The organism is Cytobacillus sp. GQ23 (assembly GCF_059758675.1).
The window spans coordinates 172,842-266,538 of the sequence record NZ_JCAXER010000002.1 but is presented as its reverse complement, the minus strand read 5'-3'; the positions used below and the strand labels follow the sequence as shown (position 1 = coordinate 266,538).

At 41.3% G+C, this 93,697-nt stretch carries 81 protein-coding genes and 1 other annotated feature; of the genes, 61 read left to right on the top strand and 20 right to left on the bottom strand.

Annotated features, from left to right (window positions below; translation table 11 throughout):
* Positions 1-31 precede the first annotated feature (31 nt).
* A complete protein-coding gene (pilM, locus tag AC6CHU_RS02960) occupies positions 32-2,209 on the bottom strand; it encodes a cell division protein FtsA (RefSeq protein WP_251283915.1) in 2,178 nt (725 codons plus the stop codon).
* Between the two features lie 266 nt (positions 2,210-2,475).
* On the opposite strand from pilM, the gene AC6CHU_RS02955 reads away from it, so the two are divergent.
* The 4 genes from AC6CHU_RS02955 (at position 2,476) to motS (ending at position 6,608) form a co-directional block, all read left to right on the top strand.
* A complete protein-coding gene (locus AC6CHU_RS02955; protein WP_251283916.1) occupies positions 2,476-3,552 on the top strand; it encodes a bifunctional 3-deoxy-7-phosphoheptulonate synthase/chorismate mutase in 1,077 nt (358 codons plus the stop codon).
* 402 nt (positions 3,553-3,954) lie between these two features.
* Positions 3,955-4,953, top strand: a complete 999-nt coding sequence (ccpA, locus tag AC6CHU_RS02950) for a catabolite control protein A (RefSeq protein ID WP_498119998.1) — start codon at positions 3,955-3,957, stop codon at positions 4,951-4,953.
* Between the two features lie 112 nt (positions 4,954-5,065).
* Positions 5,066-5,884, top strand: a complete 819-nt coding sequence (motP, locus tag AC6CHU_RS02945) for a flagellar motor protein MotP (RefSeq protein ID WP_159870913.1) — start codon at positions 5,066-5,068, stop codon at positions 5,882-5,884.
* Positions 5,874-6,608: a flagellar motor protein MotS gene (gene motS, locus AC6CHU_RS02940; RefSeq protein ID WP_498119996.1), complete on the top strand. Its 735-nt coding sequence runs from the start codon at positions 5,874-5,876 to the stop codon at positions 6,606-6,608. Before motP ends, motS begins: the two co-directional genes overlap by 11 nt.
* Before the next feature lie 65 nt (positions 6,609-6,673).
* Here motS and AC6CHU_RS02935 read toward each other — a convergent pair whose 3' ends face one another.
* The 3 genes from AC6CHU_RS02935 to AC6CHU_RS02925 all read right to left on the bottom strand — a co-directional run bounded on the left by AC6CHU_RS02935 (position 6,674) and on the right by AC6CHU_RS02925 (position 9,213).
* On the bottom strand, positions 6,674-7,846 hold the full coding sequence (locus AC6CHU_RS02935; RefSeq protein WP_159870919.1) for an acetoin utilization protein AcuC: 1,173 nt from the start codon (positions 7,844-7,846) through the stop codon (positions 6,674-6,676).
* Positions 7,843-8,490 (bottom strand): acetoin utilization AcuB family protein, encoded by a 648-nt coding sequence (locus tag AC6CHU_RS02930; RefSeq protein ID WP_159870922.1) that lies wholly within the window; start codon positions 8,488-8,490, stop codon positions 7,843-7,845. The genes AC6CHU_RS02935 and AC6CHU_RS02930 overlap by 4 nt, the downstream gene beginning before the upstream one ends.
* 90 nt (positions 8,491-8,580) lie before the next feature.
* Positions 8,581-9,213, bottom strand: a complete 633-nt coding sequence (locus AC6CHU_RS02925) for a GNAT family N-acetyltransferase (RefSeq protein ID WP_421515148.1) — start codon at positions 9,211-9,213, stop codon at positions 8,581-8,583.
* Positions 9,214-9,434: 221 nt separating this feature from the next.
* Between AC6CHU_RS02925 and acsA the strand changes: the two genes are divergently transcribed.
* Positions 9,435-11,153 (top strand): acetate--CoA ligase, encoded by a 1,719-nt coding sequence (gene acsA, locus AC6CHU_RS02920; protein ID WP_159870928.1) that lies wholly within the window; start codon positions 9,435-9,437, stop codon positions 11,151-11,153.
* Between the two features lie 102 nt (positions 11,154-11,255).
* On the opposite strand, the gene AC6CHU_RS02915 is transcribed toward acsA, so the two are convergent.
* Positions 11,256-14,150: a transglycosylase domain-containing protein gene (locus tag AC6CHU_RS02915; protein WP_159870931.1), complete on the bottom strand. Its 2,895-nt coding sequence runs from the start codon at positions 14,148-14,150 to the stop codon at positions 11,256-11,258.
* Positions 14,151-14,302: 152 nt separating this feature from the next.
* Positions 14,303-14,527: a binding site (T-box leader), on the top strand.
* A gap of 76 nt (positions 14,528-14,603) precedes the next feature.
* Here AC6CHU_RS02915 and tyrS point away from each other — a divergent pair.
* Positions 14,604-15,863 carry a tyrosine--tRNA ligase gene (gene tyrS / locus AC6CHU_RS02910; RefSeq protein ID WP_498119993.1) on the top strand — a complete coding sequence of 420 codons (1,260 nt, stop codon included), beginning with the start codon at positions 14,604-14,606 and terminating at the stop codon, positions 15,861-15,863.
* A gap of 247 nt (positions 15,864-16,110) precedes the next feature.
* Here the strand turns inward: tyrS and AC6CHU_RS02905 are convergent, their stop codons facing one another.
* The 4 genes from AC6CHU_RS02905 to rpsD form a co-directional block, all read right to left on the bottom strand.
* Positions 16,111-17,214 carry a sensor histidine kinase gene (locus AC6CHU_RS02905; protein WP_159870937.1) on the bottom strand — a complete coding sequence of 368 codons (1,104 nt, stop codon included), beginning with the start codon at positions 17,212-17,214 and terminating at the stop codon, positions 16,111-16,113.
* Positions 17,204-17,887: a response regulator transcription factor gene (locus AC6CHU_RS02900; RefSeq protein ID WP_159870939.1), complete on the bottom strand. Its 684-nt coding sequence runs from the start codon at positions 17,885-17,887 to the stop codon at positions 17,204-17,206. The genes AC6CHU_RS02905 and AC6CHU_RS02900 overlap by 11 nt, the downstream gene beginning before the upstream one ends.
* Positions 17,888-17,889: 2 nt before the next feature.
* Positions 17,890-18,465, bottom strand: a complete 576-nt coding sequence (locus AC6CHU_RS02895; RefSeq protein WP_159870942.1) for a VanZ family protein — start codon at positions 18,463-18,465, stop codon at positions 17,890-17,892.
* Between the two features lie 353 nt (positions 18,466-18,818).
* Entirely contained in the window at positions 18,819-19,421 is a 603-nt protein-coding gene (gene rpsD / locus AC6CHU_RS02890) for a 30S ribosomal protein S4 (RefSeq protein WP_159870945.1), read from the bottom strand.
* 581 nt (positions 19,422-20,002) lie between these two features.
* Between rpsD and AC6CHU_RS02885 the strand changes: the two genes are divergently transcribed.
* Positions 20,003-21,877, top strand: coding sequence for a sensor domain-containing diguanylate cyclase (locus AC6CHU_RS02885; protein ID WP_498120003.1), 1,875 nt, complete (start codon positions 20,003-20,005; stop codon positions 21,875-21,877).
* 208 nt (positions 21,878-22,085) lie between these two features.
* The gene (gene megL / locus AC6CHU_RS02880; protein ID WP_498119991.1) at positions 22,086-23,276 is read left to right on the top strand and encodes a methionine gamma-lyase; all 1,191 of its coding nucleotides are present in this window, start codon (positions 22,086-22,088) and stop codon (positions 23,274-23,276) included.
* A gap of 55 nt (positions 23,277-23,331) precedes the next feature.
* On the opposite strand, the gene AC6CHU_RS02875 is transcribed toward megL, so the two are convergent.
* A complete protein-coding gene (locus tag AC6CHU_RS02875) occupies positions 23,332-23,811 on the bottom strand; it encodes a GAF domain-containing protein (RefSeq protein ID WP_498119989.1) in 480 nt (159 codons plus the stop codon).
* A 210-nt stretch (positions 23,812-24,021) separates the two neighbouring features.
* Between AC6CHU_RS02875 and refZ the strand changes: the two genes are divergently transcribed.
* Complete coding sequence (gene refZ, locus AC6CHU_RS02870) at positions 24,022-24,651, top strand: forespore capture DNA-binding protein RefZ (protein WP_498119987.1); 630 nt, start codon at positions 24,022-24,024, stop codon at positions 24,649-24,651.
* Between the two features lie 4 nt (positions 24,652-24,655).
* Here the strand turns inward: refZ and hisJ are convergent, their stop codons facing one another.
* A complete protein-coding gene (gene hisJ, locus AC6CHU_RS02865; RefSeq protein ID WP_498119985.1) occupies positions 24,656-25,450 on the bottom strand; it encodes a histidinol-phosphatase HisJ in 795 nt (264 codons plus the stop codon).
* A gap of 356 nt (positions 25,451-25,806) precedes the next feature.
* Between hisJ and ezrA the strand changes: the two genes are divergently transcribed.
* Positions 25,807-27,495, top strand: coding sequence for a septation ring formation regulator EzrA (gene ezrA / locus AC6CHU_RS02860; protein ID WP_159870960.1), 1,689 nt, complete (start codon positions 25,807-25,809; stop codon positions 27,493-27,495).
* 105 nt (positions 27,496-27,600) lie between these two features.
* On the opposite strand, the gene brnQ is transcribed toward ezrA, so the two are convergent.
* Positions 27,601-28,944 carry a branched-chain amino acid transport system II carrier protein gene (brnQ, locus tag AC6CHU_RS02855; protein ID WP_251283924.1) on the bottom strand — a complete coding sequence of 448 codons (1,344 nt, stop codon included), beginning with the start codon at positions 28,942-28,944 and terminating at the stop codon, positions 27,601-27,603.
* Between the two features lie 332 nt (positions 28,945-29,276).
* Here brnQ and AC6CHU_RS02850 point away from each other — a divergent pair, with 332 nt between their 5' ends.
* The 6 genes from AC6CHU_RS02850 to rarD all read left to right on the top strand — a co-directional run bounded on the left by AC6CHU_RS02850 (position 29,277) and on the right by rarD (position 36,623).
* On the top strand, positions 29,277-30,422 hold the full coding sequence (locus tag AC6CHU_RS02850) for a cysteine desulfurase family protein (RefSeq protein ID WP_159863442.1): 1,146 nt from the start codon (positions 29,277-29,279) through the stop codon (positions 30,420-30,422).
* A complete protein-coding gene (thiI, locus tag AC6CHU_RS02845; RefSeq protein WP_251283954.1) occupies positions 30,422-31,627 on the top strand; it encodes a tRNA uracil 4-sulfurtransferase ThiI in 1,206 nt (401 codons plus the stop codon). The genes AC6CHU_RS02850 and thiI overlap by 1 nt, the downstream gene beginning before the upstream one ends.
* Positions 31,628-31,908: 281 nt before the next feature.
* Positions 31,909-32,112 carry an alpha/beta-type small acid-soluble spore protein gene (locus tag AC6CHU_RS02840; protein ID WP_159863440.1) on the top strand — a complete coding sequence of 68 codons (204 nt, stop codon included), beginning with the start codon at positions 31,909-31,911 and terminating at the stop codon, positions 32,110-32,112.
* A gap of 172 nt (positions 32,113-32,284) precedes the next feature.
* Entirely contained in the window at positions 32,285-33,874 is a 1,590-nt protein-coding gene (mbcS, locus tag AC6CHU_RS02835) for an acyl-CoA synthetase MbcS (protein ID WP_498119981.1), read from the top strand.
* Positions 33,875-33,964: 90 nt separating this feature from the next.
* The gene (locus AC6CHU_RS02830) at positions 33,965-35,560 is read left to right on the top strand and encodes an amidohydrolase (protein WP_251283955.1); all 1,596 of its coding nucleotides are present in this window, start codon (positions 33,965-33,967) and stop codon (positions 35,558-35,560) included.
* A 130-nt stretch (positions 35,561-35,690) separates the two neighbouring features.
* On the top strand, positions 35,691-36,623 hold the full coding sequence (gene rarD, locus AC6CHU_RS02825; protein ID WP_159863437.1) for an EamA family transporter RarD: 933 nt from the start codon (positions 35,691-35,693) through the stop codon (positions 36,621-36,623).
* A gap of 37 nt (positions 36,624-36,660) precedes the next feature.
* On the opposite strand, the gene AC6CHU_RS02820 is transcribed toward rarD, so the two are convergent.
* Positions 36,661-37,461, bottom strand: a complete 801-nt coding sequence (locus AC6CHU_RS02820; RefSeq protein ID WP_251283928.1) for an NAD kinase — start codon at positions 37,459-37,461, stop codon at positions 36,661-36,663.
* A gap of 251 nt (positions 37,462-37,712) precedes the next feature.
* Here AC6CHU_RS02820 and sppA point away from each other — a divergent pair, with 251 nt between their 5' ends.
* From sppA to AC6CHU_RS02775, 9 genes are all read left to right on the top strand, one after another.
* Complete coding sequence (sppA, locus tag AC6CHU_RS02815; protein WP_159863436.1) at positions 37,713-38,723, top strand: signal peptide peptidase SppA; 1,011 nt, start codon at positions 37,713-37,715, stop codon at positions 38,721-38,723.
* Between the two features lie 15 nt (positions 38,724-38,738).
* Positions 38,739-39,323, top strand: a complete 585-nt coding sequence (locus tag AC6CHU_RS02810) for an RDD family protein (RefSeq protein WP_498119979.1) — start codon at positions 38,739-38,741, stop codon at positions 39,321-39,323.
* A gap of 87 nt (positions 39,324-39,410) precedes the next feature.
* On the top strand, positions 39,411-40,106 hold the full coding sequence (locus AC6CHU_RS02805; protein WP_251283930.1) for a DUF2953 domain-containing protein: 696 nt from the start codon (positions 39,411-39,413) through the stop codon (positions 40,104-40,106).
* A gap of 17 nt (positions 40,107-40,123) precedes the next feature.
* Positions 40,124-40,591 (top strand): GerW family sporulation protein, encoded by a 468-nt coding sequence (gene ytfJ / locus AC6CHU_RS02800; RefSeq protein ID WP_159863433.1) that lies wholly within the window; start codon positions 40,124-40,126, stop codon positions 40,589-40,591.
* A 130-nt stretch (positions 40,592-40,721) separates the two neighbouring features.
* Entirely contained in the window at positions 40,722-41,222 is a 501-nt protein-coding gene (gene tpx / locus AC6CHU_RS02795; RefSeq protein ID WP_159863432.1) for a thiol peroxidase, read from the top strand.
* Positions 41,223-41,340: 118 nt separating this feature from the next.
* Complete coding sequence (locus AC6CHU_RS02790) at positions 41,341-42,324, top strand: class I SAM-dependent methyltransferase (RefSeq protein ID WP_159863431.1); 984 nt, start codon at positions 41,341-41,343, stop codon at positions 42,322-42,324.
* 292 nt (positions 42,325-42,616) lie between these two features.
* Positions 42,617-43,804, top strand: coding sequence for an acetate kinase (locus AC6CHU_RS02785; RefSeq protein ID WP_159863430.1), 1,188 nt, complete (start codon positions 42,617-42,619; stop codon positions 43,802-43,804).
* 144 nt (positions 43,805-43,948) lie between these two features.
* The gene (locus tag AC6CHU_RS02780; protein ID WP_159863429.1) at positions 43,949-44,788 is read left to right on the top strand and encodes an EcsC family protein; all 840 of its coding nucleotides are present in this window, start codon (positions 43,949-43,951) and stop codon (positions 44,786-44,788) included.
* 36 nt (positions 44,789-44,824) lie between these two features.
* Entirely contained in the window at positions 44,825-45,337 is a 513-nt protein-coding gene (locus AC6CHU_RS02775; protein ID WP_498119976.1) for a MogA/MoaB family molybdenum cofactor biosynthesis protein, read from the top strand.
* A gap of 36 nt (positions 45,338-45,373) precedes the next feature.
* Here AC6CHU_RS02775 and AC6CHU_RS02770 read toward each other — a convergent pair whose 3' ends face one another.
* A complete protein-coding gene (locus AC6CHU_RS02770) occupies positions 45,374-45,688 on the bottom strand; it encodes a hypothetical protein (RefSeq protein WP_159863427.1) in 315 nt (104 codons plus the stop codon).
* A 241-nt stretch (positions 45,689-45,929) separates the two neighbouring features.
* Between AC6CHU_RS02770 and pbp4b the strand changes: the two genes are divergently transcribed.
* From pbp4b to argH, 3 genes are all read left to right on the top strand, one after another.
* On the top strand, positions 45,930-47,318 hold the full coding sequence (gene pbp4b / locus AC6CHU_RS02765; RefSeq protein ID WP_498119974.1) for a penicillin binding protein PBP4B: 1,389 nt from the start codon (positions 45,930-45,932) through the stop codon (positions 47,316-47,318).
* Between the two features lie 190 nt (positions 47,319-47,508).
* Positions 47,509-48,717 carry an argininosuccinate synthase gene (locus tag AC6CHU_RS02760; protein WP_159863425.1) on the top strand — a complete coding sequence of 403 codons (1,209 nt, stop codon included), beginning with the start codon at positions 47,509-47,511 and terminating at the stop codon, positions 48,715-48,717.
* The gene (gene argH / locus AC6CHU_RS02755; protein WP_498119972.1) at positions 48,714-50,108 is read left to right on the top strand and encodes an argininosuccinate lyase; all 1,395 of its coding nucleotides are present in this window, start codon (positions 48,714-48,716) and stop codon (positions 50,106-50,108) included. The genes AC6CHU_RS02760 and argH overlap by 4 nt, the downstream gene beginning before the upstream one ends.
* Positions 50,109-50,141: 33 nt before the next feature.
* Here the strand turns inward: argH and AC6CHU_RS02750 are convergent, their stop codons facing one another.
* Positions 50,142-50,597, bottom strand: a complete 456-nt coding sequence (locus AC6CHU_RS02750) for a universal stress protein (RefSeq protein ID WP_159863423.1) — start codon at positions 50,595-50,597, stop codon at positions 50,142-50,144.
* Between the two features lie 111 nt (positions 50,598-50,708).
* On the opposite strand from AC6CHU_RS02750, the gene AC6CHU_RS02745 reads away from it, so the two are divergent.
* A complete protein-coding gene (locus AC6CHU_RS02745) occupies positions 50,709-50,876 on the top strand; it encodes a hypothetical protein (protein ID WP_201306503.1) in 168 nt (55 codons plus the stop codon).
* Positions 50,877-51,017: 141 nt separating this feature from the next.
* Positions 51,018-52,139, top strand: a complete 1,122-nt coding sequence (gene ald, locus AC6CHU_RS02740; protein ID WP_251283937.1) for an alanine dehydrogenase — start codon at positions 51,018-51,020, stop codon at positions 52,137-52,139.
* Positions 52,140-52,217: 78 nt separating this feature from the next.
* On the opposite strand, the gene AC6CHU_RS02735 is transcribed toward ald, so the two are convergent.
* Positions 52,218-53,315: a M24 family metallopeptidase gene (locus tag AC6CHU_RS02735; protein ID WP_159863421.1), complete on the bottom strand. Its 1,098-nt coding sequence runs from the start codon at positions 53,313-53,315 to the stop codon at positions 52,218-52,220.
* A gap of 849 nt (positions 53,316-54,164) precedes the next feature.
* Between AC6CHU_RS02735 and AC6CHU_RS02730 the strand changes: the two genes are divergently transcribed.
* The 3 genes from AC6CHU_RS02730 (at position 54,165) to AC6CHU_RS02720 (ending at position 56,613) form a co-directional block, all read left to right on the top strand.
* Positions 54,165-54,845, top strand: a complete 681-nt coding sequence (locus tag AC6CHU_RS02730) for a metal-dependent hydrolase (RefSeq protein WP_498119969.1) — start codon at positions 54,165-54,167, stop codon at positions 54,843-54,845.
* A gap of 117 nt (positions 54,846-54,962) precedes the next feature.
* Positions 54,963-55,211 carry a hypothetical protein gene (locus AC6CHU_RS02725; protein ID WP_498119968.1) on the top strand — a complete coding sequence of 83 codons (249 nt, stop codon included), beginning with the start codon at positions 54,963-54,965 and terminating at the stop codon, positions 55,209-55,211.
* An 82-nt stretch (positions 55,212-55,293) separates the two neighbouring features.
* Positions 55,294-56,613, top strand: coding sequence for a CBS domain-containing protein (locus AC6CHU_RS02720; protein WP_159863418.1), 1,320 nt, complete (start codon positions 55,294-55,296; stop codon positions 56,611-56,613).
* Positions 56,614-56,719: 106 nt separating this feature from the next.
* Here the strand turns inward: AC6CHU_RS02720 and AC6CHU_RS02715 are convergent, their stop codons facing one another.
* Positions 56,720-57,025 carry a YtpI family protein gene (locus AC6CHU_RS02715; RefSeq protein WP_159863417.1) on the bottom strand — a complete coding sequence of 102 codons (306 nt, stop codon included), beginning with the start codon at positions 57,023-57,025 and terminating at the stop codon, positions 56,720-56,722.
* 138 nt (positions 57,026-57,163) lie between these two features.
* Here AC6CHU_RS02715 and AC6CHU_RS02710 point away from each other — a divergent pair, with 138 nt between their 5' ends.
* Positions 57,164-58,102: a DHH family phosphoesterase gene (locus AC6CHU_RS02710; protein WP_159863416.1), complete on the top strand. Its 939-nt coding sequence runs from the start codon at positions 57,164-57,166 to the stop codon at positions 58,100-58,102.
* 28 nt (positions 58,103-58,130) lie between these two features.
* Here AC6CHU_RS02710 and ytrI read toward each other — a convergent pair whose 3' ends face one another.
* Both ytrI and ytrH read right to left on the bottom strand, forming a co-directional pair.
* Positions 58,131-58,631 carry a sporulation membrane protein YtrI gene (ytrI, locus tag AC6CHU_RS02705; RefSeq protein ID WP_159863415.1) on the bottom strand — a complete coding sequence of 167 codons (501 nt, stop codon included), beginning with the start codon at positions 58,629-58,631 and terminating at the stop codon, positions 58,131-58,133.
* Entirely contained in the window at positions 58,628-59,023 is a 396-nt protein-coding gene (gene ytrH / locus AC6CHU_RS02700; RefSeq protein WP_311315923.1) for a sporulation membrane protein YtrH, read from the bottom strand. The genes ytrI and ytrH overlap by 4 nt, the downstream gene beginning before the upstream one ends.
* Positions 59,024-59,137: 114 nt before the next feature.
* Between ytrH and dnaE the strand changes: the two genes are divergently transcribed.
* The 8 genes from dnaE (at position 59,138) to AC6CHU_RS02660 (ending at position 70,310) form a co-directional block, all read left to right on the top strand.
* Positions 59,138-62,497 carry a DNA polymerase III subunit alpha gene (gene dnaE, locus AC6CHU_RS02695; RefSeq protein WP_498120001.1) on the top strand — a complete coding sequence of 1,120 codons (3,360 nt, stop codon included), beginning with the start codon at positions 59,138-59,140 and terminating at the stop codon, positions 62,495-62,497.
* A 189-nt stretch (positions 62,498-62,686) separates the two neighbouring features.
* Positions 62,687-63,925, top strand: coding sequence for an NADP-dependent malic enzyme (gene ystJ, locus AC6CHU_RS02690; RefSeq protein WP_159863414.1), 1,239 nt, complete (start codon positions 62,687-62,689; stop codon positions 63,923-63,925).
* An 8-nt stretch (positions 63,926-63,933) separates the two neighbouring features.
* Entirely contained in the window at positions 63,934-64,557 is a 624-nt protein-coding gene (locus tag AC6CHU_RS02685; RefSeq protein WP_159863413.1) for a FadR/GntR family transcriptional regulator, read from the top strand.
* Positions 64,558-64,714: 157 nt separating this feature from the next.
* Positions 64,715-65,593 (top strand): acetyl-CoA carboxylase, carboxyltransferase subunit beta, encoded by an 879-nt coding sequence (accD, locus tag AC6CHU_RS02680; RefSeq protein ID WP_159863412.1) that lies wholly within the window; start codon positions 64,715-64,717, stop codon positions 65,591-65,593.
* Entirely contained in the window at positions 65,578-66,555 is a 978-nt protein-coding gene (gene accA, locus AC6CHU_RS02675; RefSeq protein WP_159863411.1) for an acetyl-CoA carboxylase carboxyl transferase subunit alpha, read from the top strand. Before accD ends, accA begins: the two co-directional genes overlap by 16 nt.
* A 357-nt stretch (positions 66,556-66,912) precedes the next feature.
* Complete coding sequence (gene pfkA, locus AC6CHU_RS02670) at positions 66,913-67,872, top strand: 6-phosphofructokinase (protein ID WP_159863410.1); 960 nt, start codon at positions 66,913-66,915, stop codon at positions 67,870-67,872.
* Positions 67,873-67,956: 84 nt separating this feature from the next.
* Positions 67,957-69,717, top strand: a complete 1,761-nt coding sequence (pyk, locus tag AC6CHU_RS02665; protein WP_498119963.1) for a pyruvate kinase — start codon at positions 67,957-67,959, stop codon at positions 69,715-69,717.
* A gap of 206 nt (positions 69,718-69,923) precedes the next feature.
* Positions 69,924-70,310 carry an FxsA family protein gene (locus tag AC6CHU_RS02660; RefSeq protein ID WP_159863408.1) on the top strand — a complete coding sequence of 129 codons (387 nt, stop codon included), beginning with the start codon at positions 69,924-69,926 and terminating at the stop codon, positions 70,308-70,310.
* 286 nt (positions 70,311-70,596) lie between these two features.
* Here the strand turns inward: AC6CHU_RS02660 and ytvI are convergent, their stop codons facing one another.
* Positions 70,597-71,718 carry a sporulation integral membrane protein YtvI gene (gene ytvI / locus AC6CHU_RS02655; protein WP_498119961.1) on the bottom strand — a complete coding sequence of 374 codons (1,122 nt, stop codon included), beginning with the start codon at positions 71,716-71,718 and terminating at the stop codon, positions 70,597-70,599.
* A 223-nt stretch (positions 71,719-71,941) separates the two neighbouring features.
* Between ytvI and AC6CHU_RS02650 the strand changes: the two genes are divergently transcribed.
* From AC6CHU_RS02650 to dnaI, 19 genes are all read left to right on the top strand, one after another.
* Positions 71,942-72,403 carry a DUF441 domain-containing protein gene (locus AC6CHU_RS02650; protein WP_159863406.1) on the top strand — a complete coding sequence of 154 codons (462 nt, stop codon included), beginning with the start codon at positions 71,942-71,944 and terminating at the stop codon, positions 72,401-72,403.
* A gap of 555 nt (positions 72,404-72,958) precedes the next feature.
* Positions 72,959-74,080: a citrate synthase gene (gene citZ, locus AC6CHU_RS02645; RefSeq protein ID WP_159863405.1), complete on the top strand. Its 1,122-nt coding sequence runs from the start codon at positions 72,959-72,961 to the stop codon at positions 74,078-74,080.
* Between the two features lie 209 nt (positions 74,081-74,289).
* The gene (icd, locus tag AC6CHU_RS02640; protein ID WP_159863404.1) at positions 74,290-75,558 is read left to right on the top strand and encodes an NADP-dependent isocitrate dehydrogenase; all 1,269 of its coding nucleotides are present in this window, start codon (positions 74,290-74,292) and stop codon (positions 75,556-75,558) included.
* Between the two features lie 217 nt (positions 75,559-75,775).
* Positions 75,776-76,714 carry a malate dehydrogenase gene (gene mdh, locus AC6CHU_RS02635; RefSeq protein WP_159863403.1) on the top strand — a complete coding sequence of 313 codons (939 nt, stop codon included), beginning with the start codon at positions 75,776-75,778 and terminating at the stop codon, positions 76,712-76,714.
* 402 nt (positions 76,715-77,116) lie between these two features.
* Positions 77,117-77,593 (top strand): MaoC/PaaZ C-terminal domain-containing protein, encoded by a 477-nt coding sequence (locus AC6CHU_RS02630; RefSeq protein ID WP_159863402.1) that lies wholly within the window; start codon positions 77,117-77,119, stop codon positions 77,591-77,593.
* Positions 77,594-77,807: 214 nt separating this feature from the next.
* Complete coding sequence (locus AC6CHU_RS02625; protein ID WP_159863401.1) at positions 77,808-78,524, top strand: response regulator transcription factor; 717 nt, start codon at positions 77,808-77,810, stop codon at positions 78,522-78,524.
* On the top strand, positions 78,521-80,296 hold the full coding sequence (gene pnpS, locus AC6CHU_RS02620; protein ID WP_159863400.1) for a two-component system histidine kinase PnpS: 1,776 nt from the start codon (positions 78,521-78,523) through the stop codon (positions 80,294-80,296). Before AC6CHU_RS02625 ends, pnpS begins: the two co-directional genes overlap by 4 nt.
* A gap of 249 nt (positions 80,297-80,545) precedes the next feature.
* Positions 80,546-81,511: an FtsH protease activity modulator HflK gene (gene hflK, locus AC6CHU_RS02615; protein WP_159863399.1), complete on the top strand. Its 966-nt coding sequence runs from the start codon at positions 80,546-80,548 to the stop codon at positions 81,509-81,511.
* Positions 81,504-82,436, top strand: a complete 933-nt coding sequence (gene hflC / locus AC6CHU_RS02610; RefSeq protein ID WP_159863398.1) for a protease modulator HflC — start codon at positions 81,504-81,506, stop codon at positions 82,434-82,436. Before hflK ends, hflC begins: the two co-directional genes overlap by 8 nt.
* Positions 82,437-82,666: 230 nt before the next feature.
* On the top strand, positions 82,667-85,300 hold the full coding sequence (gene polA / locus AC6CHU_RS02605; protein WP_159863397.1) for a DNA polymerase I: 2,634 nt from the start codon (positions 82,667-82,669) through the stop codon (positions 85,298-85,300).
* A gap of 35 nt (positions 85,301-85,335) precedes the next feature.
* On the top strand, positions 85,336-86,163 hold the full coding sequence (mutM, locus tag AC6CHU_RS02600) for a DNA-formamidopyrimidine glycosylase (protein WP_159863396.1): 828 nt from the start codon (positions 85,336-85,338) through the stop codon (positions 86,161-86,163).
* 92 nt (positions 86,164-86,255) lie between these two features.
* Positions 86,256-86,891, top strand: a complete 636-nt coding sequence (gene ytaF, locus AC6CHU_RS02595) for a sporulation membrane protein YtaF (RefSeq protein WP_498119956.1) — start codon at positions 86,256-86,258, stop codon at positions 86,889-86,891.
* 24 nt (positions 86,892-86,915) lie between these two features.
* Positions 86,916-87,515, top strand: a complete 600-nt coding sequence (gene coaE / locus AC6CHU_RS02590) for a dephospho-CoA kinase (RefSeq protein ID WP_159863394.1) — start codon at positions 86,916-86,918, stop codon at positions 87,513-87,515.
* Between the two features lie 246 nt (positions 87,516-87,761).
* Complete coding sequence (locus AC6CHU_RS02585; protein WP_498119954.1) at positions 87,762-88,793, top strand: glyceraldehyde-3-phosphate dehydrogenase; 1,032 nt, start codon at positions 87,762-87,764, stop codon at positions 88,791-88,793.
* Positions 88,794-89,108: 315 nt separating this feature from the next.
* Positions 89,109-89,483, top strand: a complete 375-nt coding sequence (speD, locus tag AC6CHU_RS02580) for an adenosylmethionine decarboxylase (protein WP_035330279.1) — start codon at positions 89,109-89,111, stop codon at positions 89,481-89,483.
* Between the two features lie 131 nt (positions 89,484-89,614).
* Positions 89,615-90,019, top strand: a complete 405-nt coding sequence (locus AC6CHU_RS02575; protein WP_159863392.1) for a hypothetical protein — start codon at positions 89,615-89,617, stop codon at positions 90,017-90,019.
* 101 nt (positions 90,020-90,120) lie between these two features.
* A complete protein-coding gene (gene nrdR / locus AC6CHU_RS02570; protein ID WP_159863391.1) occupies positions 90,121-90,582 on the top strand; it encodes a transcriptional regulator NrdR in 462 nt (153 codons plus the stop codon).
* A gap of 332 nt (positions 90,583-90,914) precedes the next feature.
* On the top strand, positions 90,915-92,345 hold the full coding sequence (locus AC6CHU_RS02565) for a replication initiation and membrane attachment family protein (protein ID WP_498119951.1): 1,431 nt from the start codon (positions 90,915-90,917) through the stop codon (positions 92,343-92,345).
* The gene (dnaI, locus tag AC6CHU_RS02560; protein WP_498119949.1) at positions 92,345-93,274 is read left to right on the top strand and encodes a primosomal protein DnaI; all 930 of its coding nucleotides are present in this window, start codon (positions 92,345-92,347) and stop codon (positions 93,272-93,274) included. Before AC6CHU_RS02565 ends, dnaI begins: the two co-directional genes overlap by 1 nt.
* Positions 93,275-93,697 lie beyond the last annotated feature (423 nt).

Below are 93,697 nucleotides of genomic sequence, written 5' to 3'. Positions count from 1 at the left end.
AAACCCATCCAATCGGATGGGTTTTTAATTTTTAGCTATATTTTAGAGTTGACGGTTTATTAGTTATGGCTGGCCAAACAATTTTGAGGTTGTCGCCAGGCGCTACTGGTTCATGAAAAGAAGTTTTTTCTCCATTTTTCAAAAGTATAAAGCCGCCCGAAGAGGAAGCAGGCATATCAATATTAACATGGCTGAATATATCCTGAAAAATAAAGGGAGTTCTTGGCTTTTCCAGGATTGCAATGGCATCACCAGCAGATATCACATCATCTTCGTTGAGGACAATTCCTTCTCTCTGGAATTCGAGTATTCCTCTGGACAGCTCTATTTTCTTGCCGTTAAAAATGACCGGAATGCTTTCCTGAAGTGCCAGCTGCTTAATACGTGCTAATTCCTTTACAGTCAGAGTGCTTCCTTTTTCAATTTGAAGACTGTCACCATCATCGACTATGCTGTGACAATTCACCTCAAGCCCGTTTTTAAATAGCTTTCCGGAATGGCGCGGGAGAAAAGTATCTTTCTTGTTAATGCTGATTCGAAAAGGCTTTAGTTCGTTTAATAGATTATCCAGATTTAAATATTTTAAGATGTCTTCAGCTGTTTCGGGAACCCTGCACTCTATTTTATCCCGATCAGCAAGAATCTGCTCAAGCGTGGCGGCTTTTTCATTACAGGTAAGAGCAGGATGAATTGTGTATTGCTTTCCGTTAATAGTGATTGATTTTTCAGGAACTTCGTCAATTAAATCCTTTATGCAAACTTCAGCAGGCAATCCGTCACGCCCTTTTGAAACTGTTAAGATATCCCCAGATTTGATTTCTTCATCCAAAGCGCTTGGAAAGCTGTTGCGTGTGATGACTGGGGCTTCTCCATGGCTTCCCGGGATTGTAATGTTTTGCCCATTTAAATTGATAATCATGGCAAGCCCGGGCTTCCCATAAAGCTTATTCATTTTTATTCCTGCTGCCAGCAGACCATCCCCGACTGTCAGGTCTTTAACCTCAAACAGCCGGACAGGCTGTTCGTTGACGTAAACAGTGCAATACTGGACCGGAGCTTTTTTAGCGGCAATTGCGATTCCTATTGGAGTGACTAATTCAGGGCCTTGATTTGTATAATCCGGTAAATTTAGTCCGCTGATTGCATCAATTCCCCTAATGGCAACTCTATTTGCGGGAAGCCCCAGTCTGTTTGCTATTCTTTCAGGGAGTCCAGGTGTTAAGCTCCCGCCGCCTGCCAGCATGACAGCTTTTGGCGGCCTGTTATTAAGCCGCAATATTTCGCCGCAGATGGAATTTGTCAAGCGTTCAAGCGCTGGAGAAATTTTTTCAATTGTTTCTTCTTTACTGATTTCTGATTGGAAGCCTAGAATATCTGTGACAGTAATCGTATTGGATTGATGCAAGTCTCTTTTTGCCTTTTCGGCTAGAGGGAAATCCAGAAGAAGCTGGTCACTGATGGCTTCGGTGATTTCGTCGCCTGCTACAGGAACCATTCCAAATGCAGTAACTGTGCCCAAATCTGTTATGGCAATATCAGATGTTCCGGCACCGATATCAACAAGCGCCACATTAAGCCTTCTCATTGAAGGAGGGATAAGGACATTAATAGCTGCAATTGGCTCCAGTGTTAAGGCTTCCATTTCCAGGCCAGCCCTTTGAAGAGCTGAGATGAGCGACTCCACTACAACCTTGGGCAGGAAGGTAGCAATGATTTCAACTGATGCTTCATCCCCTTGCTGATCAATCAGGCTGCCGATTTCTTCACCATCAAGACGATAGTATAAAACCGAATATCCAACACAATAGTAATAAAAGCTTTTTTCAGCTGCCTGCTTTTCTGCAGCGATTGCCTGTGCCTGCTGAACAGCACTTAATTCAAGGTGAAGAATATCCTGTTTTTGCATCATCGGTTTGCCTTTAATGCTGACCGATATTTCAGATCTTTCCGTTTTTAAAGCCCTGCCTGCCGCTGCTACACAAACTTTTTTTAATGGGCCATGTTTCACTTCAAGTTCATCCCTGATTTCTGCTATAATCTTTGAAACAGCCGGAACATCATGAATCTGGCCGTCGAGCATGGCCCTCTCTGCATGTTCCCTAATCACGATGTCTTTCACATGGTATTGGCCGCCGTCTTCTTCCAGAATAATTCCGACCACCGTGCGAGTGCCTATATCCAGTGCAAACAGCTTTTTTTGTCCATCCAAAGCAATACACCTTCTTTTTAATTGTCATAGAAATGCTTAATTTAGCCTTAAAATCGCTTTATTACTTAAAAGCGTTTAATTAATAAAGAAATTTTTCGTGACATGTCTGAATAATTCATATATAATAACCCTAATTATAAAAAATGTATCACATATCAAGAGGCCGTAAAAGAGAAAGATGGAAATGTTTAACGGTGTATGCATCCTGAACATAAATCCTGAAACCATCACGGCTAAATCTCAGAATCGAAAGGAAGGGACAGGAAATGAGCAATAATGAGCTAGATAAACTTCGTAATCGAGTGGATGAGCTGAATCTTCAGCTTTTATCTTTAATCAACGAAAGAGCAGAACTTGTTCAAGAAATCGGCAGAGTAAAGGAAACACAAGGGGTTTATCGTTATGATCCTGTCCGGGAACGCAAAATGCTGGATTTGATAAAAGAGCATAATGACGGTCCTTTTGAAAATTCAACAATTGAGCATATGTTCAAGGAAATTTTTAAAGCAGGTCTTGAACTTCAAAAAGATGATCATAGAAAAGCACTTCTTGTTTCACGCAAAAAGAAGCCTGAAAACACAATTGTGGACTTAAAAGGTGAAAAAGTAGGAGATGGCAATCCTCATCTTGTTTTTGGCCCATGTGCAGTTGAATCGTATGAGCAGGTAGCAACTGTTGCAGAAGCTGTAAAAGCAAAAGGGCTTAAGCTTCTTCGCGGAGGAGCATATAAGCCAAGAACATCGCCATATGATTTCCAGGGTCTTGGCCTTGAAGGCCTGAAAATTTTAAAAAGAGTGGCAGATGAATATGATCTGGCCGTTATTTCTGAAATTGTAAGCCCTAATGATATTGAAACAGCCGTAGATTATATTGATGTTATTCAAATCGGTGCAAGAAACATGCAAAACTTCGAGCTATTAAAAGCTGCGGGTGCTGTAAATAAGCCAGTTCTATTAAAGCGTGGAATTGCAGCTACAATTGAAGAATTCATTAATGCTGCGGAATACATCATGTCCCAGGGGAACGGACAGATCATCCTATGTGAGCGCGGAATCCGCACCTATGAGCGGGCAACACGAAATACACTTGATATTTCTGCAGTTCCAATCCTTAAGCAGGAAACACATTTGCCTGTACTTGTTGACGTTACACACTCAACAGGCCGCAGAGACTTGCTCCTTCCGGCAGCAAAAGCAGCCTTGGCAATCGGTGCAGATGGCGTAATGGCTGAAGTTCATCCTGACCCGGCTGTTGCCCTTTCAGATTCGGCACAGCAGATGGACTTAAATCAATTTGACCATTTTATGTCCGAACTTCAATCTTCAGCATTGTTGAGAGTGTGACCTTGGGAAGAAGAGCCGTTCGCGAGAGCAGATCCTTCGGGAGTGGCTCTAATCCGGCTGATAAGAGCCGTTCGCTGGAGCAGATCTGTCAGGAGTGGTTCTAATCCAGTCGATGAGAGCTGTTCACGTATTCTGATTCAGCACAAAGGAACTATTCAAAATATGGAGAGCCTTCTGCTAATAGCAGAGGGCTCTTTTTCGCTTGTAAAGTGAAATATTAAGTTTTTTTCAGAAATATAAGCCTTGACATTGCGGCAATTCCTGGACTGTCGTATGATTAGATACATAATTGTTCATGTGTAACTACTCACAAAATAGGATAAAAAATGAGTAGGTTATGTCGTGTTGCTGTAAAATATAAAGTAATAAATGTGATCGCTAATTAAAGAAGGAGTGTCAGTAATGAATGTAACAATATATGATGTGGCAAGAGAAGCGAATGTATCAATGGCAACGGTTTCTCGTGTAGTAAATGGCAACCCGAATGTTAAACCCGCAACCAGAAAAAAGGTAATGGAAGTAATTGACCGGCTTGGATACCGCCCCAACGCAGTTGCGAGAGGGCTGGCAAGCAAAAAAACGACTACAGTCGGTGTGATTATTCCAGATATTTCAAGCACCTTTTTTGCAGAGTTGGCAAGGGGTATAGAAGATATTGCGACAATGTATAAATACAATATCATTCTCAGCAACTCCGATCAGAATATCGAAAAGGAGCTGCACTTGCTTAATACTATGCTCGGGAAACAGGTGGATGGAATAGTCTTTATGGGCGGCAACATTACGTCCGAGCTTGTTGAGGAGTTTGAAAAGTCTCCAGTTCCAATCGTACTTGCCGGCTCTATTGAAGAAACAGGCAAAATTCCATCAGTCAATATTAATTATGAACAGGCAGCATTTGATGTCACAAAGTCATTTATTGAAAAAGGCCATAAAGATGTAGCTCTTGTGGTAGGACCCCTCCGCGAGCCGATTAATCAGGATAAGAAGCTTGCAGGCTATATGCGTGCGCTGGAAGAAGCTGAAGTATCGTTCCGCGATGAATTGGTGGTTGAAGGAGATTATACGTACGATTCAGGCATAGAAGCCTTTGAAAAACTGCTTGAGGCTGATCCTCGCCCAACTGCTATTTTTGCAGGGTCTGATGAGATGGCTTTGGGAATCGTCCATGGGGCCGAGGATAAAGGCTATGATGTCCCGAAAGACTTTGAGATCATCAGTTCAGACAATACGAGATTGACTTTAATGGTCCGTCCTCAGCTGACATCAGTTGTACAGCCATTGTATGATATAGGTGCAGTTGCTATGAGATTGCTTACAAAACTTATGAATAAAGAATCAGTCGACGAGCAAATTGTTGTACTCCCTCATCGAATTGAAGAACGAAGCTCAACAAAATAAGATATCTGCCGATATAAGTAGAAAGTAAAACGCCTTAATCATAAAGGCGTTTCTTTCTGTCAATTTTTATACTAAAACGTTTAGATAATGCAGTGGATCAGGGAGAGAGAGTATGAGAAAGTTCGATATGTTAACACCTGCAGGGTTAATGGTGGGCCTGGCTATGCTTATTTTTGGGATTATGTGGAATGGAGGAACAGATGGGTTTTTATCATTTGTTGATCCTTCTTCTATCCTTATTGTTTTAGGCGGATTAATAGCCGGGCTGCTTGTTAGTTTTCCTTTAAAAGATATCAGGCATATGGCTGCCGTTTTTAAGCAGGTTTTTACTAGTGAAGAACAAAGCGTAGGAGAGCTGATTGGCATTTTTGTCAAACTCTCTGATCGTGCACGGCGTGAAGGGCTTTTGTCGCTTGAGGCTGAAGTCGAGAAAGTCGAAGATTCTTTCATTCGCAAAGGCATTTATCTGGCGGTGGACGGTATAGAGCCAGATGTGATTACGGACATAATGAATGCGGAAATAATGGCGATGGAAGAGAGGCACAGGAAGGGCAGGAGCATTTTTGAAAGAGCGGGTGAGTATGCACCGGCATGGGGAATGATCGGAACCCTGATCGGTCTGGTTCTGATGCTGAAAAACTTAAATGATCCCTCCACTCTAGGGCCCAACATGGCCATTGCCCTCTTAACTACATTATATGGCTCGCTGCTCGCTAATCTTGTGTTTCTCCCGATGGCAGCAAAGCTGGCTTTAAAGACAGAGAAGGAAGTATTTCTGAAGGAGATTATTATTGAAGGGGTCATCGGTGTTCAATCCGGGCAAAATCCAAAAATTCTGGAGGAGAAGCTGAGCGCTTTTTTATCCTCTAAGGAGCGGAGAGAGCTTGAGAGGGCAGTAAACGCAGGGGAGGCGCTGGATCATGAGGCGTAGGCGAAGATCTCCTGAGCCTCCCAAAGGTGCCCCAAGCTGGATGGTGACTTTCTCGGATCTCGTCACATTAATATTGGTTTTCTTTATCCTGCTATTTTCAATGTCACAGATTGATTTAATGAAATTTCAGGCGATATCTGACTCCTTCCGGGACAGACAGGTTCTTGATTTCCAGCCGTCCATCGTTCCGGCGGAGAATCAGGGAGAAATGGAAGAAAAAACGGAAAAGGAGGAAGACAGCAGGCAATCAGATTCACTTGATAAGCTCCAGGTGGAAATTCAGTCGTTTCTTGATGAGAATGGATTAGAAAAAGTCATAGTGGCAAACAGGACAGAGCGTGGTGTCGTTCTCGTTCTGCAGGAACAGGTTTTATTCGAATCCGGAGATGCCAGTCTGATAGACAGCTCATACCCTTTCCTTGATAAAGTAGGAACCTTGTTGGCAAACATGCCCAATCCGGTTAAGGTGGAGGGACATACTGATGACCGGCCTATTACTACATACAGGTATCCATCCAATTGGGAGTTATCTGCTGCCAGGGCGAGTACAGTAATCAGATATTTAACAGAAGGACATAAACTTGACATCCACCGATTTATGGCTGTCGGCTATGGAGAAACCCGTCCTATCGTTCCTAATTCCGGACCGGAGAATTGGGAGAAAAACAGACGTGTTGAAATCATTATTTCAGATCCGAAATTTAATGAAGAGAATAACAAATAAACAGGTCTGGCAAATGCCGGACCTGTTTATTTGCATATGAAGAAATGTATCTGGCAAATATTTTCCTAGAAAGACTCTGTCATTGTCTTGTGCCGAATGGGATAAAGCACCTTGTCCACCGTACGGGCATTTTTTTCAGTTATTTCACTTTTACGGGGAATTGGCTTATATAAATCAGCCGGATCATCCCATTCAGTTGGAAGAGGAACGGGTGCGTGTTCTTTCCACTTGTTTATCCATTGTTCCGGTATATTGCCGTAACAATTAGAGTTTTCGGTCATTTCAAGCCAAATCATGGCCCATGCCCGGGGAACAACTCTCCAAATATCATAACCGCCACCGCCGACTGCAATCCATTTACCGCCACAGTATTCATGGGCAATTTCATGGGCCAGTTTCGGAATTTCCCTGTAGATCTTTATAGTAGATGATAAATGGGTAAGAGGGTCAAGATAATGTGCATCAGCACCATTTTGGGTCAGAATTACATCAGGCTTGAAAAATTCTGCAATCTCCCGGAAAGCTGTGCGGTATGCATGAAGCCAGGAATCATCTTCAGTAAATGCATCCACGGGAATATTGAAAGAGAATCCATATCCTTTGCCTTGCCCCCGTTCATTAACATTTCCGGTGCCGGGAAAAAGATATCGGCCGGTTTCATGAATTGATAAGGTGCATACATCCGGATCATCATAAAATGACCATTGGACACCATCACCATGATGAGCATCTGTATCCACATACAGTATTCGTGCTTTATACTTCTCCTGCATGTACTTTATGGCTACTGAGCTATCATTGTAAATGCAAAATCCGGAGGCTTTTCCCCGAAAACCGTGGTGAAGGCCTCCGCCAAGATGCAGTGCGTGCTTAGCACGTCCGTTCATAACAGCATCAACGGCTGTCAGAGTGCCTCCTACTAAAAGGGAGCTTGCTTCGTGCATATTGGGAAAAATAGGTGTGTCCTCTGTTCCGAGCCCATAGTTTTCACCGATATCCTCCGGAAGCTGTCCCCGGCCGGCAAGCTTGACCGCATTTACATAATTAGGATCATGAATCAGGTGAAGCTCTTCATCCGCAGCCTGCCGAGGCGGGATAATATGGCAGTCATCAATAGCATCGATATTTTTAAGCAAATCGAGTGTCAGCTTCAGCCTTATCTGATTAAAAGGATGATTTTTGCTGAATTTGTAGTTCAGCAGGTCTTCCGAATAAACAAATACTGAATCATGTGTCATAGTGAAATCCCCGGCATATTTGGCCACAATACATGATGGCCTGCTTTTTTCAAATCTTCAACTACAAGCGTGGGGTTCATTGTCTGTACCCTTATAACCAGTATTTTGAATTTATCATCCTTTTTGTCTGGGTATACAAGGACACTCTGGATATTTGCTTTCCTTTTGCAGATGACTTCAGCGATTTCAAACAGCATGCCCGCCTTGTTAGGCACCTTTACTTCAATCTGCGAGCCTGGCTGATGAGCTCCCGTCAATTGAACTAATGTATGAAGCAAATCTGTTTCTGTGACAATCCCAACCAGTTTATTATCGTTTAAAATGGGCAGGCAGCCAATGCGCTGTTCATAAAAAACCGCAGCAATTTCTTCAGCAAAATCAAGAGGATGACCTGTAATGATTTCTGTCTTCATAATCATTTTCAGCGGCCTTTGCAGATCTTCCTTAAATAGTTCTGTATGAAAAATAGAAGGTGTGGCATCACGAATATCTCTATCTGTTACAAGTCCCTGCAATCTGCCATCTTTATCTGTTATCGGCAAATGACGGATTCTTTTTTCGCTCATAATTCTTATGGCATCGGCAATAGTGTCTTCTTCTGACAAGGCCGTGATATCGGTTTTCATAATTTCTTCTACAATCACTTTAAATGCCTCCTTATAAAAGATATGGAGAAACATTCATGCCGTAATAAATAGTCATGCATGAACTATGTATTTTGTTTTTATTAAGATTTAATACATAAAACGATTCATAAAGCGAAGGCGGTCAAATTGCTGAACAGAATCCTGGTCCACTCTTTTTCCAATGCGGGCCATTAGGCAATTTGCAGGGTGAGAACTGATTTCCGGGTCATCTGTGGCATACCATTCAAGACCGCCGGCATTCATCATCTTTTCCATGATTTTTCGATATTCCCATACATTCAGGCCAGTTCCTTTTAAATCCCAATGCCAATAATATTCAGTTGTTATAACAATATAATCCTCCATTGCATCGTCCATCATAGAAACCTTCAGCAGGTTCTTGCCTGTTCCCGAACCCCGGAAAGCTGGAATTACTTCTATCGCACCCAATTCGATTAAATTATCCATTTTACCCTCCGACCAGCGTTCAAGAGGATCGGGATACAAGTAAGTAACATAGCCGACAATGGTATGTCTGTCACGGGCGACTATAATTCTGCCCTCAGGCAATCCCGCAATCTCTACAAGTGCTTTATGCTGCTGAGCCGGCGGCCTGAAAGCCACAAGATCTTTATGAAACTCATAATCTGCCAATTTTTCAGGTGCAATTGGCCCCTCAATGATTAAATTTCCATTGGCTGTTTTTAATTCCTTTGCATTATACGTTTTTTTATGTTCCATGAATTCACCACCCGGTAGCATGTTCAATGTACCTCTATTATACATAAAAACGAGGATGATAAAGCGCTTTCACATAATTTTCTGTGTAATTAAAATAAGTTTGTGACAATTTTCGAGTTTGTTCACAATTGTATTTTTACTCTATTAAAATTTTAAAAATTGAGAAAATATAATGTTTATACTATAATAATATCAAATCTAAATAAGGGGGAGAACGATTTATGAAAGTGGAAGCGCTGCCAGTAACACAAGGGGACTTCAATTTAAAGAATTATGATGAACTTTATGAAAATTTCAACTGGGCTGATGCAGAAAAAGAATTTTCCTGGAAAGAAACCGGGCGCATGAATATGGCGTATGAGGCCATCGACCGCCATGCGGAATCTTTCAGGAAAAATAAGGTTGCCCTTTATTATCGTGATGGACAGAGAAATGAGAAATATACGTTCAAAGAAATGAAGGAACTATCCAATAAAGCGGGAAATGCATTAAAAGCATATGGAGATGTTGAGAAAGGCGACCGGGTGTTTATCTTTATGCCGCGTTCTCCTGAACTCTATTTTTCCGTGTTGGGGGCTGTTAAGCTTGGGGCTATTGTAGGGCCTCTATTTGAAGCTTTCATGGAAGGAGCTGTCCGTGACAGACTTGCTGACAGTGAAGCAAAAGTCCTGATTACAACACCTGAGCTTTTGGAGCGAGTGCCTGTTGACCAGCTGCCTGCTTTAAAGCATGTATTCCTTGTAGGGGAAAATATCGAAGAATCCGGGCCATATGTAGATTTTAATAAAAGAATGGCTGAATCCAGCAGAAAGCTCGCAATTGAATGGGTAGACGGAAATGATGGGCTTATTTTGCATTATACTTCCGGTTCAACAGGCAAGCCAAAAGGAGTTCTGCATGTACATAATGCAATGATTCAGCATTACCAGACAGCTAAATGGGTGCTGGATTTAAAAGAAGAAGATGTATACTGGTGCACTGCTGATCCAGGCTGGGTAACCGGTACTTCATATGGCATTTTCGGCCCTTGGCTTACAGGGACTTCAAACCTTGTGGTCGGGGGAAGGTTCAATCCGGAAACCTGGTATAAAATGATTGAGGAGTATGGCGTTACAGTTTGGTACAGTGCTCCGACTGCTTTCCGCATGCTGATGGGAGCAGGTGATGAGGTTGTGAAGAAATTTGATTTAAGTTCTCTTCGCCATGTCCTCAGTGTCGGTGAACCGCTAAATCCTGAAGTAGTCAGATGGGGTACAAAAGTCTTTAACATGCGTATCCATGATACATGGTGGATGACAGAAACAGGCGCACAGCTTATCTGCAATTATCCATGCATGGAAATAAAGCCGGGTTCTATGGGTAAGCCGATTCCGGGTGTTAAGGCAGCCATAGTCGATGATCAGGGCAATGAACTGCCGCCTAACCGTATGGGCAACCTTGCGATTAAAAAAGGCTGGCCTTCCATGATGCATGCCATCTGGAATAACGAGCAAAAATATGAATCTTATTTTATGCCAGGTGATTGGTATGTTTCCGGAGACTCGGCTTATATGGATGAAGATGGATACTTCTGGTTCCAGGGCCGTGTAGATGACGTTATCATGACTTCTGGCGAACGTGTAGGACCATTTGAAGTAGAGAGCAAGCTGATAGAACATCCTGCTGTTGCAGAAGCTGGGGTTATCGGCAAGCCAGATCCTGTCCGCGGAGAAATAATTAAAGCTTTTGTTGCTTTACGGGACGGATATGAACCTACTGAGGAATTAGTGGATGAAATCCGCCAATTTGTTAAGAAGGGCCTTGCTGCCCATGCTGCTCCGCGTGAAATCGAATTCCGCGACAAGCTTCCAAAAACACGAAGCGGAAAAATCATGCGCCGTGTGCTTAAGGCATGGGAACTGGATCTGCCAGCAGGTGATTTGTCTACAATGGAAGATTAAGAAAGCTGAAGGCCGCTGTTTAAAGACAGCGGCCTTTTTGTGCTTTGAACGTACAAAATAAAGAAAAGCAGAAATCCAGTCACTGAATTTCTGCTTTTCGTTTTAACCATTTTCAGATGATGTGTCTCCACCTTCAACGGCTTCTGATGGTTTTTCTTCCTTGGGTTTTTCTTCGGCTGGCGGATCTTTCGGTTTTTCTTTCTTAGGCTTATCTTGCTTTGGTTTTTCTTCCTTAGGTTTTTCTTCTTTAGTTTTCCCTTCTTCCGGCTTTTTGCCGATTGCCACTACATTGGAAGGAGCAGACTCTCTGCCGGCAATGTCAACGGCTGTGACATGGATCGAGCCGCTTCCAGCCTTAAAGCTAAGAGAGGAGCCGGCTTTTATGGTAGCGACTTTTTTGCCTCCGTTATAGACGCGGTAACCTATTACATCATTTTCGGAGTGCGCGCCCCATGAAATGGTTTCCCCCGAAGCTTTTATGCCTGGGGCTGCAGGGGCTTTACCATTGTCTTTGAGCTGGTCAGCGCTAGTCAGTATGCTCTTCCAGCGTTCTTTATTCGGAATAAGAGTACTTAGATTTGCTTTAATGCCGAATAGTTTTTGAATATAATCCGGATTCACTACCATTCCAGGTTCAGTAAACTCTGCTGGTGTTGAGTCAAGTGCCATATATTTTTTCTCGCCAATTCGTACAAGTTTTCCATTGCCAAGGCTGTCATCAGCTTTAGTAGGAACAAATTTTGCATTGAATAAATCAGTCTCAACCAGGCCAGCTTTAGAACAAGCCTCTGATGGAAGCAGGCCGGAAATGGCACAGAATGAACGTCTTACGATTCCGCCCGGCATTTTAAAGCTTTCGCTCGGGTCCACAAGGTCAGGGGCAACGTCATATGCTGCATTCATCAGATCTGCCCAGAGATAGTTGGTACGCAAGCTATAGCTTAGAGGCCCTGGAGCTTTTAATGATTTAGGCGTATCATATCCAGACCAGATGCCGAAAGTGACATTTGGGTTGGAAGCGACAAACCAGGAATCTATGAATTCGGTACCGGTACCGGTTTTCCCCGCCCAGTCAGAGCCGAACTTCAATCTGCTCTTAATCGATGTGGCAGTTCCGCTGTTAATAACGTCTCTCATCATATCAATGGTAAGGTACGCTGTCTGCGGGCTAAATACATCAACAGGCTCGGACTTATGCTGGAAAATTACGTTCCCGTTTTTATCAGTAATTTTTTCAATCATAAAGGCGTCAATAAATTTTCCGCCATTTGCAAAAGTAGTAAAGGCGTTTGTATTTTCTTCTACTGTTACGCCATATTCCAGTGATCCGATGGATGTAGACAAGTTTGTATAGTCAGGGCCGATCAGAGAAGTGAAGCCCATTTTCTCCAGGTAAGCTGCTGGCCTCTGCCCGACTATATCCTTATAAAGCTTTACAGCAGGGACATTGTACGAATGTTTTAGTGCTTGTCTCGCTGACACAAGCCCGCTATAGGTTTTCGTATAGTTCATTGGCCAAGGTCTATTTACTGCCGGATTAAGGTGCAGCGGCACATCAGGCAGAATGGTGCCGGGTGAGGCTTTACCAAGTTCCATTGCCGGAGCATACACTAAGAGCGGCTTCATGGTTGAACCATTTTGTCTTAGAGCACTTGTGGCATGGTTCAGCTGCTCACGTTTGTGATCGCGTCCGCCGACAAAACTGATGATTTTCCCTGTCTTATTTTCAATTAAGATAGCACCAACTTCTACGGGCTCCATGATTTGTTTATCTTCACCGGTTTCTGAGTCCTTAATCGTTTCAGGTTTGTCAGGCCCGTAATAAGGGTATTTATCTTTAACCTGCTGCATTTTATCATAAATATCTTTGTTGATTGTTGTATGAATCCGGAAGCCATTCTGGCGGATTGTCCGGTCTGCCAGAGTCCTGTATTCTTCGCGGAGCTCGTCATCTTCTTGTAAATCCCGCTCTTCATATCCATCATTCTTTGCGAGAATCTTAGTCATGATGTTTACTGCGCGTTCTTCTATTTCATATGTTAAATATGGGTACTTTTCCAATGGGCTCTCAGAAGCTGTTGTGAAATCCTTTGTCAGGTCGTAAGCCAAAGCTTCTTCGTATTGCTTCTGGTCAATTTTTCCATCATCATACATTCTTTTCAGAACGGTTTTCATCCTGGAGAACCCAGGTTCCAGATTCTCTTTGACCGTTCCCTCCCTTGTAAAAGGAGTGTAGCCGAATGGACTCTGAGGAAGCCCTGCTATGAATGCGGCCTGAGGCAGAGTTAATTCTTTTGCACTCACCCCAAAAATGCCTTTGGCAGCTGCTTCCACTCCGGCAATATTCCGTCCGGATGCATTTCTTCCAAAGGTGGACACATTCAGATATGCTTCCAATATCTCTTTTTTATCAAAGAATTTCTCCAGACGCAAAGCAAGCAGAATCTCTTTTGCTTTCCGTTCGAAAGAAACTTCATTGGTTAAGATTTGGTTCTTTATCAGCTGCTGAGTCAATGTACTTCCGCCGGATTGAACAGATGAATTTGTTACTTCCTGGAATAGTGCGCGCATAATCGCTTTTGGCACCACACCGTCATGTTCGTAGAAATATTCATCTTCAGTGGCCACTACTGCGTTAATTAAGTGCTCAGACACATCATCAAGCTTAACTTCTTCGCGTTCAAGGTCTGTTCTGAGCTTTCCGAGATATACATTATTTGCGAAGTATAGCTGTGATGTTTCTTCATAGTCATAAATATCTTTTTTCATGCTGGCATAGGATCTGATAGGTTCATCCTTTACAAGCGACGCGAAATAACCGGCTCCGAGTCCTCCCGCAAATGCACCGCCGATGACAGCCAGTATGATAAAAAGCAAAGTAAGGTTCCAGATAACCTGGTAAGTTATGCTCGCACCTTTTGCAGCTTTCTTATTTCCAAAAAGGCCTGGAGTTCGCCTCAATTTGTCAAGTAACATTTGAATCTTTTCTTTCATCATATCAATCCCCCTAAAATCACATCTATTATAGCACAATGTGACAGCCGAATATGACATGGTTCGCCATTTATCTGAAATTTCCTTTTTTGAACAGGCATTTGACATTTGGTTCATTTTTGTGATAAAAATATTCTATCTTAGACGTTAATATTTTACAGGCATTGATGGGAATCCAGTAATGCTTCTATCCCTGTTTCAGAAAGCCGGCGTTTGCTGCGAGCCGGTACAAATAGAAGGATGAAATACCTCCCTGAGCTTTCACTGTCAACCTGCACAGCAGTTATAGCAGTGGACGGATTATCCGTTATTCTAAAAGAGTGGAGGACATTTATCCTCAATCTGGGTGGTACCGCGCAAACTGATCATGCGTCCCTGCATAATTGCAGGGGCGCTTTTTGCATGGTTAAAACCTTTAATGCCTTGAAAAATAGCCGTTAATTAGGAGGAATTAAGATGAGCTTACTTGAAGATCTGCAATGGAGAGGAATTGTTTATCAGCAGACAGATGAAGAGGGGATCAAGGATACTCTCGAAAAAGAGAATATTTCTTTATACTGCGGTGTTGATCCCACTGCTGACAGCATGCATATTGGACACCTGCTGCCATTTCTAATGTTAAGGCGTTTTCAAAAAGAAGGTCACCGTCCAATTGTACTTGTTGGCGGGGCTACTGGACTTATTGGTGATCCAAGCGGCAAAAGTGAAGAGAGGAAGCTGCAGACTCTTGAAACAGTACAGCATAATGTGGACTGCATTAAGGGCCAGCTGAAAAGAATTTTTGATTTTAATAGTGAAAATGGTGCAATCATGGTTAACAACTATGATTGGGCAGGCTCGATGGATATCGTAACGTTCCTGCGTGATTATGGGAAGCATGTCGGAGTCAATTACATGCTCGCTAAAGACACCATTTCTTCCAGGCTGGAAACAGGAATTTCCTTTACTGAATTCACTTATACCATCCTGCAGGCAATGGATTTCCTTCATTTATATGAGAACCATAATTGTAAAATACAAATTGGCGGAAGCGATCAGTGGGGGAATATTACTACCGGGCTGGAGCTCATCCGTAAAATGGCGCCTGAAGGTTCCAAGGCTTACGGCCTGACCATCCCTCTTGTAACGAAAGCGGATGGAACAAAATTCGGAAAAACGGAAAGCGGTGCAATCTGGCTTGATCCGGAGAAAACATCTCCTTATGAGTTTTACCAATTCTGGATTAACACTGCAGATGCGGATGTAATCAAATACCTTAAGTTCTTTACCTTCTTATCCCGTGAAGAAATTGAAGATCTTGAAAAAACTGTTCAGAACGAACCGCATCTCCGCAAAGCCCAAAAAGCACTTGCTGAAGAAATGACACGTCTGATTCATGGTGATGAAGCATTAGAACAGGCTGTCAAAATTACAGCAGCCCTCTTCAGCGGAGATATAAAAAACCTTTCGGCTGCAGAGATTAAACAAGGATTTAAGGATGTTCCATCTTATGAGCATACAGAAGGAGAGGAATTGGGCATAGTTGAGCTGCTTGTTGCTGCCCAAATCTGCCCATCCAAACGCCAGGCGCGTGAAGATGTGACGAATGGCGCTGTTTCAGTAAACGGAGAGCGCATAACAGAGCTTGATTACACTCTTACTGATAAAGACAAGATAGAAGGTCAATTTACTGTCATTCGCCGCGGAAAGAAGAAATATTTCTTGATTAAATACTAAAAGTGAAAAGCCCTCCTGTGACGGAGGGCTTTATTTTGTTAGTAGCTGCATCAAGAAAAAGGATTAAGATTCTGAATAGATAGCAGATCCAGTTAATTAATGACGCGAGTTGGGCAGAGTGAGAGAAAAGGGAGTTAATCCAGATGATTACCGCCGAAAATGGAGGCAGAGTGAAGAAAAAGGGAGTTAATCCAGATAATCTAACAAAAAAACTGCCGAAATGCATCAGCAGTTTTAATATTATATTTCATTTTAAAAGTGCCACAGTAAATGTGGTTTTGCCTGTTGTACTGTTTACTTCAATGGTTCCTCCGTGCAATTCTACGATGTTTTTGGCAATGGCTAGTCCTAAGCCCGATCCGCCAGTAAAGGTAGAACGGGATTTTTCGACTCGATAAAACCGTTCGAATATATAAGGAAGGTCCGTTTGAGGAATCGCTGCACCATAATTAGTCATATTGATCATAACGTATTGATTTGATTCACTCAAAAAAATATCAATGTATTTCCCCTCATGTCCATAACGAACTGCATTTTGAAAGAGATTATCAAATACCCTTACCAGTTTGTCCCCATCTCCAGAAACAATAGGGCTTTTTGCTGTCGAGTGAAGACGCACTTCCATTCCTGCATTTTCGAGCTGGAGCTTATATTGTACCACCAACTGATTCAGCATTTCTTCAAGATTAATTAGGTTTTGATCTAAAGGCATAGATTGATTTTGTGTATAGGTATAGTCAAAAATATCGTTGATTAAAGTGTGTAAGCTAACAGCTTTATCATGTATAATCTGAGTGCGATATCTTAATTCCACCTCGTCACGATATCGGTCATTATTGATTAATTCAAGATTCCCTAAAATGGAGGTGAGTGGAGACCTCAGATCATGTGCTACATTTGTGATTAGCTCACTCTTGGCTTGCTCTGCTTTTTTTACGTTTTCCACTGCTTGTTTGTGAGTGGTCATAATATCACGAATACCTTTAGCTACAGGTTCGAATTCAGAAGGAACAGCTAAGGGATGGTCCTTGTTTTCTGATTGATTTAAGTTTTGCACTTCTTGGGCAATCTTCCTTAAATGAAAGGATAGATATCGTATTCGTTCGATGTGATAAAAAATCGAAAGATACAGTACCAGTAATGGAATGAAAAAAATCAGGAACAGAAATTCCCGAAAATAGGATAAAAGAAAAAATAAGCTTTCAAAAAAACTTGAGTTGTTTTCTAAGTACCAGATAGCAGGCATTAATAAGAGATACGTGAAGCCAGTGAAAACAAATGACAGGATGACATATAGGGTAATTTTCCAATTCGGCAAGTGATGGATTAGACTGATCAGTTTATTTTTCAATCTTATAGCCTACTCCCCATACAGTCTGGATGATTCTCTCACCGGGCAGGGCTGCTTCCAATTTTTCACGTAAATTACTGATATGCACCATAACTGTTTGATTCGACCCTCCACTAGGCTCCTTCCACACCTTTTCAAATATTTCTTCTGATGTGAAGACACGTCCGCGATGACTAGCCAGTAAAAATAATATATTAAATTCACGTACTGTAAGTTTAATGGGAACATCATCAAGTGTGACAGTATGACTGTGCTTATCGATAATATAAGATCCTACATGTATAATATCTTGTTCTTTAGGTGAGGACTGGTACGATGCTCTTCGCAGAAGTGCTTTCACACGTGCGGTTAATTCCAGGGGATTAAATGGTTTTATCATGTAATCGTCTGCACCTGTCATTAATCCCATAATCTTGTCTATATCTCCAGCCTTAGCACTCACCATCAGGATTGGAACATGACTATGTCGCCGAGCCTTTTTGCAGAATTCCAATCCATCCATTCTTGGCATCATAATATCTAAGATGATGAGATCGAAGGGTTGGGCTTTAAGAATTTCAAATCCTTCTATCCCATCTGTTGCTTTTATTATGTCATAGCCTTCATTTTCTAAATAAATCTGCATTAATTCAGCGATTTCCCGGTCATCTTCTACGATTAGGATTCTCGTCATTGTCAAACCTCCATAATCTGCAATTCCAAATGCTGAAATATTTTCTTAAAGAGAGATATTTTATATAGTTTGTTGATAATCATAAATCCAATCACAGTCCCAGCAGTATTTGCAATTATATCATTGATGTCTGAACTGCGGCCACTGCCCAATGTAACACGAATAAGTAATTGTATGAGCTCAAACGAAAGACTAAACATCAATCCAAGCGTAGCCGCTTTTTTTATACCTGCCATGTTCTTTATTAATAATGGTATATACACTCCCAATGGAAGCATCATGAGTATATTTAGTAAGAATGTCTTGATGTCGATCGTCACGATGGGAATAGCATTAATAGATTTATACCATGGAGTCTGATTAGCATAACGCCCGAGATTCACACCGATAGGGAAAAATACCAAGTGAATGACACACAGCAGGTATATCACAAATGAGACTAAGGTGACATAATGCATAATGCTGACTGTTTTTTTTCGTTTATTTATCCAGAAAATGAATCCTATAAGCACACCAATAAATAGAGGTAATAAAACATACCATGATTTAATCGTAAACATAATTGAAATTTCATCCATAAAAAATCCTCCTAAATCTTTACTTTAAACACAAGATAAGTTTAGATGGAAATTCTAAAGATTTTTTAAAGAAGGATTAAAAGATATATAAAATGTTTTTAAAGAGCGTGAGTAAACGGTTCCTGCAGGCTATTAATTTTATATGGAGTGAAAATATTCTCTTTCGATTCAGAAACCCTCATTATCTTTTTTCTTCCTTGGCAGCAGTGTTTTTCTATCCATGCCTTCACTCATGCTATTATTTTTGGCCTTGCTTTATTTTGCAAACTAAATAAAAACGAAAAAAACCCTTGAAACGTTGTTTTAACAACAATTCAAGGGTTTTATTAGCATTAAAATACTTAATGCTGATATTAACGAGAGTAGAATTCAACGATTAGAGATTCGTTGATTTCAGCTGGAAGTTCAGAACGCTCAGGCATACGAGTGAAAGTTCCTTCTAGCTTGTCTGCATCGAAAGATACGAAGTCAGGTACGAAGTTGTTAACTTCGATTGCTTCTTTAACGATGTCAAGGTTGCGAGACTTTTCGCGAAGTGTAATTGTTTGACCAGGTTTTACGCGGTATGATGGGATATCAACACGAGATCCATCAACCATGATGTGACCGTGGTTAACAAGCTGGCGGGCTTGACGGCGAGTGCGTGCAAGACCTAAACGGTAAACAACGTTGTCAAGGCGTGATTCAAGAAGAATCATGAAGTTTTCACCGTGTACACCAGGCATTTTGCCGGCTTTATCGAATAAATTGCGGAATTGACGCTCATTTACTCCGTACATGTGACGAAGCTTCTGCTTCTCCTGCAATTGTAATCCGTATTCAGAGATTTTTTTGCGCTGGTTTGGACCATGTTGTCCAGGAGCGTAAGGACGCTTTTCTAATTCTTTTCCAGTACCGCTTAGAGAGATTCCAAGACGACGGGATAATTTCCAGCTTGGACCAGTATAACGAGCCATTTAAGACTCCTCCTTTTGTGTTTTTATTTGGGTAAAATAAAAACAGAAACAGATGTGCACAACAATCATGTTCATTTTGTTTTCATGTACCTTCGCCCTAGCAGCAGAGGGTTACACAGTACCCCATCCCCAGAAACTTGTTAGTCGCCAAAGGCGATACCAACTTCGATATTCTGGTTGAGGAACAAAATGAGTACATCAAGGTGCTCACATAGGCTGCAATATTTTACACAAGGAGTATTATATAATTTTTAGAGGGTAAAAGTCAAGGTGTTCTTTATTTTTAACCCCTTAAGATTTTAAGCATGTATTCATTATAGGGAAAGTTTTTTTCTATGCCAAATTTCACAGTAATTTAGAAAACTGCCAAAGAGTCTCTTTGAAAATATGATATAATTAAAGAAAAATTTGGCAGCAGGCATTTTTTCATAGATAGTATGGCTGATCCTCTGCTAAAACTTTAAACGGAATTGAAACGAAATAGCCGCATCTGTACCGGGATTATTAATTTTGGTTCGTTATTATACACCATATTTGATTTAAAGATTCATGATCTGAGACATTTGATGGGTGATAAGAAGATGGATACACTTGAACGCCAAATGATACTTAATTTAAAAAGCCGGTTTTTTGATATTATCGATACGGAGAACGGTTTCTTTCATTATGAAAAATTATTGAATGAAATGCTGTATGCCATTCAAGCGCTTGCTGAGGCTGATGAAATAACTCTGTACGTTTTTAATGAATGGAAGCAGGAGTTTTTTGCAGAAGCTTCCACAAATCCGGATGCTTTACATTCACTTGCATTTTCAGGTGATTTAAAAAGATGGGCTGAGGCAAACAGAGCGTTCCAGAGGTTAGGCCCTGAGATTTTGGAAGGCCAAATCATGCTTCCTCTTGTAAAGGGAAGCCAGCTGCTGGGCTGTATGATTCTAATAGGGGCATCAGGCAGTTTTCATACCTATCCAGAAAAGGTATTTCGGGAACTTAGCGAAGAGTGCGGGCAATTTCTTGATAAAGCTCAGGGTATGGCCAAAATTGCTTCTGAAGAAAAACGCTACAAACAGCTGTATCGCGTTACAGAAAAATTCCATTCCTCAATGGATATGGACATGGTGCTGGGAGAAATTATTTTTACTCTCCAGGAAATGTACCCCACGTTTACCTGCTATCTTCTGCTATCCCAGGATAACAATAATTATGGAGATCTGCCTATTAGAGACCTTGAATATGACAGCGAAAATATTGCGGCCATGCAGGCCTATGTCACGGGGGCTGTTCAATTTGAAGACTCCCTGCAGGAAGTCCGTTCAATCCTGTATGCTCCATTAAAAGGGAAACAGGGTGTTTATGGAGTGCTTCAAGTTATAGCGCCTAATACCACCATCTTCCCTAAATATGAAATTGAATTTATTACGCTTTTGGCCAATACTGCAGGCAGTGCATTAGAGAATGCTCAGCTTTATCAGCAATCGAAGCGGCTGATAGAGGATCTTCAATTAATTAATGAAACATCCCACCGCCTGAACTCGAATTTGCGCCTTACAGAAACGATGAATTTTATGTCAGATCAGATTCTGCAGTCTTTTGATGCTGAGGAAGCAGGGTTCATCCTGATGCCTATGCCTTCTGATGGTTCAGATGTGAATATTATTCAGGGCAGCACTGAATTCTTCCATACCAAAGAGGCAGATAGGTATATTCAGCATATAAAGAAAAAGATCATCAGAGAGAAAGAATCACTTTTTATAGGAGATTTTTCCTTACAGTTCGAGGATGCTAAAAGCAGCTTTAAATCCATCATGGCAGTTCCGATGACCCAATCTGGCTTATTAAAGGGATTTGCGCTTGTCATGCACAGTTCACCGTATCATTTTTCATTTGAAACATTCAAGCTGCTGCAATCCTTGATTCACCATTCCACGCTGGCCTTCACTAATTCAATGCTGAGAGAAGAGCTTGAAAAGATGGTTGTAACGGATCACTTAACAAAGCTATTTTCCAGAAACTATCTGGATGATCGCATCCATCAGTCCATGAATGAAGATTATGAAGGAACTTTTATGCTTGTTGATATAGATGATTTTAAAATGGTAAATGATACATACGGGCATCAGATAGGGGATGAAATTATTATTCAAGTCGCCAATTTAATAAACAGCAATATTCGCGGCACTGATATAGGAGCAAGATGGGGCGGTGAGGAGCTGGCTCTTTACCTGCCTGGTGTTTCCTTGTCAGCGGGCGCACATATTGCAGAGCGGCTTGTCAGAAAGGTATGCCAGTTTACAGATCCCAAAGTAACTATTTCATGTGGTGTTTCGCATTGGAGCAGAGGAAAAAAAGATTCCTATGCCGCGCTTTTTAAACGGGCTGACAGGGCATTATATACTGCCAAGAATACAGGTAAAAACAAAGTAATACTTGAGTCGGCAGCAGATTCAATTATATAGGGACTGCCTTACTGAGAGGCAGTCTTTTTTTGAGATCCTGATGTCAGATAGCAGTTCCGGCTTGAGGTCAAAAGCCGATGAGCGCACCCGCTTTTCTAATTATTTTTTCAAAACAAAATACTTTCAAAAAATATACTATTATCATATGCTGAAAGAGGAGCGAATTACAGTGAATAATGTAAGCGTTTTCAGTGAAAGGGAGAGTTATATGGATAGAAAACATGGGTTTAACTTCGAGACGCAGGTCATCCATGAAGGATACGATGCAGAAAGCTTAAAAGGAAGCCTGGCACCCCCTATTTTTCAGACGTCAACTTTTACTTTTGAGACAGCACAGCAGGGGGAAAAGCGTTTTGCCGGTGAAGAAGAGGGCTATATCTATTCCCGTCTGGGCAATCCAACGGTAAAGATGCTGGAAGAAAGAATGGCCGCCCTAGAAAAGGGAGAAGCTGCCCTCGCATTTGGTTCGGGAATGGCCGCGGTTTCAGCTGTTCTGTTTGCTTTAACGAAAACAGGTGATCATATCTTATGTTCTCAGGGAGTGTATGGGTGTACATTTGGACTCTTGGAGATGATGGAGGAAAAATATAAAATCAGCCATGACTATTCAGCTATGGAATCGAAGCAGCAGCTGCTTGATGAAATAAAGCCGGAGACTGTCTGTATTTATGTTGAAACCCCAATAAATCCAACGATGAAATTGGTGGATTTGAAGATGGTTGCAGAAGTAGGGAGAGAGAAAGGAATTCCAGTTGTGGTAGATAATACTTTCTGTTCCCCATATCTGCAGAATCCGATTGAGCTGGGCTGCGATATTGTCATTCACAGTGCAACAAAATACATCGGGGGTCATGGTGATGTAATTGCCGGCCTGGTTATTGGCAGCAAAGAATTTTTGAATGAAGTAAGGATGACTACTCAAAAAGACATTGGGGGCATTATTTCACCATTTGATGCCTGGCTGCTGCTCCGAGGATTGAAAACACTTGCAGTCAGACTTGACAGGCACTGTGACAATGCTGAACAGCTTGCATCGTATTTATTAATGCATCCCAAAGTGGAAAAAGTTTATTTTCCGGGAGACAGCACGAATGCAGATTTCGGCATTGCGCAAAAACAAATGAGAAAGCCGGGCGGGATGATTTCCTTTACTCTAAAGGGGGATAAAAAGACTGCTCAGGAATTTATGAACAGGCTGAATCTGATAAAAATTGCCGTGAGCCTTGGTGATGCTGAGACATTAATTCAGCACCCAGCAACTATGACTCATGCAGTGGTTCCAAAGGAACACCGTGATAAAATGGGGATTGAAGATACATTACTGAGGCTCTCAGTCGGCCTTGAATCATGGAAAGATATCAGGGACGATCTTTCCCAGGCTCTTGAAGGTCTGATATGATATGTAAAAAGAGATGGCCGTTCTCAAAATGGCCATCTCTTTCTTTTAAAATCTTTTACAAGTAGGATACAAGTACTTCTGAAAAGTCTTCCAGGTATTTTTGATCAAGTTCATCAAATCGATTTTTTTCCGGGGAATCAATATCCAGCAAACCAAGAAGCTTGCCATCTTTGATAAGCGGAATGACGATTTCTGATTGTGAAGCAGCATCACAGGCAATATGTCCCGGGAATTGATGGACATCTTCTACACGGATAGTTTCCATTTGCTCAGCAGCTGTTCCGCAGACACCTTTGCCGAGGGGGATTCTTACACATGCAGGCAGACCTTGAAAAGGCCCGAGAACAAGCTCGCTTTCTTCCATCAGGTAAAATCCTACCCAGTTTGTACGATCAAGGAATTGATTAAGAAGTGCTGATGCATTGCTTAAATTGGCAATGGTGTTTGTTTCCCCTTCCAGAAGAGCAGAGAGCTGTTTAATCAATAATTTATAATTTTCTTCACGGGTTCCCTTGTATGATTCGACACTAAACATCACAAATCACCTTGCTTTCTCAAAGATATATGAATTTCCTGGCAGATGGACAGGAAATTAGAAGGACATTGTCGAGAAGTTTAAAAAGGATAAGACGATTTTAGCAAGAATACTTAATTATCACAACAAATCCGTTTTGTACAAGCTGTAATATAATTCGCTCATTTATGTTTGAAAAGAGACTTTATAAAAGAAAGCGAGGCGGGAACATTGAAAAAAAATTCAAAAGAGGCAATTGTGTCTGCCGCTATCTCCTTATTTAATACGAAGGGCTTCTCTGGAACTTCCATCCGTGATATTGCGGGCAAAGCTCAGACGAATCCAGCGAATATCGCATACTATTTCGATAACAAACATGGGCTGCTTGAATATTGCTTTACTGCATTTTTTGAAGGGTATATTCAGGAGGTAGAGAAGGGTTTTTCATTTCTTGAGCAGGGGGCAGCTTTAAGTCTGAAAAAAATAGCGCAAAATATCATGATTTATCAATTTGAGCATAGCCATTTAACAAGATTGATACTCCGGGAAATTTCAATAGATTCCCAGGTAGTAAGGGAAATCATGTCCACTTATTTAGCAAAGGAAAAGTTTTATTTTGGCAAGGTGCTCGAAAGAGGCATGAAAACAAAAGAATTCCGTACCCATTCAGCCAACTATATGATTATTCAGCTGAAAGGACTTCTGTCCATGCCATTTTTGAACACACATTATATGTCTGAAGTACTGCACGTATTTCCTCATGAAAAATATTTCGCGGACAAATATACGAAAGAGATTTTCAAATGGGTTGATGGAGTTCTGTGCAATCATGCCGGAAAAACTTATGCTGCTGTACTCTAAGCATTTAAAGGCAGTTCATTCTATCAAGGCCTTGGCCCATTTCCTTTGCCTGATGAGAATCGGACCCATAAACAAGTTTTATGCCTTTTTGCATAGCTGCTTCTGCAGCCCAATCGGGAGGATAGGACTCTTTGCATAATGGCTTTGCAAAACCGGCTCCGTTATAGTCGAGTTCATAGCCCTGATTATGCACTTCATCAAGTATTTGGTTAATTTCCGCTCTATATTCCCGATTAGCGGGATATTTTTTTTGAAATTTTTTTACCAGGGTGATATGGCCAATCCTTTTAGGTTTAAATGGCCCTAAATCTGCTTTTAAAGATAAAAGCACGGTACGGAAATAATTCAAATAAACTGCTTCAATAGAACCGTATTCTTCGATCATCTTTGCAAAAACATCCGGGCTGTAGTCCAGGCATTCGTAGCGGCTGCCATGCTTTAGGAAATGTACAGATAAGATAGAATCATCCATATATTTTCCATTTATATCGAGAAACTCTTTGATATCCTTTTCAAAGCCTTCAATGTAATCTATTTCAAGCCCCGCATTAATCCTGATTCTTCCTTGATAAGCAGCTTTTACTTTTGAGATTTCAGAAAAATATTTTTCCAGATTTTCTTTGCTCATTGCACTGTCCTGAGCGGGTGCCGGGTCCTCAAAACCTTTAGGAAGCGGAGCATGTTCAGTAAAAGTAATCTCATTAAACCCCAGACTTATTGCTTTTTCAACATAATCTTCCAATGAATCCTTTGTTCCGTGCGGGCAATAAGGTGTATGGATGTGGCCGTCTTTTAGCATATGAAGAGCTTCCTTTCTGTCATGGTTTAATTGATGCAGTACTCAAGTCTCTTTTTAACATATCTCGTAAATTAAGAAGGAAATCATTTATAAAAAGCGAATTGTTTGTATTTGAACAGCTCATATAGTTCAATTAAAAAATACAGATGCTATAGTTATTTTCCGAAAATAGCATTTTAAATAAGATATTTAAAGAAGAAATTCATAAAAAAATGAAATAAATAGTCAAAAAATGTCGTTTACATGGTATCATAAAAGCATTGAAAATAACATGTGAAATAAAGAAACGCCTCACGCTTTTTAATAAAAACTTTACATATACATACTGGCTCGGGAACAGAACAGGGGGCTTTAAAATGGAATACATAATTGGAGCTATAGTCATTCTTTTTTGCCTATATCTCACCGGATATTTTTTAAAGAAAAAACATTACAAAGAAATTGACAGGCTGGAAACATGGAAGATGGAAATAACGGATCGCCCTGTTCTAGATGAAATGTCTAGAGTTAAAAAGCTGAATATGACGGGGCAGACAGAGGAATTATTTGAACGCTGGAGAAATGAATGGGATGAAATAGTAACTTCACAGCTTCCTGATGTGGAAGAATTATTATTCGATGCTGAAGAAAGCATAGATAAATACCGCTTTAAAAATTCCCAGGAAATTCAGAAAAGAATCGAAAATAGATTAACTGAGATAGAAGAAAACATTAATAATCTGCTAACTGAATTGAATGAGCTGGTAGGCAGTGAAGAGAAAAACAGAGCGGAAATTGAAGAATTGAAAGAAATGTACCGCCAATGCAAAAAGTCTCTGCTTGCCCATCGCCATACATTCGGCAAATCCGAAAAAATCCTTGAAGAACAGCTGGATGAAGCATTGGCTAAATTTGAAGAATTCGATGACAAAACCGAAAAGGGCAATTACCTTGAAGCTCGTGAAATCCTTCTGGTGATTAAAGCGCTGATTGAGGATTCACATACCAAAATGGAAGCTATACCAAGTCTGATGATTGACTGTCAATCCAAGATCCCGTCTGAGCTGGAAGAGCTGAGAGACGGGTATATGGAAATGCTGGAGCAGGGCTATATGCTTGACCATCTGCAAATAGATAAAGAAATTGAGAGACTTGAAGAACAAGTAAATGGATATGCCGGCTCCATCGATCAAGCACAAATCGAGGAAGTTCAAACAGGAGTCGAAGAGATTAAAGAAAATATTGAACATCTGTATGATCTGCTTGAAAAGGAAGTACATGCCAGACACTACTTAAGCCAGCAGGATGAAGCAACAAGAACCATGCTCTATAATAACCGGGATATGAACAATCAGCTAAAGGCAGAGATTGCGGCTGTCCGGAATAGCTATCATGTTCCCGAAAAGGATCTTGAAATTCAAATCCACCTCGAGAAAAAAATAAGTCTGCTGTTCAAAAAATTCGAAGTGCTGGAGCATAAGATTAACAGCCAGAGTACTCCTCATACAGTTTTAAGAGAAGAGCTTGCTGAAGTCAAGGAGCATATTGAGGAGATATCAGAAGAGCAGACAGCTTTTGCCGAAAAGCTCCAGGCTTTACGAAAAGACGAAATGTCTGCAAGGGAAAAAGTGAAAGAATTAAGCAAGAAAGTGGCAGAAACGATAAGGCTTATTTCCAAAAACAATGTGCCTGGAGTTTCCCAGGAATATAAATATTTGATCGAGGATGCGAAAGAAAGCATAGAAAATGTGCTGGCTAAGCTCGATGAGAAACCATTGAACATTCCTGCTGTCCAGCAATACCTCGAAGTTGCGGTGCTGACTGTTGATAAGGCTGCTGATTCTGTGAGTGATATGATTGAGACGATCCTTCTGGCTGAGAAAGTCATTCAATATGGCAATCGGTACAGAAGCAGTTATCCATCTATTGATAATGGATTAAGAGATGCAGAAGCTTCGTTCAGAAGTTATGAATATAAAAAGGCACTGGAACAGGCTGCTGCATCAATTGAAGAGGTCGAGCCTGGCGCGATCAAGAGAATAGAAGAATTAATAACTGAACAATAAAAAAACAGATCCGAATTTCGGATCTGTTTTTTATTAGCAATTTTAAAAAATAGAAAACTGTCTGGCCCCCATTAGCAGATAGGCGGGTGTCCAGGAGCATTTCAATTATTCGTTGCCGGCAATTATTTTTTTTGACTCCCCAACAGCAACCGCCATGAAGTAACCTATAACAGCTCCAGCAATGGCAGGCACAATCCAGCCTATTCCCTCAGCAAAGAATGGGAGGAATTGCAGTGAATCCGTAATGGCGGATACATCCATTCCTGCAGTGTTTAAACCATCCAATAAACTGATTAAACCAGTGGGGATTAAAGCCCCTATATATACCGCAGAGTATCCATTAAACGCATTGTGAATAAAAGAAAAAAGTATCAGCACGATGGCCAGCGGATAAATTATGATCAAAATTGGCAAAGAAAGCTGAATCAGCTGTGTTAAACCAATATTTGAAACCACCATGCTGAACAATGAAAGAATGATGACAATGGCTTTATAAGATACTTTTGGGAGCAGTTTATGAAAGTACTGCGCACTGGCAGACACGAGTCCAATAGATGTTGTTAGGCATGCTACTGTAATGGCCAGTCCCAGAATCATTCCTCCAGCAGGTCCAAATAGGTACTGAGAAGCTGCGGATAGGATAGCGCCGCCATTATCAAGTTGACCTATTGTTTCCATACTTGATGCCCCGATATACGCAAGGGACAAATATACAGCCGCAAGACCAGCAGCAGCTATAAGTCCGGCAGTAATGCAAATTTTCATAAGTGAGTGCTTATTTTTCACACCCATCCCCTCTATTGAACCAATAACTATAATACCGAATACTAAAGCTGCAATTGTATCCATTGTCAGGTAGCCTTCAATGAACCCCTTAAAGAACGGTCCCTCAGCATACGCCCCCATTGGAGCCTGCATTTCGCCCATTGGTGTAATGATGCTTTTTATAACCAGAACTGCAAGGATAATGAGCAGTGCAGGTGTGAAAATATTCCCAATTCTATCCACTAATTTCGATGGATTAAGAGAAAGCCAGGCTGTAATGCTAAAAAAGGCAACAGTATATACCAATAAGGAAAAGGGACTATTGGAAGCGGTTTCAGTCAGAAACGGAGTAACCCCTATTTCAAAAGCAACCGTTCCAGTACGCGGGATTCCGAAAAGTGGTCCGATGGCTGAGTACATAATAATCGTAAAAATAATTCCATATAATGGGTGAACCCTGCTTGCAATCGTCTGTAAATTCCCATTTTTGGCAATGGCAATGATGCCCACTAGCGGCAATCCAACACCTGTAATTAAAAATCCGATAATAGCAGTCCATACATTCGTGCCGGCAGATTGTCCAAGGAATGGAGGGAAGATCATATTTCCTGCCCCAAAGAATAGAGCAAATAACATGAGTCCGACGGCGAGAATTTGTTTCGGTGCTAGTGTTTTATTCTCCATATATATCCTCCTGAAGATGGTTCCATATCATAATGTTTAGAACATTTTCATATTAGCACAGGTGCTAAAAAAAATGTCGAAAAAATACGAAGTCTTAATATTTAGTATTTTATATAATAAAAGTTCAAAATGTACTCGCTCAAATAATAATAATAACAGCTTTCCACGTGAAAATTAATCCATTCATTCGGTTAAACTGGTCAAACTTGAATAATTTAAACAGTAATGAATTGATATTTGAATTAAAAGCTTCATTATAATTTCCAATCTTCACTGGTTATGCTATGATTTAAAGTTGGCTAAAGGGTTATCGGAACGGAAAGGAGAAGACCGTGATTTATTTAGATAACAGTGCAACAACTAAACCATATAAAGAAGTGCTTGATTCTTTTATAAAGGTTTCTTCAGACTACTTTGGGAATCCCTCGTCCCTCCACGAATTTGGAGGTAAGGCTGAGAGACTGCTGATGCAGGCGCGTGAGCAAATTGCCCATTTGCTGAATGTAAAGAACAGCGAAGTGTATTTTACATCCGGAGGGACAGAGAGCAACAATCTTGCTATAAAAGGAACTGCATTAATGCATCGAAAAAGAGGCAGCCATATTATCATCACGGGACTTGAACATGCTTCTGTAAGGGAAACGGCTGAACAGCTGAAGGATTTGGGCTTTCGCATAACTGTAATTGAACCGGATAAAAAAGGTATTGTCCATGCAGAAGACATTGAAAAGGAAATTACACAGGAAACTGTTTTAGTCTCTGTTATGCATGTAAATAATGAAATTGGTTCCATTCAGCCAATCAATGAAATAGGCGAGATGCTGAAGAAGCATGAGCGGGTCATATTCCATGTAGACCATGTTCAGGGAATCGGCAAGGTGCCCCTTGATCTTTATCAGGCCCGTGTGGATTTGTGTACGATCTCCGCTCATAAATTCCACGGTTTGAAGGGGAATGGGGTTTTGTTCATTCGAGATGGACTCCGTATTTCTCCGATACTCTCCGGGGGCAATCAGGAATGGAGAGTGAGAAGCGGTACTGAGAATGTAGCTGGTATTGTGGCTATGGCAAAGGCATTAAGGCTTACAATGGATAACATGGAAAAGCATTTAAACCGGCTCACATCCATCAAAACCTATATTATGAAGGAACTGGGCAGAATTGAAGGGATTACAGTTCATACCCCTGAAAAAAAATCAGCTCCTCATATCGTAAATTTTTCCATAAAAGGATTCAAAGCGGAGGTATTTGTACACGCTTTAGAAGAGCGCGGAATTTTTATATCTACTACCAGTGCTTGCTCTTCGAAGAAATCTGCCCCCAGCAGTACCCTGATGGCTATGGGAATACCTGAAAAGGATGCGAAAAGCGCAGTCCGGGTCAGTTTATCCTATGGTAATACGAAGGAAGAGGCTGAGATTTTTACACGGGCGGTAAAAGAGACCGTTATTAGGCTAAGAGAGGTAATGAAATTATGATAAATTACGACCGTATACTTATACGATATGGAGAAATCTCCACAAAAGGCAGAAACCGCAATAAGTTTGTAGAGAAATTAAGAAAAAGCATAGCAGATGTGCTGAATGAATTTCCCGGCATTAAGATAGAATCTACAAGAGACAGAATGTACGTTGTTTTGAATGGGGCAGATGGAAGAGAGGTTGCTGATCGGCTTAAAGGCATCTTTGGCATTCAGTCATTCAGCCTGGCTGTTAAAGTCAATAAAGATATCGAAGAAATGAAAGCAGCAGCATTGGCCTTATTATTAAAACACTTTGATGAAGGAAAGACTTTCAAGATTACGGCTAAAAGAGCCGATAAAAGCTTCCCTTTAAACACTGACGAACTTAATCATGAATTTGGCGGACATCTCCTGAAGAATGTGCCAGGTCTAAAAGTGAACGTAAAAAAACCGGATATCAATCTGCAGGTTGAAGTTCGCGAAGAAGCAGCCTACCTATCATGCGAAAACATTCTGGGGGCTGGCGGACTTCCTGCAGGGTCAGGCGGAAAAGCCATGCTTATGCTCTCCGGGGGAATTGACAGCCCCGTAGCAGGTTACTTATCCATGAAGAGAGGATTAGAAATAGAAGCTGTCCACTTTCACAGCCCGCCTTTTACGAGTGAACGTGCAAAGCAAAAAGTAATTGATTTGACAGAAAAACTTGCGAATATTGCTGGAACCGTTGTCCTTCATATTGTTCCATTTACAGAAATCCAGCAGCTGATCCATCAGCAGGTTCCTTCGAATTATACAATGACAGCTACAAGAAGAATGATGCTCCGGATTACTGATGCAATCCGCGATAAAAATGATGGCCTGGCCATCATCACCGGGGAAAGCCTTGGACAGGTAGCAAGCCAGACACTTGAGAGTATGTTTGCCATTAACGATGTTACGGCAACGCCTATTTTGAGGCCGCTGATCACAATGGATAAATCAGAAATCATCGACATTGCCCAAACCATCGATACACATGATATATCGATCAGGCCATTTGAAGATTGCTGTACCGTTTTTGTTCCTTCATCACCCAAAACAAAACCTAAACGCGACAAAGTACGCCGTTTCGAAAGCTTTGTTGACTTCGAACCCCTAATTGCAAAAGCTGTTGAGGATACTGAAAAGATGGTTATTAAACCTCAAATGCTCAATGAAGACTCTTTTAGGGAATTATTTTAATAATATTCGGGGTAATTGTTAAAATGGTAATATGCATACAGGTTTTATTCCTGAGTTGATTGAGAGAACTTGATTCCTGAAAAAGGAAGCTCCCGTTCCTATCCTGGAAAGCAAATAACCACAGTGGAAATCAACTGGCTTCCATCTGTATGTATATGCCAATATCCCAGTGCAGCAATAGTTAAATTCTACTTAAAAAATAACACAAAAATTACCAAATAATTAGTGTATATGGCCATGTGATTCTACACATTCTATACTCACAAGGAGGTGAAAATCACATGGCAAACAACAACAGCTCAAACCAACTTCTAGTTCCAGGAGTACAACAAGCTCTTGACCAAATGAAGTACGAAATCGCTACTGAATTCGGTGTAAACCTTGGTGCTGAAACTACTTCTCGCGCTAACGGTTCTGTAGGAGGAGAAATCACTAAGCGTTTAGTTCAAATGGCTGAACAGCAATTAGGCGGTTTCCAAAAATAATTAAATAATATGGCTACAAGGAGCAGGAGTCATTCCTGCTCCTTATTTTTGTGCAAAAAAACTTTTAAAATAATAAATAATTTTAAATTTTATAATAATTTAGTATAATAATTTCTATAGAATATCCATCAAGTTAAGGCAGCGGAAAAAGACATAGTCAGGGGGAGATTTAATGAAACGGGAAGACTTAATCGCACCGGAGAAGTACAACCTCGTATCAGAAATGGAGCGGTTTGCCGGAGAAACGGACAAACTTGCCATAAAGTGGGAAAATGAGCACGGAGAAAAGAAAGAGATTACATATAGTGAATTGATTCAAAATGCAAACAGAATTGGAAACGTTTTCTTAGAAAATGGTTTGAATAAAGGGGATGTTATTCTTATCATTGTTCCAAGACTGATTGAAGCATATCAGGTTTACATTGCATCATTAAAAGCAGGAATTGTTGTTATACCAAGTTCAGAAATGCTTCGTACGAAAGATTTGCAATACCGCATAAATCATGGCGATGTTAAAGCAATTGTCAGCTATTATCCATATGTTGACCAATTTAAAGATATTAAGGAAGCCGAAGCCCTGCAGAAATTTATAATAGGCGGTAAGGCAGATGGCTGGATCGGCCTTGACGAGGAAATGAAACATGCTTCACCTGACCTTTCATTGGCTGAAACTTCTCGGGATGATATGGCATTCCTTTCATATACATCTGGAACAACCGGAAACCCCAAAGGGGTAGTACATACACATGGCTGGGCATTTGCTCACCTAAAAACAGCAGCACCAAACTGGTTATGCATTAATGAAGGCGATACAGTTTGGGCAACTGCTGGCCCCGGCTGGCAGAAGTGGATTTGGAGCCCGTTCCTTTCCGTTCTCGGTTCAGGTGCTACCGGAGTTGTCTATAATGGAAAGTTCGAGCCGAAAAAATATTTGCAGCTGTTACAGGATTATCAGGTAAATGTCCTTTGCTGCACACCGACTGAATACAGGCTGATGGCAAAAGCTGACAATATTCATGAATATAAGCTGCCGGCCCTTCACAGTGCTGTCTCAGCAGGTGAACCGTTGAACAGGGAAGTGATTGATACATTTAAGAAGCATTTTAATGTGAATGTCCGTGATGGCTATGGACAGACTGAAAATACCCTACTGGTCGGCATTACAAAGGATATGGAGTTAAAAGCAGGCTCAATGGGCAAACCGACGCCAGGAAACAGAGTTGAGATTATTAATGAAGACGGTGGGATTTGTGCTGTGGGTGAGACAGGAGATATCGCTGTCCATATTGACACTCCTGCACTCTTTAAAAATTATTATAAAGACCCGGAAAGAACTGCTATGCAATTTCGCGGTGAATACTATATTACCGGAGATAAAGCAAAGAAAGATGAAGATGGCTATTTCTGGTTTGAAGGCCGAGGTGACGATATAATTATCAGCTCAGGCTATACTATTGGACCATTCGAAGTGGAAGACGCACTAGTAAAACATCCTTATGTAGCAGAATGTGCAGTTGTAGGCAGTCCTGATGAAGTACGCGGATCGATCGTTAAGGCATTTATTGTATTAAGGGAGGGTGTCGACCAAAACGATCCCAACCTTGTTTCCCAGCTCCAGGATCATGTAAAAGAGCTTACAGCTCCATACAAATATCCTCGGAAAATTGAGTTTTTATCAGAGCTGCCAAAAACGACTTCCGGAAAAATCATGCGTGTTGAATTGCGTAAAAAAGAAGCCGAAACTGCTTCAGCGCAAAACTGAATGCTTTGAAAAATACAGGCGGAATTCCGCCTGTATTTTTGTTATACTATGGTAAATATGAACTTTATTTTATTAAAGGAGAAAAGACTTATGGGAACGCTATGGCATGGGGGGCCAATATATACCCTTCAGCAGGAAGGCCATCAGATCGAGGCCGTTTTTACAGAAGGAAGCCAGATTATTGAAATAGGTGACTTGAGAGATTTAAGGAATAAGTATAAAGAAGAAATTCAAAGGGAGATCGATCTGCAGGGCAGCACGATGCTGCCGGGATTTGTCGATAGTCATATGCATCTTATCGGTCATGGCGAAAGGCTGATCAGGCTCGATTTATCTGAGCACACATCAAAGCAGGAAGTTCTTCTGGCTGTTCAGCAATATTCAGAGACAATAGAAGAGGGAGAATGGGTCATTGGGGAAGGCTGGAATGAAAATTTATGGGATCAGCCGGAGCCTATATATGCTTCAGAGCTTGACCAGTATGTTCCCAATCATCCTGTAATGCTGAAACGTGTGTGCAGACATGCCCTTGCAGTTAATTCCCTTGGATTATCCAAGGCAAATATTACTGAAGATACTGAATGTCCTCCGGGTGGAGTAATTGAAAAAGATGAATACGGAAGACTAAATGGACTTTTAAAGGATCAGGCTCAGGATCTTTTATTTAGTGTGCTGCCTGCTGTATCAGAAGGCTATTTAAAGAAGGCGCTTCGTGCTGCCATAAATGATGCCTATAAGCTTGGATTGACAGGAGGGCATACTGAGGATCTGAATTATTATGGAGGGTTCACCCAGACCTTTCAGGCCTTCAAGCAGGTAATTGAGGAGGAAGGCCTTTCTTTCCGGGCACATTTGCTGGTTCATCATGAAGTTGCTGACGAAATGAAGGAATCAGGCGGAGGATTTTTGGCGGGAAGTAAACAAATAGAGTTTGGCGCTATGAAGATATTTGCTGATGGAGCTTTGGGGGGAAGGACGGCTTTATTAAGTCATCCTTATGCAGATGACCCAACCACTTCAGGCGTTGCTATTTACTCTCAGGAACAGCTTGATTCCTTAGTGGAGAAAGCCCGTATTCATGAAATGCCGGTTGCCATCCATACTATTGGAGATTTGGCATTTGAAATGGCATTAAATGCAATAGAAAAGCATCCATTGGAAGGTCTGGGACGAGACAGATTGATTCATGCCCAAATATTGCGTAAGGAGCTTATTGAAAGGGCTAAAAATCTGCCTTTAATCCTTGATATCCAGCCGAGATTTACAGCCTCCGATTTTCCATGGGTGATCGAGCGTATTGGTGAAGAAAATATGGAGTATTGCTACGCATGGAAGACACTGCTGAAAGAAGGGGTACATTGTGCAGGAGGCTCTGATGCACCGATTGAGCCGGCCAACCCATTTCTTGGTATTCATGCAGCTGTTACGAGAACAAATATTGATGATCCTCATAACACCGTCTATTATCCAAGTGAGGCATTATCTGTTTATGAAGCAGTATGCTTATTCACAAAGGGCAGTGCATATGCTGCCTCCCATGAAAATGATATAGGTGTCATACAAGAAGGATATCTGGCAGATTTCACTATTTTAAATGAAGATATTTTTAAAATGCCTATTGGACAAATTGCAGCCGTTACAGTAAACAAAACCGTTATTGACGGGAAAATAGTATACGAAAGATAAGTGAAAATGTCAGGTGCCTATACAATTAGGGGCCTGGCATTCTTTTTGGCAGGAAAAAAGGATTGCACTCATTATTATGGCAGACTTATAATATAAATATTTCGATACTAGAAAGAATTGAGGAACTGCAATGAAAAATAATGAAGTGCAAATGGGAGCTTTATACGCTGGGTTCGCGTACTTTTTATGGGGTATTTTACCGATTTACTGGAAGTTGGTGGACCATGTTCAGGCAGATGAAATTTTGGCTAACAGGATTTTTTGGTCATTCTTTTTTATGCTGATTATTTTAGTGGCCTCAAAAAAGTGGAATGCTTTCACTGCAACACTTAAAGGATTTAAAACTAACAAAAAGCAGCTTTTCGCCCTTGTCATTGCCTCCATTCTGATCAGCACCAACTGGTTTTTATATATTTGGGCGGTCAATACAGATCAGATGATTGAGGCAAGTCTTGGCTATTATATTAATCCGCTTGTAAGTGTGATTCTGGGCATGCTGGTATTTAAAGAGAAATTATCATTTGCTCAATATGTATCCTTTGGATTTGCGTTTGCGGGAGTTATGATTATGACTGTCAGCTACGGGCATTTCCCATGGATAGCTATTGTTCTCGCATTATCCTTTGGCCTTTACGGGCTGGCCAAAAAGCTTATAAAAGTGGATTCGGCTGTTGGCTTAACGCTGGAAACTTTAGTAGTGACTCCTATTGCATTTATTTATATGGTGATGCTTTTTATAAATGATAAGCACGCTCTTCTGCATGTTTCGCTAAGCACCGACTTGCTTCTTATCGGGGCAGGTGCAGCCACAGCTGTGCCGCTATTGTACTTTGCCAAAGGAGCTCAAAAGATACCGATGTCCATGCTTGGCTTTCTGCAGTATATTGCGCCGACCATTACGCTGATTCTGGGGATTTTCGTTTATCATGAGCACTTTACAAAACTTCACCTGCTTTCCTTTATGTTTATTTGGCTAGCTTTAACGATTTACTCTGTTTCGAGGACAAAACTTTTTGCCCATTGGGAAACAAAACTAAAGCGGGGAAAAGGTGTCGGGATATAGAAAAAAGAGTTTCGCATGGATATGCGAAACTCTTTTTTTATAAAAATGTCCTCTTAACCTTTTCCCAGTAGGAATTATCCTTCAGTTTTACGGTCTTAATGATTTTGCTGCTTAGCTTTATATCTATCTTTTCAACATGCTGAATGCTTAGTGCCTCATTGTCCATTCCCATTGTAGGATGGTCATTGCCATCTTGAACTACTTTGAGAGTCAGCTGCCGGTTTTCGCTCAGGATAAAAGAGGATCCCAGTGTACGATAGCGGTTGTTATTAAGTGAAGCGAGTTCGCTCACCTGCATGCATGGCAGAAGCGGGTCAACAACAGCCCCGTTTACAGACTTATTATATGCTGTGCTCCCGGTTGGAGTGGCAACAATCATTCCGTCGCCGCGGAAAGTTTCAAAATGAAAATCATCGATAAAGACATCGATTACCAATGTTTTAATTATGGCAGAGCGGATGCTGAATTCATTTAGGCATTGAAAGGATGTCTGGTCATCAACTGTAACATCAATAGTGGGATAACGTCTTACTTCTACCTGTTCATTTGTCATTGCCTCTACCATCTTATCTGTTTCATCGAGATGGAAATCACAGTACAGGCTAAGGCTTCCAGTCGTTGAAATTCCGGCATACAAACAGTCATCCCTATAGCCGGTTTTACGGACAGCCTGCAAAAACGTACCGTCTCCTCCAATGCTGACAATAATATTGGCTTTCTTGAAGTCATTGACGATCCTAAAGGCGTGCTCCTCAGCCAGGCTATAAAGAGGTGCTACTTTTTCCATCGTTTCTTCATCTTTTTTGTGATAAAAGTATATATTGCGTCTTTCAGGCATATTCATTCCTCCAAGCAGTAAGAAAGTTGTGAAATTTCAGAGGGGAAAATGTCTTGATGATTTTCTTTCCCAAATAATTCAAATTTTGCTATGATTATGGTTGTTGAATTCAGTTTACCTTTTTTTGAAACATTTTAAAAGTTTTATACGTATGAAGACTATGTGACAAATAGGTTTTCTGGGCAGCATAGTCAGCCAAACAAGGAGGCTGGGTATGTTAGGAGAGGGCATTTTAAAAGGAGGATTTCTTAATGAATGGGAAACGTTGGGCTGCACTGGGAATAGCAGCAGGTCTGTTTGTATTTTCCGTGGTGCTGAATTTTGTGACTGCATTTGCATTTACAGATTTGGAAAGCTCGGTAAATGAACTGTTTGCAGGAGGCAATGAAGCATTTTTGGAAGAAGTTATTGAAGAGGGAAATGCACAGAAAAAGATTGCCGTGCTGGATGTGAATGGAGTAATTCAGGATACGGGTGATGCAGCTTCTTTATTTGCAAGCCCGGGATATAATCATAAAGGATTCATGGATAATCTTGATTATGTAAAAGAAGACAGCACAGTAAAGGCGATTGTTATTAAGGTTAATTCCCCAGGAGGAGGGGTAGTTGAAAGCGCTGAAATACATGATAAAATCACTGAAATACAAAAAGAGACAAAGAAGCCCGTATACATATCAATGGGATCAATGGCTGCATCAGGAGGTTATTATATATCCGCTCCGGCTGACAAGATTTTTGCCAGTCCCGAGACATTAACCGGTTCTCTGGGTGTCATTATGCAGGGCTATAATTATGCGGGGCTTGCTGAAAAATATGGTGTCGAGTTTGTAACGATTAAGAGCGGTCCATATAAAGATATTATGAGTCCTACCAGGGAGATGACGGACGAGGAAAGAAAGATCCTTCAATCCATGATTAATAATTCATATGACGGATTTGTTAAAGTTATTGCGGAAGGCCGCGGATTAACCGAGGCACAGGTGAAGGAAATTGCGGATGGCCGAATTTATGACGGGCGGCAGGCTAAAGAACTGAATCTGATTGATGGTTTTGGCTATGATGATGATGTTATTGAACAATTAAAGAAAGACCATAAATTAAATGGTGCACAGGTTGTAAAGTATACTGAGAATTTCGGGTTCGGCTCCATGTTCAGCATGGGAGCGCGAAAAATCATGGGTGATGACCTGGAAATGGCAGGAGTAATGAAGCTGTTATCACAGCCAAACTCACCGCGTTTAATGTATCTTTATGCTGAATAGGGAGGGGGAGAAAAGATGACTTCAAATGATTCTAATGAAAGAGAACTTGCCCATCCTGATGTAAGGCAGGATGAAGGCGGGATCGAGTCAGCTATTGCTGATGCAGATTCGGCAGGCAAGGAAACGGTCACACAGGCAGAAACCCTCCCCATTCAAAAGGCTACGGCACCCATCAGGTTAGCCGGTTTCTGGATGAGATTTTGGGCTTATCTATTAGATTTAGTTGTAGTTGGCAGTGTAGACCGGATATTAATCAATCCAATTTTTAGAGCATTGGATATTCCTTTGCATGAAAGCAATTTGTTTTCACCGATTTCCATAGCAACGGCCATTACGTTTTATGCCTATTTTGTGCTGATGACAAAGTTTTTTGGCCAGACGCTCGGGAAAATGGTATTCGGTTTAAGAGTAGTAGATCTTAAAGGAGAAAAGCTGACCTGGGGCACCATTTTGTTCCGTGAATGGATCGGCCGTTTTATATCAGCGACCATTTTTATCGGCTATGTGATTATAGCCTTCCTGCCGAAAAAACAGGGACTTCATGATCTTTTTGCTGATACCACTGTTGTTCATGAAAGGCAAAATGAACAAGTCATTTAATGGAGAATTTGAAGCCTGTCACCGCCTGGTGGCAGGTTTATTTTTTTTCAGATGGGCATAATACAAAGCTGAAAGGGTGTGAAAAAAATGAAGTGGATCCTGATTGCTGCAATTGCCCTTATACTTCTTTTAATTCTAATTATGATAACAAAACTAAAGATATATTTTCATTTTTACCATGGAAATGATAACGATCATCTAAAAATACAATTGAAAGCCTGGTTCGGACTGATCCGATACAAAATTGAAGTCCCGCTGATAAAGGTTGATGATAACTCGCCAACGGTTGTCGTAAAGGAAAAGACGGCTGCAGGGCCACAGGAAGATTCATCTGGCAAGGATACAAAGCAATTCTCACCGACTGACCTTATTAATAGTTTACATGACACGAAAGCTATTATTAATCATATCGTCTCTCTCCACAAAATAATCCGGAAATTTCTAAAGCGTGTAACTATCCGGAATCTTGAATGGCATACTTTTGCAGGCCTTGGGGATGCTGCCCATACGGGGATGATCACCGGGGCTCTCTGGGCGATAAAAGGGAGCATTATTGGATTAATCAGTCATTATATGAAACTGAAAACGCCTCCCAGCATCACTGTTACTCCCCATTTTCAATTTTCCGTTTCGCAAACAGCCATTTCATGTATGATTCATTTTCGTGTCGGGCATGCTATGTTAGCAGGAATTAAACTGATCAAATATTGGAAAGGCGGACGGCCGGACTTTAGGGCGAAGCCGCTTTCTGCCTTATCTGATGATGGTACTCAAACTGTCTAATAGAGGAGGAGCAATGAATGTCTGACCATCCAATTCAAGGGCTTATGACAACTGCCATGGAAAATCTGAAAGAGATGATTGATGTTAACACCATAATCGGGGATCCTGTAGAAACCCCTGATGGCAGTGTGATTTTAACTGTTTCAAAGGTAGGCTTTGGCTTTGCAGCCGGAGGAAGCGAATTTATGCTTGATGGACAATCAGCCGAGGAAAAGGGCCATCCATTTGGCGGAGGTAGCGGAGGCGGTGTCTCCATTACTCCAATCGCCTTTTTGATTGTCAATTCCCACGGGGTGAAAATGGTTCACCTTGATGAAAGCACTCATTTGTATGAGAAAATACTTGACCTTGCCCCGCAGGCAGTCGATAAAATTCAGCAGATGTTTAATAATAAGAAAGAAACCGGTTCCGGCAGCCAGCAAGGCCAGAACCATCAAGAAAACAAAGATGAGTATAGCGGATCAAAGCAGGATCTGGATATCTGAGAGAATAAGGAAGTTAACTTTCCTATGGAGAGTTAACTTTTTTCTTGGAAAGTATCCTTAATAATTGCAAAAAAGATTCTGAAAAGATATGATTTACACTGTACATAAGTGATTAAGGAGGACGATTTAAATGGCATCTATTACATTCAAAGGAAATCCTGTAACATTGCTGGGCAATGAAGTAAAAGTAGGAGATAAAGCGCCTGAATTCAAGGTTCTGGCTAATGATCTTTCTGAAGTTACACTTGCTGACTCTAAAGGGCAGGTACGTCTAATCAGCGTAGTACCTTCTATCGACACGGGCGTTTGTGATGCACAGACACGCCGTTTTAACGAAGAAGCTTCCAAGCTTGATAATGTTAAAATTCTTACTGTAAGCGTAGATCTTCCGTTTGCTCAAAAACGCTGGTGTGCAGCTGCAGGCATAGAAAATGTTCAAACTGTTTCCGATCACCGTGACCTGTCTTTCGGAGAAGCTTATGGGGTAGCCATCCAGGAACTTCGTCTATTGGCTCGTGCTGTTTTTGTTGTCGATTCAAATGACACTGTGACATATGCGGAATATGTTAGTGAAGCAACTGACCATCCTGACTATGAAGCAGCAGTGGAAGCAGCTAAACAAGCGAAATAAATTGGAGGCTCCGGATTCGTTCCGGAGCTTTTATTTTTTTGTTCATCAGCACCAAACTTGTGAATGAACCAAAAGCCCGTTAAAATAGGAAAAAGAATAAGGACGGGAGGAATATGCTGTGAAAATAACTCCGGTTGAGGAATTATTTACGATTTTAAATGAAACGGCTGTAATTATGCAGGAAGAACTGCATTGTACATACTTAGAAGCTCTTGCTGAAACAGGAGAGAATTTATTTCATGAAAGCATTCTTCAGGATGAGCTAAGTGAATTAACCATTAAGAGGCTCAGGAAGAGTTACGAATCCATTGACTTAAACAGCTGCTCAAAAGAAGAAATTAGAAATTCTTTTCAGCTTGCTATATTAAAGGGCATGAAAGAGAATGTGCAGCCTAATCATCAAATGACTCCTGATGCTGTGGGAATGCTGATGGGGTATCTTGTTGAAAAATTCATTCAGGAAAAGAGTTTCCGCCTGCTTGATCCTGCAGTAGGAACAGGAAACTTATTGACTACTGTTATGAATCACCAAAGCGGTAAATTGATTGAGGCAACCGGGATTGAAATTGATGACTTATTGATCAAGCTGGCTTACATTAATGCCAATTTACAGGAGCATCCTATTCAATTTTTCAACCAGGATAGCCTTGAACCGCTCTTTATTGAATCTGCCGATGCTGTAGTAAGTGATTTGCCTGTCGGGTATTATCCGAATGATGTCCGTTCTGCCGAGTATAAGCTTAAAGCGGATGAGGGGCATTCCTATTCCCATCACTTATTTATTGAGCAGAGCATGAATCATGTGAAATCTGGAGGATATTTATTTTTTATCATTCCAAATGGTATGTTCGAAAGTGATCAGGCTCCTAAGCTGCATGAATATATTAAGGAAAATGCCTACATCCAAGGATTGATACAGCTGCCGCTCACCATGTTCAAAAATGAAAAAGCAGCCAAAAGCATCTTCATCCTTCAGAAGAAAGGGGAAGGAGTCACTCCCCCTAAGCAGGCTCTCCTGGTCAACTTGCCAAGCTTATCTAAAACAGCAGAAACCGAAAAAATCCTCAGAAAAATTGATGGATGGTTTAAAGAAAGCAAATAAGGATAAACGAAAAAGAAGCTGAGCATTTGCCGGCTTCTTTTTTTAATGAATCAATTTAATGAAGTGTCAGAAAACACTTAATTTAGCATGAAAACGATACCATTGCAAGGTGATTCTTGAAATGTTTTGCTTACAGTGTTTAAATGGAAAATTGAGAGATATTAAGTGTGTCCGATGCACAAAATAAAGTTGTATTACTTTGTTTCGCAGTATCACACATTGTTATATAAAAGTATGGGTTTTAGGTGACAGATCAGTCCCCTTGAACATCTTCTAAAGGAGCGGTAGCTTTATGGCAAAAATCATTGCAATTAACGCCGGCAGTTCATCATTAAAATTTCAGTTATTTGACATGCCGAGTGAAGAGGTTATTACAAAAGGCTTAATAGAGCGTATTGGGCTGGATAATGCAGTCTTCAATATTTCTGTAAATAACGAAAAAATTAAGGAAGTAACAGATATACCAGATCATGCAGTAGCTGTTAAAATCCTTTTAGAAAAATTAACAAATCTGGGGATCATTAAATCTCTTAATGAAATCGAAGGTATTGGCCACCGTGTTGTTCACGGCGGTGAAGCGTTTAATGATTCTGCGGTTATTACAGATGAAGTGCTTGCAAAAATAGATGAACTATCTGAGCTTGCACCTCTTCACAACCCAGCTAATATTACGGGAATTAAGGCGTTCCAGCAGGTCCTTCCAAATGTGCCTGCAGTGGCAGTATTTGATACTGCGTTCCACCAGACGATGCCGGAAAGCTCTTTCCTATATAGCTTGCCATATGAATATTATGAGAAGTATGGCATCCGCAAGTATGGCTTCCATGGAACTTCACATAAATATGTTTCAGAGCGTGCAGCGGAAATGCTCGGCCGTCCACTTGAGCAGCTTCGCCTGATCTCCTGCCACTTAGGAAATGGAGCCAGTATTACAGCGATTGAAGGCGGAAAGTCAATCGATACTTCAATGGGCTTCACTCCGTTAGCAGGTGTTACAATGGGTACGCGTTCAGGTAACATTGACCCTGCACTTATTCCATTCATAATGGAAAAGACGGGCAAGAATGCAGATGAAGTTCTTGATGTGCTAAATAAAAAGAGCGGTATGCTTGGTGTTTCCGGCTTCTCCAGTGACCTTCGGGACATTGAAATTCAAGCTGTCGAAGGAAATGAAAGAGCAGAATTGGCTCTTGAAGTATTCGCAAACAGAATCCATAAATATATCGGATCTTATGCTTCCCGCATGTATGGCGTAGACGCGATCATTTTCACAGCTGGAATCGGTGAAAACAGTGATGTTATTCGTGAACGAGTTCTTCAGGGGCTGGAATTCATGGGCGTATACTGGGATCCTGCATTAAACAAAGTGCGCGGTGAAGAAGCATTCATCAACTACCCTCACTCACCAGTTAAAGTCATGATTATCCCGACAAATGAGGAAGTTATGATTGCACGTGATGTTGTGAGATTAGCTAAATAACATTCAAGATAGGCAAGGGCTTTATAAGCTCTTGTCTTTTTTGTTGTTTGGGAATGAAAATTCACAATCAGACAGAAGGAGAATTTTCCATCTGAATTATGCTATACTGAGTCAAAGAAAAAATGTTTTTTGGGAGGAATTGCGATGCCATTGAACGAACGGGAAGAAAGCGTTTTGGCAGGTATTCAGGAGTGGGAAAATACCCTGCTGAGTTATGAGCCCAATGATTTGGAGATGGTTTATGATAAATCATTGGAAAGGTCTTTTTCACTATTGCCTGAAGAAGTTCAGCATCAATTTTTTTCGGCAATGGATAGCTGGCTGTTTCATCTTCATGCGCTTATTCAAGGTTCACAGCTTCAAATGGATGCGAAAGAGCGAATATTGACCGCAGGCCGTGTATTTCATTCTGATATCGAGACGATTGAAGATCTTAAAAAGCTAAATATCGACCAGCTTCAATACATAGCTCAACAGCAGATTGCCCGCCATCGGCTTTATTCGTTTGCACAGGGCGGCATTGCAGGTTCTGGCAGCTCACTCATGCTGGGTGCAGATATTCCTGCTATGGCAGTTATTAATCTTCGTGCCGTACAGCTGATTGCCATGACCTATGGCATTGAAGTCAATACTCCATTTGAAATGATGAGTTCTCTTAAGGTTTTTCATGCTGCCACATTACCGGCTCGCATGCAGAGCAGTGCATGGCAAGAATTAATGGACGAGCTGAAGAACCAGGAAGAATTTTATTTTTATGAAGGAAAAGAAGAATTGACTGATATTACCTGGATTGAGCAGCCAATGAAGCAGCTTTTTAAAGGAATGGCAATTTATTTTTTCCGCAGAAAATCTATTCAGGGAATACCTTTCATCAGCATGGCCATAGGGGCAGGGACTAATTACCAGCTGACAAGAAAAGTAACAGAATTTGCCCATAAATATTATCAGATGAGATATCTGAAAACTAAGAATGATCAGCAGTAAACCGAGGAATGATTTTTCAAAGAAAGGTGGTGCCAAGTGAGTACATTAGAGCATAAAAAAGAAGCGACAAAAAAAGTCAGGTGCAAAGTGATCACCGTAAGTGATACGCGAGATGAAGAAACGGATAAAAGCGGAAAACTGATGATTCAGCTGCTCGAAGAGGCAGGACATAATATAGCTGACTATGAAATCGTCAAGGATGAAGGAACTCTCATTCGTGAGGCCGTATTAAAAGGATGCGAAAACCCCGGTATTGATGCTGTTCTAACAAATGGAGGCACTGGTATTGCTCTCCGGGATGTTACGATTGAGACGGTTAGAGAATTATTTGATAAAGAAATCAATGGATTTGGCGAATTGTTCAGAATGCTGAGCTACACGGAAGATATTGGTTCAGCGGCCATTCTATCGCGGGCAGCTGCAGGGACAGTTAGAAATAAAGCCGTTTTTTCAACTCCTGGATCATCAGGGGCAGTTCGGCTGGCCATGAATAAGCTGATTCTGCCAGAACTCGGGCATATCGTCAGGGAACTTAGAAAAGATTTATAAGAGGCAAAAAACCTTTCCGCCGCGGAAAGGTTTTTCTTATGAATGCATCTTTCCTGTAATATCCTGATTTGTTCGGTACCAAAGCCACAAATCATTAATGATGGATGCCAGTTCTGAAATTTCGCTGTTGAGTCTGCATGATTTTTCAAAATTCCCCTCATCTGAAAGCTCGGCCTGTTTCCTGTTAATATCCGCTTCAAGCTCGGCAATGCGGTCAGGAATCCTGCCTCTTATCTTTTCCCATTGAAACAGGATCATCTGCTGTGTTCTGTGTGAGTATTCATCCCATTCCCTGTCAAAGCTGGGAATAGCAATTCCAAGCCGGCTGTTATGTGAAAAATGCTCCTCCATTATGAATCCCCCAAATGATAATCTTGCTTTTATTTTACTATAAAGGTGTTTGCTATGCATGGATGTTTTAGTATTCATTCATTTTCTGCAGATACTACTATGGAACTAATATGAAGATAAAAGAACTTGGTTCACAAGAACTGATTTAATAGAAAGGCTAAGGTATTGGTTTACAGCTTTAATAAATATAGAATAGTATATTGACTATTGAGAATATTAAAACAAATACAAGGAGGAGAATATGAAAAGATTTATAACACAATTGACAGTTTTAGCTATAGTGCTGGGTTTGCTGCTGCAATACCCCGCTGCAGCTCTGGGAGAAGAAGTGGGCAGAACAGGAAGCAGCTTAGAAGAGCAAGGATTTACACATAAGAAACCAATAAAATATCCAATCCTATCAAAAGCAAAGCGCCCCGAGGATGCAGGCTTTTCTTCCAGAAAACTCAAAGAGGTTGATAAGCTGATCGAGGGAGAAATAGAAGCTGGTTTTCCGGGAGCAGTTTTAGTCGTAATTAAAGATGGCAAGATTGTTAAAAACTCCGCATATGGTTCAGCCAAGGTCTTTGATGGTTCTAATCCTTTAAATCATCTGCAGAAAATGAAAACAAAAACCATGTTTGATCTAGCATCAAACACGAAAATGTATGCCGTTAATTTTTCACTGCAGCATCTTGTCAGTGAAGGAAAGATCAATCTTGAAGAAAAAATTCAGCACTATTTTCCTGAATTTAAAGATTCTGCGGACGATGAAATAAAAGGGAAAGCGGAGCTCCGGATAATCGACCTGCTTCATCATACTGCCGGATTTCCTTCAAGCGTCCATTATCATAATCCTGAAAGGGCGGGAGAATTATATTCCCAGGAACGAAGTAAAACCCTTTCCATGATTTTGAAAACTCCCCTTGAGTATGAACCTGGCACCAAACAGGTATACAGTGACATTGACTATATGCTCCTTGGATTTATTATTGAAAAAATTACTGGAGAGCAGCTTGACGATTATACTGAAAATCATATTTATAAGCCATTGGGATTAAAGCATACCTTATTTAATCCGCTCCGCAAAGGATTCAAGAAAAAGGATTTTGCTGCAACTGAATTGCACGGCAACACTAGAGATGGAGTTATTTCGTTCCCTAATATCCGGACCTATACTCTCCAAGGAGAGGTTCATGATGAAAAGTCCTTTTATTCAATGGATGGAATATCCGGTCATGCAGGCCTCTTTTCCACCACTTCAGATCTTGCTGTCCTGATGCAGGTAATGCTTAATGATGGGGGCTATGGAAATATAAAATTATTTGATAAACAGACCATTGATAAATTTGTAGAACCTTATGATATGAATCCTACATATGGGTTAGGATGGCGTTTGAACGGTGATTCAAGCATGGAGTGGATGTTCAGCGAGTATGCAGGGAAAAATGTATTTGGGCATACCGGCTGGACTGGAACAGTAACGGTGATAGACAGAGAAAATAATTTAGCAGTTGCTCTGCTGACAAATAAAAAACATTCTCCTGTTATCGATCCAACAAAAGATCCGCATAAGTTTCAAGGTGACACATACAGCATCAGTCAATATGGAAGTGTGATTTCAGCAGTTTATGAGGCATTAAAACACTAAACAATACTGCAGGCAAAAGCCAATAAAGGGCTTTTGCTTTTTTATTTGAAAAATAATATTTATTTTTATACATTTTTAAGAATAAGTATTGATTTTTAAAGAAAAGGTTGTTAAAGTAAGAGAATAATAAATGAATAAAAACATAATTTAATTGTATATTTATACGTAAAATCTAAGGAGGAAATATAAAATGTCACAAAATAAAGTTGTACTTGCATACTCAGGCGGATTGGATACATCTGTTGCGATTAAATGGCTTCAGGATCAAGGTTATGCTGTTGTTGCCTGCTGCCTTGATGTTGGCGAAGGAAAAGATCTGAACTTTATCCAGAAAAAAGCTTTGACGGTTGGAGCAGTCCAATCGTATGTGATTGATGCAAAAGAGGAATTTGCTAATGAATATGCATTGCTGGCACTTCAGGCACATGCATTATATGAAAATAAGTATCCACTAATCTCTGCTCTTTCACGTCCGCTGATCGCCAAAAAGCTTGTTGAAGTAGCAGAAAAAGAAGGCGCAGTAGCAGTAGCACATGGATGTACCGGCAAAGGAAATGACCAGGTTCGTTTTGAAGTGGCAATTCAGGCTCTTAACCCGGATCTCCAGGTGCTAGCACCTGTTCGTGAGTGGAGCTGGTCACGTGAGGAAGAAATTGAATATGCAAAACAAAATAATATTCCTATTCCAATTAACTTAAATTCTCCATACAGCATTGATCAAAACTTATGGGGAAGAAGCAATGAGTGTGGAGTCCTGGAAGATCCATGGGCTGCTCCTCCGGAAGATGCATACGATCTTACTGCTTCACTTGAAAAAGCTCCTGATACACCTGATACAATTGAAATCGGTTTTGAAAAGGGTGTGCCAGTCAGCTTAAATGGCAAAGGCATGAAGCTTTCCGAGCTAATTGCTGAATTGAATGAGCTTGCAGGCAAGCATGGGGTTGGACGTATCGACCATGTTGAAAACCGCCTTGTCGGCATAAAATCCCGTGAGGTGTATGAGTGTCCGGGTGCGATTACACTCCTGAAAGCCCATAAAGAGCTTGAGGACTTAACGATGGTAAAAGAAATGGCCCACTTTAAACCGGTCATTGAGAAAAAAGTGGCTGAGCTTATCTATGAAGGATTGTGGTTCTCCCAGCTTAACAATGCGTTAACAGCTTTCCTAAAAGAAACACAAGCATTTGTAACAGGGACAGTAAGAGTAAAGCTGTTTAAAGGCCATGCAATTGTTGAGGGAAGAAAATCCCCTTATTCCCTGTACGATGAAAAATTAGCAACCTATACTTCAGATGATGAATTTGACCACAATGCAGCAGTTGGCTTTATTAAGCTGTGGGGCTTGCCGACAAAAGTGCAGAGCATTGTTCAAAACAGCAAGAAGGTGACAGTGTGAAAAAACTGTGGGGAGGCAGATTTACAAAATCTGCTGAAGAATGGGTAGATGAATTCGGAGCATCGATTTCATTTGACCAGGAATTGGTTATGGAAGATATCGAAGGAAGCATGGCCCACGTTTCCATGCTTTCTAAAACAGGAATTATTACTGAGGGCGAAGCAGAAAAAATCAAAGCTGGCCTTCAGCAGCTTAAAGCGAAGGCTGAAAAGGATGAACTCACTTACTCAGTAAAACTTGAAGATATTCATTTAAATCTTGAGAGCCATTTGACTGAACTGACAGGACCTGTCGGCGGCAAACTTCATACAGCAAGAAGCCGAAATGACCAGGTGGCGACAGATATGCATTTATATCTCCGCAAGCAGGTGGAGCAGATTGTTGAGTTGATTCAGGAAATGCAGGAAGAGTTAGTCATCCAGGCTGAAAAAAATGTGGAAACCATTATGCCTGGCTATACTCATCTGCAGAGGGCCCAGCCGATCTCCTTCGGCCACCATCTGATGGCTTATTTTTGGATGCTTGAGAGGGACAAGGAGCGCTTTACTGAAAGTCTAAAGAGAATCAACATATCACCTCTTGGAGCGGGGGCGCTGGCTGGCACTACTTTCCCGATTGACCGTGAGTATACGGCTGAACTTCTCGGGTTTGAAGGCATCTATGAGAACAGCCTGGATGCAGTTAGTGACAGAGACTTTATTCTTGAGTTTTTATCCTCAAGTTCAATCCTGATGATGCATCTGTCACGTTTAAGTGAAGAGTTCATTCTCTGGTCAAGCCAGGAATTTCAATTCATTGAGCTCGATGACAGCTTTGCAACAGGCTCGAGCATCATGCCGCAGAAGAAAAACCCCGACATGGCTGAGCTCATTCGCGGAAAAACAGGGCGAGTATATGGAAACCTTGTGGGTCTTCTAACAGTATTGAAAGGCCTGCCCCTTGCCTATAACAAAGATATGCAGGAAGATAAAGAAGGAATGTTTGATACTGTAAAGACAGTCACAGGTTCACTTAAGATTTTTGCGGGTATGATCCGCACCATGAAGGTGAAAACCGGGCAGATGGAAAAAGCGACTAAAAATGATTTTTCCAATGCAACTGAACTGGCAGATTATCTATCTGATAAAGGCATTCCTTTCAGAGAAGCACATGAGATTGTCGGGAAACTGGTTCTTGTCTGTGTACAAAAGGGATGCTTCCTTGGAGATTTGCCGCTTGATGATTTCAAGAATGCACATGGATTGTTCGAAGAAGATATTTATGAGGTGCTGGATCCATACACAGCTGTTAAAAGAAGAAATAGTGCAGGCGGAACCGGATTCAAACAAGTAAGCATCGCGATAGATAAAGCGAAGAAATACCTTGGAACTAAAGAGTTTGCCAATAAATAAAAAATGGCGCTGCCTGCTGCAGCGCCATTTTTTCTATTCTTCATCTTCTTTATCCGTTCTAACTACGAGAACATCACAGCGGGCATAACGGGTAATATGTTCAGATACACTGCCAATGATGAAACGTTCAACCGCGTTCATGCCTGTTGCCCCGCAAATGATCAGGTCCACGTTGTGCTTTCTGGCAATATCTTTTGGAACTTTCACTTTTGGTGAACCATAATCGACTTCATATGTCACATTTTCGATACCTGCATCCACTGCTGTCTTTTTGTATTTTTCCATTAATTCTGTTGCAAAACGGTCAGCTCTTTCGGCAATCGTGCGGTCATAGGCTTCGACAGTGGCGAACGTGCGGGTATCAATGATATGTGCCAATACCATAGAAGCATTATTGCGCTTGGCAATTTCAATTGCTTTTTTAAATGCCCATTCTGCTTCAGTTGAACCATCAACAGCGACTAATATGTTCTTATATTTCATGCCCACTTGAATCTCCTCCTTTACCTATATTATACATTTGTAAAAATTGAATATCTGTAGCAGAAAATCGAACAATAGTAAGGCTGATAAATTTTTTGGAAAAGGAGCAGATGTAAAATGGAAAAGAGAGAACCAAAAGCAGGATCCGGATATTTTTTTGATGAGCAAGGTGCCAATGAAGTTAGTACACAAATTATGAATGCTTATAACAGCGGTGTTATTGACCAGCCAAATGCCGAGTTTGACATGGAAGCTCACGAAAGAAATGAAGGCAATTTTCAATGAAAAAGCAAGCTCTCATAAATGAATGAGGGCTTTTTATATGTTGTTTGAAAGGAGAAAAAATAGGCGGATTAAGTGTATACTTTTCCCTCATATAGCCATATAAAGTTAATAGCGGATCACTAATATACGGAGGTATGCTGAATGCGTATCGGAGTTCCTAAGGAAGTAAAAAATAATGAAAACAGGGTTGCCATGACCCCTGCCGGTGTTATGAATCTTATTCAATTTGGCCATGAAGTCTATTTAGAAACGGGTGCTGGAGCCGGATCGGGCTTTTCAGACAGCGACTATCTGAGTGCAGGAGCACATATTGTTCAGACTGCAGAAGAGGCGTGGGCCATGGAGATGGTCATGAAGGTAAAGGAGCCCGTACAGAGCGAATATGTATATTTTCGGGAAGGGTTAATTCTCTTTACATATTTACATTTGGCTGCTGAACCTGCTTTGACAAATGCTTTAATAAATAATAAGGTTGTGGGCATTGCTTATGAAACAGTACAGCTTCCCAACCGGACATTGCCTCTATTGACTCCTATGAGTGAAGTAGCCGGAAGAATGGCAGCACAGGTAGGAGCGCAGTTCCTTGAAAAAATCCATGGAGGAAAAGGAATTCTGCTATCAGGGGTTCCGGGTGTACAGCGTGGGAGTGTAACGATAATCGGCGGCGGGGTTGCCGGAACTAATGCGGCAAAAATGGCAATTGGTCTTGGTGCCAAGGTGACCATGATTGATTTGAATCCAGATCGCCTCCGGCAGCTTGATGATATCTTTGGGAAAGAAGTAACCACTTTAATCTCAAACCCTTATAATATAGCTGAAGCTGTTAAGAACTCCGATCTTGTGATTGGCGCTGTCCTGATTCCGGGTGCAAAAGCTCCTAAGCTTGTAACAGAGGAAATGATCAAAACCATGAGCCCCGGTTCTGTTCTCGTGGATATTGCCATTGACCAGGGAGGAATTTTTGAAACAACAGATCGAATTACTACCCATGATAATCCGACATATGAAAAGCATGGCATAGTTCACTATGCGGTAGCCAATATGCCTGGAGCTGTTCCCAGAACATCCACTCTTGCATTGACTAATGTGACGGTGCCATATGCACTGCAAATCGCCAATAAAGGCTACAAGCAGGCATGTCTGGATAATGAGGCTTTATTAAAGGGTGTTAATACATTAAATGGTTATGTGACTTATAAGGCTGTAGCTGAGGCTCATAGTCTTGACTATTCAGATACGAGAACACAATTAGAGCAGCAATAGGATATCGGCGGTTCTATCTAATTTTAAAATAATAAAAAAATCCGGGGCAGGTTAGCTCCGGATTTTTCTGTGGATTTGTTATTTAATAATCTGAAGTTCTTTCGGGAACTTCGTCAAAAGTTCTACTCCGTCTGCTGTTACAGCAAGGTCATCCTCAATCCTCACTCCGGCAACACCAGGGACGTAGATTCCAGGTTCGATAGTGAAGACCATACCTTCTTCAAGCAAAAGCGGGTTTGTTTCTGTTAATGAAGGATACTCATGAACGCTTACACCCAGGCCATGCCCCAATCGATGCGGGAAATAGTCGCCGTAGCCGGCTTCTGCTATCAGGTTTCTTGCTGTCAGGTCAATATCCGCACATGTGACTCCCGGCTTGCTCGCTTCAACCGCTGCAAGCTGAGCTTTTAAGACGGTATCATAAATTTCTTTTTGTTTATCACTAATATCACCATAAGCTACAGTTCTGGTAATATCTGAGCAGTAGCCATTCCAGACAACTCCCAGGTCAAACAGGACCAAATCCCCTTTTTGGATCTTCGTCATTCCCGGTGTCCCATGAGGAGAAGCTCCGTTAGCCCCTGTTAGGACCATGGTAGAGAAAGACATTTCATTAACGCCTTTTTTCTTTAACGCATATTCGACGGCAGCCAGAACATCCAGTTCTGTTTTTCCTTCCTGGATTTCGGCACAGCCTGTTTCAATCGCAAAATCAGCCAATGCACATGCTTCGCGGATGATTTCCAATTCTTTTTCATCCTTAACCATACGAAGCTGGCGAAGTTTTTCTTCTGCTGAAACAAAGGATGCACCGCTAAACAGGCCTGAAATGGCCTCATAGCGCTCCACATTCATATGCTCTTTTTCGATTGCTGCTTTATTTACTTTTCCAATTCTTTTATGTATGGATGTCTGGATAAATTCCCAAGGGTTCTGAATATCGCTGTACCCAATAATTTCATGTCTCCAGCCGGCATTCTTGGCATCTTCTTTTTCCATAGCCGGACATACAAGGAATGGCTCTTCCTCTTGGAAAACCGCCAGTCCAAGCAAGCGTTCATGAGGGTCGCTTAAAAAGCCGCTTAAATAAAATACATTATCCGGTGATGTTACAAAAGTGATTTGTATATCATTTTCCTTCATCCACTGTGATAATTTCTGCAATCTGTTATTCATAATGAACCTCCTTATGTACTGATACTTTGAGAGTAGCAACTAAATAAGAAAAGCGCAAGCGCCTTGCCACTCGGTGAGCAGACTAAGAACGCTATTTTCTCATGAAAGTTGCTGCTTTTGTTCTTGCGATGTATTGCTTACGGAGCTGTTCTTGTCCTGTGGGGCACACAAGCGGAAGATGAATCCAGTAAGAAGGTGTTTTTGAATTTGAAAGGAAACGGATTAGGGGCGAAAGGCAGACAAGTAAACCTGCTTTTAGGTTGGGTTCGAACCTGAAGTAACTTCGGACATAGCGAGCTGGATTTTCTATTTTTGTGTCAGAGCCTGACTCAACTTCGGACACATTGCCCGGGATTTTCTATTTTCGCGTCAGAACCTGGTTCAATTTCGGACACATTGCCCGGGATTTTCTATTTTTGCGTCAGAACCTGGTTCACCTTCGGACACAGCGAGTCGGATTTTCTATTTTTGTGTCAAAACCTGGTTCACCTTTGGACACAGCGAGCCGGATTTTCCATTTTTGTATCAGAACCTGGTTCATCTTCGGACACAGCGAGTCAGATTTTCTATTTTGGTGTCAGAACCTGGTTCATCTTCGGACACAGCGAGTCGGATTTTCTGTTTTTGTGTCAGAACCTGGTTCATCTTCGGACACAGCGAGTCGGATTTTCTGTTTTTGTGTCAGAACCTGGTTTACCTTCGGACACAGCGCCCAGCTTTTTCTATTTTTGTGTCAAAACCCAGAACCTTTTAAAGATGACCAATTTGGGTATATTCTAAAGAAAGCAGGAATAACCTGTTTTTCGTTGAAGTAAATTACATAACTTAAAATAAGAGAGGAGCATAAAATTGAAAGTATCATTTCATGGTCATGCTGTAGTGAAAATTGAATCAAAGGGAAAAACCATCTTAATAGATCCTTTTATTACCGGGAATGATTTAACAGACTTAAAAGCTGAGGAGCAGAAGCCGGACGTCATCATTGTAACTCATGGACATGGCGATCATCTTGGAGATACGATTGAGCTGGCAAAGCGCAATAACTCTCTTGTCATTGCCAATTTTGAGCTTGCCACCTATCTGGGCTGGCAGGGTGTTAATGCACATGGAATGTCGATCGGCGGCGGATATGATTTTGATTTCGGAAGAGTGAAGCTGACACCGGCATTTCATGGAACAGGTCTTGAGACAGAGAATCAGGAAATCATCTACCTAGGCATGCCTGCAGGTGTTCTCATTACCTTAGAAGGAAAAACGATTTATCATGCAGGGGATACAGGGCTTTTCTCTGATATGAAGTTAATTGGTGACCGTCATCCGATTGATTTGGCATTCCTGCCGATTGGAGACAATTTTACGATGGGGCCGGATGACGCAGCATACGCAGCAGAACTCCTGGGAGCCAAAAAGGTTGTTCCGATTCACTTCAACACCTTCCCCCCAATCAGGCAGGATCCACATGATTTCATCAGCATGCTAGAAGATGGAATAGGGCAGGTTCTCGAAACAGGGGAATCAATAGAATTATAATATCTCAAACGCAGCTTTCCGATGGAGGCTGCGTTATTTTTTATTAATAAAATCCACTCATTTTCCCAGCCTGTCCGCATACATTTTAGGGAGGAGAGGATAAAGGAGGAAGTGAAAATGAACAAAAACCGATATTTGCTATGCTTGCTGCTGTGCGGCTTGATGCTTTATTATGCAGCTCCAAGAATGGGTATATTTAATGGAGGAGCTGAAGGGATCTTTGCTATCAGCTGGCTGGCCCTTGCCCTTTTTGTTATTGCCGGGAACCTGAGTGCCTTAATGTATGCACCGAAAAAAGAGGCTGTACCGGGGAAGCAAATGCGCAAATTGGCAGACAGGAAGCGGGTGCGCTCCTTCGGCAGGTAACGCAGATTGGCGGAGTCAATTGTATCAAGGCACCTTTACCCTTATAATGAAAATAAGGAATAATTTGTAGAGGGTGAAAGTCTTGGCTACTAAGCATGAGCAAATATTACAATATATTGATGAACTGCCAATTGGAGAAAAGATATCGGTCAGACAGATCGCCAAGGCACTGGCTGTGAGTGAAGGGACTGCATACAGAGCGATTAAGGATGCGGAGAATAAGGGATATGTCAGTACAATAGAACGTGTAGGGACAATAAGAATTGAGCGGAAGAAAAAAGAGAATATTGAAAAGCTTACTTTTGCAGAAGTTGTTAATATCGTTGATGGCCAGGTGCTCGGTGGAAGAGCAGGGCTCCATAAAACACTGAATAAATTTGTTATTGGTGCGATGAAGCTTGAAGCAATGATGAGATATACGGATGCCGGAAACCTGCTGATCGTAGGAAACCGCACCCAGGCACACGAATTAGCATTAAAGGCTGGCGCTGCTGTATTAATTACCGGGGGATTTGATACAGAAGACCATGTCAAAAAGCTTGCTGACGATCTGCAGATGCCTGTGATCTCAAGCAGTTATGATACCTTCACAGTTGCAACTATGATCAACAGGGCTATCTATGACCAGCTGATTAAAAAGGAGATTGTACTTGTTGAAGATATCCTGACTCCCCTGCAGGAAGCGATTTTCCTGAAAACAACTGATACTATTGCAGATTGGATGACATATAACCGCGAAACCAGCCACAGCCGATTCCCGGTTGTCGATAATAATCTCAAGGTGCAGGGAGTTGTTACTTCTAAAGATATTATGGGACATGATAAAGAAACGCTTATCGAAAAAATCATGACTAAAAACCCAATGACAGTAGGCGGGAAAACGAGCGTTGCTTCTTCCTCGCATATGATGGTGTGGGAAGGAATAGAATTGCTCCCGGTGGTGGATGAAGCGAATAAACTCGAAGGCATTGTAAGCCGTCAGGATGTGCTGAAGGCTTTGCAGATGATACAAAGGCAGCCGCAGGTGGGTGAAACAATTGATGATATAGTCACAAGCCAGCTGGTAATGACACGGGGGAAAACAAAAGGGGATGATGTCTACCGCTGTGAGGTTACTCCGCAGATGACTAATCACCTTGGAACGATTTCGTATGGTGTCTTTACGACCATTGTAACGGAAGCAGCAAACAGAGTGTTAAGAAGTTATAAAAAGGGAGATCTCGTAGTTGAAAATATGACTGTCTATTTTATAAAACCTGTTCAGATAGACAGCATGCTTGAAATCTATCCTAAAGTCCTGGAAGTTGGGCGGAAGTTCGGTAAAGTGGACGTTGAAGTTTTTAACGAAGGTGTCCTTGTGGGCAAGGCGATGATGATGTGCCAGCTGATTGACAGACATTAATACAAGTTAAGAGGAAGCGCTGAAGACTTATAGTTCTTTCTTGAAAACCAAAAGCCGTTCATATGAACGGCTTTTGGTTTGCCGGCCCTTTCGGATACCCGGATCTTTAATTTTTCCTTGCTGCTTCAGCTTCTTTGGCAGCGTGAGGCATGTAAAACTTATACGCTTTTATGCCGCCCCATATGCTTAATCCGCCGATAAGAATAAATACAATTGCCACAATGAGAGCGGTGGTTGTGTCGTATAAAAACAGCTGGTTAAGGCCAAATATGGCAACAAATGAACCTAGGGCAATTCTGGACTTGGCTGATATCCATTGCCTTTCAGCCGGCTGTCTGCTTCTGAAGAATTTTACTTTGTAGAAAATATAGAAAGAAAAAGAAAGAATAATCAGGATAACAAAAATAGGCATTTCTTAACCTCCAAGTTTCGACAATCTCTTATTATTCTACCTTCATTAATAAAAAATTGCCATAAGCATGGAATGTTTTCTTTTTCTTTTCATGGTGGTATGGTAAAAATATAGTATTCAGAATAAAAGGAGCGCGCCATGAAACAGAAGATACTTGATGAAATAATAAAATATGAAACAATCATTATTCATAGGCATGTCCGGCCGGATCCGGATGCATATGGTTCACAGGGCGGCCTTGCTGAAATCCTTAAGGCTTCATTTCCGGAAAAAGCGATCTTTACTGTCGGGCAGGAGGAAGAAACACTTCATTTTATGAGAAGGCTTGATGAAATATCCGACGATACATATAAAGGTGCGCTGGTCATTGTCTGTGATACAGCAAATGCAGAGCGGATATGCGGCGATAGATATGGAACGGGCAGTAAATTGATCAAAATTGATCATCACCCCAATATGGATCCGTATGGCAATTTAATGTGGGTGGATACAGATGCAAGCTCTACAAGTGAAATGATTTATGAGTTTTACCTTTTCGGCAAAGAACAGGGCCTAAAAATGTCTGATGAGGCGGCCAGGCTGTTATTTGCTGGTATAGTTGGGGATACAGGCCGTTTCCTTTATCCGAGTACGACAGAAAAGACATTTGCCTATGCAGGTGAACTGATCCACTATAATTTTTCACGTCCGGAGCTGTTTGATAAGATGTATGAGCTGGACGCAAATATTGTTAAACTGAAGGGCTATGTGCTGCAGAATTTTGAGATGAGATCCAGCGGTGCTGCTGTAATGATCCTGAAAAAGGAATTGCTCGAAGAATTTGATGCGGTACCTTCCAAAGCATCCCTGCTTGTAAGTACTCTTGGTGATGTAAAGGGAATAAAAGCATGGGTTTTCTTTATCGAGGAAAGCGATCAAATCCGTGTGCGATTCCGTTCTAAGGGTCCAATCATTAATGAAATTGCAAGGAAGTATAAAGGCGGGGGACATCCTCTGGCTGCCGGGGCTTCCATTTATTCATGGGATGAGATGGATTCCGTTGTAAAAGACCTTGAGGCTGTCTGCAGAGATTACTAATTTATGATGCCCGGCAAAGAGCCGGGCATCAATCCAGCATAATATTCAATTCAATGGAGACGGTTGTATAGATGACCAATTCTATAACTTCCACCCGGTATCTTTTTTCGTTTACGCGATGTGTTTTATTCTCTATTATTTTCTTGATCAGTTCGCTGCTTTTATAAACAGTATCCATGTCTTTGGCAATCATCATGTTAATATCCTCTTTTATTTTATCTTCCAGCTGGAAAACGCTGAAGGAATCCAGTTTATACTTTTCGCCGTTTACAATTTTAATGGAAATATCCTGGACAGTCAGTTTTTTCTGATTTTCTTTATTTAGTTTTTTGAATTCCTCCTGCCAGATTTCTTTATCTTTCTCCAATTCATAAATTGCATCCTGCTGAAGCTTGATTTCTTTACTGTATCTCTCCTGCCATTGTCCAAAGATAAATAAAAAAATAAACCAGCTGATGATGCCTCCCAGGGCCATTCCTGCAAAAAAACGCTGCCAGGATGGCAAACGGTAGTAAGGCGGTATCCTCATGCTGAAATGTTCTCCTGAGTCAGCCAGTTAATGAGCATGGCTCCGGTCTGAGCCCCTCCGAGAGCAGAGAGAATCAGCATAAATTGTTTGAAGATATCCTTAGTCTGTCCATCCATAACGCCTTTCTCAAAGCTGTATACGGTATCGAAGGTTCCTCCTATCGCTGCAATGATGGCCCAAATGCGAATCATATTGGAAATCTGGAAGATTTGATTCAAAGGAGGCTTGCCTGTCAGAAAAGCAGCCATGCCGCCAATGATTGATCCTCCAATTAAAACACCGAACGCAATGAAATAGCTCTCAATTAGTGTGGAGAAAAAGGGCTGGGTATTCATATCATCCATCCTCGCTGCAGGAATGGTCCTGCCAGAATTATCTTGATACTTCATCATATGGACAAACTTAATAAAATATGTTTTTTACGTCCTGTAAAAAAGAGAACATATTTTCTTTTTGGAAACGGGCGTTCTATAATGAAAATAGCAGAAATTAAGGGTGTGAGAAACGTGTCATTTATTCACCTTCATGTTTATAGCGCATATAGCCTGCTGTCGAGCACGGCAAGAATAGAGCAGCTTGTGTCAAGCGCCAAGGAAAATAGGTTTCCTGCCCTGGCTCTAACAGACAGAAATGTTATGTACGGTGCGGTCGCCTTTTATAAAGAATGTATTAAGCAATCCATTAAACCAATCATGGGACTCACTGTGGATGTACTAAGCGAGATATCTGAAGGCGAAGCTTATCCTTTAGTCTTATTGGCTAAAAACCGGCAGGGGTTTCAGAATCTATTAAAAATCACAAGTACAGTCCAGACAAAATCTCCCGAAGGAATTCCTGTAAAATGGCTTAAGCATTATGCAGGAGGGTTGTTTGCTTTAACTCCAGGCATAGAAGGGGAAGTAGAACAATCTCTTGTGGCAGGTGAATACGGCCATGCCAAAAGAACAGCTGAACTTATCAGCAGTATTTTTGAGCCAAACTCATTCTTTCTTGGTTTGCAGGATCATGGACTGCAAGAAGAAAAAGAAATCCATAACCGACTGGTTCAGCTTTTCGAAGAGACCGGGATTGGCCTGGCGGCTTCAAATGGTGTCTGTTACATAAAAAAAGAGGAAGCTTTTGCCCATGAGTGCCTGCTGGCTATTAAGAATGGAGAAAAGCTTCAGGACGAAGGAAGAGAACGGCTGAAAAGCAATGAGTATTACTTAAAGGCATCCGGGGAAATGGCAGAACTATTATCAGGTTATCCGGATGCTTTAGAGAATACGATCAGGATTGCTGAGCAATGCAATGTAATGCTTGAGTTAGATAAACAGAATCTTCCCAAATATCCTGCCGCCGAAGGCATGAGTGCCGACGAGCTATTGGCAGAAGTGTGCTGGCAGGGCTTTGCTGACAGATATCCGGATGCTAATGATGAGCATAGGAATCGGCTAAAGTATGAGCTGAATATAATCAGAAAAATGAAATTCAGTGATTACTTTCTAATCGTTTGGGATTTTATGAAGTTTTCGAGGGGAAATGGCATTTTAACCGGACCGGGGCGGGGATCTGCAGCCGGTTCCATGGTTGCTTATGTTCTCTACATAACAGATGTGGATCCTATTGAGCACCAGCTCCTATTTGAGCGTTTCCTTAATCCGGAAAGAATATCCATGCCTGATATTGATATCGACTTCCCTGATCACAGGAGAGATGAGGTAATTCGGTATGTATCCAGGAAATATGGAGAACTGCATGTGGCTCAGATTCTTACATTTGGAACCCTGGCTGCCAAAGCGGCACTCCGTGATGTAGGCAGGGCATTTGGGCTTAATCCTAAAGAGCTTGATATGCTTTCAAAAAGTGTACCTTCCAAACTGGGCATCAGTCTCAAAGAGGCTTACAAAGAATCAGAGCCGCTAAGAAGATTCACCCAGGAATCCGATTTGAATCGGAGACTATTCGATACAGCTATCAAACTGGAAGGACTCCCAAGACATACATCTACTCATGCTGCAGGGGTTGTCATCAGCGAGCATCCGCTTGTTGAGGCCATTCCTATTCAAAAGGGGCATGAAAATGTTTATTTGACCCAATACTCAATGGAGCATCTAGAAGATGTCGGCCTATTAAAAATGGATTTTCTCGGTCTTAGGAACCTGACATTAATTGAGAATATCCTAAGCTCAATTCAGAGAAAGACAGGCACAAAGATAGATATAAAACAAATTCCCCTGGATGATGAGGCAGTATACAGTCTTTTGGGGCGTGGAGATACGACAGGGATTTTCCAGCTTGAATCTGAGGGGATGCGCAGTGTGCTGACAAGGCTTAAGCCAACGCGGTTTGAAGATATTGTGGCTGTCAATGCCCTTTATCGTCCGGGGCCAATGGAAAATATCCCTCTTTTTATTGACAGGAAGCATGGAAGAAAGCCGATTATATATCCTCACCCTGACTTGAAGCCTATTCTTGAAAATACGTATGGTGTTATCGTGTATCAGGAACAAATTATGAAAATCGCTGCAAAACTCGCAGGATTTTCACTCGGTGAAGCCGATTTGCTTCGGAGAGCAGTCAGCAAGAAGCAAAAAGAGGTCCTTGACCGAGAGCGTGTCCATTTTGTAGGGGGAGCAGTCAATAAAGGCTATAATGAACAGACCGCTCATGACATATATGACTTAATCGTCCGGTTCGCAAATTATGGATTCAACCGCAGTCACGCCGTTGCATACAGTTTCATAGCCTATCAGCTTGCATATTTAAAAACTCATTATCCGCTTCACTTTATGGCTTCCCTGCTGACTTCTGCTATTGGAAATGAAGGCAGGATTGCTCAGTATATTGGAGAATTGAGGCAGATGGGCTTACCGCTCAGTCCTCCTTCCATTAATAAAAGCGGGTTCTCATTTCTGGCAGAAAAAGATGCTATCAGGTATAGCCTGGCAGCGATAAAAGGAATCGGTGCTGCAGCTTTAAGAGATATTTTTCAGGCGAGAAAAAATAAGCGCTTTGAAGATCTGTTTGATTTTTGCATAAGGGTTTCATCAAAAGCAGTTAATCGCAAGGTCCTCGAATCCCTGGTTCATTCAGGCAGCTTTGATGAATTCGGGGAAGATAGAGCTGTTCTTCTGGCCAGCTTGGATGTAGCTGCAGAACATGCCCAGCTCGTTATGCCGGAAGATGACCAAGCTGATTTCTTTGAGGATGATGAATTCTTTCCTAAGCCTAAATATACAGAAGTAGACCCCATCCGTTCTGAGGACAAGCTAAGATTTGAAAAAGAGGTGCTGGGCCTGTATTTATCAGATCATCCAGTATCGAGTTACGAATCCTATTTTTCCATGCTGGGAGCCTGCCCTCTGGCTGAACAAGTAAAAACAGGAAATAAGGCAAAAACAGTAGTTTACTTATCCGAAGTGAAAAAGATTCGTACGAAGAAAGGAGAGCCAATGGCATTTCTTTCCTTGAGCGATCAGACGGGAGATATGGAGGCGGTTGTTTTTCCAAAGGTGTTTAACCGATTTTCAATGCTCTGCTCACAGGGTAATATCGTTTTGGCGGAGGGAAAGATAGAAGAACGGGATGGCAAAAAGCAGCTGATTATTCAGCATTTGGATGATGTGAAGGAAGCCATTGAGAAAATGCAAAACAAAGATCCCGTTTTGTATTTAAGGATAACTGAAGATCGGGAGACAGCGGAAAATCTTCGTTTGCTTAAAGAATTATTTAAGAAAAATGAAGGCAGCGTTCAAGTGGTTTTGTATTATGAAAGCTCCCGAAAAACCATCCGCCTGGGTGAGGAAGATCTGGTCACGCCAACAGAGGATTTCCTGAATTTACTTATACAGCTGCTTGGCCGGAATAACGTTATTTTAAAGTGATTACCCTTTACAACAATATCAATTATGGTATATTTGTAAGAAGAAAAATAAACTGGTCTGACCACTTTTAACGCAAGTGAATCCCTGCTCTATCTGTTAAATAAATAGAATTGCAGCAGGATTTAAAGCATATATTCGTCAAGTCTATGTTTATATATAATCCTAACCGGAATATGAGGAGTGAAAATTTTGACCTTACGCGAAGAAGCATTGCATATGCATAGAGCTAATAAAGGGAAATTGGAATCTAAATCTAAAGTACAGGTGCGAAATGCCAAAGACTTAAGTCTTGCTTACTCACCGGGGGTTGCTGAGCCCTGCAAGGAGATTTATGATAAGCCGGAATCTGTCTATGAATACACAATGAAAGGCAATATGGTTGCAGTTGTTTCCGATGGAACAGCAGTGCTGGGACTGGGGAATATTGGGCCGGAAGCTGCCCTGCCTGTAATGGAAGGAAAAGCTGTGCTTTTCAAAAGTTTTGCAGGAGTGGATGCATTTCCAATTTGCCTTAATACGACAGACGTAGATAAGATTGTTGAGACTGTAAAACTTCTGGAGCCTACATTTGGAGGCGTAAACCTTGAAGATATTGCTGCTCCCAATTGCTTTTATGTAGAGGAGCGATTAAAGAAGGAAACAAATATTCCCGTTTTTCATGATGACCAGCATGGCACTGCTATTGTAACTGTTGCAGGCCTTGTAAATGCCTTGAAGCTTTCCGGGAAAAAAATGAATGAAATTAAGGTTGTGGCAAATGGTGCCGGTGCTGCTGGAATCGCCATTATTAAACTTTTATACAGCTACGGTGTTCGCGATATCATTATGTGTGACACTAAAGGAGCTATTTATGAAGGCCGCCCGCAGGGCATGAATGAAATTAAAAATGAAGTAGCAAAGTATACGAATCGTGAGAATGCGAAAGGAAGCCTTGCAGATGTTATCAAAGGGGCTGACGTATTCATCGGGGTTTCTGCTGCCGGAGCACTGACGGCTGAAATGATTGGTACGATGAATCAGGATCCAATTATATTCGCTATGGCTAATCCAACTCCTGAAATTATGCCTGAAGAAGCGAAAGCAGCTGGGGCGCTGGTGGTTGGAACTGGAAGGTCCGATTTTCCAAACCAGGTAAATAATGTACTGGCTTTCCCTGGAATCTTCCGCGGAGCACTGGATGTCAGAGCAACTCATATCAATGAGAAAATGAAAGTGGCTGCTGTAGAAGCCATTGCCAGTCTGGTGCATCAGAATGAGCTGAATGCGGATTATGTTATCCCTGGGCCATTCGATCCCCGTGTCGCACCGGAAGTTGCAGCTGCTGTAGCAAAAGCAGCTATGGAAACTGGGGTTGCGCGCATTAAAGTTGATCCTGAAGAAGTGAAGGAAAAAACGAAGCAACTTGCAGTTATTGGAAAAGGTGAGTGACTCCATAAGTGAATTCACCTCAAAAAAACACGAAGGTTTATATCGGTATTGTCAAACAGCTTAGGGCCATGATTGAACATGATGGACTTAAGCCTGGAGATCGATTGCCTTCCGAAAGAGAGCTGTCAGAGCGCCTGGGTGTCGGGCGCTCTTCCGTTCGGGAAGCATTAAGAGCCCTTGAACTCCTTGGCTTAATTGAGACAAGGAGAGGCGAGGGGACTTTTATGAGAGACTTTAGAGGAAACCAGCTCGTACAGCTGCTCAGCACATTTATTCTCCAGGATAAAAAGTCCATAAGAGATGTTAAAGAAACCAAATATCTGATTGAACTTGACTGTTTATGGCTTATTATTCAAAAGGCTGGTGAAGATCGGCTTCTCAGGTTCAAAAAATGGGCACTGGAAGCAGACTACACAGATGACGACTTTTTTCATGAAGTCGTCACACTTGCAGATAATCATCTTTTCCTCCGAATTTGGATCATTCTCAAAGATTATTTTAATTCTTTGGATTTAGAGAAAATGATGATAACCAAGCAGCAATATTCAGAGCTGATTGATACCTTGATATCCAGAAAAGATTCCGAAGTTATTCGGGTATATAGAAATTTAAGAAACTTGTCGAAGGATTAACGACAATTTTTTGCAGAATTTGTTTTTGATATCATCTATATTTAAATAATCAGACAAGCATAAGCCTAGAAAAGTTAGGCGTTCATTTTTATATTAGTGGTCTGACCACTATTGAAATTAATGGAAATGATTCAGCGAATTTCAGGGAGGTTTCATCTTGCTTAAAGATATTTTTACAAAGACTAAGAAGAAGAAATATGCAACCATTCCATCGGAAACGGCAAAGCAGGATGTGCCGGAAGGAATCATGACAAAGTGTCCAAACTGCAAGAAAATCATGTATACCAAAGAATTGGTCAAGAATCTTAAAGTGTGTTTCCATTGTCATTACCACCATATCATGAATTCAAAAGAACGTCTGGCAAGCTTTTTGGATGCTAATAGCTTTGAAGAAATTAACGCAAACATGATTTCTGAAAATCCTTTGAATTTCCCGGACTATATTGAAAAACTGGAGAAGGACCGGGAAAAGACAATGATAAATGAGGCGGTAGTGACTGGGACAGGCACTGTCGATGGACATAAAATTGCAATAGCTGTTATGGATTCCACATTCAGAATGGGCAGCATGGGATCAGTAGTCGGAGAGAAAATTACCCGTGCGATTGAAAAAGCTGATGAATTGCGTGTTCCTTTTATTATATTTACCGCTTCAGGCGGTGCAAGAATGCAGGAAGGCGTTCTGAGCCTGATGCAAATGGCCAAGACAAGTGTTGCCCTAAAAAGATTCAGTGATAATGGAGGCCTCATTATTTCAATCATGACTCATCCTACAACAGGCGGTGTGTCTGCAAGCTTTGCTTCTCTTGGCGACTATAATCTGGCAGAACCTGGTGCTTTGATTGGGTTTGCAGGACGCAGGATTATAGAACAAACGATCCGTGAAGAATTGCCGGAAGACTTCCAGACAGCTGAGTTCCTCTTAAAATGTGGTCAATTGGATGCAGTTATAGCCAGAACAGAATTAAAAGAAAAGATCTCAGCTATTTTATCCATACATCAACCAGGAGGTGACTTCCAATGGCAGGAGAACTAGAATTCGAGCGTCCGGTTATGGAACTGAAAAAAAAGATTGCTGAATTAAAAGAGTATACCAAAACCGCCGATGTAGACCTATCCTCAGAAATAGAGAAGCTGGAAGAGCGGTTGGAAAAATTAGAAGCGGATATTTATGAAAATATGAAACCGTGGGATCGTGTACAGATTGCAAGACATCCCGCTAGGCCTACTACACTGGATTATATCTCCTATCTTTTTGAGGATTTTTTCGAGTGTCACGGAGATCGTGCTTTTGGTGACGATGAGGCGATTGTTGGGGGGATTGCAAAGTTTAGGGGTCTTCCGGTTACTGTCATCGGCCACCAGCGCGGAAAAGACACAAAGGAGAACATCCGCAGAAATTTCGGTATGCCGCATCCCGAAGGTTATCGCAAAGCTTTAAGGCTTATGAAGCAGGCCGATAAATTCCGCAGGCCGATTATCTGTTTCATTGATACAAAGGGTGCCTACCCTGGTAAAGCCGCAGAGGAGCGGGGACAGAGTGAGGCAATTGCTAAAAACCTATTTGAAATGGCCAGTCTCAGAGTCCCGGTTATCTGTATCGTCATTGGTGAAGGCGGAAGCGGCGGGGCTCTGGCTCTAGGTGTAGGAAACCATATTCATATGCTCGAAAACTCAACTTATTCGGTTATTTCTCCGGAGGGAGCGGCTGCGATTCTCTGGAAAGATGCCACCCAGGCCAAAAAAGCAGCAGAATCCATGAAAATCACTGCACCGGATTTAAAAGAACTGGGTGTGGTGGATGAGATAATAGATGAGGTAAAGGGCGGAGCCCACAAAGGTGTTAAGGTTCAGGCAGAGGGAATTGGAGAAGTTCTTACTAAATCCTTAAAAGATCTGATGCAACTCACTGAAGAGCAGCTGATCGATCACAGGTATAACAAGTTCAAATCTATTGGCGAATATTCGTTTTTAAAGGAATTTATTGGGGTAAAATAAAAGCGTGCTTTCGGGCACGCTTTTATTTTTTTTAACCTGCTGTGTATTGCCGAAGGTCTGCTCCTCCAGGGGAGAGTCATAGTAAAAATGCAGTTTTTTCTATATAAAACGCTTTCAGTATCCCGACAATTCTGTATTTCTTTTAAATTGTCTGATTAAGTTGAGATGCTCCCTTCTTCATGGTATTTTAGAAATATTCAATAGCGTTTTGTTCAATAATAAGATAAGCATAGTATGCTCTGCTTTACATATAGAGCCTATATTACATACAGAATTTTTACAGCAGGCATGTACTGACTTTTTAAGCAGCATGAAAACAGCTTTCTTATAGTTATAAATTACATTGGGGTGATTATTGTGAAGAAAATAGGAGTATTAACAAGCGGCGGCGATTCTCCTGGTATGAATGCAGCTGTACGTGCAGTTGTCCGTAAGGCGATCTATCATAATATTGAAGTATATGGTGTTTACGGCGGATATTCCGGATTAATGTCAGGTAATATTAAGAAGCTGGACCTTGGTTCGGTCGGTGATATCATTCACCGCGGCGGTACAGTGCTGCACTCAGCAAGAAGCGAAGAGTTCAAAACAAAAGAAGGCCAGCAAAAGGGCATTGAACAAATGAACAAGCATGGCATTGAAGGGTTAGTTGTAATTGGCGGGGACGGCTCATATCGTGGAGCAAAAGCTTTGACAGAGCATGGTTTTACCTGTGTGGGCGTACCTGGAACTATCGATAACGATATTCCGGGAACGCAATATACTATTGGCTTTGACACAGCTTTAAATACGGTTATTGATGCAATTGATAAAATCCGTGATACTGCTACTTCACATGAAAGAACATTTATCATTGAAGTAATGGGAAGAGATGCAGGGGATATCGCTTTATGTGCAGGTTTAGCAGGCGGCGCGGAAACAATCCTCATTCCTGAAGCAGGCTATAGTATGGATGAAATTGCAGAGAGACTGAAAAAGGGACATGAACGAGGCAAAAAACACAGTATCATTGTGGTTGCAGAAGGTGTCTGCAGCGGGGTGGAATTTGCCAAGCAGGTCAAAGAAGCAACAAACTTTGATACACGGGTGTCCGTGCTTGGCCATATGCAGCGGGGCGGTTCTCCAACTGCATTCGACCGGGTGCTGGCCAGCCGCCTTGGAGCATATGCAGTGGAACTTATTCTTGAAGGCAAAGGCGGCCGTGCAGTAGGAATTCAAAATAATAAACTGGTTGACCATGATATAATTGAAATATTGGATAGAGAGCATACAATTGACCTGGATCTTTACAAACTCTCGAAAGAGCTGTCTATTTAATTTTATTTGATACAAGCCGGCACCAGGTGGCATAAAGCATTAGTGCTGGTATTCAAGCTGCATCAATTCAGGAGGTAATTTATAATGCGTAAAACGAAGATCGTTTGTACTATTGGACCTGCCAGTGAAAGTGTTGAAAAGTTAACACAGCTTATTGAAGCAGGAATGAATGTTGCCCGTTTAAATTTTTCCCATGGTGATTTCGAGGAACATGGCCAGCGAATTCAGAATATCCGTGAGGCTTCAGAAAAGACTGGCAAGACTGTAGCAATCCTTTTAGACACTAAAGGGCCGGAAATCCGCACAAACAATATGGTGGGCGGCGCGATTGAATTGAGAGCTGGGGAAAATATTATTATTTCCATGAACGAGGTTGAAGGAACAGCAGAAAAGTTTTCGGTTACATATGCGGGACTTATTGAAGATGTGCACACAGGAAGCAGAATTTTGCTTGATGACGGCTTAATTGGTCTGGAAGTGACAAAAATTGATAAGGCCAACAGTGAAATCCACACAAAAATATTAAATAGCGGAACACTTAAAAATAAGAAAGGCGTCAATGTCCCAGGTGTTTCTGTAAATCTTCCCGGCATAACAGAGAAAGATGCACAGGATATCATTTTCGGAATCGAACAGGGCGTTGATTTCATTGCCGCTTCTTTTGTCCGCAGAGCATCTGATGTTCTGGAAATCAGACAGCTGCTTGAAGAGCACAATGCATCCCATATCAACATCATTCCTAAGATTGAGAATCAGGAAGGTGTAGACAATATTGAAGAAATTCTTGAGATTTCTGACGGGCTTATGGTAGCGCGCGGAGACCTGGGTGTTGAAATCCCCGCTGAAGAGGTGCCGCTTGTGCAAAAGAAATTAATTAAGAAATGTAATGCACAGGGCAAACCGGTTATTACTGCTACACAAATGCTGGATTCCATGCAGCGCAACCCGCGTCCAACACGCGCAGAAGCGAGTGATGTTGCAAATGCCATTTTTGATGGCACAGACGCAATCATGTTATCCGGTGAGACAGCTGCGGGTTCTTACCCTGTCGAGGCTGTGCAGACGATGCACAACATCGCATCAAGAGCGGAATCGGCACTGGATCATAAAGAAATCCTGTCAAACCGCAGCAAAGATAATGAACATAACATCACTGATGCCATTGGGGAATCAGTGGCACATACAGCTCTGAACCTGGATGTTAACGCCATTATAACGCCAACTGAAAGCGGCCATACAGCCCGGATGATTTCCAAATACCGTCCTAAAGCACCAATCGTTGCCGTTACCTCAAACGATTATGTTTCACGTCGATTATCTTTAACTTGGGGTGTGTACCCTCAGATTGGCCAAAAAGCGTCTACAACGGATGATATGCTTGATATCGCTGTTGAAGAAAGCTTGAACAGCGGCATTGTTGCTTCAGGAGACTTAGTTGTAATTACAGCTGGAGTTCCTGTTGGTGAAGCAGGTACCACCAACCTAATGAAAATTCATGTAGTGGGAGATATCCTTGCAAAGGCACAAGGAATCGGGCGCAAATCAGCATTTGGAAAAGTTGTTGTAGCGAGGAATGCAGAGGAAGCATTGGCGAAAGTAACAGAAGGATCTATTCTGGTTACAATCGGCTCTGACCGTGAAATGGTTCCTGCGATTGAGAAATGCAGTGCGCTTATAACAGAAGAAGGCGGGCTTACAAGCCATGCGGCTGTTGTTGGCCTTAATATTGGCATACCTGTCATTGTAGGGGTTGAAAATGCAACCAGCCTGCTGAAAGATGGACAGGAAGTCACTGTTGACTCTCAGCGCGGTGTAATTTATAACGGACACGCAAGCGTATTATAATTACTTGTTAAAGGAGGGGGATGCCCTTCCTTTTTTTGATGTTAAGGAAAAATATTTATAACTTTAGGGATGTGTGGCGTTCTTAGTCTGCCTTCCTTCTTGGGCAGGTGCTTGCGCTTTTGTTCTTTTCCTGGACAAATTGTTATATTTCGATTGCCTTGTTTGATATAATAAGAGTAAGTCTTAAACAAAATAGAGGTGGCTTGATGCGCTACATTCTCTTATTGATGATAATTATTCCGGCTGCTGAAATTGGTGTTTTGCTTCTTTCAGGCAACACTATTGGGCTATGGCCCACACTAGCAGTTATTTTGCTTACAGGTGTTCTAGGTGCCTATCTCGCTAAAAGGCAGGGGCTTGAAACAATCAGAAAAATACAGGATCAGCTGCGATTCGGACAGATGCCTGGAGATGCCATTCTTGATGGGGCATGCATTCTTATAGGGGGCGTCCTGCTTCTTACACCAGGGTTCATAACAGATGCATTAGGATTTACTTTGCTTCTCCCTCCTGCAAGAAAAGTCCTTAAAAACATCCTATATCAGGGACTTAAAAAATGGATGAACAAAGGAACAATCACAATAATCAGGTAAAAATAGCAAAATATAAAGCCGCTCCATTATATTGGAGCGGCTTGTTAATTTTATTGAAAGATGCAATATCATGATTAGTACACTTTGCGGCTTCATTCCCTCGCTCAGTGGCGCTGATCCCATTAAATAGTACACTTCATAAACATTATTCTTGGTTCAGCGGCATTAACAGAACTGATTAGTGCCACTCGTGGCTTGTGCCCCAGCTAAGCAGCACAATTGCCTAGAGAAGTGCCGATATCCCATCCTTTGCATAGCATAACTGAAGGAGATGCTATTTTTTATCCTAATCGGCTTTTTCATTGCCTTTTATAAACAACCAGATATCCTGGAACACTCCCGCTTTATGAAGGGTAGTGAGGAGCACAAGAGTAACCGGACCTGCAATCAAGCCTAAAAATCCGATCAGTTTAAAACCGGCAAATAAAGCAATCAGGGTAGCTAAAGGATCAAGCCCAATGCTTGATGAAAGGATCTTGGGCTCCATTATCTGACGTTGGACCAGCACGATGATATACAGAATGCCCAGCCCGAGTGCCCTGCTCATTTCTCCGCCGATTGCTTCATATATAATCCAAGGCACAAAAATCAGTCCTGTACCGAGATAGGGAATAATATCGACAAGTCCAGTAACAAGTGCAATTGTAATCGCATAATCAACACGCAGGATGAGGAGTCCGGCAAGTATAATAACTGTAGTAATCGATACTAAAGTAGCCTGTGCTTTAATAAATCCAAACAAGGCCTTCTGGAGATCTGCAAATACAGTTCTGCCGCTTTTTTTTGCGCGGCTGGGAAGCATGCGGCCGAATAACCCGGAAAGTCTGTGCCAATCCTTGCTGATAAAAAAAGTGGCCAGCAGCGAGAAGATCAGGACTGTTGCTGCATTGGGAAACCATGAAAGGATATTTGGGATATTCTCAAAAAATGCCTGAATAAAATCTCCCAGTGTAGATCCAAATTGCTTCCCGACATTTTCTATATTTGTCATGATGGTATCCTGCTGTCCGGTTCCCAGATTATTAAACAAACTTGCCAGCTGGTTATAAAGAGGAATGATTTGCCCTGCAAAGAATTGTTCTATGAAGTTAATTAAGGTATCGAGGTGCTGAGGCACTACTTTTGCCAAATAATCTGCACCTGATACGATCTCGGCCACCAGTAAAGTGATTAATCCGGCAAAAATGGCAAAGATAAGAATCAGTGCAATAAGCACTGCGAGAACCCTTGGTATTTTCCATTTAACTTCCATTAAATTGACCAAAGGGTTAATGAGAAAGGCAATGGCCAATCCAATAATGAAAGGATAAGTCACTTTGGATAAATATAAGAAAGCATAGAAACTTAAAATCACCACTCCAATAACAAAGAAAAATCGTACGGTTCGATAGATATATGCGGGGTTCAAGTATTAGCCTCCTTATTAAATTTGAACAGACTAAGTAATGACAGCATTTTTTATGTAATGTTATTAGTCATATCATACATCATTTTTGCAAGAGGCAAAAATAATTAGACAGTGTCTATTAATACTTATTCTATTTTTAAAAGACAGCCTAAGAACTCGGAAATTATTAAATTGAATTAAATTATGTTACGATAATATAGGAAGCTGGCAGGTGAATTAGCAAATGTTATCCCAACCACTTATTTTCTTATTACTATTGCTGGGGATTGGTTTAATAGCAAAGAATCAATCACTGATTATTGCTGTCTTTATTTTGATTATCCTTAAAGCATCCGGCCTGGATTCAAAAGCCTTTTCATTTCTGCAGTCCAAGGGGATTAACTGGGGTGTAACCATTATTACAATTGCTGTCCTGGCACCAATAGCCAGCGGTGAAATCGGATTCCGTGATTTAAGCGGTGCATTTAAATCCCCTTATGCGTGGATAGCTCTTGTCTCGGGGATTGCAGTTGCACTTCTGGCAAAAGGCGGTATCGTGCTGCTGGCTGAAGATCCCCATATAACAACTGCACTTGTACTGGGGACCATTCTTGCTGTCTCCCTTTTTAAAGGTATTGCCGTCGGTCCTCTGATAGGGGCTGGGATTGCATATATGGCAATGAAGGTCTTTGAGCTTTTTAAATGAATTTTCATCTAGATTCCTCATTGCCTATGGGGCAAGAATGCAAATAAACTTTTCTTGAAAAATAATATTTTTTAACAAATTAAGTGCTTTTCATTCACAAAAGTCAGATAATTGTTTATAATAGGACTTGTAAGCGTAACCTATTTCACGGTACCTATTATATTCAGTTAAGCTCTATCGAAATGTTATTAATATATTTATTTTTTCTAATTCCAGAAAAATGTAAGCATTTTCTTTTTTTTTAACCGAGTACCGAGCAACCGCTCGATTAATGCATGCCAAGAGAAAGTTTATTTCTTCCATATATCGGGAGTACTTTTTACTAAATGAAAGTATCACTTTCATGAATTTGGTCTGTAGATCGGCTAATACAGCCGGCTTTTTCAAAGGCTGTCCTGCAGCCCTATAATTGTGTCCCAATAAAGATAAAACAGAATGTGGACATGACAAGGAAGCTTTTCTGAAAAATGAAAAACCAGGTTCGGCTTACTTATGTTTAATGTACAGACAAAAATGGGTATGGGGAAATTTTATTATGTAAAGGAGAGATTCGGTATGACAGTAACACGCGGTCTTGAAGGGGTAGTAGCTACTACTTCGTCTATCAGCTCCATCATAGACGATACATTAACCTATGCTGGCTACAATATTGATGATTTGGCTGAAAATGCAAGCTTTGAAGAGGTTATTTATCTTTTATGGCACAGAAAGCTTCCTACTCAATCCCAGCTGGATGAATTAAAGAGTCAGCTTGCAGCAAACTACTCTCTTCCGGAGGAAGTTCTGAACCATTTTAAAACATATCCAATTGACAAAGTGCATCCAATGGCTGCCCTTCGTTCGGCAGTGTCTTTATTGGGACTTTATGATGAAGAAGCAGATCAGATGGATGAAGAAGCAAATTATAAAAAAGCAATTCGCCTTCAAGCTAAAATGCCTGCTATTGTAACGGCATTTGCACGGGTTAGAAAAGGCCTTGAACCAATTGCTCCTAGAACAGATCTTGGATTTGCAGCCAATTTCCTATATATGCTTACAGGCAAAGAGCCTGAGCCAATCGCAATTGAAGCATTTAATAAAGCCCTGGTTCTTCATGCGGACCATGAACTGAATGCTTCCACTTTCACTGCACGTGTATGTGTAGCTACTTTATCAGATATCTATTCAGGAGTTACAGCTGCTATTGGCGCATTAAAAGGTCCGTTGCATGGCGGTGCCAATGAGGCTGTAATGAAGATGCTTACTGATATCGGCACTCTTGAAAATGTAGAGCCATATATCCGTGAAAAACTTGAAAAGAAAGAGAAAATCATGGGCTTTGGCCACCGTGTTTACCGTCAGGGCGATCCTCGTGCCAAGCACTTAAGAGAAATGTCTAAAAAGCTTACTGAACTTACCGGGGAACCACACTGGTATGAAATGTCCACGCAAATTGAAGCGATTGTTACCGGAGAGAAAAAACTTCCGCCAAATGTCGACTTCTATTCTGCATCTGTATACCATAGCCTGGGAATCGACCATGACCTGTTCACGCCGATTTTTGCTGTAAGCCGTGTATCCGGCTGGCTGGCTCATATTCTCGAACAATATGAAAATAATCGCTTGATCCGCCCGCGTGCAGACTATACAGGCCCGGGAATGCAAAAATACGTGCCAGTAGAGCAAAGAGGTCTTTAATAGGCTGAAAAAACAGATTAAAAGAATTAAATTTACTACTCAGCATTTTACTTTTTATCAAAAAATTGCTGTAATAGAGAGAGCAGGGAAAAGGTTAGAGGCAAATGCCTTCTAACCTTTGAATCTGATATACTGATGCAGCATTATGCCGAAGTCTATATAAATAAAAAAGGCTGATGTTCGCACTTTTCAAAATGGAGGGTATAACAATGCAAGGTGAAAAAATCACAGTTACAAATGGTGTACTAAACGTACCAAACAACCCAATCGTTCCTTTTATTGAAGGAGACGGAACAGGGCCTGATATTTGGGCGGCAGCTTCCCGTGTATTGGATGCTTCTGTAGAAAAAGCTTATAAAGGTGAGCGCAAGCTTGTCTGGAAAGAAGTGTTAGCCGGCGAAAAAGCCTTCAATCAGACTGGAGAGTGGCTTCCTTCTGAAACACTTGATGCGATCAATGAATATCTTATTGCGATTAAAGGACCATTAACAACACCAATCGGCGGCGGCATCCGTTCCCTGAACGTTGCGCTTCGCCAGGAGCTTGACCTGTTTGTGTGCCTGCGTCCGGTCCGCTGGTTTGAAGGCGTTCCTTCTCCAGTTAAACGCCCGCAGGATACTGATATGGTTATTTTTCGTGAAAATACAGAGGATATCTATGCCGGCATTGAGTATGCCAAAGGTTCTGATGAAGTGAAGAAATTAATTTCTTTCCTTCAAGATGAAATGGGTGTTAATAAAATCCGTTTCCCTGAAACTTCCGGACTTGGCATTAAGCCGGTATCAGAGGAAGGAACAAGCCGCCTTGTACGTGCTGCTATCGAGTACGCAATCAAAGAAGGCCGCAAATCTGTAACACTTGTACATAAAGGCAATATCATGAAATTTACTGAAGGTGCCTTTAAAAACTGGGGTTATGAACTCGCTGAAAGAGAATACGGAGAAAAAGTATTCACTTGGGCTCAATATGACCGCATTAAAGATGAGCAAGGTGTTGAAGCTGCAAACAAGGCTCAGGCAGATGCAGAAGCAGCTGGCAAAATTATTGTTAAGGATGCAATTGCCGATATTTTCCTACAGCAGATCCTTACACGTCCAAAAGAGTTTGATGTTGTTGCAACAATGAACTTGAACGGAGATTATATTTCTGATGCTCTTGCTGCGCAGGTAGGCGGAATTGGTATTGCTCCTGGAGCAAACATTAACTATGAAACTGGACATGCGATCTTCGAAGCAACTCATGGTACAGCTCCGAAGTATGCTGGCCTTGATAAGGTTAACCCTTCTTCGGTTATTCTTTCAGGTGTATTAATGCTTGAGCACCTTGGATGGAACGAAGCTGCAAACATGATCGTTAAATCTATGGAAAAATCTATTGCCTCTAAAGTCGTAACATATGACTTTGCCCGTCTAATGGATGGAGCAACTGAAGTAAAATGCTCTGAATTTGCTGAGGAACTAATTAAAAACATGGAGTAAAAAAGCAAAAGCGCCTTTAATAAAAGGCGCTTTTAACTAATATACTGTTCATACTGTGCTATTTTGTGCACTTACCTGAGGAAACTTTTTTTGCCGGGCAGCTAGGGAATTTCTGAAAAGTGAAGAATGTGTATATAGGGATGGCTGTTCTTTGGAACAGCCTCTTACATAAAGGATGAAAATCCTAAACTTTCATTTCCAAAAGGAGGAACTGCTCATGTCATTGAAACGCAAAAAGATTTCTGTAATCGGTGGAGGATTTACTGGAGCAACAACTGCATTCTTACTGGGCCAAAAAGAACTTGGAGATGTCGTGCTGGTCGATATACCGCAAATGGAAAACCCTACAAAGGGAAAAGCTCTTGATATGCTGGAAGCAAGTCCTGTACAGGGATTTGATGCGAACATCACTGGCACTTCTAGCTATGAAGATACACAAGACTCTGACATTGTAGTTATTACAGCAGGCATTGCACGGAAGCCGGGCATGAGCCGGGATGATCTTGTACAGACGAACCAGAAGATTATGAAAAGTGTAGCGCAGGAGATTGCAAAGTATTCTCCAAATAGCTATATAGTTGTGCTGACTAACCCGGTGGATGCGATGACTTATACAGTTTTCAAGGAATCGGGCTTCCCGAAAAACCGTGTAATTGGCCAGTCAGGTGTTCTTGACACAGCCCGCTTCCGCACATTTGTCGCCCAGGAACTGAATTTATCTGTTAAAGATATTACAGGATTTGTACTTGGCGGCCACGGTGATGACATGGTTCCGCTAGTCCGCTATTCATATGCTGGCGGCATTCCTTTAGAAGCATTAATATCAAAAGATCGTCTTGATGCTATTGTCGAGCGGACACGCAAAGGCGGAGGAGAAATCGTCAATTTATTAGGCAACGGTAGTGCCTACTATGCTCCAGCTGCTTCCCTGGTGGAAATGTGTGAAGCTATTCTTAAAGATCAGCGCCGTGTCCTGCCTTCCATTGCATACCTTGAAGGAGAGTATGGCTATGAAGGAATCTATCTGGGTGTGCCAACCATCCTTGGAGCAAATGGAATTGAAAAAATAATAGAGCTAGAACTGACAAATGAAGAAAAAGCTGCCCTCGATAAATCGGCAGATTCAGTTCGCAAGGTAATGGAAGTATTAGTGTAGTACTAAAGAACACTAGTATTTTCGAACCGCATCAGTTTAACTCTCTTGTTTGACTGTGGAGGGCATTTATCCCTCGAAGATGCTATCTTATTTTCTTTGAGTGATGGTGATTCAAGGGGATTATTTTATGTCCTGCGGGAGTTGCGGGACATATGTGAACCCACATGAAGAGAGCGGTAAGGAGGCTTACCGACCGCCCAAAGTCTTAAGCTAATTAACAGATTTGCAATATAAGCAGTAAAAAAGTTCGGGGATAAACTCCGAATTTTTTTACTGGAAGCCCTTTTGGGAAATAGTAAATAATGATATCATATAAAAAATAGACTGAATTATTTAAAATATTCAACAGTCTATTTTTTACACCAGCTATGTAAACGGTTACAATACTCGGAGGTGCAAGCTATGCTGCTTGGAAAGAAAAGAAAACTGGGAAGAACTATTGAAGAAATATCTGTAGGAGAAAAATTGACGCTTACAGAAAAAATAGAAGACAAGGATCTATTGCTTTACCTGGGCCTGACAAACGATGCAAATCCTTTATATATCCAGCATGATTATGCTTCTCAAACACCTTATAAAAAACCAATAGTACCAAGTGTTATGCTGAATGGCATCATAAATTCTGCCATCTCCAAATATCTGCCGGGGCCTGGAAGCCATGTTTTAAAACAGGATATTGAGTATACAAAGCCTGTCTATCATTATGGCACAGTTCAATTTTTATTCGAAGTAACAGAAGTAAATACCTCAAACCATACCGTGCAAATTAAGGTGCAGGGAACGAATGAAGAAGAGCAGACGGTTATTAATGGTCAGCTCCTTGTATGTCCTCCTTACAAACCCCAGCCTATGGATGGGAATGCCTTAGAAAATTTCTGATAATCAATAGATGTGCAGCATATGCACATCTTTTTTGATTAAATCCTCCCTTTCCAGCGATTGACCCGAAATAAACCATGAAATATATTATAATAAAGATATATGGCAAGCAGGGGTTTGATAGGCAGGAGGGATACCTGCTTTTTATAAAAATCGCTGACAGTCAAGCAGCTTAGGTTTAACACAGGGGTAATTCAATGACGCGGAGGATCATATGGATAAGAAAATTCTAGTTGTAGATGACGAACAATCTATCGTAACTTTACTTCAATACAACCTGCAGCAGGCGGGCTATGAAGTAATTACAGCCATGGATGGCCAGGAGGGTAAAGATCTGGCCATTTCTGAAAGACCGGATCTTATTGTACTTGATCTTATGCTGCCAAAGCTTGATGGAATAGAAGTATGCAAACAGCTTAGACAGCAGAAAATAGCAACACCTATTTTAATGCTGACTGCCAAGGATGATGAATTTGATAAGGTTCTTGGTCTTGAACTGGGTGCAGATGATTACATGACAAAACCTTTCAGCCCTCGGGAAGTAGTTGCCAGAGTTAAAGCTATCTTGCGGAGAACTCAATTTGTGCCTGAAGCTGTCGAAGAGAAAGAGGAAGATGGCGATTCTTTTAGGATTGGCGGACTAAAGATCCTTCCACAGCACTATGAAGCCTATTTTGAAGGAGAACTTCTTGAATTAACTCCGAAGGAATTTGAATTACTATTATATCTTGCTAAGAATAAGAGCCGTGTTCTGACAAGGGATCAGCTTCTTAGCGCAGTCTGGAATTACGATTTTGCAGGAGACACGAGAATCGTTGATGTACATATAAGCCATTTAAGAGAGAAAATTGAAGCAAACACCAAAAAACCTGTTTATATTAAAACCATTCGCGGATTGGGCTACAAATTGGAGGGGCCTAAAGGAGAATGAACACGTTTCGCACCCGCCTGCTTTTCGCATTGCTTTCGTTAATTCTTGTTGTTCTAGTTGCATTAGGCCTTCTTTTAGGCCAGCTATTTAAAAGCTATTATTTAAATACATTTGATGCACGTCTGCAAAAAGAGACTGAAATGGCGGCGAGCTATATTCAGGGCAATGGAGGCATTGGGTCCATTAGTATTGATAGAATCAATGAACTTGGTGACATACTTGATGTGCGTGTAACTGCTACTGACAGCAAGGGCATAATATTAATGGATAGCGGCGTAATAAGTGAGACTACACAAAGCAGGCACCAGGAAATTATATTAGAAGTATTAAAAAAGAAATCCGAATATGAATCAGGATGGGAAGTGGCCGGAGGTTTTAATCTGCACTATTATTGGCAGCCTGTCATGGTAAATGGCGAGAAGGAAGGCTATATCTTCTTAAGCACAAAGCTGGCAGAATTCCAAAAGGCCTATCAGCAGATTTGGTGGATTTTAGCTATCAGTCTTGGTCTGTCCTTATTTATGATTATTCTGCTTGGGTCAAGAATTATGGCACGATATACAAAGCCTATCGAGTCCGCAACACAGGTTGCGATTGAACTTACGAAGGGAAACTATCGGGCAAGAACATATGAAGATCAGGAAGATGAAACAGGTATGCTGAGTAAATCTATCAATGTACTGGCGAGGAATCTTCAGGAAATGGTGAAATCCCAGGAGATGCAGCAGGACAGACTTGGCGCTCTCATTGAAAACATGGGAAGCGGTCTGATTCTTATTGACAGCAGAGGCTATATTAATTTAGTGAATCGGCCATACAAAGAGGTTTTCAATGTAAATCCTTCCGAATACCTTTATAAACTCTATTATGAAGTGATAGAACATAAAGGGGTAACCGAAGTGGTTGAAGAAATTTTTATGACGGAACAGAAAGTAAAAAAGCAGCTCATTATACCTGTCAACATCGAAAGACGTTACTTTGAAGTATATGGAGTTCCTATTATTGGGACGAATGATGAATGGAAAGGGATTTTGCTTGTATTTCATGATATTACCGAACTGAAGAAACTTGAGCAGATGAGGAAGGATTTTGTCGCGAACGTTTCTCATGAACTGAAAACACCAATTACCTCTATAAAGGGCTTCTCTGAAACTCTTTTGGATGGTGCGATGGAAAACAAACAAACTCTTAATGATTTTCTCAATATCATTTTGAAGGAAAGTGATCGTCTGCAATCTCTTATTCAGGAATTGCTGGATCTGTCGAAAATTGAAAAGCAGGGCTTTAGTTTGTCCATTCAGCAGCTGGATCTGGCTGTTGTGCTCGAAGATGTGGTGGCCATCATGAAAGGGAAGGCAGCAGAAAAAGAAATCGTTCTGGAATATAAGAGAGGCGATGAACCTGTATATGTTGAAGGTGATGTTCACCGGCTTAAGCAGGTGTTTATCAATATCATATCAAATGCAATTTCATATACGCCAAAACAGGGGGCCGTCCATATTTCTTCAGCAAATAGCGGCAGCACCGTTTCAACAGAAATACGGGATACGGGGATTGGAATTGAAGCCATTGAAATTCCGCGTATCTTTGAACGTTTTTACCGGATCGATAAAGCCAGAAGCAGGAACTCTGGTGGAACAGGGCTGGGGCTGGCAATCGTAAAGCATCTCGTTGAAGCACATAAGGGTACCATCGCGGTTAAAAGTGAGGTTGGCAGAGGCACCTCCTTTATTATTGAACTTCCGAAAGTAATAAATGAAAAAAATGGATGAAATGGCAGGATTAACTTTACATGATTTTAACAGCAGATTTATGTTCCCTTTACAATCCGCTGTTAAAATCATAATTGTTAAACCCCTTCATCCAAGGAGCCATAGAAAAAGGTGAAAGCTGACCCCGCTTTCGCCTTTTTCATTTTGCCGATTCTTCATCTTTCTTTAACTTTTGTCATATTTATGAAACCTTTACGTAAATAAATCGTATGAAAAGTTATAGAAAGTGCTAGGAAAGGGGAGAGAGAAATGGTCAGCTTAAAGCGGATTTATACAATCGCAGGGCTAATTATCGCAATATTAATTTTAAGTATAATAGCTTTTACAACATGGTACACCGTCGATGAGTCGGATCAGGCAGTCATTTTAACATTTGGGGAAGTTGAGGAAGGCATTACGGAGCCAGGACTTCACTTTAAATTGCCATGGCCTGTCCAAAGCGTGGAGAAGCTTTCAAAGGAAACTTTTTCGCTGCAGTTTGGATATGAAGAAAAAGATGGAGAAATAAAGGATTTTCCTGATGAGACAAAAATGATAACCGGGGATGAAAATATCGTCCTTGCAGATCTGGTGGTACAGTGGAAAATAACCGATCCGGAAAAATTCCTTTATAATGCCGAAGAACCGGAAGAAATTTTATATGATGCTACTTCTTCATCTTTAAGAAGTATTATAGGAGGATCAAAGATAGATGCTGCGCTGACATCAGGGAAAGCAGCAATCGAAGCAGATGTAAGAGAACTCCTGACATCTTTAATTGGCAAATATGATATTGGCATATCAATTCTTGCCGTAAAACTGCAGGATGTTGAGCTGCCGAATGATGATGTAAGAAAAGCTTTTACAGATGTAACCGATGCAAGGGAAACCGCCAATACTAAAAAAAATGAGGCAAATAAATATAAGAACCAGAGAATGAATGAAGCTGAAGGTGAGAAGGAAGCTCTTATTTCCAAAGCAAATGGGGAAAAGGCAGCCCGTCTCGAGAGAGCTCGTGGAGATGTAGCAGTATTTAATAAATTGTATGCTGAATATAAAAATAACCCGGATATCACAAGAGAGAGATTAGTTATTGAAACACTTGAGCAAGTCCTTCCGGGTGCAGAGATTTACATTATGAATGATGATGGAAACACTATGAAATATTTCCCAATCAGGCCGCTGGAGAAAGAACAGGCCAAACCGAAAGAGGAGGGAGGTACGGATAATGAGTGATCAAAATGTTGTAAATATCAATGAACGGGGCGGAAATTTCAAATGGGGAACCTATACCAAACTAGGAATCATCCTCGTGCTTATCATTGCCGGACTAGGAATATTGTTCAGCAACCTGTTTATTGTAAAGGAAGGGGAATACAGGGTTATTCGTCAATTTGGAGAGGTAGTCCGGATTGAAAGCGAACCTGGATTAGCATACAAAATACCCTTCATCCAAAGTGTAACCACACTCCCGAAATATCAAATGACTTATGATGTTTCCGAAGCTGAGATCAACACAAAGGACAAAAAGGTCATGATTATCGATAACTATGCAGTATGGAAAATTGACGATCCGAAGAAAATGATCTCAAACGCGAGAACATTGGAGGGAGCGGAGGCTAGAATGGAAGAATTCATCTACTCCGTGACCCGCTCCGAATTGGGTCAGCTGAATTACGAAGAAATCATCAATGATGAAAAATCTTCACGAGGATCTTTGAATGATCAAATTACCACAAAAGTGAATGAATTGCTTACAAATGATAATTATGGAATCACAGTAACAGATGTACGCATTAAACGAACAGATTTACCGGCTGAAAACGAACAATCTGTCTATACCAGAATGATCTCCGAGCGTCAGTCGACAGCCCAGGAATATCTGTCCAAGGGGGATGCCCAGAAGAATATTATTATTGCTGAAACAGACAGGACAGTCAGGGAAATGCTTGCGAAGGCCCAGGCAGATGCTGAGGTAATTCGGGCAGAGGGGGAAGCGGGAGCTGCGAAGGTCTATAATGAAGCCTTCTCAAAGGATCCGGAATTCTATTCCTTATACCGCACACTTGAATCTTATAAAAAGACTATCAATGGCGAGACTGTAATCGTTCTGCCTTCTGATTCACCATATGCCCGTCTGCTGATGGGGAATACTAATTAAATAGGACTTAAATTAGAGGCCGTTATTTTTCTTTCTCTATCTGCTCATGATAGAATAAAGGAAAATAACGGCTTATTTATTGCGGACAAATCTAGCTTCTGCGACTGCCCCCTCGAGGTCACAAGCCGCCCCTCCCAAAAAGGCAAAGAACGCCTTTCCGGGAGGATCGTCTTGTGCTGGTCGGGGGTGAGCAAGGCGCTTCCGCTTTTCTTAGAAGGAGGAGATTTTATTTGGGTAAGAAAAAGCTTGTTCTGATAGATGGCAACAGCATCGCTTATCGGGCATTTTTTGCTTTGCCGCTCTTAAACAATGATAAAGGTATACATACCAATGCTGTTTACGGCTTTACTATGATGCTGCAGAGGATTTTGGAGGATGAAAAACCGACGCATCTCCTTGTGGCATTTGATGCCGGAAAAACAACCTTCCGCCATAAAACCTTTAGCGAGTATAAAGGCGGCCGGCAGAAAACCCCGCCTGAGCTATCAGAGCAGTTTCCTTATATAAGAGAGCTTCTTGATGCTTATGGAATCTCCAGATATGAACTGGAAAATTATGAAGCGGATGATATCATTGGAACACTGTCCCTTCATGCAGAAAAAGATGGCTATGAAGTTAAAGTAATATCGGGAGATAAAGATTTAACCCAGTTAAGTTCTGATGACGTCACTGTCAGCATTACCCGTAAAGGCATCACAGATATTGAAGAATACACACCAGCGCATATAGAAGAAAAATACGGAATCACGCCAGACAGGATTATTGATATGAAAGGCCTGATGGGTGATAGTTCAGATAATATCCCGGGGGTCCCGGGAGTGGGTGAAAAAACAGCCCTTAAATTACTGAAAGAATTTGGCACCCTTGAAGAGCTCTTGGATTCAACAGATAAGGTGAGCGGAAAAAAACTGAAAGAAAAGCTGGAAGAGTTCAAGGATCAGGCATTAATGAGCAAAGAACTTGCTACGATCACGAGGGAAGCTCCTGTTGAGATTAAAATTGAAGATATTGAATATGAAGGTTTTGAAAAAGATAAGGTAATAGGCGTCTTCAAAGAACTGGGCTTTAATTCGCTGCTGGAAAAAATCGGCGGGGATACAGAAGCAATTGAAGAGAATCTGGATGAAATTGAATTTAGCATTGCTGATGAAATTAAGGAAGATATGTTTTCTGATGAAAGTGCATTTTATGTTGAGCTTCTGGAGGATAATTACCATTATGCTGAAATAATTGGTTTTTCCGTGGCAAATGAGAAGGGGAATTTCTTCTTCTCCAAAGATACGGCCTTAGAGTCAGAAGTTTTTAAAAGATGGGCTGAAGATGATACGAAAAAGAAGACTGTGTATGATGCAAAAAGATCTGAAGTATCACTCCGCCATCATGGTATTCATCTAAAGGGTGCAGATTTTGATCTTTATATCGCTTCATACATTATTAACCCGTCTCAGACTATTGAAGATATAGCATCTATAGCAAAAAATCATGGCTATCACGCGATTCAATCGGATGAAGCTTTCTACGGAAAAGGAGCAAAAAGGCGGATTCCGGAAGTGAAAGAACTTGCCGGTCATTTAGCAAGAAAAGCAGCTGCCTTGATGACATTGAAGGAGAAACTCGATAATGATTTAAAGGAAAACCAGCAATCCGAGCTTTTTTATGACCTTGAAATGCCGCTGTCTTTAATATTAGCGGATATGGAGTCAACAGGAATTCAAGTGGATTTGGAACGCCTAAGGACAATGGGACAAGACCTGCTCCTGAAATTAGATGAAATTGAAAAGCGGATACATGAACTTGCTGGGGAAGCTTTCAATATTAATTCACCTAAACAGCTAGGTGTAATCCTTTTTGAAAAACTGGGGCTGCCAGTCATTAAAAAAACAAAAACCGGCTTTTCCACTTCTGCCGATGTCCTTGAAAAACTTGAGAACAATCATGAAATCATCCGGGATATCCTGCACTATCGCCAGCTTGGCAAGCTTCAATCCACCTATATTGAAGGCCTGCTGAAGGTAGTTAACAAGGAAACAGGCAAAGTCCACACCAGGTTCAATCAGGCTCTAACCCAGACAGGAAGATTAAGCTCAACTGATCCGAACCTGCAAAATATTCCAATCCGTCTGGAGGAAGGGCGAAAGATCAGGCAGGCATTTGTTCCTTCAGAACCCGGCTGGGCTATCTTTGCTGCAGACTATTCGCAGATTGAACTGAGAGTGCTGGCCCATATTGCAGATGATGAAAAGCTGATTGAAGCCTTTATTGAAGATATGGATATTCACACCAAAACGGCTATGGAAGTATTCCACGTTAATGCCGATGAAGTTACATCCAATATGCGGCGCCATGCTAAGGCCGTTAACTTTGGAATAGTTTACGGAATCAGTGATTACGGTCTTTCTCAAAGCCTGGGCATAACCCGGAAAGAAGCAGGAAAATTCATTGACCGGTATCTTGAAAGCTATCCTGGTGTAAAGCAGTACATGGACGATATTATTCATGAAGCAAAACAGAAAGGATTTGTCTCGACCCTTCTTCACAGAAGAAGATATCTGCCTGAAATCACCAGCAGAAACTTTAACCTGCGAAGTTTTGCGGAACGCACCGCTATGAACACACCAATTCAGGGTAGTGCAGCTGATATTATTAAAAAGGCCATGATTGACATGGCTGATCGCTTAAGAAAGGAAAAGCTTAATGCACGCCTACTGCTGCAGGTTCACGATGAACTGATTTTCGAAGCACCAGAGGATGAAATAGAGACCCTCAAAAAAATCGTTCCGGACGTAATGGAAAATGCAGTAGAATTGAAAGTTCCGCTTAAAGTTGATTATTCGTATGGCCCAACATGGTTTGATGCAAAATAAAAGCTGATTTTTAGATTTTCAAAGGAGGGATGACTATGCCTGAACTTCCTGAAGTTGAAACGGTCAGAAGAACATTGCAGGAATTGGTGATCGGCAAAACTATTTCCCATGTTTCGGTTTTCTGGCCTAAAATGGTTAAGCATCCCGAAGAGCCTGCCCAATTCACGGATGCCTTAGCAGGCCAGACTTTTCGGGACATTGGCAGGAGAGGGAAATTCCTGATCCTCTACACAGATGAATATGCACTCGTGTCCCACCTGCGAATGGAGGGCAGATATGGCCTTTATTCTAAAGAAGAATCTGTTGAAAAACACACTCATGTCATCTTCCATTTTACTGATGACACTGAACTCAGATACAAAGATGTCCGTAAATTTGGAACGATGCACTTATATGCAAAGGGTGAAGAGCTTAAGACTCTTCCTCTGGCCCATTTGGGACCAGAACCATTTGCAGAGGAATTTACGGTGGACGACCTTGCTTCGAGACTTGCCCGGACCTCCCGCCATGTCAAAACTGCACTTCTCGATCAGAAAACGATCGTAGGCCTCGGCAATATTTACGTCGATGAAGCACTATTCCGCTCGCGAATTCATCCTGAAAGAGCGGCAAATAGCTTATCAAGAAACGAATTGGAGACTCTTCATAAAGAAATTGCAGATACCCTGAGAGAAGCGGTAGATAAAGGAGGAAGCACCATTCGCTCCTATGTTAATTCCCAGGGGCAAATTGGCATGTTCCAGCTTGATCTTTTTGTTTATGGGCGAAAAGGGGAAGAGTGCAAAGTCTGCGGAAGCACACTTGAGCGAATCGTAACTGGAGGCAGGGGCACAGTATACTGTCCTGCCTGTCAGAGGAAATAAAAACGGAATAGAGTTAAAATGCGTTTTGAATAACATTGGATGGGCTCCTTCCATATACTATCGTAGCGATTGACAGGGAGGAGCTCTATTCTATGGCGCATATATTCTCACTTTTGATACTTGCTTTTGCTGTCAGTCTTGACAGTTTTAGTGTCGGTTTAACATATGGTTTAAGGAAAATGAGCATACCATTTAAATCGATCAGTATAATCGCTTGCTGTTCAGCAATCACATTAATGGCCGCCATGACAATCGGCCATTTAATAGGAGCCTTTTTATCTCCGGCTTTAGCTGAAAGTTTAGGCGGAGTCATTCTGATTTTTCTCGGTGCCTGGGTCCTATATCAATTTTTCAGGCCGGAAAAGGTGAAGGATGTCCTGCCGCATGAAAAGACAATTGTAAATTTGGAAATTAAATCTCTAGGGCTTGTCATTAATATTTTGAAAAAGCCGATGTCCGCTGATTTTGACAAATCCGGTGCCATCACAGGAATTGAAGCACTAATGCTTGGGCTTGCACTATCCCTGGATGCCTTTGGTGCTGGAATCGGTGCAGCTATGCTGGGGTACTCACCTTACTACCTGGCGTTGACGGTCGCGGTTATGAGCTCTCTGTTTGTGTTTATGGGAATGCAGGTGGGGTCCCTTTTTTCTAAAAGCGGATGGGTCCATAAGTTTTCATTCATTCCAGGCATTATTTTAATCGTAATTGGGATTCTAAAAATCTAGTATTTTAAAGGAAAGGAATACACTATGCCACTGACTGTAGGTTTGTCAGGGGGGATTGCAAGCGGGAAAAGCACTGTTTCATCTCTCCTAATCGGAAAAGGATATTCTGTAATCGACGCGGATATAGAAGCCAGATTAGCTGTTGAAAAAGGAGAGGAAGCTTATCAGGAAATTGTCCGTCATTTTGGGGATAGGGTTCTTCTCAAAGACGGTTCAATTGATCGTGCAGAACTGGGCTCCATTATTTTTCATGATGAAAAAGAACGGCAGGTCCTGAATAGCATAGTACATCCTGCAGTCCGCAAAAGGATGACAGCCAAAAAGGAACAGGCAACCAGCCGTAATGAACAACTGATCATACTCGATATACCGCTTCTGTTTGAAAGTAAATTACAATATATGTGCGACAAAACTTTATTAGTATATGCAGATGAAGATGTGCAGCTAAAAAGGCTGATGCAGAGAAATCAGCTATCAGAGAATGAAGCGATGGCAAGAATTCAATCTCAGATGCCTTTAAGTGAAAAGAAAGCATTGGCCGATGCTGTTATTGATAATAATGGTACGATTGAAGAAACAGAAAAACAATTATGGAAGATCTTAAAAAAATGGAATGCTGTCTGAGGAGCCTGTGATAGGCTCTTTTTTTAATGTGCCTAAAGCCCAATTAGTATGACAAAATTAATAAGGATTCGTCTTTAACATAGACCATTACCTAATAATAATTAGAAAAAGTATGGGCTAATATTTCTGAATTGTTGAACATTAAAAAATCCGCATTTTATTCATCACAAATGATCCTCAATATGTTATACTAATTACATCTTAAGGTAACAAAAAGTATAACACTAATGCGGAAGGGGCCGTAACATGAAGGCGAAAATAGCGATTAATGGTTTTGGAAGAATTGGACGCATGGTTTTTAGAAAAGCCATCCTTGATGAAAGTCTTGAAGTGGCTGCCATAAATGCAAGCTATCCGGCTGAAACTTTGGCACACTTAATTAAATATGATACCAACCATGGACCATTCGAAGGAAGTGTTGTTCCAGAAGACAATGCTATTGTTGTGAACGGTAAAAGGGTTCAGCTTGTCAGCAGCCGTAATCCTGAAGAACTTCCCTGGAGAGAAATGAATATCGATATCGTTATTGAAGCTACAGGAAAGTTTAATTCCCGTGATAAAGCGGCTCTTCATCTTGAAGCCGGGGCTAAAAAGGTAATACTTACTGCTCCTGGAAAAAATGAAGATGTGACTATTGTTATGGGCGTAAATGAAAGCGCATTAAAAATTGAAGAACATGATATTATTTCAAATGCATCCTGCACAACAAACTGTCTTGCACCTGTTGCGAAAGTGCTTGATGAACAATTTGGCATTGAAAACGGACTTATGACAACCGTTCATGCATATACAAACGATCAGAAAAATATTGATAACCCGCATAAGGATTTACGCCGTGCCCGTGCTTGCGGACAGTCTATCATCCCGACTTCCACTGGTGCTGCTAAAGCTTTGTCGCTGGTACTGCCTCATTTAAAAGGCAAATTACATGGGATGGCACTGCGCGTGCCAACTCCTAACGTTTCCTTAGTTGACCTCGTGGTAGACTTAAAGCGCGACGTAACAATTGAAGAAGTGAATGCTGCCTTTGCAACAGCTTCTCAGGGATCTTTGCATGGTATCCTGGATATTACAGACGAACCATTGGTGTCAATCGATTTCAACACAAATGAACACTCTGCCATCATTGATGGATTATCTACAATGGTAATAGGCACCAGCAAAGTGAAAGTACTTGCCTGGTACGATAATGAGTGGGGTTATTCCTGCCGTGTCGTAGACTTGACAAAATATGTTGCACAGGAGCTTTTACAAGCATCTGCCGTTAAAGTTGGCTAATTTCCAATCTCTTTTAGTTTAAAACTACCCATACCTTACCTTTAAAGCCTGCCATTCCCCGGCAGGCTCCTTTTATTGGACAAAACTCCTTTTTTGAATCAGAAATTTGCGAAGAAAATGTAGAACAATGTGTTGCAAAAAGAAATTAAACAAAGTATACTAATCCTCGTGAACTTCTCCGAGGTTTTGGTATGGTAGCTACTTAAAGGGTTAGGACCTCTTTGGACTAACTTTCCCCCGTGGTAGTTATAGACCAGTATAAATCTGGAATTTCATTAATTAATAGCTTAAAAGTTTAAAGGGGGAAATTTGAATATGGAAACTATGGGTCGTCACGTAATCTCAGAACTTTGGGGATGCGATTTTGAAAAGTTAAATGATATGGATTATATTGAGCAGACATTCGTAAATGCTGCATTAAAATCTGGTGCGGAAATTCGCGAGGTTGCATTTCATAAGTTTGCGCCACAGGGTGTCAGCGGAGTTGTTATCATCTCTGAATCTCATTTAACTATTCACAGCTTCCCGGAGCATGGCTATGCCAGCATTGATGTGTATACGTGTGGAGATCTTGACCCTAACATTGCTGCAGACTTTATTGCAGAAGCGTTAGGAGCTCAAACGCGTGAGAATATTGAAATTCCTCGCGGTATGGGTCCAGTTCAAGTTAAACAAGCTCAAGTACTTTAATACAAAATGAACCAGGCAATTCAGAGGTGTAATTAATACACCTCTTTTTATTTTGCTTAAAATCCAGTACCTTTAGTATCTTCGTAAAAAATAGTACAATAAAGTTACAAATAATAGACGGAGGAAAGAGAATGTCGATTTTCAGTCAGCTTGCCAGACGCTATAAAAAGCAGTGTGAAACAAATGAAAACCACTCTGATCCTGAGCTTACTACAAGATACTATAGAACCAATACAGCACAAATGCTGCAGACGATTGAAGAGTTATTCAGGGCAGACCATAATGTGAACATTCTCAGCATTTCCAAGGAACACGGCGAAATTGCTGCAGAAATAAAAAAAGACAAATCCGTTTTTGCCATTGTGACAGTCGTGACTGTCAAGCCTTTTGAAACAGCTGTAGATATCAATATTTCAACTGAACAATCCTCACCTGCAGGAGTGCACCCAATTCTTAAGAGAGAGGTTCTTTCGATATATGAAAAATTAAATAAACGGCATGATTTTCTAGGTTCTGCAAGAAATGCAGATAAATAGTTGTACTTGTACTGACAACTCCTTTTTTATAAGATAAGAGTATCAAATAATCTTCGGTAAATAGTTAAAGCCAACTTATAAAAAAATTCGGAGCTGATTGTATGAGATGCCCTTCATGCCAAAACAATAATACCCGTGTTCTTGATTCCCGACCTGTGGATGACAGCCGATCGATCCGCCGAAGAAGAGAATGCGAGAAATGCGGATACCGGTTTACGACTTTTGAGAAAGTGGAAGAAATTCCATTAATCGTTGTGAAAAAAGAAGGTACCAGAGAGGAATTCAGCCGGGAGAAAATTCTGAGAGGCCTTATTAAAGCATGTGAAAAGAGGCCTGTTGCTTTAAAAGATCTCGAGGATATTACCTTTGAAGTGGAGAAAGAACTCCGCAGCAACGGTGTTTCTGAAATAAAAAGTGATGAAATTGGCGAAATGGTCATGGACAGGCTCGCAAAGATTGACGAGGTCGCATATGTCCGGTTCGCATCGGTATACAGGCAATTTAAGGATATCAATGTGTTTATTGATGAACTTAAGGAACTAATTAAAAAAGAACAATCGTAATCTGGACAGTTTTCCCGCTGCACTGATTTTGGATGAAAGCTATTTTTGCAAGACTTGTTGCTTTTGTATGTTTTTCGAGTTGATTGGAGCTGATAGTACCGCCCTAGTAACTCGAAGCGCAGAGGAAGGCTTACTGCCTTCACCGCTGTTCACCGAGCAGCCTGGAGCGGAAATCATCCGGCAGCAATGTTAGGCGAAAAACAGCAAGTTATACGTGTAGAGATTTGATGAAATAGGCTGATGGGCTGAAGGGTTTTCTTTGGCTCTTTTTTTTGCGGGATATGCTTTTAATTGACAGGATAAAAAAATTTAGATAGAAAAAGGTGAACGCCATGGCCCAGCATTGGCAGGAGATGCTTCCAATAGACCGATATACAGTAGCAGCCAGCGGGCTTTTGCATGATTATGACCGGAAAGTGCTGACACTCTTATACCAGCCGCTCATTGGCTCTGTGTGCTTCAGTTTGTATATGACTTTATGGGCCGAACTTGAAGAAAATCGGCTATGGTCATCTTCCAACTCACACCATAGTTTAATGAATTTCATGGGGCTGGGGCTTAAAGATATTTATGAAGCCCGTCTCAAGCTTGAAGGGATAGGACTTTTAAAGGTATATGTGAACAAAGAAGAAGAGACAAGGTCATTTATTTACGAGCTGCTTCCACCGCTGACACCTGAACAATTCTTCCTTGATGGCATGCTCAATATCTATCTTTATAAGAAATTGGGCAAGAATCAATTTATGAGATTGAAGCGCTTCTTCTCAGATCAGAAGGTGCAGCCGGCCATGGGATTTGAGGAAGTAACAAAGGCTTTCCAGGATGTATTCCAATCCGGGCACCCTGGTTCGTTAGATGAAGAAGTGGTGAAGCTGATGAATGAATCGGATGGGGAAGGGTATATTGGAAGGCAGGAGCAGGAGGGCATTCAAATTGGAAATGAAGAGTTTAATTTTGAATTGCTTCAGGCAGGGCTTAATGAATCGCTTGTACCAAAAAAAGCCCTTACAGTTAAAGTAAAGGATTCCATCAGCAATCTTGCCTTTTTATACGGAATCGACCCTATTCAGATGAAAAATATTGTCATCAGCGCCGTAAATGAAGATAATGAGATAAACATTGATGAATTAAGAAAATCTGCGCGGGATTGGTATCAATTCCAAAACCAGGATATGCTTCCATCCCTGATAGACCGGGTTCAGCCTGCCATTCATCATACTCATAAAAAAAAGCCTGAAACACAGGAAGAAGAATTAATTCGTTATTTGGAAATTACCTCACCCAGGCAGCTATTAAAAGATATATCAGGAGGAGCAGAACCTTCGAAGGGCGATCTGCAGATTATAGAAGATGTCATGTTCCAGCAAAAGCTTCTGCCTGGGGTAATTAATGTGCTGATTCAATATGTTATGCTCAAAACAGATATGAAGCTGACGAAAGGGTACGTAGAAAAAATAGCTGGCCACTGGGCGAGAAAGAAGATTAAAACCCCTGAGGCGGCTATTGCATTAGCCAAAAAGGAGCATCGCCAATACCTTGATTGGGCGGAAGGAAAGAAAACTGCAGGCCCAACGGGAAACAAAAGGAAGCCGATCAGAACAGAGATGCTTCCAGACTGGTTTGATGAAAATAGCAGCCCAGCTGCCAAAAAGGAACAGATCCAGCAGCAAAATAGCGAAAAGGAACAGTATGAGCGGGAATTGAAAAAAAGGGAACTTAAGGAGAAATTAAAAAAACTGCGATCACAGGAGGTGACTGATTAATGGAAAAAATTAATGAAACATTACGGCGTCTTGCTGGCAATGAAGGTTTTCAAAGAAGATATGAAATGATGAGGAACCAAACGCTTAATCACCCTGAAGTAAAGGCCTTTCTCCAAAAACATCAGGATGAATTGACATCTGAGATGGTAGAGAAAAGCCTTAGCAAGCTTTTTGAGTACACACAGCAGAGCAAGGAATGCAATAAATGTTCCAGCTTGGAAGGCTGTGTAAATTTCATGCAGGGCTATCATCCAGAACTTGTGATTCAAAGAGGATCGATCGATTTGAAGTATGATAAATGCCCGCGCAAGGTCATGCACGATGAAAAGCGGAGAAATGAAAAATTAATCCAGAGTTTATATGTGCCATCTGATATCCTTCATGCCACTTTTGATTCCATATATGATGATGACGACCGCATTGAGGCTGTGGATAAGGCGGCATCTTTTGTAATGGACTACCAGCCGGGGTCCAAGCAAAAAGGAATTTATTTTTATGGGAAATTCGGTGTGGGCAAGTCATATTTGCTTGGTGCGATTGCCAATAAGCTCGCAAGACGGAAAGTTTCCTCCATGATTGTCTATGTTCCTGAGTTATTCAGGGAATTGAAAAATTCAATTGGAGATCAAACCCTTAACGGTAAGATGGAAACCATTAAAAAAGCACCTGTTTTAATGTTTGACGATATTGGAGCAGAAACCATGTCCAGCTGGACAAGGGATGAGATTTTAGGGCCAATTCTGCAGTTCCGCATGCAGGAAAGCCTCCCAACCTTTTTCACTTCCAACTTCGACCTCCAGGGACTTGAACATCATCTCTCCTACAGCCAGCGCGGTGAGGAAGAGAAAATGAAAGCTAGGAGAATTATGGAGCGAATTAAATACCTAGCTGAACCTGTGCTTGTAGAAGGGCCGAACAGGAGAGTATAATCTGAAAAACTGCCGATAAATCCCTCGGCAGTTTTTTTATTGCTGCTGTTTTCACTACATGTGCGCTTTTTATATTCAAGGCAGTTTTTGTAAAGTTCGTTGCTTTTTCATAACCTAGATTAATTTGCTGAGTTGATCTTCGCTGTGGGCACTTGATCCTCGAGAGTGCTGACGCATTTCCTTCGTGTGGTGTTCATTCGAAGAAGCTTATTCAATGTCCTGCGGGTATTTATGGCACTGAAGCATGGTTCAAAAATGCTCACCGCCCGCTCAGCAAAATGCGAGCATCTGGAGTAAAATCAACGGACAAAATTAAAACGCTAAAAGAAAATTTTATCCCAAAGGAACTTATCATCGTTTAATACACTAAAACACCAAACCCTACTTCTAATTTGGCCAAGTCCGCCATATACATAGAACAGA

Coding starts and splice junctions, on each gene's coding strand:
- AC6CHU_RS02955 (WP_251283916.1), top strand. CDS start 2,476: ATGAGCAATAATGAGCTAGATAAACTTCGTAATCGAGTGGATGAGCTG.
- ccpA (WP_498119998.1), top strand. CDS start 3,955: ATGAATGTAACAATATATGATGTGGCAAGAGAAGCGAATGTATCAATG.
- motP (WP_159870913.1), top strand. CDS start 5,066: ATGAGAAAGTTCGATATGTTAACACCTGCAGGGTTAATGGTGGGCCTG.
- motS (WP_498119996.1), top strand. CDS start 5,874: ATGAGGCGTAGGCGAAGATCTCCTGAGCCTCCCAAAGGTGCCCCAAGC.
- AC6CHU_RS02935 (WP_159870919.1), bottom strand. CDS start 7,846: ATGACACATGATTCAGTATTTGTTTATTCGGAAGACCTGCTGAACTAC.
- AC6CHU_RS02925 (WP_421515148.1), bottom strand. CDS start 9,213: ATGGAACATAAAAAAACGTATAATGCAAAGGAATTAAAAACAGCCAAT.
- acsA (WP_159870928.1), top strand. CDS start 9,435: ATGAAAGTGGAAGCGCTGCCAGTAACACAAGGGGACTTCAATTTAAAG.
- AC6CHU_RS02915 (WP_159870931.1), bottom strand. CDS start 14,150: ATGATGAAAGAAAAGATTCAAATGTTACTTGACAAATTGAGGCGAACT.
- tyrS (WP_498119993.1), top strand. CDS start 14,604: ATGAGCTTACTTGAAGATCTGCAATGGAGAGGAATTGTTTATCAGCAG.
- AC6CHU_RS02900 (WP_159870939.1), bottom strand. CDS start 17,887: ATGACGAGAATCCTAATCGTAGAAGATGACCGGGAAATCGCTGAATTA.
- AC6CHU_RS02895 (WP_159870942.1), bottom strand. CDS start 18,465: ATGGATGAAATTTCAATTATGTTTACGATTAAATCATGGTATGTTTTA.
- rpsD (WP_159870945.1), bottom strand. CDS start 19,421: ATGGCTCGTTATACTGGTCCAAGCTGGAAATTATCCCGTCGTCTTGGA.
- AC6CHU_RS02885 (WP_498120003.1), top strand. CDS start 20,003: ATGGATACACTTGAACGCCAAATGATACTTAATTTAAAAAGCCGGTTT.
- megL (WP_498119991.1), top strand. CDS start 22,086: ATGGATAGAAAACATGGGTTTAACTTCGAGACGCAGGTCATCCATGAA.
- AC6CHU_RS02875 (WP_498119989.1), bottom strand. CDS start 23,811: ATGTTTAGTGTCGAATCATACAAGGGAACCCGTGAAGAAAATTATAAA.
- hisJ (WP_498119985.1), bottom strand. CDS start 25,450: ATGCTAAAAGACGGCCACATCCATACACCTTATTGCCCGCACGGAACA.
- ezrA (WP_159870960.1), top strand. CDS start 25,807: ATGGAATACATAATTGGAGCTATAGTCATTCTTTTTTGCCTATATCTC.
- brnQ (WP_251283924.1), bottom strand. CDS start 28,944: ATGGAGAATAAAACACTAGCACCGAAACAAATTCTCGCCGTCGGACTC.
- AC6CHU_RS02840 (WP_159863440.1), top strand. CDS start 31,909: ATGGCAAACAACAACAGCTCAAACCAACTTCTAGTTCCAGGAGTACAA.
- mbcS (WP_498119981.1), top strand. CDS start 32,285: ATGAAACGGGAAGACTTAATCGCACCGGAGAAGTACAACCTCGTATCA.
- AC6CHU_RS02830 (WP_251283955.1), top strand. CDS start 33,965: ATGGGAACGCTATGGCATGGGGGGCCAATATATACCCTTCAGCAGGAA.
- rarD (WP_159863437.1), top strand. CDS start 35,691: ATGAAAAATAATGAAGTGCAAATGGGAGCTTTATACGCTGGGTTCGCG.
- AC6CHU_RS02820 (WP_251283928.1), bottom strand. CDS start 37,461: ATGCCTGAAAGACGCAATATATACTTTTATCACAAAAAAGATGAAGAA.
- sppA (WP_159863436.1), top strand. CDS start 37,713: ATGAATGGGAAACGTTGGGCTGCACTGGGAATAGCAGCAGGTCTGTTT.
- AC6CHU_RS02810 (WP_498119979.1), top strand. CDS start 38,739: ATGACTTCAAATGATTCTAATGAAAGAGAACTTGCCCATCCTGATGTA.
- AC6CHU_RS02805 (WP_251283930.1), top strand. CDS start 39,411: ATGAAGTGGATCCTGATTGCTGCAATTGCCCTTATACTTCTTTTAATT.
- ytfJ (WP_159863433.1), top strand. CDS start 40,124: ATGTCTGACCATCCAATTCAAGGGCTTATGACAACTGCCATGGAAAAT.
- tpx (WP_159863432.1), top strand. CDS start 40,722: ATGGCATCTATTACATTCAAAGGAAATCCTGTAACATTGCTGGGCAAT.
- AC6CHU_RS02785 (WP_159863430.1), top strand. CDS start 42,617: ATGGCAAAAATCATTGCAATTAACGCCGGCAGTTCATCATTAAAATTT.
- AC6CHU_RS02780 (WP_159863429.1), top strand. CDS start 43,949: ATGCCATTGAACGAACGGGAAGAAAGCGTTTTGGCAGGTATTCAGGAG.
- AC6CHU_RS02770 (WP_159863427.1), bottom strand. CDS start 45,688: ATGGAGGAGCATTTTTCACATAACAGCCGGCTTGGAATTGCTATTCCC.
- pbp4b (WP_498119974.1), top strand. CDS start 45,930: ATGAAAAGATTTATAACACAATTGACAGTTTTAGCTATAGTGCTGGGT.
- AC6CHU_RS02760 (WP_159863425.1), top strand. CDS start 47,509: ATGTCACAAAATAAAGTTGTACTTGCATACTCAGGCGGATTGGATACA.
- AC6CHU_RS02745 (WP_201306503.1), top strand. CDS start 50,709: ATGGAAAAGAGAGAACCAAAAGCAGGATCCGGATATTTTTTTGATGAG.
- ald (WP_251283937.1), top strand. CDS start 51,018: ATGCGTATCGGAGTTCCTAAGGAAGTAAAAAATAATGAAAACAGGGTT.
- AC6CHU_RS02735 (WP_159863421.1), bottom strand. CDS start 53,315: ATGAATAACAGATTGCAGAAATTATCACAGTGGATGAAGGAAAATGAT.
- AC6CHU_RS02725 (WP_498119968.1), top strand. CDS start 54,963: ATGAACAAAAACCGATATTTGCTATGCTTGCTGCTGTGCGGCTTGATG.
- AC6CHU_RS02715 (WP_159863417.1), bottom strand. CDS start 57,025: ATGCCTATTTTTGTTATCCTGATTATTCTTTCTTTTTCTTTCTATATT.
- AC6CHU_RS02710 (WP_159863416.1), top strand. CDS start 57,164: ATGAAACAGAAGATACTTGATGAAATAATAAAATATGAAACAATCATT.
- ytrI (WP_159863415.1), bottom strand. CDS start 58,631: ATGAGGATACCGCCTTACTACCGTTTGCCATCCTGGCAGCGTTTTTTT.
- ytrH (WP_311315923.1), bottom strand. CDS start 59,023: ATGATGAAGTATCAAGATAATTCTGGCAGGACCATTCCTGCAGCGAGG.
- accA (WP_159863411.1), top strand. CDS start 65,578: ATGGCAGGAGAACTAGAATTCGAGCGTCCGGTTATGGAACTGAAAAAA.
- pyk (WP_498119963.1), top strand. CDS start 67,957: ATGCGTAAAACGAAGATCGTTTGTACTATTGGACCTGCCAGTGAAAGT.
- AC6CHU_RS02660 (WP_159863408.1), top strand. CDS start 69,924: ATGCGCTACATTCTCTTATTGATGATAATTATTCCGGCTGCTGAAATT.
- AC6CHU_RS02650 (WP_159863406.1), top strand. CDS start 71,942: ATGTTATCCCAACCACTTATTTTCTTATTACTATTGCTGGGGATTGGT.
- citZ (WP_159863405.1), top strand. CDS start 72,959: ATGACAGTAACACGCGGTCTTGAAGGGGTAGTAGCTACTACTTCGTCT.
- icd (WP_159863404.1), top strand. CDS start 74,290: ATGCAAGGTGAAAAAATCACAGTTACAAATGGTGTACTAAACGTACCA.
- mdh (WP_159863403.1), top strand. CDS start 75,776: ATGTCATTGAAACGCAAAAAGATTTCTGTAATCGGTGGAGGATTTACT.
- AC6CHU_RS02630 (WP_159863402.1), top strand. CDS start 77,117: ATGCTGCTTGGAAAGAAAAGAAAACTGGGAAGAACTATTGAAGAAATA.
- AC6CHU_RS02625 (WP_159863401.1), top strand. CDS start 77,808: ATGGATAAGAAAATTCTAGTTGTAGATGACGAACAATCTATCGTAACT.
- pnpS (WP_159863400.1), top strand. CDS start 78,521: ATGAACACGTTTCGCACCCGCCTGCTTTTCGCATTGCTTTCGTTAATT.
- hflK (WP_159863399.1), top strand. CDS start 80,546: ATGGTCAGCTTAAAGCGGATTTATACAATCGCAGGGCTAATTATCGCA.
- hflC (WP_159863398.1), top strand. CDS start 81,504: ATGAGTGATCAAAATGTTGTAAATATCAATGAACGGGGCGGAAATTTC.
- mutM (WP_159863396.1), top strand. CDS start 85,336: ATGCCTGAACTTCCTGAAGTTGAAACGGTCAGAAGAACATTGCAGGAA.
- ytaF (WP_498119956.1), top strand. CDS start 86,256: ATGGCGCATATATTCTCACTTTTGATACTTGCTTTTGCTGTCAGTCTT.
- coaE (WP_159863394.1), top strand. CDS start 86,916: ATGCCACTGACTGTAGGTTTGTCAGGGGGGATTGCAAGCGGGAAAAGC.
- AC6CHU_RS02585 (WP_498119954.1), top strand. CDS start 87,762: ATGAAGGCGAAAATAGCGATTAATGGTTTTGGAAGAATTGGACGCATG.
- speD (WP_035330279.1), top strand. CDS start 89,109: ATGGAAACTATGGGTCGTCACGTAATCTCAGAACTTTGGGGATGCGAT.
- AC6CHU_RS02575 (WP_159863392.1), top strand. CDS start 89,615: ATGTCGATTTTCAGTCAGCTTGCCAGACGCTATAAAAAGCAGTGTGAA.
- nrdR (WP_159863391.1), top strand. CDS start 90,121: ATGAGATGCCCTTCATGCCAAAACAATAATACCCGTGTTCTTGATTCC.
- AC6CHU_RS02565 (WP_498119951.1), top strand. CDS start 90,915: ATGGCCCAGCATTGGCAGGAGATGCTTCCAATAGACCGATATACAGTA.
- dnaI (WP_498119949.1), top strand. CDS start 92,345: ATGGAAAAAATTAATGAAACATTACGGCGTCTTGCTGGCAATGAAGGT.